This window comes from Halorientalis salina, from assembly GCF_005049285.1.
In the GTDB taxonomy this organism is placed as follows: domain Archaea; phylum Halobacteriota; class Halobacteria; order Halobacteriales; family Haloarculaceae; genus Halorientalis; species Halorientalis salina.
Genome location: NZ_SOSC01000012.1, coordinates 1 through 82,900 on the forward strand (window position 1 = coordinate 1; position 82,900 = coordinate 82,900).

Below are 82,900 nucleotides of genomic sequence, written 5' to 3' on the forward strand. Positions count from 1 at the left end.
TCGCCACCGCCGCTGTTGGAGCGGTTGATCGAAGATGCACAGAAGATCCACCAGCAACGACCGATCTTACAAGAGACGCTCGCTACCGCTACGCAACCGAGGTGTGAGTCTTAGCTAAAGACGAATGCCCCTACGAGTACTACGCGGCAGGCCCGTCGAGAGTGACCGCCGAGGACGGCATCCATCAATGCGTCCACTGTGACACGAGCGGCGGCGACGAGACGTACACGTTCTGTCCGAACTGCGGGGCAATCGCCTGCTCCAGCCACATCAAAACGGAGCGGCTGGAAGGCGAGCCGGTCTGTACGGGCTGTGCGGTGACGGAACGGTTCGCGCTGAAGACGAAGTACTTCTACGACGAGGAGAATCTCGAAGCGTTCCGCGAGGAGTACGCCGCGATGCCGCTTCACAAGAAGGCGATGGAGAACAAGTGGCTGGCCGGGGGAAGCGTTGTCGCGACGCTGCTGGTCGTCGTCGGACTACTCGTCATCGGCGGCATCATCTGAGCGGGCTAAGCGTTCACGCCGGCTCAGCGACCAGCTCTTCGAGCGCGTGCTCAAGCGGGCCGTGGAACTGCCAGCTGGCCCGCTCGAAGGCTTCCTCGGTCGGACCATCCCAGCGCGGGAAGGCGGAGTGACCACTCACCTTGACGGTCCACTCGGACGGCTCCTCGAACGGGTTCCGGTTCGGGAGCTCGACGACGTAGAGATACTCCTCGTCGCCGTGAATGCCGTCGGCTGGGTTCTCGACGCCGTGTCCGAGTAGGAACATCGGCTGGTCGAGGTGCTCCATATTGTCCGGCTCGAGGAGATCCGAGGGGTGGTCAGCGTGGATGCTCCGATCACGCCCTTCGTCCACGTAGAGGGTCATCGTCGAGAGCGTGTCGAGGAAGAGGAACTGGGCAGCGGCGTACGCAGGCCCGCGCTCTGTTCGTGTCTCGTCGAGCAGCTCCTTCAGCTGGACAAGGTCACGGAGGACGCCGTCGGGATAGCCATCCGAGTGACGGTAGATCTGTGCGATGCGGTCGGTTTCGGACTGTTCGTCTGCGGGCTCGCTCCGTTGGATGAATCGGAGTTGACTTCGTGTGGACATCGATCACCGCCGACGCGTGTGCGCCGGCACCCATCGCCGGCGCAGAAACAAACCCTACAGACTCATGGTGAGTGGCCGAAAGTTTGTAAATTGACTGAGGAGATTAGGTTCTACAACGAGTAGCTCTATAGTCCGAACGTTCGAGCGTCCATTTATAATCCAGTTCCACAAGCAGAATAGTATAGGATGTGCATCGACTTCGGGGAACTCCGCGATCTAGAACTCGAACACGAAGAGCAACGGGAGTGGTGGGAAGCCAATCGCCAAGAGCTAACTAGAAGCCAGAAAGACAAACTGTTCCACTGGATCTTCGACGAACAACCCTTCCATTACCGTTGGCTAGTAATAGAACTCTCCCTAGATAATCTCGAGAACCCACCGAGACTCGTTGACGATTTCCAACGACTAGCACCTCATATCGATGGAGACCTTGCTTGGCGAGAATTCTACGACGCATTCAGAAGCCGAGTGGAAGGGCATGAAGACTTGATGTGGGACATCTACGAGCACCTCATTGAAACGGACGATGAGTGGTTAACGTGGATGGCCGGAGTAGTACTGGCTCAATTACCAGAGGATCAAATGCGCGAAATCACGCTCGATCTCCTCCATGCGGACGAAGGTACAAAGGTGCGGGCTGGACTCCAAGCAACACTTGAGCAGTATCAGGAGCAGGAACTACCTGAGGAGTATATTTCAGTATTTCGTGGATTGGCATTAGATTCGGAATCCGCGACGTTACAGGAATTGATCAGGGCAAATGTCGTCCTCTTCGAGGAAAACAACCAACTTTGGGATATGACGGTGGACATTGCGGAGCGTAACCCAGAAACGATTCCCCAGATCAGCCGACGCTTTGCGAGCAAAATCGAGAATGAACATCTTGAGGAGTACATCCAGATTCTCAAACACGGAATTGAAAACGGCCAAGACGTAGACTTAGCGCACGCAAACCAGTTCCTTCAATCCAACTTCGCCAATGAAACCGAAACCTTGGCAGAGTTCACTATTTGGCTCGACAACCGAGATGCACTGACTTCAAATCGGTTGGCGGAGGATGTCTCCCGGGAAAACCCCGAGTATCTCCCAGAACTCTTCAGTCGGCTCGACGACTACGAACACCCGCTCAAAGGACAGTTTTCGTTTATTCATGCAGGCAGATCCAGACCGGCCGAACTCGTACAGCTCATCCTCGAAGAATATGACGAAGAGAAATCAGTGTTCTACCTCGAACTGCTACGAAAGGCGCTCGGTGAATTATTTGAGCACGAGGACACGCATCTTTCCACCGTCGAGGACATTTACGAGTTCTTGGTTGAACATTTTTCTAGCGAACAATTCGTACACGCGCTCGACCGTGACCGACTAAATCTGGATGATCCGGACGTATACGATGAGGAAAGAGCTCTTGGGACGCTTCGGGAGTTCCTCATCGAATTGCACACCATCCGGGATTTTGACGATGAACTCTTGGAAACGCTCGATGAATATGAGTCGCTGTCAGGCCACTTTTATGATCTCGTGGGAACCAGGATAGAAACGGGCAGGCCACATCCCTTCCTGTATCTACTCCGGGACGAAAGGAAGGAACTTGATTTCCTTGAGAACAACTGGGACCGGATACCCCAGGACAAGCGTGACGATCTGCTAGCCAGCACCGGTTTCTACGATTTTCTCTCCGAAATTATGTTCTATCTCCACTTGGACAACCAAAATGTGGCGTTCGAGCCGGAGGTCCCGTTACATGATTGGCAGACGGATGAGCCGAAGGGAAACGTCGACTTGGTGGTCGACGACATCTTCATCGATATTTACCGGCCTGAAGCATGGACCCCCCTAGCCTTGTCGAACCGGGGTAGGTTCATTCCGAATAACGCCGAGAGCAAAATCCTGGGTAAGTTCAAGAGTAAATTCCTCGGGACACGGGAAATGGCCGAGAATCCGTGTTTCATCGCTCTCGATATCGACCGGTCCGAGATTGATCGTGAGCAAGTTGTGGCAGCGCTCCTCGGCTCGATGCAGGTGAGAATCTATTATGACGAGGAGACGGGAGAGACCGTTGGCGAGGACTACGTTAGAAACACAGATGAACGTCTCGAAGGCGACTATTATCTGTTAGATAAGCATCTCAATGGGGTCATCTGGTACGAGACAGACCTCGTTGAAGAAGAAGATGGAGTTATGCCTGCTCTGGATCTTGGTGTTGTCCCGAATCCGGAACATGAAGACGGAGAGAGTAATTTCGAAATTTGTCAGAAGCTTGAGCGTTCGCTTACTGAGGGTAGCTGAGGAGATCCCGCCTCATATCGGGCTTGAAAGTGCCCATTCAAGTTACCAGGCCTTGGTTTGTTGGCTAAATTGGGGTTACTAAGTTCCTGCCCTCTATTCAGCAAGATTGCTGAGAATCATTACCTACTGCCGATTTCGTCAAGGTCACTATGCGAGATGCGACACCTCTGATGGTTCCTCGACGTCGTCGAACTCGCCACGCTCCACAGGTTCCCAGTCCTCACCCGGCTCTGGACTCCACCAGTCGACCTTGTAGGCGCCCGGTGCGCCGAGGATCTTCACGCGGGCCGACCCATCAGGCAGGTCGCGGCGCAGTTTCTCGTCGACGTGTAGGTTCCAGGTCGTGGTAGAATCGAAGCAGGCGAGCACGGCTTTCTCGTAGCCCCGTGACTCTCGGGATTCCTGGAGTTCGACCTGGGTGTTGCAGTTCTTGCAGAACACCCCCTCGAAGGGGATGTGAGTGAAGACCTCCTGCCCGCAGACGGGGCACCAGAGGAACTCGAACAGTGCCTCACTGTGTCGGTCAAGTACTTCGAGGGTCATTGGTTGACTAACCCGGTCGTCCCGGGCCACCACCTCGTGCCCGGCGAAAAAACAGCGCCCAGCGCTCACCCACTCACCGTTCGGCGCCGTAGACGATGCGTGAGGGGGCTTCGTATCCACAGTCGGGGCATTCGTACCACCGCTGGACTTTCGCCCCGTCTGCTACCTTCTCGCCGACGCGAACGTCGTCGTTCGGACACTCCGGGCAGTTGAGGTCCGGTGCGGGCCGCTCCCGGGGCTCGTCACGGAACGACGTCGCATTCTTCGTCTCGTATCCTCGCGACCACACGGGGTAGCCGTCGACGAGAATCACTCCGCGCCATTTGTACCGGTAGGAGTCCGGGGCTCGATGCAGGACGGCTCGCGCACCGGTCTCGGTGTTCCGATACGCGAGTGTCGGCGAGCGGCTCTCGCGTCGCCAATTGGTGATGGGAGGCATTATTCAGAAGTGGACGTCAGCGGGTACGATCCAGAGCTCTTCACTCTCCTCGAGGAGTCGATCCAGTTGTCCACGGTGGCGAATGCCGGTTCCGTGTTCGGTGTACAGGAAGATCGTCGGGCCGTCGTACGCACCGACCTTGTGGAAGGCGTGCCGGGCGAGGTCCTCGTCGCGCATGATCTCCTCGTCGGAGAGTTCGTCGATGGCCTCTTTCACCCGGTCGAGATTACGCTCGAATTCCTCCATCGTCGCTTCCCAGCCACGCTCGAGCAGGTCTTCGCCGTCATCAGAGTCGACGGGGGCTGCAGTCGGCAGCTCTCCCCATCGCGCCTTCCCCGCAACGGACGTGTCCTCCTCGTCGAAACAGACGTAGTAATCGAAGACGGCGCCGGCGTGTGGGTCCGCGCCGACTAGGCGGTCGAACACCGTCTTTCCGGTGGCCAGCGCGTCGTCGTGCGTCGATGCCTCTACCAGTGCGTAAATCACCATATGCATCTCGAACACCTCGAAACGCCGACGCACCGGGAATCGTTGCTCGCTCCAGCTGCGCCGGCACCCATCGCCGGCGCTCGAAAAACTCTCCTCGTGACGGCGGATTCTTAGGATTCGTCCGCTCGTTCGACAGTGATGGTCAGGTCGCCCGATTCGTAGTCGGCCTCGAAGTCGACCGCGAACGCGTCCGACTCGTAGGCGGCGTGGTAAGCACGGTGGCGTTCGAGCGAGCCTGTCGCCTTGAAGTGGAAGAATGCGGCCGCCGTGTAGGGCTTGCTCTGTGTTTCGACCTGCGACTCGACGGATGCGGGGAGCGCGATCTGGGGTGTGTCCGTGTCGATACTCGCAGCGAACTCCTTCGCTTCCTCGACGGTTGCTTGCGAATGTGCCGGTGTCTCGCCGGTGAGCACGTTCACCGGAGTTTCTGTCTCGTCGGTGAATAGGACGTCTTCGAAGGTGTGTGTTCCGAGGATCGCTTCGGGGTCCAACTCGCAGTCGTGAAACGGGTCGTCCTCTGAGGTCATCGAATCACGAGCCTACGGCGGGGCTCACCCATTCCGACCCCTGAAAAACAGCAGTTGCCACGAAGCAGATCGACCTAGGAGTGGTTCAGGCTCGCCTTCTCGAAGGGTGACTCTCCGGTCGGAATGAGCAGTTCCTGTCGGTCTCCGACTCGCTCGGCCAGCTTCCGTTTCAGGTACTGTCTCGCCGTCGACGGTCGAACCTCGCCGGCGAGGTAGCCGTCGACGGAATCTACCCCGAGGCTATTGGCCATAACGTGTGAACGGGCGGAGACACCACCAACATCAAGCGGTATGATAGTGATGGATTCACGAAAAGTGGCCTCGAGAAACGATAGTACGTGTTACCGGAAGACGTCGTTTCGATAATCGATATCGTCTGTGTCCTCGACCAGTTGGCCTGATGGGGCGATTCGGGACTGAGTCCAGGAGTTGGTCTCTTTGCCCGGGAGTTCTCGGGTCTTGCCACCACGCTCCCGAAGGACGTGAATCGAGGCGATCAGATTACACCATTGGGCATAGGTAAACGCCACATCGGCGCCCTCCGTCTCGCTTCCGAGGCGGAACGACCCGATCTGGGCGTCCGGACTGACACCCTCCAGGTCGGTGCCGTTAGAAACGATTTCTAAGGAAAGTCGCTTTTCGTGGTGTGTAGCGTACGACGGGCGAGGTTTCGCACTCGTCGGGAAGTCAAGGTCCGCAACGGACTCGGCCGCAACGTCAGTCTCCGGGAGTACGTTGTTGTCTATCCATTCGATATCCGGGTCCGGGCCTCTGAGGCTTATCTCGATACGGGTGTAGTCATCGTACAAGCTCGTTTTTACGAACCCCTTGCCGGGGACCATCACCGACTCCAGGTCCTGTATGGCGGTGAGATTAGCCAGCAAGTTGTCGATCTCCTCCCCCGTAAACCAGATGTACCCACCGTAATTCCGTCCGAAGTTGAACAAGAGAGTATCCGTCTCTCGGTAGTAGTCGACCAGTAATTCCACGTAGCCCGTTTCCATCTCGTGCTGGCTTGCGACCGAGCCCTCCAGCACATAGATGCGACTGCCGGACTTCTCCACCTCTTCGGTGAGTTCCGAGAGTGGCTCGCGGGTCTCCGCTTGTGCGTCAAGCGTGTCGGGTACCTGCCAGGGGTTCTCAGTCAAGACATCTTGGGCGTAGGCGATCGGGTCGGAGTACTTGAGCCGGTCTGCTTCTTCCTCCGTGATATATGGAGAGACAACCTCCCCGATCTCAGACGGAAACCGATCACCATAGCCAGTTTTCCGTTGTTGGTGTGTCTCCATGTATCCGTCATACGCGGGGACACGGTCGGTTGGTGTTCTGCAAATCTCGCTGTGGCCGTCCTCAGTGACGAGTATGATCCCGACATCCGCGAGGTCGGAATTGCCCTCAACTAACTCCGTCGCCCGCTCTTCGAGGCTCGCAGGAACGGCAAGGTAGAGCTGTGAGACCGTCTCCGTCTGCAAGAATTGGGTCAGCTGCTCGTGAACAGACGTTGGCGAGAACGAGCCTTCGCCTTTGGCCTCGACGCCAATGATCTTGTTCTCCTCGGGGTGTTCGAGTGCGTCGGTTGGGTTCCTACTTCCTTCGAAGGCGATCAGATCGATTGGCCGGTACGGTTGATCCGAGCTGAGTGTGTTCGGGATATGTCCCTCCGGGATACCGCCCAGCGACTGCCAGATGGAGTGTTGAATCCAAGGCTCTTCGCGACGGGCGAACGTCACCCCACCAGCACTCTCGAGAGGCGCCCCGTCGTGGGTAATCTCCGGCGTGGGGGCGTCCATAGCCCCTAGAAGGTCATATGGTTCGACGTCCGGCACATGAATCACACCGACCTCCGGGAACGAGACCGCTCGAGAGATACGCTGTACCGCCTCATCCAATGGGATGGGGCCTTTGCTGGAGAGAAATAGCGTCACATAGTCCAAGACGGTTTGGCTCCCGATTTTCTGGTTCAGTATCTCATCGGGGAGTGCTTGTTCGATCGCTGAGCGGGCCTCTTCTTCGGTGTAGTGTCCAGCGTTGATCGCCCCTGCCATCCGTTTTCGAACTTGACTCAGTTCGTTGACGTCGAATGATGTCGTATCAGTCGTATCGAGTTCGGCGGCCGAGGCGATGAAGAGCCGATCGAGTTTCCCACTCTCAACGTATCGGTGGAGCTGTTCGGTCCGATAAGCGCCCGTCTTGACTTCGATACCCCACAGCTCCCCGTTATCCGTTTCCGCGACGAGGTCGATCCGTCCGGTCCCGAGCTCCACCTCCGCATCAACCGTCATCCCCTTGTCCCGCTCGAGCCAGTCCCATACCCGCTGGCGGAGTAGTTCCTCGCCGAATTCAGCCATGCCCGTAAGTACGCAGCTGCGTATTTAAGTCGAACTGTGGAGTAGTCTACTAATTGTTAGATATGGCTGTAGTGTCCTGGGCATGTATGGAAGAAGCATCCTGTACGACGGGTTCATGGGCCTGAATCCAGCAGTTCGCGTGCCGAACCGGTCCTCAAGAGGGGCGCCGTTGAAGTGTCCTCCATGGGAATCTCGGCGAGCCGGTCAAGAGCAAGTGATTTGAGGTCGTTAGCCGTAATCGTAGCGTCTGGTTCTTCGAGGATCACAACCGAATGAACCAAACATCTCCTCAATCAGCTACTGATTCAGCTGTCACACTACAGCGGAGAAGTACCTACAACGCTACTCGTCGATCGGGTCGGGGGAACTGAGGTCCGCGTGGAGGACTTCGCCGTCGCGAACGACGTACCGCTTGGCCAGGACTGGGAAGCGGCACTTGGTGAACCCCGCCGTCTGGATATCGAGTTCCTCGTCAGCTTCGAGGTGGTCGGCGAGTTCTCGCAGGAATTCGTGGGTCACGATCCCGCCCTCGTAGTCCGGCAGGCCGTTCTCCCGCGCCTCGTACACCTCGAAGTCGTCGTACCCCCAGATGGTGAGCTCTCCGTCTTCGGTCACCTCCCAGTCGAGCGTCCCGAAGCAGTAGCTCTCACAGAGCTCGCGGACTGCCTGCGGATCCGATACGATCGCGCCAGTCGACGTAGTCGCAGCTTGCAGTGTCGCCATGTCTGGACTTCACGGGGTCGCCCCCGCACCCCTCTCGGGGGCGATAAACCGACGCGAGAGTTGCCTCCCTGGTCGTGGCCGGGGACTCCAGTTAGGAATCTGCGTGGGCGTCCGCCCCGGCTCCGTCGCCCGGCCGCGTGAGAAGGCTCACCTCTTCTAGGAGGTCTCTCGCGGTCTCGACTCGCTCTCGATCCGCGTCGTCCAATCGGTCGACGTCCAGTCGATTGAGATTGCTGAGTATACGATGCATCCGGTAGCCCTGTTTGAACTCTTGCTCCATCGGAAGCGCCTCACCACTCGCCGGCGCGGAAAGACACCCCATCGAGACTGGCGTCGGGCTTGCAGGAGCTCGCTGCCTTAACCAACGAACCTCGACGCTACTCGCAGGGTGTTGGTTAATCGACGCCCAGCACTGGCGCTACTCGAGACTGGGTCCGTAGCGAGCCGATCCACACACCCGGCACTCCCAGATCGGTTGCCCCGTCCACGCCTCATCCGGGACCGACTCGTGGGTCTTGAACCGATGGTCGGTCGCCCGTCCACAGGTTTGACAGTCGAGTTCCTGAGTCGTCGGTACCGACGACACCTGGCGATCAGCCGCAGCCTCGCCTCTGGATTCGGTCACCGCCATCGCTGGAACCAGCCACACCGCGTCGTCGGCGTCGTCGAGGACCGCGTCGAGACGCGACGCGTCGCGGATGCCGTCCCCACGCTGGTCGTAGAGCCGCGTCGGGGCCTGCCCCTGCCGCTCCGACGCTCTCTGCCCGTGCCACCCAGCCCGGTCACGGGCGACACTGAGAAGCCGCTCTCCCTCCTCTGACGACACCTGTACCGCGTCGGGGAGTGAGGGCCATTGCTCGGCCAGCTGGCGCGCCGGCGCCTCGTCGAGGTCGTAGATGAGCGTGTAGTCGTCGACGGCCGGCTCCGCCTCGTTGGCGGAGAGGAGGTTCGCCGCGGCGCCGCCCTTCGCGACGGCGCCGTAGAACGTGGTCGACTCGACGACCAGGTGGACGATGCCGAGGCACGTCGTCGACGCTGCCTCGTTCGTGCTAGTGGCGTCACTCTCGAGATGGTTGCTGAGACAGAACCGGCATTTCGTCTGGCCGTCTGGGACTGAGGCCCCACAGGACCGGCACTCGCCATCGGCGGCCGTCGGCGCATCAGGGTAGCCACCAGCGCTCGTCGCGACGCGTTGCCGCCGGGGGGCACCCTCACAGCCGTCGTCCAGCCTCGTATCCGGAATGTGGGACGCCTCGCCGGTCGGCCGCAGTTCCTCAAAGTCGGAGTAACGACCGTTCATAGGGCAGTCTACAGAGAACATGGCTCGTCTTCGTGTTTAAATCGTAGCGTGGATAGACCGATGTGCAGTACAGACGGAGAGACAGTGGACTGCCTCAGGCGACCCGTTCCTCCAACGTATCCTGGTGTGCCCGAACAGTCGCCTTCGAGGCGTTCGCTACGTCCGCGGCCTCGGATTGCGTCAACCATCGGCCCTCTTCGCGACCGGCCTTGTAGAGGCAGGCCGCGGCGAACCCGGCCGGATGGACGCCCGTCGTGACGCCGCGCTCCTCGGCCTGTTCCGCGAGGGCTCGGGCCCGCTGTCGGATTTCGTCCGGACACTCGAGGTCCGAGGCGAGGCGCGGCACGAACATGCTGGGGGAGACGGGCTCAGCGGGGAGGCCCAGCTCTTCGTTCAGCGTTTTGTACGCGTTCGTGACTCGTGACTCCGCCACGCGGGCCATCTCGCTGACGTCGTCCACCAACCGCGAAAGACCGTTACACCGACAGGCCCCGTAGACGCTGGCCGCGGCGATGGCCTCGATGGACCTGCCACGAAGCAGATCCTCGTTCTGGGCGCTCCGGAAGAGTTGACACGCTTGGTCGCGGACCGAATCGGAGACCTCGAGGGCACTCGCCAACCGGCGCACCTCGCCCAGCCCGTGTGCGAGATTCCGTTCCGCCTTCGACCGCCAGCGCCCACGGGTCTGCTCACGGCGCATCCGCGCGAGTCGCCGTCGCTTCTGCCCCGAGAGTTCGTTCCCCTTCGCGTCGGTACCGCGACCGATCTCCGTCGACAGGCCGCGATCGTGGCGGGCCGCAGTGAGTGGAGCGCCCGTTCGTTCGCACTCCTCGTCGTCGTACGCCCGCCACTCCGGCCCGTGATCGATACGCTGTTCGTTGATGACCAGGCCACAGTCCTCGCAGACCGTTTCGACCGCGTTCGTGGTGACCCGGCCGTCGCACTCGGGACACTGGTTCGCACTGGATTCCGTTCGGACGTCTTCGTCGAATCCGCTCTCGTAGATGTCTCTGGTTGCCATCGTTCTCACCGTGTTCAGGGAACCCGCCAGTACAGCGAGCCCCTCGCCCATTGAGGGGCCGATAGAAACGGATGGTATCGGTACTCCAGTCAACTAGAACACAATCCAGCTGATGTTCTACATATAATGGTAGTAATGGATGTCCAGACTGGTGTTTTGAGCTTCAGCTTCAGCCAGAATGTTCCCAACGGCATCTGAGATTCCGATTGTAACCGGAAGCTTCGTGCAGAAATCCGAAGTGTTCCAGTCCAGTTTCGTGAACGCCAGCATTTCTCGGCACAGCTTCTGTGGCGATGAGTCACTGACCTCTGGATCCGGCTTGACCACGATCGGCTCCGGGATGTTCGAGGCCGGATACGTCGACAAAGCCGGGATGTACCCCTTCGTGTACAGGTAGTGCTCCTCATTGTTCGGTGCGGAGACCATCGTGCCTCGAAGCGCCGGATAAATCCCGGAACTCAAGGCCCGGACTGGGTGCCGCTCTCGGACCGTGACGAAGTCCATCAACTCGATGTTCCCGGCACCTTTGATGAAGCCCTCTCGCTCCTCTTCCCAGAACTCCGACCGCTTGTGAAGCACCAGTCGTCGCGGCTCAGTCTTTTTGTGGCTACGGTAGTGCCTGAGAATCTTCTTTACCAGTTGCTTGGCGTCGTCTTCTGCGAGGTGGTTGTTCCCTGGGCCGTGCTTCTCTCCTTCGACGGGGTCGCCTCGAAGGATGAAGTTCTCCCCTGTCTCCAGGAAGACTTGGGCCATAGCTGTCCGTGTCCGGGATTGGTCTCCGCCTCGCTCTTTGTAGAAGGATATCCCGGCGAAGCACGTTCCGTCCTCCAGATCGGTTAGTTTCCAGGGATGGCCGCGTTGCGCCTTGTACAGTGTTTCAACCGCGATGTTCCATGCGATCTCGGACTTGTCCTGGACGCCCTCACCGCGGAGGGTCTTCGGCTGCATCAGCTGCGTCGGCAACCCGACTTCCATCCCTAGCAGCTTGATCCGGTTGTGGAAGTCGCTGGTCTCTGACTGCATCCGGGCATGGTCCTGGTGGGATGGAGTGCATGCGTCCCACATCGCTTCTGGAATCGCGATGAACACGACGTCAGGCGGCGTTTCCTTGGCGTACAGGACTTCAAGGTTGATCTTGATGATCTCGACCGCTTCTTCCAACCGGTCTTTCCGGCTGCGGATTTGTTTCAGGTCCCGGATCTCGCCTCGAGTAATCGTCTGCCGCCACCGCTTCTGCGTGTTGAACGTGAAGTTCAGCGGCGACCGTTCGCCGAGGCCGGGGAACGGTGGTTTCCACCGCTTCGACTTGTCCTCGTCGGCGGTGATCGCCAGCTCCATGTCCTTGAACAGTTTTTCGAGGCCGCCGAGAGACCGGCCAGACCCGATGTATCCGACGTTGATTACCTGGTGTTCGGATTTGCCGGATGGAGTTCTTGGTCCGTATTTCATCAATCCGACTCGGGGGTCGATGGAGTCCTCGCCGTCAGCGAACATCAAGCCGGGTTCGTCGAGGACTTCGGCGGTGAACTCGTTCATTGGAAATCTCCTAACCACTTGTTCTGCATGGTGCCGTCCCGTTCGTCGGTGTCTTTGGGCGGCCTTTTGTTGACTTCGAGCATCACGGGTTCTGTCCCGATGTCCAGATCGTCCTGTTTGGGGTTGCCGTAGTCCAGGATTTTCCACCAGTGGTTGATCCGACTCCGTGTTTTCCGGTTGTTCCCGTGTCGGCTGGGGCTGAACCTGTCGTGTAACGGTTTGGCTTGTTCCCCGGTGATCCGGTTTTCTTTCCCGTTGGTGGTGAACAGGATAGCTGGTTTCAGGGTGAGGAAGTACTGTCCCGAGTATTCGAGGATGCCGATACGGAGTGAGTGGTGGCGGAAGAAGGGTGATTCGGCCTCATCGTAGTGTTTTGTGACCTGTCGCCCCTCTTCTTTCCGGACCTCCGCTTCGGGGTCTTCGTGTGGGAAGTACAGGTGGTAGTCGTTACGGTAGTTTATCGCGATGCAGCCACGGTCTTCACCCTTGGAGAGGACAACGGCCCGAATCAGCCGTTTCCCAATATCGGCGTTCCCTTGGTCGGCTTCTACCCACGACCGGAACCCGGTCTCCTCGACCGTGTCCGGGTCAATGAACTGTTTGACCGCTCTCGGCATTTCCTCCGGCGGTAACAGGCTATACACCTTGTTCGACTTGAACCACGTCGGTACCGTGAATGGGCGTAGCTTGAATGCAACCTCTTGTGTCGCGCCCTCCACCTGGTCTCCGATGTACAGAGTTTCAGGGTACTCTGTTATCTCGACGAGGTTGGTGGTCAGCTCTGACCTGTCGGTGATGGGTTCGGCTTCACGCTGGAAGAAGTCGGGTTTGAACCGGTCGTCTTTCTCGAACTCCTCGATCTTCATCAAGAGCGAGTCGTAGTCGGCCTGGTAGACGTGGGTGTCACTCAGGAACTCCTCGAAATCGTCCATCGAATAGCTCTTAATCTTCTGTCGATGCTCGTCCGAGAGTTTGTCGTTCTCGCAGACCCGGTCGTAGAACTCCTGGATTGCCTCGTCGGTCTGCTTGGTGACGTCGAAAATCTTCTGCCACTCTTTGAAGTTCTCGAGGTTCCGCCCGAAGATGGCCACGTCGAACCGTTTCTCAGGAGACCGGTCCATGTAGTGGAGGAAGTACTTCCCCATCTCCTCGAGGAATTTCTTCCCGTGACGGCGCTGGTCTGTCCACTTGAGCTCGACCCAGACCTCTCGGTCACCCCTGATCTCTGGGAGTTCGTATTTCTGGTCGACAAGCCCGCCATGGGTGGGCGATGTTTCCGTGATGTAGTATCCCATCGCCTCCATGTACTCCTGGACCTTGTCACCGTAGATCTCCGAGTTTTTAGCGAGGGCCTCGCGTTCGCCTAGGAGGTTGGTGAGGGCCACGTTATGCCGAACCTCACAATGGAGTACCTAAATCATTTCGTCGCAGTGAACGGTCCGGATTCAGGCCGAGAATTGGATGCCTGGCCACGGTTTTGGGAGTTCCTGATTCAGATTCACTGTTTTCAATACAGTAATTAGAGGTGGTGCTGTTAGCCTCGAATAAGCATGACCTCTACACTGAGCGTAGGTGAGGTAACGGCCCTTCTCTTGGACGAGAGATTCTACTCGAACCCGTTACGCCCCAAAACCTTCTATAAACTACTCTACTTCGCAGACAAGGAACTCAACGACGTCGGATTGGACACGGATATCCAGCACTTCTGGTACAAGTTCGGAACCATGGCGAAGACCGGTGGATCCCCAGTCACGGTAGACTGGAGTGACGATAGCCGAGAAGTCCGTTGTAGCCTTTCAGCTTCTCAGCTCAGCCTCCCCAGGGAGGAAGAGACAAAGGCTCGACTCGCACTCTCTCGAGCACTCAACCGTCTGTACGAACAAAATACGGAGGGGCTGACCGATGACATGTACGAGGACGCGCCTTACGATGTTCAACGCCACTACCGACGACTCGACAAACAGCTCAGTGACGCTATCGACGACAAACCAGATTACCCCGAAGTAGACTCCAGCAGGGAAGCAGTCATCAACACGGTCTTCGATATCATCGATACCTTCCCAGTCGACGACTACCCGTGGCTGGAGCAGGACTTGGATCTCTGGTACTCGGTTGTAAGTGCTGAACTTGATGCCGAAGAGTACCGGCCGCAGAAGGCCCTGAAGGTCTCTGAATTGTTCTGGACCATCTTCTGCATCGACCTCGCCCAACGCGAAAACACCGGGTTGACCCCCGAAGAGATCGCCGAGGAACTAGACACGGAGGACCTCGAAGGCCGACAAGAGGATATCCGGAAGGAACTCGAACTGATAGAGCGAGAACGCTCCCGGCTACACACAGACTTGGAAGAGAACCAAGTAGTGTCCGAAGCCGCTGACGGGGTTGCAATCGCCCTCCTCGGTCTCTCACCCGCCCCCTAACCAACCCCCTCCATGACCCGGTACTTCGTAGACACCAACTGCCTGCTCGGACTCACCTTCATCAAGGACCGGTGGTACCCTGACGCCAAACGATTGTTCGACACCGACAACACGATCTACACCGGGAAGAACGCCGTCTACGAGTACTGTTCCAGCACCGAGGACAACAGTCGGCGTTCCGCCGACATCCGGTTAGACCGGGACGAAGGCCTGTACGGGGAGAAACGGGCGAAGCTCCGGTTGAAACTGAGGCAGTTCGGGAAGATGCTGCAAACCTACAGTGACGACGAGCTCGATATTGAGACGGTGATGGACGAGTACGTCGAGCGGTTCGACATGAAGGAGTCCGAGGAGAAGGAGGTGCGGCCTCGGCTCCAGAAGTACTTTGAGTGGTACTTCGAGAAGGAGGGCGAGCTCACTCGGCGGACAGCTCGGGAAGCTGCTCGGAAGCTGAAGGACGTCTTGATGGAGCGGTCGATCAAGCACAAGGACCAGATCGAGGCCCGTGTCTATCTGGAACCGATGCGAGACCGCGAGTATCCCGACGTTGAGAAGCGGTTGAAGGAATGGCCGGTCCATATGAAGAACAGTGCGGATATCGCGCTGATCTGTGACGCCGTGTTCCTGAAGGAGGAAATCGGTATCAGCCACTTCGTGACCGGCGACTTCACGGACATCTACTCGAATCAGGACTGGATCCATGAGAACCTCGGGTTCAGCGTGCTGTACTTGCTGGAGACGTTCGCGGGTGAGGAAACACCGACCGCCTCAATAGACTTGGGCAATTAGAGTTGTACATAAATCGAATCCTATAATGTCAATTTAACATCAAGTTCTCTAGGTCGTGGCTGCGCGCGCAGCGAAGCGAGCACGGAGCGGAGGGTGGGGCGGCGGGGTCAGGGTCGGTCCGGCACACACCAAAAAAGAAGGGCGACGTGCTCGCCTACTCTTCCCACCACCGACCGCGCTCTGGGAATTCGATCCTGCTCCAGCCCGTGATGGCGATGCTGCACCGCCCCTGGTACCAGTTCTTCTTGACGGCCCGGAACCGGACCGTCTCACCTTCGCCCACGACCGTCTTCCGAGAGGCCTCCCAGATCGTGAACTTGATCTTCCCACTGTCGTCCTCGATCAACCCGACCTGCGAAATCGAGGTATCACTCGGATCCCAGAGTTGCGTGATTTCACCCTCGACCGTCACCTCACCGACCGGGACGTCCGGCACGTCCGCGATGGGCACGATCGCCCCCGGCGCCGCCTTCAACTCCTCGAGGGTCTCCAGCACCGCCTTCGTGACGTCCCGCCTGCGCTGCACCTTCTCGGCCAGCTGCTTCGCGACGACCGCTCTCGACCAGCCGCCCTGCACTTCGTCGCTGATCCGCATTGCCTGCTCGTTGACCTCCGCGAGTTCCTCTTGCGTCAGCTTCTCTCGGGGATCCGTGCGCTCCGACGGCGCCGGCTCGTCACGACCACACTGCTCGCTGACGACCTCTCGCGTGCGCTGCTCACGACCGTCCTGCGTTCCCAGCTCGGCCTGGGCACTGATGCGCTCCAGTTCGGCTTCCCGCGCCCGAATGCGCTCCTCCTGTTCGAGGGTGACACCGTGAATCCGATCCTGGCTCGTGTCCGCGATCCCGTCTGGGTGGTTCGCATCCACCTTCGCTTGGGTCTCCTGCTCGACCGCCGCCTCGAACTCCGGCGTCTCGTCGACGACCGGGAAGCCGTCTTCATCGACCGCCTGACCGCCCGCTTTCTCGAATGCCTGTTCATCGACCGAAACGACCTTTCCGCTAGCGTTGTTACTAGACATTGGTATCACACCAAGATACCACTGAAGGCGCTCACGCGCCGACTCCGCGATGCTCCAACATCGCGGTTTTCCGACGATAACGACCGACAGAACCATCTGCGCGCTCTCGCTCGCGCCTTCGCGAGCGCCCTACCGGGCGCGAGCGAGAGCGCGCCTGCATGAGGTGGCCCCAACCAGCACCGCGCGCCGACCCGCCCGGAGCGAGCGGCCAGCGGAGTAAGCGTGGGGGGTGAGCAGCCACGCCGCGCAACCCCTCGCGCTTACCCGCTGGCGCCGAGGGCACATGCACTTTAGCCCGGAACGGGCGCGGGCGGTGCGGAGAGCGCCCGCACGCCCGGAATGGTCGGTCGCGAGCGACGCGGAGGGCGGCAGCGGCGAGCGGGGCGGGCCGATACGTACACACCTGTCCAGCCGGCCGCATCGCTCGGTGAGCCATCTACAGTCCTGGTGGACTCAGAAAGGGCGAGGCCGCCTCGGCCGTCCCCCGACCCCGCAAGCACCGCAGTCACGAGGCGCGCAGCGGTGGTCTCGGGACGTCGAGCGGCCGAGGGCTTTCGAGGGTCCTCTCCCACCGAATCAGACTAGCACTCAGTCAGCTGTCGCCGGCGACCAGGTCCTCGATGAACCGGAACCCGTTCACGAACGTCACCGAGTCACCGTACCCCTCACTCGCGAGCACGGTTTCGGCTCCCTCGCCGGCCGCGATGTCGGTCGTGTAGATGTACACATCGGTCGTCGTCCCCGCGCTGAGGTGTTGGGCAGCGAGGGCGGCGAGGGCAGTGTCGGCGCGTTCGACCTCGTCGGCGGGTCGGTCGTCGGCGTTCGCGATGTACCGCTGGATACCGTCCATCACCCGCGAGACAACCGGTTCGGAGAACTCGAGCGACGCTGCAACCGTCGCCCAGTCCTCGTCGATCACGGTGTCAATCGGCACTTCCTCGACATCGGGATCGTCGACGGTCAGCTCCTCGTACACCCGTTCAGGCAGGACGAATGTAACGTCGTTCCGGCGAGCGAACCGCCGCACGGCCTGGTACCGGCTGTTCGACGGCTGTCCCATCGCGACGAACAGACCGGTGTCAGCGATGTGGAGCCGGCTCACGCGTCGCTAGTGTCGTCGCCGTCGTCGATGTCTAACTCATCGAGACCAGATCCAGCTTCCTCGATGTCGTAGTGCTCGTGGACGACGGGCCGGAGTGCCTGCAGAATCATCTCCGCAGCTAGCGGGGAGATGTCGAGGTCCTCCGCCATCAGCCGGTGGGTCACCTCGCCGCGTTCGCGGGCGATGGCGTAGGTGAGCGCGGTTGCGAGGCCGGCGACGCCGTGGCGGTCGATGTAGGTGTCGATGTCGGCGTCCGTTTCGCGGCGGCCGACGGCGTCGATCAGCGTCGGCGTGATGGTGTACTCGCGGTCGCCAGCAGCCGTCGTCACGGTCAGGTCGATCTCCCGGGCGGCGTATCGGCGCGGCTGCTCGTCGTCGGTGACGTCGACGACGCCGGCGTCGACGAGCCGGTTGACGTAGCTGTAGGCCGTCCCCTGGGCGAGTTCGAGGTCGTCCATCACGTCCTGGACGGTCGCCTCCCCCTCCCGAGCGAGATACGCGTACAGCTGGGCCAGCTGTGGCCCTTCGAGGAGGTCCGCGACCGAAAGGAAGTCCTGGACGATGTCGCCGTCCGCGCGGTTTGAGGTGCGTGACACGATTCGTTCTTGATTACAGTTTACAGCGAATCGGTAAAGAGTGTTTGGGTCACTCCGCCGGCGTCGCGACGAGATGCTCTTCGAGGGCGCGCGTCCAGTACGTCGCGAGCCCGCCCGGACTACAACGGGCGCACAGCTGCAACGGGCCTTCCAGATGCCCGAGTTCGACCCTGAACCGCGTGAGCGCTGCGAGCGTGTCGACGACCAGCCCACAGCCGTCACAGGCGACGTGATCGCACTCGTCGGGATCCGGCTCCATCTGAGTCGCGCAGTCGACACAGATCGGGTGAGTGACCCGCTCGTCCTGTCCCCAAGTGTGGGCCTCGCCAGTCTCGGTACCGGGCGGCGCGTCGCAGAATGCACAGCCGACGAGGGTTTGCTGCATCACTTTCCCTCCGCGTCGGCGTCGCGGCTGGCCGTCCAGCCACGGTAGAAGACAGCTAACTGTGTCGATGAGTCGAACACGGTACCGCTCGGCTCGTGAACCAGAACTTGGTCCTCGGGAACCGCAGTGACGATGTCCGCGTCGACGAGGTCGTTGACCAGGCGTTGGGCCGTCGTGTCGTCGATGTCCGCCGTGTCGACGCTGGTGGCGTCGCGGTCCTGGGCGAGCTGTTCCTTCTCGAACCGTTCGTAGTCGCTACTCGTGTCGTCGTGCGGATCGGGACCCGGCATGGTGAGTCACGCAGCGCACGCTGTCGCGCGCTGCACGCCTCCCGGCGCCGACAAACAGCCAGGGCGGACAAGGTCAGTCCGGTCGCGGGTCGCGATAGCCGATGACCGCGACGTCGTCGATGAACAGGACGCCCTTCATGAAGTCGAGCTTGGTCAGGCTGTGCTGGTAGAGGTTATGCCGGCCGAGATAGTTCACCGGCACCACCAGACAGCCGAACTCGATCTTTGGCCGGCCGTCCTTCTGGGTGCGGTACCCCTTCTGGAACTTGAGGAGGTCGTCGCTGACGTTCTTCCGCTCGCTCTTCTCGACCTCGATGGCGATGCGGTCGTCGGCGTCGTAGAGGTCGACGCTGTAGTTAAACCCCTGATGCGCCCAGAGCTTACAGTTCGGGTTGTAGCCGCCGGCGGCGTCCCCTTCGTACTCGTACTGCGAGAGCTTGTCGGCGATCGCGGCATCGAAGCCGCCGACCTCTGTGTGCTTCGTCGACCCGTCGAAGACGCTTGCTGGGACGGCCTCGACGGACGACCGAATCGACGCCAGCGCATCGTCCGGAAACGCCTCGGACGAGGTTTGGGTGCGGCGCGCGCTCAGTTTGGTGACCTCCTCGACGACGACCATACTCGCACTCGACGAACAGTGCCCCGATAAAACCCGTCGCGACTGCCGTTCGAGCGGACCGGCCGCCAGGATTCACTCACTCGAGGGACAGGGCGGTGGGTGGGGGCGAGGGAGTGGATCCAGCCCCAGAGTTAACCAACACTGTGTCGGTATCGGTTCGGAATGTTGGTTAAGTCTAGCCGCTACGGTGTCTGGAGCTCTCGAACTGGCTTCACGACGAAGGTGTCTGGCTCGCTGGCTGCTCTCTCACCTGACCGCTGCGCCGACGTCGAGGCCGACCGCGTGAGCTGAGTGATGAGCTCGTCGCGAACGGTTCGTCGAGGGACGGTGGTCTCGTGCCAGCCCAGCCGGTCGTCGAAGTGCCGCTTCTGGAACTGATCGCCGACGTCGTCGGCCGCGACGTACTGCGTCCGCGTCGACCGCCCGACCTGCCGGGAGATGAAGACGGCCCCCACGGTCTCGTGCGTGAGTTCGACGAGAGCACACTCCACGAGGGCAACGACCGACGCGTGATCCCGGTCGGTCGGGACCGTCATCTCAAGGTCCGCCCACGGCGCCTGACTGTCGGGAGTACTTGCTGCGTGATCCGCTGCTCGTGTCTTCCTGCGTTGTTCCGAAGCCATCGTCTATCGGGGGCACGTGATGCGCCCCTCCACCCCCTCATGGGGGCGACAGACACCACCGAAACGCACCCGCCCAACCTATGAACTAAACCTGACACGTCTGTGATTCCATTACCCCCGTGATGGCCCCTCGGCCTGAGAGAGCCGGCGGCCTTCGCACACTGCATATCGCCCCTTTCTTTGGACAAAAACCGCGATATACAAGCCGAAATAACGAACTCAAATTGCAGAAGAGTCCCGTCGGGCCGATTTGAGGGCGTAGAAAGTACCTCGACGAGTTCCGTGATAATACTGTAGTTTCAGAAATTGCTCGACGGCGGGTTAATGAAGGAGACATCGGCCGTGTCTGGATTCGTTAGGGTCGCTGCTTCACATATTCTGAGTTCCTCGAGGTCCTCCGTCTCGGCACTTCGGGTCGTGGAATACCTCCGATTCTCTCGATTCTGGCTGTGTTAGGTGCTGAAAATTGCTCGACGGGGATTCAGAAGGGGTTGGTTTTGGTCTACAAAACAACTCTCGAAAATCTGAGGGGAGACTATGATTTAGAATTGCTCAGCGGCCCCAGCTGATTCCTCCTCAACCTGCTCGTACATCTCATCCGGGAATGGGAGACTCCCCCAGATCGAGTAGGGACACTGGTCCTGGCCGATACAGTAGCGCTGCAGATCGTCGTTATCGCAGTTCATCGGTAACGGCGTGTCGCCGTCGATTGTGTTCGAGAATTCGTAGCGAATCTGGTATTCGGTCTCCTGCTCGTCGTACCACGGCCACCGGGAGAAGACGTCCTTGAGGTCCGCGACGATCTCGTCGAGGCTGCTGTCCTGGTACTGCGGCAGCCACATCACCATCCGCGCGAAGTTATAGAGGTCCTTCCGGACGGGCTTCTTCTCGTGGAGCCGCTCCTCCATATTCGCCATACAGGGGAGTTCGAAGAGGTCCTCGATCTCTCGCACTTCGATCTGTTCGGCGCCGGTTCCGGCTCGCCCGATTCGGTACGCATTGACGCGCCCGTCGCGGTCGATCGTGACGGCCGAGTGAGACTCGTGGTCGGCCAGCGTCTTCGCGAGACTGCTCGGACTCGAGATCCAGTCTGTTACTGAGGATTCCCAGTCATCCTCGGCATCGTACGCCGTAACCGCTCGGTAGAGCTCCTTCGCCGTGTGGAACTCACCCTTTTGCGCCACGTCGTCGGGGGCGTCACTCAGGGCCCGTCGGAGGACGCGGATCGTCCGTTCTCCACGGTCCCAGTTCCGCCAGATTCGCTCGTGATGGCCGGTTTCGAGAAAGCGGTCGATCCGCTCCGTAATCGCCGACTCGTTCGTGGTCAGCCACGATAGCTGGTCGTCGGAGAGTCCGTCTTCTTGCACCCGCAGGAGCTTCTTGAACGCCTGCTCAGCGTAGTCCCGATACTTGCTGTCGAAATCACCAACCGGGACGTACAGGTTGTTGTCCTTAACTCGCGTCAGTATCTCTCCATCGTCGTCACTCCCCGCCACCGCTTCGTCCTCCCGAACAAGGCATTTTCGTGACGCCGCCGCCATCGGGATTTCGAGGTACAGGCCATCCCCGAACTCCGGCATCTCCGTGATGCCCGTACAGACCCGACCCGGATGTGGGCCATCCTCACCGGGCTCCTTGCTGTACAGTACGTCGGCGATGTCCTGCTGGAGTGACCCATCGCCGTGGGCGCGGATGAGGGAGGCGAGATTGTTGACGTACAGCTCCCGGATGTCGAAGAGTACCTGGATGTTCCGGGGCGACGCGTGCTCGAACTTCGGGTGCTCTTTCACACAGATCGCACTCAGCGTCGCGAGCACGGCGAGCGTCCCCGGCTCGTCGACGAACGGCTCCTCGGCAGCATCGGCACGAACCTGCTCTTTGAACGCTGCCGTCCCGAACCGCTCGACGTCGTTCACGAGGTCCTCGGGTTGGTCCTCACCGTCGACGACGTATCGATTGTAGCCACGCGTAAACAGCTGGTTGATGCGGGTCTCACCGTACTCCAGCGGGAGTGCTGCAACTCGATACGCCATGTCCTCGTCGTCGGTAGGCGTACTCGGGCTCATTCGTCGATCACCTCGGGCGTCGCCGACCGAACGTCGAACGCCGGACTCTCGATTGGTTGAACGATGCTACAGACGTCGGCGTGCAGCGAGTAGGGCAGGCGAGCGACACGCCGGCGGTCGGCCGTCACGACGGGGTCGATCGGGATGTCGTACGTCTCGAGGAGGAGGTCGTTCAACGCCTCGCGACTCTGCTCGTCGTATCGGTGCGCCGGGTCGGTATCCAGCAGGTAGACGTGGACCCCCTGCCCGCTGTACACGACCATCGTCTCCTCGGCGTCGAAATCGTCCTCGAAGATGTCGCGCACCTCGAACCCGTACTCGATGGCGCGGTCGATGTCTTCGAAGGCGTACGGATACCCCTCGGGAGCGGCGTCGAGGATACCCGCAGCGTCGAGGAGCGCATCGTCGTCCTGATCATCGACGGCCGCCGAGACCAGTTCCTCCGCTCGGGCTCGGGCGATCTCTTTCGCGTCGATGTCGACGAGGAGGACCCACGGTCGTTCCCAGTGATCCAGCGCGTAGTAGACGGCGTCGGGCCGTGGGTCCGGTTTCTCCAGCACTTCCGGATCAGCAAGTGCGAATTTGCTCCGCCCCAGCGGGTCGTTGCGGGCTGGATGCCGAATGAAGTCGACGACGTCCTCGAAGTCGTTGAACTCGGATGTCGTTCGGTCCCCCGACGGATCTGTCTGCCACGTATCCCGCCGGATGAAGTCCTTGTCCGGCACCTCGTCTTTGCGCACCGGGTGGGACTCGCGGAAGGCGACGGCGTACTGTTTCGGGCCGGTCGCCGTGATGAATTCCGGCAGGTCATTCAGATAGCGGGGGAATTCTTCGGCGTAGTAGTCGTAAAGCTCCTCGCGGGTCGCCTGTCGCCAGGTCATTGGTTGAGTTCTTGATCGAGATTTTTGAAGCCCCGAACGGTGGTCAGGCCCGCAGCATCGAAGTCGTCGACGGCGTCTCTGATGGTCGCGAACGACCGTGCCGCCCGCCCGCTGACCCGCTCGTCGATCCGCTCCGCGTCGGCAAGGCTATCCAGGACGTCGAGCGCCGTCTCGCGATTGTTGAAGGCCCAGATCGCGTCGGCGTCCACCGCGCTGAGTTTGTCGTAATCCTCGACCGGGGCGTGCCGGTTGTTACTCGCGAGCTCTGCTTCGCCGGCCCAGACGAGATCGCCGTCCTCGTCGATGCCGGCCACGTCCAGTACGGTGCCGTCGTCGGTTTCGTAGTACGGTTCCACGCGAACCACGTCGTCCCGCTGCTGGAGCCAGAGCTCGAGGAGCCGGACGCCAACCTTGTGTGGCGTTTTCTCGCCGAGATCGCCCGCTCCTGGCCCCGCCTTCAATTCTCTCCCGAGGAGGTCTCGACCGTCCGGGAGGACGGTGTAGTACTTGCGCCCCGCCGCGGAGTCCGCGTCCAGGAGGTCCTGCTCCGTGAGCCGCTCCACATGGAGGTCGTCGTATTCGTCCCGAAGCTGGCTCATCCTGTCCAGTAGCGTGTACTCGTCGTCCTCTCGGTTCATCACGTCGAGGACCCGATTCAGGAACCGAACGTCGTCACGGCTGAGTCCGTGTTGTCGGAGTTCGTCATCGGGGACGGGTACGCTGCTTTCTTGGACGGGCGTTGCCCCATTCTCCGGCTCCGCTGTTTGGTCACCAGCTGATTCCTCGTCCGTCTCGGTGGCCTGCCCGAACAGGGGGCTCATCTTTGACTCGTCCGCATCTGGGTCGCTGTCCGTCTCGGGTTGGGGGGTCGACGTCGACGCGTCCTCGGTCGTCGATTCGCTGATGAACGCGGATTGCGTCGTGTCCGTTCCTGAGTCGCCGTCAGCAGCCGAGCCCGTCGTCTCAGCCCCCGAACTCCCCCAGCCAGTCTCCTCTGGGGCAGTGCTCGACTCAGTCGGCTCTCTCAGCCCGTACTGGGCCTGTGTCCGTTCGACCATCCGTGTCCGGGACACGGACTCGAAATGGTCTTCCTGGGGCTCTGTGAGCGGCTGATCGCTTTCTGGATGGCCCGGCGCAATCGGGAGCGGCTTCAGCGAAAACGGCGGCGGCCCAGTCTCGCCGAACGACGGACTGGGGAGCTGTGCGATCCACTCGCCGCTCGGCAGCGTGTTGATCCGGTTGCGGAGTTCGGTCGGGCTGAGGTCCTCGTGGGCAAGCGACTCCGCGAGGTCGCGCTCAATCGAGATGTTGCCGATGAGCTTCGTCTTGATGTTGTTCAGCACCTCATCGTAGGCCCGCTCGTTCCGGTTCCGCACCTGTTCAGGGAACTGCATCACGAGCCCTATACTCAGCCCGAACGATCGGCCCTGCGGCAGTAGCTGCTCGGAGACGAGCTTCGTCGACGCGACCGGCGCCGCCTCCTCGATGATGAGGTTCGTGAGCTTCTCGTAGTCGGTCTGGCCGTCGCGCCGGCGCACCTGGACGGCGTCCCAGAGATTGCTCAACAGTAGTAGGGTGATCGCTCGCTGGGCCTCCGGCCGCAGGTCGCCGAGGTCGAAGATGATGGTGGCGTCTTCATCGAGGAACTCGCGGAAGTCGAACCGGTTGTCGACGTACTCGCCGGCGTCGTTCTGCTCGGGGACGTGGCTGAAGATTCGCCGGAGATGCGCGTCCTCTTTGAGCTTGTCGAGGCGATTCCCGACGGCGTCCATCGACACCTGGAACTGGTGGTTGTCCTTCGCGAAGTGGCGCGTCAGCGATTCCTCGATGTTCTGGTTGTCCGCTGAAACCGGGGGAATCGTCTGGTCGCGCTGCATCCGGAGGGCAGCAGCGAAAAGATCGTCCAGCCCGAACACGTCGCTCCCGTACTCCTCGTCGAACAGCGCCTTGATCAGATAGCTCAGAATCTCGTTCGCGACGAACGCCTGCCCGTACTGCTCGCGACCCATAATCATCCGAAGGATGTCGTGGAAGTGGTCGACCTTGTCTTGAATCGCGTCCTCACGGTTGCGGCCCGCTTCGAGCGCGGGACGGATGTCGAAGAACGAGAACGCGGGGATGGTCTCCGGGACGCGGAAGTGGTAGACGTCGTCGAGACCACCGAACCGCTCGTAGTGGCAGCGCAGGTAGTTCTCACACATTCCGTCCCCCTTCGGGTCGACGAGGACGACGGGGCCACCCGTCGACTCGCGAAGCGAGAGGGCGTCGTTGATGATGGCCTTCGACTTCCCGCCACCAGTCGACGCGAACCGGCCGTAATGCGTCGGCAACAGGTCCGGCGGGATACGGATCGGGTCGGGTCGTGGCTCGCCGTTCTCGTCGAGTGCGTAGCCGATGGCCATCCCGTCCTGGAACTGCTGGATCAGATCCGGATTCGGCCACGGGAGCGGGTTCCGACTCTGCTGTTCGGCTCTCGTTCCCCGCGTCCCTTCGACGGTCAACTGTTCGGAGGAGGGGACGAGAACGAAGTTCGCGAGCTCCGTCCCACAGAGGACCAGCTCGGGGCGTGTCTTCCCCCGGCCCGTCGTCAACTCGCGATTGAGGAGGCGCTGGAGAGCGGCCCGTGCCTTCTTCTCCTTCGTTTTCTCACGGAAGCCGCTGTCTCGGAGGCGTTGCCCCTCGACCTCGTAGAACGGTCCATCCAGCGGGTCGAACACGGGGAGGAGCGAGTCCATCCGACCATCGAGGTCGTCGCGGGTGTCGTCGGTGGGGACACCGACGGCCCGGATGTTGACCGTGAACGATCGTTTGGCGTTCTTCGCGTCGATGGACTCGATGCGCTTCTCGACGGCCTCGCTGAGCTGCCGGTCGTCCTGGTCGCTCCGTTGCTCCTCGACCTCGAGCAACGACCCGACGACTTCCTGGAAGAACGTATCCCGGCCGTCGACGAGGTCCTCTTTCCGCACCTCTGCGTCTGACTGCCAGCTGGCACGCCGTTGGAAGACAACCTGGAACGCGGTCGGCGCTGTCGCCTCCATCAGATGGTCGATCAGCGACGCCAGCGCCGCGCCCGGTTCGTCGACGGACGAGAGATCGCCGTTCGTTTCCTCTGCCGTGAACGGTGCCAGCGAGGTCATCCAGTCCTGCTTCCGCGACGCGGCGCCACACCACCGGACACCGAGCGGCGAGACAGCGTCTTGTGCCGGGCGGGCCAGAATCGTTCCCGCCGGTGTCATCGTCGGCTTCTCGATGGCCTGTCGCTCTTCCTCGTTGTCTGGAAGTGCATCGGGCGGCGCTAGTTCGAGGGCTGAGTCCCCGACAGTCACGTGATGATCGGGGACGCTCGTGGATGCCGTACCGCCGTCGACAACGGGGTCCGCTTCGGCTGACTCGGAGTCCGCTGATTCTTCGTCGACGATGTCGTACTGTTCTGCCGGGCCAAACTCGTACTGCAGCCGCCCGGCCTCGTAGTGGTCGACGAATTCCTCCGGTGTGAACTCGACTGGCTGAATGAGCCGGGCAGCGACGTCGACGTCGACGCGCTCGATGTCGAACGTGGCCGGATAGATGGAGCGGAGGCGCTTCTCAAGCGTATCGAGGTGCGAATCGGCCCCGTAGAAAAACTCTACCGGGTCGTCCGGGCCATCACTGATCGCGAAGAACTCGAATCGGGGTGGTGTCTCACTGTAGAGTGGGTTCAGCTTCGCCCCGAGGCCCGACGAGCCGGGCGTGGTCAGCTTGTGGAGGCTGTCGAGGACGCGGGAGATGCTCTCCGGGTCAAGTCGCTCGGATGTCGGCGTGACGCGCAGGTACTCAGCCATCGTTGGTCCCCTCCGTTGACCCGCCGTCTGGCTCAGCTTCGACGGCGTCTGATTCCTCGTTCAGTTCGTTCGTTCCGTTCGTTGCTCGATGCTCGAGCTCTTCTTGGAACTCCTCCATCTCGGTATCGACGGCGTCGTCGCCGGCGCCGGGCAATGAGGACCGAACTTGGGAGGTTGGGTCGAAGTCGATGACCTGCTTCTCCTTGGGCATCGCTTTGACCTGGATGCCGCGCCACTCACCGTCGACGCCCACCAGCGCCTCGGAGAAGCCGGCGTCCTCGTTGCCCGGCACGGCGTCCTGGACGAACCGCATCTGCGCGTAGTTCAGTCCGAACTCGTCGGCCCACTCCTCGTCCATCCCGTCGAGGCGGTGGAACTGCTTGACCGCACACTGGTCCAGGATGGCCTCGCTCTCGGCGTGCTCGAAGAACTCGTCGACGGTCTGCGTGACCAGCCGGATCGAGAGGTCGTGATGGCGGTGGTGGCGGAACACCGTCTCAAGGAACGCCAGGCTCGCGGCGTCCTGCATGATGTAGCGTGCCTCGTCGATGTAGAACACGACCTCCTTCTCCGAGACTTTCGCCCGCTCGTACACCAGCGAGATCAACAGCTGCATCGTCAGTGCCGTGCTGCTGTCGACGCTGCCCTCCTGCTGGGCGAGATCGAGGTAGATGACCTTTTCGTCCCGGATGTCGAAGTCCGATTCTTGGCCGAGGTTGGCGTGCCGACCTCCCTCCTCGAAGGGACGAAGCTGATCGAGGAGCCACGTCGCGTCCTCCTTGATCTTCCCCGCCTCCTCGTCGGACCGGACGACGAACTCCTCGGGGTCGTCAACCATGTCCTCGAAGACGTCCATCATATCCCGAATCGTGGGGCTCGGGTTGTCGTGCGTCGAGATGTCGTCGGTGACCCCGTTGCGCTTGTACGCTCGCTTGAGCCCGAGTTCCAGCGTCGTCCGGCGGTCGCCCAGCGAGATGCCACGGAGCGCGAAGAAGTTCGTGAGGAAGCTCATCGCGTCGTCGAGCTTCTCGTTGAACGGGCTGGCGTCCTCACCCATCGCCCGCTGGACGTGCTCGGGCGTCTCCCGGATCTCCAAGGGATTCAGTCCGAGCGTCCCGCCGACAGTGATTCGTTTGGCATCGAGCGCTTCGGCGACCCCTGCCCAGTTGTTCAACGGCTCGAGGATGATGCCGATACGGTCCTTGCTCTGTTCGATGGAGCGGATGAAGTTCTGCTTCGAACTGAACGACTTCCCCGACCCCGTGTCGCCGACGGTGAACATCGCGTAGCCGTTGTCCCTCGCGAACGGGTCGATGACGACCGGGCTCTGGTTGTCCTTGTGGATCCCGAACTCGACGCCACCTTCCTCGAGAATCGTTGCGTTGTGCGGCGAGGACAGCAGCGCGCCGACGGCGCCGCCGAGCGCAATCGACGTCCGCCCGAACTCGTTGTCACCGATGGGTGCGGCGGACTGGAGGGCGAGGTCCTGCCGGCAGATCGCCGTCTTTGGTGTGAGGTTCGCCGGGTCGTCACGGAGCGCGCTCTTGACCTTCTGGACGGCGTCCCTGAGTTCCTCCTTCTCGTCGGCTCGTACCGTGATGAACATCCCCTGGTCGAAGACGTTCGCGCCATTTTCGACGGCCTTGTACGTCGCTGCGGCCTCGTTGGCACGTTCCTGTAGGTAGGCACTCCGGACGCTCTGTTCGAGGTCAGCGTCCACCTGGAGGTCGTCAGCGATGTCCTGCAGTTCGTTCCGGGCCCGCTCCTGGTTCTTCGGCGTGATGTGGGCCGTCAGGTCGAACTGCACGTCGGTCATCTCGAAGAGCTCGGAGAGGTAGCCGTCGTTGGGGTAGTCCGGGTAGTCAGCGATGTACAGCGTCGTCGTCCACTGCTCGCCGACCCATGCCGCGCGCGTCTCCCACTCGATCGCCGCCGGTGCCGTCACCGTCTTGTGTGACTCAGCGATGTCGTCGAGGAGTTGGCGTTCGGCCGCGCCCTGTTCGATGGTCTCCTCGTCGAGCAAATCCGAGAACTCGACCTCTTCCTCGTCGTCTTCGGTGTACCAGTCCCAGAGGAGTTTCCCGCCGATCCCGACCAGTACCGCGAGCAGGATGTAGAGAGCCGCACCTTCCGCTGAGGTTGGGTTCGTGAGCCACTCCGTGAGCTGGCCGACGGCTCCGCTGTCCGTCTGGAGGACGAGGTTACGCATCGTGGTCATCCTCCCGGCGCGAATGGCCGATGATGGGTTGTTCGCGAACGACGCTCTCTGCGTCGTCGTACTCGTGTTCGCGGCCGTTCCAGAAGTCCATATTCAACACGAAGAGTTCGACCGTGCTGAGCCGGCGTGCGGACCAGCCCGACGCCTGCTGGATGAACTCCGAGCGCACGTCGTTGACCCGGCTATCCAGCTTCTCGAACATCTGTGCGCGGCGCTCGACGTCGGTGAGGTCCTCACGGCGGGTCACGAACGGGTTGAACAGGAACCCGATGACGGGGAACTGCGTCAGCTTCTCGGCCGGCGTCCCCTCGTCGCGGAAGCGGTCGTAGACTTCCAGTGGGGTGACCTCGACGCCGATGTAGTACCGCACCTGCTGGATGCCCCGTTCGCGCATCTCCTTCGGCCGCGTCTCCCGATACTCTTCGAGGAGTTCCCGGAAGATCGGGTTTTCTTTGACGTCCTCGTCGTTCAGGCGGTCTTCGATGTTCTCCGTAATCTGTTCGACCGGGAACGAGCGGGTCGTCGCGTGGAGTTTGAGCTTCGAGTCCAGTTCCTTGTTGGCGAACTCCTCGCCGGCGTCCTGGAGCTGTGCCCAGTCGTCGGACATCGCGAAGTCCATGTTGCCGGGGTCGATCTCGATGAACGCCTCCATCGTGCCGTCCGCGCGCTGGATCGCGCCAGCGCCCGGCCACGCCCGTTCGATGTTCGTGAGGTCTTGCGTCCGCTCGTCGGGCTTGAACGGTGTGTAGTTCGCGAGCCCGCCCTCGTTGCGCTCTGTCTCATTGGTACTACTGTCGGCTTCCTCCGGCGCGCTGAACGTGATCTGTGGGCGCTTGACGTAGCGATAGACGTCTTTCGTCCACGTCCACGCGTTGAGGTGGTCAGGCGAGACGTAGACGATCGCGACGCCGAACCCGAAGCCACCCGCGACGAACGGTAGAGCGAGTGATTCGATGCCAGTGAGGCCGGCGATGAACAAGCCGACAATTGGGAAGGCGATGAGGACACCGACGTCGCCTTCCTCGATGTTGAGGTAGGGGATGCGGCTCTCCTCACCGAACTGGTCCATGATGCGCCGTGCGGCTGCGTCTTCGTCGATGGACATTGTTAGTGGATACCTCGGTCAAAGTCAATACCGCGGTTGTCACTCGCTGTCCCCGATGTGGTACCACCGGGGTCGTTCTCGGTGCGTCGGTACGACGGTGCGCCCCCTCCTTCATCGCCGTGACCACCTCGGGCAGCGGCCTTCTGTGCGACAGCGTGTCCGGCGGCGGCTTTCGGGCCCCACCGGGCGGCGGTTGTCGCGACGCCGGCCCCACCGACGTAGGCTCCGGCTGCAACGCCGCCAATGAGAGCTGCTCCTTTCGTCGCGCCTCCGAGGACTTTCGCCGTCATCGGAGTTGCGAATTTGAACGTCTTCCACGTGACATAGAGGGCAACGAGTGGAAGGGAAGACGCGACGAGATACTTGAGAAACGCTGTTCCCGGCGTCAAGGCCCCTCCAGAGTAGAGTAAATCGTATCCCTTGAGAACTATCGCTGCAGGCAGGGGTAGGATGGCTAAGGGAACGAACCGTTTGCTGAACCCCATAGCGACATCTGAGAGAACAGGGATATTGCCATATGCGACGGCGAATGCGATGGGCATCCCATACAGGTAGACGTAGAGGAGAATCTGCCGGATGTAGAACAGCGCTTCCAATGCCCACATCGAGATTCCCCCGATAAGAGCAAAAAGTAGACCGAGACCGGGATTGGTAATTGACCCTGTTATGAACTGTAGCATAGCAGAGGCCAGCGAGGACAGCTCCGGCATCAGCGCTATTGTGAACCCGTCGACAAGGTAGAGAGCGAGCGCTCCAATCCAGTACCACGTAATGATCAGGAACGCACCGACCCAGGCAGTCTTCTTGGTCTTCCGAGCCTCGTATGCACTCCCGATATTGAAGATACGGATGGTGTGCCGTCCCTGAACGCTCATCACAAGGAGCAGAAGAGAAATCAACATGATCTCGCCGCCGATGAGCCCTTCCTGGATTGCTGGCCAAGGGGCGTTACTTGGTTCTCCGAAAATGAACGCCCCGTCGGTCTGGGGAGTTGGAGTGCCAAACATCTCTTCGGTCAGCGTCTGATACCCCGACCGAAGCCCGTCCATGAACAGACCGATGAACCAATCGACAACGTCTTTGAACCCCTCGAGAACGACGTCTATCAGGTCCACCATCGTTAGGCCTCCGTGATTGAAACCTCGCAATCACTCATCTCCGTGGATCCAGAGTACTGTACATCGAAGGTCTTCGATACCTGGTCGCCGCCAACTTGAGTTCGGACTGTGACGGTGAACTGGCCGCTGTTTCCGTCCGGGGAGCATCCCATCCCCTTTTCAGATTCGGAACCAAATGGGAACGAACTACTGAACAGGTCGGTAGTTTCTCCCGGTGAGATCACCACCTGCTCGGTTTCATACATTCCGCTACCTCTGGGATCTTCAATCGGGTTTGGTACATCACCGGAGAAAATCAACTCAACAACCGCTTCTGGTCCGCTTCCGGTGTTTTCGACGGTGGCGTACGCTTCCCCGTTCTTTAGCCGATCCGTCTCAGTATCTCCGTAGACTTCGTCCCACGACTTCTCCGGGTTATTCCTGTAAAGACCGACATCTTGAATTCCAATTTCCGGCTGAATCAGTGAAGAACTCTCAGCTATTGTTTCTTCACCGCTGAGAGCCACGACAGTATACTCTCCAGGCTCGTAAGAAGTTCCGATCTCGAAAGAGACCTGTTGTGACCCAGCAGCAGTTTCTCGTTGACCGAACAGCTCCCCATTCGGCTGGACGAGGTTGATCTGATCGACTCCCTCCTCTGACGTGTATTCAATGACGAGTTCTGTCCCCTCTACGGTGACTTGCTGGATGATTCCCTCTCCATCAGACGGGGTTGAGTTCCCGCTACCCGGGGAATCGCCGTTGTTGAGGCATCCGGCCACGCTCACGAGAGCGGCGCCGGCGACTGTTCGGAGGGCGGTTCGTCTACTGAGGTGGGGATTGTCCTGAGTCATGGGTTTTGCTGGAAGATGTCTTCTGGGCCGAGCATCCGCAGGAGGCGCTTGCCAGCGTAGAACATCACGAAGAACGGCAGGAGCTGCCAACCGACCTCAAAGATGAGGGCGAACCAGCCTTCAATCGTTCCGAGTGGATGCCAGCGGGCCGTCGCGGAATCGCTCACGTACGCGGGATTATGGCCGAGCCACGAACCCGGATGGTAGCGGGCCGTGTAGATCCCCGGCTCGTCGATCGTCACGATTGCCACGCCCGATTCGTTGGTCTCGACGCGCTGATCTGCGACGGTGATGTATCCATTCCGGGTGGTTCCGCCAATCGGGTACTGGCGGCTATCGTCGAGCGTGATGGGAGCGCCGGTCTGATTGTCCCGCAGTTCAATCCGGAGTGTCGCCTGTGACTGGTTCTGCTTGAGTACCTCCACGGTGAGGTTGCTGCGACGGAGCTGTCGCTCGGAGCCACCGTTCGGCTCGACGATCGAGGCGTTCACGCCACGGACGATACCCGCAACGTGGAGCGCTTCACGGTCGACGGTCTCCGCTCGAACGGCGACGCCGTACGTCGTCGTGTACGACTGGTTGACGATGTCGATGTTGATGTTCTCCCCAATGGTGCCGACCGGCGACGGGCGGTCAGTCCCCCACGTCTCGATGAGTTCGGGGCCATCTCGAACCGGCTCGGCACGCGGCCCGATGCGAGACGGATATGCGTGGACGTACACGGGAATCGCATCCGATTCAACGGTGGCGCTATCTGTCCGGTTCGACCGAACGAGCGTGTCCCAGTTGGTGTTCCGAGCAGTGTAGAACCGCCAGACACCACGCACCCGTGCATCGCCATCCTCGGTAAGCGTGTACCCCTGCCACGGGCGGGACTGGAAGATGGCCACACCGGCGTCGCCGTTAGGGTACTCGGCGTAGTAGGGATATGCCGAGAGGTCGTAGATCTCGACGTCGATCGCGTTCGAGACGTTGCGTGATTCCGTCCGGTAGGTTACGTCGACGTCCGTCCGGTTGCCTTGGTCGAACCGAGTGGTCTTCTTCAGACGGGTACTGATCTCCGCTTCGAGCGTGAGATTCGCGCTCCAGTCATCCTCGATCTGGTAGTCGAGGGCTGGCGTATGGGACCCGTCCTGCGTCGCGATGGTCTCGCCGTTCTTCTTCAGCCGGACTTCTTCGACCTCGTGCTCCGTGAGCGACCACGAGATAGTCGTGTTGCCGGAGGAGCTCCCGTTGGGTACGCGAACGCGATAATCAACGAAACCGCGCATCGTCCCATTCGGCGCGATGTAGAGTGGGGTTTCACCGGACTCGAGGTGTCCACGAGTAGAGGGCTGGACGGCGAAGATCGTTGCGTGAGCATCTTCGATGAAGACGCCGTCCTCGAGGTCCGCGTGCGGCGGATGCACGGACGTATCTGGGCCGCCGGCGTCGAGGTCCTCGAAGTCGTTCCGAGTCCACGTCGCCGCGGTCGCGGGCGGGCGCTTGAACGTGACGTCGGTCCCGTTCGCGACTTGGTGGACGGCGGAGCGGTCCTCGCCGTACCGCTGGCGGTACTCCTCCTGGCTGATGTAATTGTCCGAATCGCGGGACCACAGCGTTGCCGACTCGTTTTCCGTGAGCCCGTTCCCCTCCGTACCCGGTCGCGGCGGGTCGGCTGCGACGATACCCGTGACTAAGCTCGTCACGAGCAAGCCGGCCATGAGCACGGAGAGCTCTCGGTGGTTCATAGGGCTCGTAACGGGGATCGCGGAGTGCTTACCAGGGGACGAGGTCGACGCACTGCGCCAGCGGCAGCCCCATCATCGACCCGGCGACGGTGTACAGCGGGCCGAGGACGACGAGGACGACCGCGGACTTCATCGCCGACCGTTTGTGGCGCTTAAGGCCCTTCTTCTGCTCGGGATTGAGGGTGAACATCTCGATAAGGGAGTCAGCCTGCCAGACGATTGCGAGGCCGACGATCCCCAGCGCGGTTGTGAGCTGGAAGAATCCCTCAATCATGCTGGGAAGGTTGTCCGCGCTACAGACGGCGTTACTCTGGGCGGCGACCGGCTGGACGGCGAACAGGCTCAGGAAGACGACTGTTAGTGCGGCCTGTCGTGGAACCTTGCCGGTCAGGGATGACTCGGTGTCGGTGCTACGTTCAGGGTCGGAGGGAGTCTTGTTCTGGGACATTGCGGGTCAATCATCAGTAGCGTCTCCAGCCGTCGGCTGGCTCTGCTGATCTTCGACGAGCGAACGGAGGTCGTCGATTCGATTCGTGTACTCTGCGATCTCTTCGAGCGTGTAGCCTTGCTCGCGGGCCCGGTCCAGGAGGTCGCGGAGCTCGTCGGGGTCAACACCGCGGACTTCCATTTCCTCACGGAGGGCGCGGCGATAGAGGGCTGAGGCGTTGATGTGGCCGTTCCACATCAGGTACAGATCATCGATGTCCTCGATGGTGACTGACCTCGTAATCATACATGCGGGTATGGGTATGCACCGGCTGAGTCCCGGTACATATTTACTGACTATCTGGAAAATATATAAATATTTTCTGGTTGTTCGAGATTGAGATTCGCCATACAAATTATCGGCAAATAATTGAGGAACGTTTCGGGTGTGCCTTAACCAACGGGTGGAGTCTTATCGCGTGGGTGTTGGTTAAACTCTCACAATAGAACCGTTCTACTCGATCTCGATGACGTCCCCACTTCCATCATTAAGGAGACTGCGTACTTCGTCAAGGAGTTCCTCACCTTCCTCGTGGAGTGCAGTACCTTCATCGAGGTCGCACTCGTTCGCGTCGAGCTGCTCAATAATCTCCTCGACGCGACTCAACCGATCGTAGATGTCTGGATCTTTTGCCACGGTTAGATCACCCCCAGCCAAAGCCCGGTGATGACCAACAACAGCAACAGCAGCACAGCGATGGCGACCTTGTAGTAAATCGGTGGGAGGCCCTCGGGTGCGGTCGCTTCATCGACTGCTTCGGCGAGCTCCTGTTCGTGTTCGTGGTCCTGCTGGAAGGTCTCGTACGCGGCGTCGAGCTGTTGCTCCAGCGGCTCGATCTCACTCGCAAGGAACTCTTGGCGGGAGTTCACGATGTACTCGCCGGCGGCGGTCGGCGTGATCGTCGCGACGTCCGCCACCTGATCCGCGATGAGTCGGTCATCAGTGTGTCCAATCGCGGTGACCACCGGGGTATTCGCGGTGAAGATCGCCTCCGCAACCCGCTCGGTGTTGAAGGCCTGGAGGTTCGAATCGCTCCCACCGCCCCGACCAACGATGATGGCGTCGACGTCCTCCGAGCGGTCGAGATGGTGGATGCCGTTCGCGATGGACGTCGGCGCGTTCGACCCCTGGACGGTTGTGTCCTTCACTAGGATGTCGACGGTGGGGTCCTGTCCGTGGATCGCGTTCTGGATGTCGTACCGGGCGTCTCCTCGAAGGGACGTGACGACGCCGACCCGCTCCGGGAACGCCGGCGGTTGCTGTTTCTGCTCGTCGTCGAACCAGCCACGCTCTTCGAGTTCGCTTCGTAGCCGCTCGACGGCAGCTGCTTGGTCGCCGTCGCCGACGACGATCACCTCCCACGGTTTGAGGTCGATTTTCCCGCCCTCAGTCCAGTAATCGATATCGCCCTCGAGGATAACCTCGGTGCCGTCTTCGAGCTCGGTGTCCATCTCCCGGTAGCGGTTTGCCCAGATCATACAGGGAGCTCGGCATTGCCGTCGGTGAGCGTGAAGTAGAGTGCCGTACTGTTCTGGTGAAGGTCAGTGACTTCGCCGATACAGCGGACGCCGTTGAGGGCAGGCGTGTCTTGGACGACCGATGCGATCCGGTCGTTCAGCTGTGACACGCTGAGGACCTCTTTCGCATCCGGTTCGACCGCCTGCCGTTCTGTATCCGGTGCGTCCGCCATCTTCGTCTGTTAAATTCTGAACAGCACCCTCAAAAAGGTACCTTCAGTTGATGGTTCGAGTGGATAAACCGTCATTCATGCTCGGCGTTTTCGGCATCTGGATCCCGGATCACAGTTACTTCGATACCCGTCGCTTCCTCGATGACTTCCTCTGGGTCTCGCTCTATCCCGAACATCACGCTGAGGAGACGTTGCCATCGATTTCGTCGCTGTTCGCTGAGGATGATCATATCCATCTCGAATTCGATCGCTATTTCGATGACCGCTTCCTCTACAAAGAACCCATCTCGAATAACGTAGTTCGCGTCGAGCTCCCCAACTGAAGATTCAACTGCGGTTCGGAGCTCTTTCCGACTGACTCGACGGTCCTCCAGAACTTGATTAAGGTGGAAAATCAACAGTTCAGTTCCTTCACGACCGTCGGTTAAGTCCTGGCCGCGGCGGATGGCCCGTCTGTTCGTCTCCGTGAGAGGATATTGGACAGGAACGAGAACGTTCATTCACTACCGCTAGCGATGCCGGGGGTTAAATGTATATTTGTCCCACAGGCGCAGTCGCTCGGAAGATGAGTGTGCAGAATCTATGAAGCTTCAACACACTCCGGATACTACCGCCAGTACTGACCTATGGCGGAGGATTTAGCAGAGATTCAGCAGGAGATTGCGGCTTCGTCCCATCCCACAACAGAATTCAGCCAACTGAGTCGAAGCCGACAGCGGGACGTGTTCTTTCTGCTTCCGCAGAGTCTCCAGGAATCGCTCGTCGAGGATATGACCGGAGAAGAGCTCCAGCGATTCGTTCGCCGGCTCGGCCCCGACGAGGTGGCTGACGTTCTCGGATTCGCGGACGAAACCACGAGAACAGACGTCCTGCAACGACTCGACGAGGATCGCCGAGAGAAGGCCGAGTTCCTGCTCGAATTCAGTCCGGAGAGTGCTGCTGGCCTGATGCACCTGGACTACGTCACGGTCGATGCGACTAGGGATATCGACGATGTCGCCCACCGAGTACAGCGATACGAGGACCGAACGGGGAACGTACCGACGATCTTTGTGACCGAGGACGACGAGCTGGTCGGCGAACTTCCCGGGCAAGCGATCGCGATGGCAGACACCGACGACGTCGACCTCCACGACTACGTCCAGGAAACACCTGTCGTCACATACGATACGCCCGACACGGAGGTCGTCGACGTGCTCCGAGAGCATCCGGAGAGCTCAGTTGCAGTCCTCGACGACGACCGAACCATTCTAGGAGTTATCTATGCCGGGGACCTCCTCAGAGTCATCGAAGAGGAAGCCGGAGAGACACTCTACGAATTCACCGGTGTTCGAGAAGAGGAGAGCATTCTCGACGGACCGCTCACGAAGGTTCGGTACCGGTACAAGTGGTTGATCATCAACCTCGGAACGGCGTTTCTTGCCGCGGCGGCGGTCGGCTTCTTCGAGGACACGATCGCTGCGTTCACGCTCTTGGCCGTGTACATGCCCGTCGTCGCCGGGATGGGTGGGAACGCCGGGACGCAGTCGATGGCGGTGACCGTCCGTGGCATCGCCCTCGAACAGGTCTCGCTGTCGACCGGGCGTCGAGCGGTGATCAACGAAATCATCGCAGGTGGAGCGAACGGCCTCATCACCGGCGTCCTCGTTGCAGCGATAGCGTCGGTATTCAATCAGAGTCCGCTGCTGGGGCTCGTACTTGGCGTCTCGATGATCCTGAACCTCATCATCGCCGGATTCTTCGGAACGACGATTCCCCTGGTGCTCGAACGTATCGGCAAGGATCCCGCGACGTCGGCGACGATCTTCATCACGACGGCGACGGACGTTCTCGGGTTCTTCATCTTTCTCGGATTGGCGCAATCCGTTCTCTAAATTCTCTCCTTCAGTTCGCTGGCAATGATGAACCTCTGAAGTCACGGCCCGGATGCCCCAGTGATCTTTGCGAGTTTACACGCTGTTGTGAGGCCACAGTATTATTCGGACGGCTGACGGAGAGTCGGTATGACCGTCTACGAGACCGACCTCCCCGGAGTTGGCCGCAAATTCGACCTTGAATTAGCTGATGACAGTCTTGCATCGGTCGTCATCCATCACGACGGCCGGTGTGAACTCTATAAACGGCCCCACCGTGAAGCGAACGGTGAGAAACTCCTTGACCTGACGGGAGAGGAAGCGAACAAACTCGGGTCGATACTCGAAGGGGCGTACTTCGAGTCTGTGAACGTGGATGAACTAACCGTCCCGCTCGGTGACGCTATTATCGAATGGATCGACATCCCTGAAGACTCGCATATCGCAGGACAGACACTCGAGGAAAGCAAAATCAAACGCCAAACAGGCACGACGGTAATCGCCATTCAGCGGGATACCGAGACGATACCGAATCCGGGAGCTGATTTCGAACTCCACAGCGAGGATATCCTCGTTGCTATCGGGACACGTGAAGAGCACGCGGCTCTGGACGATTTGGTCGAACGCGGTCCCTGATAGCGTCGTCACTCGGTGTGGAACGTACGTGCTACCCGTTCGATGAGATGTGCGTTCCGCATAAGTATCGTGCCGAGGATACTCGTGAGCAGGACGTAACCGACGGTGAATGCCGGGATCGTTTCCCTGAGAGCGTCTGTGGTCCCCGCAGTGACGAGGAACGCGGCGATCACCAGCGAGAACTCCCCGCGGGGAGCGAGCGCACTCGCCATCCTCGATGCCTGCTCGATCGAGAGACCGAAGCTCCGACCGGCGAAGAACCCACTCACAATCTGTCCGAACACCGTGACGACGACGGCAACGAGAACGAACCCCGCGACCGAGAGCACGAGTCGCGGATCGGTCTGGAGACCGATGACGAAGAAGAACACCGCTGCGAAGAGGTCACGGCTCGGGGCGAGTTTACTCTCGATACGCTCGACGTGCGATGTCTGTCCGAACGCCAGGCCGACGAGGAACGCCACGATAGCGTCACTGACACCGGCAGCGAAACCGAGACCGGCCACGAGCGTAGTCACACCGAGGACGCCGAGGAGGAATAGTTCGCTTGACCGGATATCGAACATTCTATCGAGCCAATCGCCGCCGTAGTAGGCGAACAGCGTCAGTACTACCAACACGATCGCTGCCTGTCCGAGTGTCCGACCGAGTGAAGCAATGTCGGCAGCACCCAGGAGGACAGCAGAGAGGATTGCGAACACAGCGGCGGTGAGAACGTCTTCAATGACGATCACGCCGAGAATCCCTTCGCTCTCCGGATTGACGATCCACTCCAGATCAAGGAGGGATTTGGCGATAATGACCGTCGACGAGTTGAACGCGATTAGACCGATGAACAGTGATTCGAGAAGGTTGAATCCGAAGAGGAGACCGACGACGATACCGAGTGGGAAACTGACGCCGACGTCGATTGCGCCGGCACGGAGGAACTGCGAACGCTTCTGGATTAGCGAGGTCAGGCTCAGCTCCAGGCCGACGAAGAATAGCAGGAAGATCACACCGAGATCTGCCAGTAGTCGGATGAACTCCGTCGAGTCGACGACCGTGAGAGAGACGCCGCCGATCGAGGGCGCAAAGGGGCCGATGAGAACACCGACGAGGATGTACGCGGGGATGACCGACTGGCCGACACGAACGGCAATCAAGCCACCAATCGTGAGGACTGTAAGAAAGATGCCGGCCGAAAGTATGAGACTCGTCGTAGCCACGGATATGACAGGTATCTACAGGTGAATTATTGTTCCGGTGGTGGCTTCTTTTTAATGGACTATTCGACTTTCGAGAGCAGCTCTTCGAGCGCTTGGTGTGCGTCGTCATCGCCGACGACGACCAGAACGTCATCTGGTAGTAGCTGTGTGTCTGGCGTCGGATTCGCAATCGTCTGGTCACCGCGTTCGACAGCAAGGACAGAGACCCCCGTCTGGGTTCGGAGACCCACTTCGCCAATTGTCTGACCGGTAACCGGTGAATCATCCGGGATGGCCACCCATTTGATTCGAGCTCCTGAGAGCACATCGTCGAGATCGTCGGAGACGGGGTCGAAAAAGACGCCTTCGAATATCTCCGCTATTTTCTCTGCGTCGCGCTCACTCGTCGTGAACAGTTCCTCGCCGTCGGCGTCCGGTTCATCTCGCCAAAATGCGCTTCGTTTACCGTCGTTGTGGACAACGATCGTGAATACCCCTCCGTCGGGAAACGAGATCTGGTATCGTCGTCCAACGCCCGGGAGCTGGGTCTCGAAAACCTTCATATCCATAGTGGACTGAGCAGCGTAATCATTGTTCGGACGTCATCGGAGTCAAAACGAACTGAAATTTACGGTCGTCTTTGGTTACCGTCTCTTTGGGTTACGGTCATACCAGCGCTCTTATATCGGTCGTTCAACTGAGTAAGCAGTAAATAATGGCGATGGATCCGTCCCTGCCGCCGAAAGAGCGCGTCTATTTTCTGCTCGACGGAAGACATCGAGAGAGCTGGCTCTCTTTGGGGACGAATCTCTTCATTATGGCACTTATCGTCCTCAACGTCGCGACGTTTATAGCGGGGACGGTGTCGTGGATCGGTGCCCGATACGGTGAGCTTTTCGCTGCATTCGACGTGTTCTGTGTCAGTGTGTTCACGGTTGAGTACGTGCTCCGCGTCTGGTCGTGTACGGTCGACGAGCGCTACTCGAGCCCAATTCGTGGTCGTATTCGGTTTATGCTCTCCCCCTACGCGCTTATCGACTTGATCGCGATCTTCCCGTTCTACCTCCCGATCGTGCTCGGAGAGCAAGGTGCAGAACGGATGCTCCGGATTTTCCGTCTATTCCGCTTGCTGAAAATCGCGCGATACTCGAACTCGCTGACGTTGATTACAAACGTTTTTCGGCGAAAAGCGGAAGAATTGCTGATCACTGTCCTCGTGATGAGCATCTGGTTGGTCTTCGTGTCCAGCCTGATGTACTACGTCGAGCGGGCCGCACAGCCCGAGGTGTTTTCCAGCATTCCGGCCGCGATCTGGTGGGGTATCGTCACGCTGACAACAGTGGGATACGGCGATGTCGTCCCCGTGACCCCACTCGGACGTGCACTCGGGGCGACAGTCGCACTCCTCGGTATTGCACTGTTTGCATTGCCTGCTGGTATCGTCGCGTCCGGATTTGTCGAAGAACTCGAGCGCCGACGACAAGGATCACAATATTGTCCCCACTGCGGAGAGGAAGTCGACGAGCTCGTCAACGAACCCCCCAAATCTCATGTTCACGACGAACCGGAACAAGAACAGTGATCTAAGATTGATGCATTCAAACCAGTCAAATTACCTCTCTCGGGTTTTATGGAGGGTATCTAATGAGTAATACCGATAACGACGAAGCCCTGAGTGAGATCGTCGCATTTAACCTCAATCCGTATGTACTGGGGATACTCGTTCTAGCGGTGGGTCTGTGGGTATTCGGTCATACAGAATATGGAACGCTTGCCTTTCTCCTATTCCTACTCATATTCACACTCAGGAACATGTGGTTTGCATATTCAGAACTCCTTGGATGACTGTTCCTCGGAGTCTGCGACCGCCCTAGAGATGTCGCGATCGCTGAGATACCCGATAATCTCGTGTGCCTTCTCGACGAGTAGGTACCGGAGGCCGTTCTCCTTCATCATCGCGGCCGCAGTTTCGAGGCTCTCCGACTCGTCTACCGTAACTACCGGTGAGAGTGGACAGTCTGCAAGCGACGTAGTGGAAATGTTCGCCCCATCATCGACTAATTCAACCACCTCTGTATGAGTGAAGACGCCGAACGGCTCGCCATTCTCCGTCACGACCACTAAATCGGTATCCGATTCAGTGAGCCTCTCAACTGCGCGGGCAGCATTCCGTTCCTTCTCCAGTTCGGCTGCCCGTTTGCGCATAACTTCTCCAATGTAAAATGGGATCATGAGTACCGACAGTGCGAGCACGAATTTATAGGCTGTGGGACGACCATCTGAAATTCACCGATTCGGTCGAAATCTCGGATTCAATAGTCCTGAGCTCGTAAAGTCAATCGACTACTTGAGTGTCTGTTCCCGGGTCTGCTCGTCCTCTTCTTTGGTGTCCTGCAACCGTGTCGGCTCGAACATCTGCGGAGAGTCGTCCGCCTCTAGATCGGTGAGTTGGACCTGTTCCAGTACTTCGAGCTTCCGGAGAGCTTCGGGGTGTCCAAGAGCGTACAAATCGTCACCAGCCTGGATATGGTGATCTTGCTCCAGAATCGTTCCGATCTCACCGTTAGCAGAGCGAACAGCGATCACAGTAACGTCAAGACGGCCAATTGCCTGACCGACGAGTGGACTTCCCGGTTGTATCTGGATGATGCTCATGGTCTCGTCTTCTCGCCGGAGCATCGCAGCGAACTCCCGCTCCGGGTGGGAGTTCGCTGAGAGAGTCATCAACCGGTGATTCGCTGTCGGATCAATCTCGGTTGCCGTTGCCTCGTCAAGCACGAGTGTCGCAACCGACCCGACGCTGGCCCGGAGTTCAGCCGTTCCGAGTCTGGTCTCTGCCCCGTCATTATCGACGCGCCATAACTGAACTGTATCGCCGGGAGAGGCACTAAACGGCGGATCTGCGGAAACCGCCACACCCGCGGAGTTCGGGGGGATGGTCTGCCCCAATCCGACAGTTCGCTTTCCGACTGCGAGGTAGGTTACGGTCCCGTCCGGATCGATATCCACGTCAACGTACCCAACATCGTGTTCTTCTTTGAGACGAGCCGCCACCTGCGAGTGTAGTTCCTCGAGCGTGAGCCCCTTCGGGAAGTCCATCGTTTTGCCGGCGATCACCCGCTTCGTCTCTGTATCGACGGGATCGTATCCCTCGATATCCTCGATCGACTCGGGAATCGAGACCGTGATGAACCGGCCACTGGCCCGGACGATGGGGCTTAGATCGGGCTGGAGGCGCTTCCAGGTAAACCGGTCGGAAGTGCCGGCGCTATCGCCGAGCGAACGGCCAACATAGGATGCGAATCCCGCTACCACAAACACCGAGATATTGAGTAGTGCCTCCCCGGTGGACACCATCTCGCCCCGGTTCGAAATGAACTGGACGAGTGCGAGTCGGGTATTGAGGTAGACGGCAACCACTCCGAGTCCGACGATGAGCGTCGCGCCCTCCGGGAACTCGTCTCCGGTTCGCACTCGGAAGACGAACGTGACGATTGCGGTCACCACGAACGCGAGCAGAGAGAGCGCGACAATACTCACGAGTCCTTCGACCAGCGGGTGGGTGGCGACCGTCGAAACGAGGCTCACGATACCACCTCCTCAAACTCCCGCAGCTTCGCAGTATTCCCGACGACTATCAGCGTGTCTCCCGCGCTGAGTTCAGTCGACCCAGTCGGAGCAATAAGTGGTCCCTCAGTCCGCCGAATCGCCAGAATGACGACACCGAAGGTCGTGCGGATTTGCTGGTCGCCGATCGTCGACCCCACAAGCGGACTCTCGTCGTCAAGAGTCACAGAGCGAAATCGATTGCCACCCTGTTTGAGCACGCCGATGATCTCGTATTCTCGCTGTTTTCCACGCGAATGAACGACCATCGGCGCGAAATCGGAACGGATGACACGTCGCCCATCGTCGTATGGGACCGCAATCGTCACGACCCCTTCACCGCCTGTCGTCGTCATCTTCGGAGCGAGCTGTGTGACGACTTCCTCGCCACCGTCTGTCTGTTTCGCCTCCGTGTCGAGCGGGTCGATAGGGACTTCGGCTCCAGTTGTTCGAGCACTCACAACCGAGCCAGTAACGTCACCTTCTGGAAGTTTCACTGTGACTTTGTCACCACGACCGACGCCGGTCGGTAACACCGTCTGAATCGACACGGCTCTCCGTCCGGACGGCACGCGTCGTGAGAGGCCAGCAGCACTCGGTGCGGCTGCGATTTGGGCTCGCCCCTGTTTGTCGATCGTGATTGATGCCTCAGCAAGTTCGTAATCGGTCAGCAACCGCTCTTCGAGCTTGGCCTCGAGTTCTGGAAGCGAGAGCGTTGCCGGGAAGCGCCACGAACTCGTCGTTAGCTGGTAGCGAATATTGTCAGGTAGTGGTGGGTATCCTTCGAGATCGGTGATTTCGCCGATCGGACGGACGTGGACTTGGCCGTACGAGTCGATGCGTTCCACCAGATCCGCTGAAAGCGTCGTTTCCCGCAACGCTTTCAGGGTGAATTTACGTGGCGTTGCAGTGGCGAGTTTGTCACCCTGGCTATGCGCCCAGAGACTCGCCATGAGGATGACCAATACTGCGGTGATTCCGGTCCAGCTTTCGGCCAACGAGGGGTCTATCAGTCCCATCAGCCCACCAGAAACGCCGGCAAGCGTTCCCCCGAGGGCAACGACCCCGAGCCCTGGAATAGTAACGGTCGTGAAGTATTTGAAGAGAAACCCGATGGAGAAGGCGACGAATGCGGGAAAGATCCCGGCCAACAGACCAAGGTATACACCGAGCAAGACCTCCGTAAAAGCCCCTGTGACCATTAATTGGCGTCTATCCTCGGATCCGTATAGGTGTTCTGACCGCTGAAACCGTATGCTATCTATGAGAGTAGAGCTACTGACTGAGCTAGATACCGCCTGACAGGCCGATAGACCGCGAAGTACTCGGTCGGCTGGTGGCTACATCACTTCTACCGACGATGTTCAGGAACGCAGCACGGCACTGATAGGTCTTCTTACGATACCTGTGAGGATCTATTCGATGAGCGATTCGATTACCAATAGTTAAGCGATCTGTGCCATCCTTCGTTCCTTTCAGAACGGAATACAAGGGAACTCTGGAACAACGGCCCCTGACACCAATCCTTAAACGTGGTGTCCGAGACCCTACGGTAAGATGACCGTCCGGGAGCACAAATCACAACACGATCACGTAGAATCACTCCCGTTGATTTCGAGTTCTGCAACGGTCACAACCGTCGAATCGATGGATCGGGACAGACGAGATGAAATCCGAGAGACGCTTCTCGATTTGGCGGGCGAACACGGGTTCGAAACTGCGGTCACCGATCGCGGACCTATCGATTGGGACGGGGTTTTCGAGGAAGCGACACGGTTGAACCGACGGTTAGCTGCCCGAATCGGCGCTCTCCACGAGCGCTACGAACGAGAGCACCCCGCGCTCGTCAGAATCGAGTTTGAGACTGACGAACCGTTCGACTTCGCGGCCGGCCAGTACCTCTCAGTCCGCTATGATGGCCGTACTCGACCATACTCGATCGCGAGTTTACCCAACCGAGAAAAGACCGAACTGTGTATTCGACGAGTTCCCGATGGGCGGCTCTCTCCAAACCTTTGCGACGAGCTATCGGTCGGCGACCGTCTCACCGTTCGCGGTCCGAGTGGGCATCTACTTCTGGAAGACGTTTCGAGGCGGGATATGGCGTTCCTCGCGACGGGGACTGGCGTGGCACCCATGAAGAGCATGATCGACTACATCTTCGAGGAGGAACGAGACGAGTTTCGCGGGGAGACACGCGATGTCTGGCTATTTCTCGGGGCGGCCTGGATAGACGACCTGCCCTACCACGAAGCCTTTCAGGAACTCGCGGAGACCCACGACATCTTCCACTACGTACCCTGTCTCTCTCGAGAGCCGTGGCTCTCTGGGTGGGAGGGCGAGACCGACTACATACAGGACGCGATGATGAAGTACGTAGATGAGCGCGAACTCGACGATGCGGCGTTCGGCAGGCACGTTGCTGAACTGCTCGACGACCGTCCGCAGATCGACGATGGCGCTCGCATCGATCCGCACAACGTAGAGATGTATGCCTGTGGAATCAACGCGATGGTATACAGCCTCGAGACTGCAGTACGTAGACTCGGTGTTCCGTCTCGGCACGTACACTGCGAGGGGTACGGATAGGCGACAGGTCCGGCAACAGTCTCGTATTGAGAAGGTCAATCCAGAAGAGATATACCTCCCAGGATGCCGATTAGCGTATCTATATTGATATGCTGGCTGAAGGGCTGAATACTGGTGCACTCGTCGTTTTCGTTATCATTGCGGTGACGATGGTCCTATTCGTCAGCGAGATTATCTCTAATGATGTCACGGCGATTGGAGTGATGGTGACGTTGGCCGCATTAGAGCCGATAACTGGGGTCAGACCCATCGACGCGATTTCGGGATTCGCGAATCCCGCGACGGTAACTATCGTCGCGATGTATATGCTCAGTGCGGGAATCCAGCGGACCGGCCTCATCGAACGGCTAGGGGTCGAACTCGCGAAGCTCACGCGTGGCAAGGAACGCCGCGTGCTCGCTGCATCGATGGGTGCAACGTACCCGCTAGCGGGATTCATCAACAACACTCCGATCGTGGCGATCTTCATGCCGATGGTGATCAATCTCGCCAACCGGAGCAAGATTTCCCCGTCGAAGCTGTTAATGCCGTTATCCTACGTTGCGATCCTCGGTGGCTCGTTGACTCTTATCGGGACGTCGACGAATCTCATCGCGAGTTCGCTTACGACGACACTTCTCGATCGTGGTCCTATCGGATTCTTCGAGTTCACCCAACTCGGCGTCATCATTCTCGGTATCGGGACCCTGTATTTGTTGACTGTCGGCCGTCGACTCCTCCCGGCACGCGTGCCGCCGGCAGAGGATCTGACCGAAGCGTTTGCACTTGAGGATCACCTGTACCAGGTCCGCGTCACTGCTGACTCCGAACTCATCGGCCACCACCTTGGCGAGATAGACCGAGATTCGGAAATCGATATTATACAGCTGGATCGTGGATCGAGTTCTTTCCCCGGGACCTCGGATCTCGTTGTCGAATCCGGGGATCGGCTCGTTCTGCTGGGGAAGTACAAAGCCGTCGATGAGTTTGCAACGGCGAACGATCTCACACAGTTGTCCAAAAAATCCGTCGACCAAGACACCTTCTCGGATCAGGACCGCGGGAACTCACTCGCCAAACTCGTGGTTGCCCCGAACTCGAATTATATTGGCAAACCACTCGGCGAGTACCGTCTTTCGCAACGCTACGAGACGAGCATCCTCGCAATCAACCGTCGAAGCGGGGAACGAATCATCAACGACCTCGAATCCGTCGTTCTCGAGGTGGGTGATACGTTGCTCGTCCGGTCGAACGACGCGGCACTGGCGTATATTCACGATCGAGGGAACTTCATCCGCGTCGATGCGCCACCATTTGATATCTTCGAACGTGATGGCGACGGATTACCCCCAATCGATCGGAATGCGAAACTCGCAGTGGGCATCATGTGTGCCGTCGTCGGGATTGCTGCCCTGGGATACCTCCCGATCTCTATTGCAGCGTTGTTTGGAGTCTTCGCGATGGTGGTGACCGGTGTGTTGACGCCGTCAGACGCCTACAACTCGGTCAGCTGGAACATCATCTTCCTGCTGGCCGGTGTCATTCCCCTCGGCATCGCCATGCAGGAAACCGGTGGTGCGGAGATGGTCGCCGACGTCCTCTCCGCCAGTGGAGCCTTCCTGCCCCTCATTGGCGTTCTCCTGCTGATCGTCGTCGTCACCGGTCTGTTCGCGAACGTCATCACTCCCGTTGCGACGGTCGTGTTGATGATCCCCGTCGCCGTCGACGCTGCCGCACAGCTGGGGGCGAATCAGTTTGCCTTTCTCCTCGGGGTAATGTTCGCATCCGCGAGTTCGTTCATGACGCCCGTCGGGTATCAGACGAACTTGATGGTGTACGGTCCAGGTGGGTATCGGTTTACTGACTTCCTCCGAGTTGGAGGCCCCCTTCAGTTCCTCATCGCCCTCGTCATTACCGTCGGTGTCGCAATGTTCTGGGGACTCACTCCATAATGGAAGCCAGATTTCGAAGCCAGAACGGTCTTCTCACGATATCTCCGTAGTTCAGGCTTGCTAGTCGTCTGTACCGTAATCCCCGTTGTGCATTCGATAGCCGTCGAACTCACCCCGTCGAATTTCCCGTTCGATCTCATCACGCGTCTCCGTGTCGAGTCGGACGAGGTGGCAGAGCGGATGGCCCGGAAGCGCAACCGGATTCTCGAGTACACCGACGATCAGCCCCGTAAAGGGAGCAGTTACGACGTGTTCCTCTGTTTTGAAGTGATCCGTGATCGTACAGATCGTTTCATCTTCGTGAACAAGCGGATACGGTCCCCACTCCATTTCGACAAGCCCGCCCGTTTCAGCTCGAAGCCACCGTTTCTCGCTGTCAGCCGCGGTCACCTTGTACCAACCGGGCCAGTGAACCGGGGTTCCAGGAAGGATCCCGTACTGAGCCAGAACGCTCTCAACGCCATTAACCGCCTTGTCGATCAGGGCAGGTTGAAAACGTTGGGCCCGCCCCATCTCGACCGTAATTGTCGGAATTCCATCGGACGTAGCGACCGAACGCAAGGATTTCGATTCCCCAGCCCCGTACAGAATGACGTTCGCACCGAACGAGCGGGCAAGCGGTTCGACGTCCTCGTTTTCGAGATCCGCCCGAACGTGGAACATCGTGGTCCGGTTGCGCGTTGACGTGTGGAAATCGATTCCGAGGTCGCAATTACTGATAAATCGGCTGTAGATCTGATGAGCCATTCGTTCAGCGGTATTACTGCGTTCACGTCCTGGGAATGCTCTGTTGAGATCTTGGTCGTAAATCGGGATATACCGCTGTTGAGCCTGGTATGCGGGCACGTTCACCACGTGGAGACAGACGATTGTTCCATGGAGTTCACTTGGCTGATACCGGTCCGCAATTTCCTGGACGACTTTCACTCCATTGAGTTCGTCACCGTGAATCGCTGCGGTCAAAAAAATGGTCGGTCCACCGTGCGTTCCGTTGATTATCGTGACAGGGATTTCGACCGAGTCGCCGAGGTAGTTCTCCCCCACTTCATACCGGATGTGGCGTTTCTCACCAGGATCGACCTCTGCATCGTATTGGAAGGGCTCCGGTTCAGAAATATCGGATTCCATAGGCCACCTCACTCATTGACCAACTAAAACCACAGCGATGCGTGAAATATTGGACTACCATCTCTTGAAGGAGAACACGACATTATCTCAGAAAAGACGGCGGTCCGCTAAACGGGGACCGGGCAGCCGCTTAAATCAGTATACTCATTGAGGTCGGGACGTACTCTCTGTATGTGATCGGGCTTCTACAGACTGGGTCGCTTCCCTTTGCGACTGACTTTGCGATCATTATCATTACGGCGGTCCTTCTGAGCTACATCGCCCGGTTGACGGGCCAGCCGACCATCGTCGCGTACATCTTCACCGGACTCGTTCTCGGCCCAGTCTTCCTCGACATCGTTTCTCAGTCAGAGCTCGTCGTCTTGATGAGCGAACTCGGACTCGGATTTCTCCTCTTCCTCATCGGGATGAAGATGCGTATCGACGACATCCGCGAAATTCTCCGACCCATCGTCAACATTGCTATCTGGCAGACGATTCTCCAGACCGCGCTCGCCTTCGGTGTCGCGTTCGCGCTGGGCTTTACGCTACTCGAGACGACGATTATCGCACTAGCGACCGTCTTCGGGGCGACGCCGATCATCGTGAAACTGCTTTCCGACAAAGACGAACTGGCGACGCTTCCGGGAAAGATCGACGTCGGCGTCCTCATCATTCAGGACATCTATCTCGTCATTCTCCTCGCGGTTCTGAGCGCCGACTCACTCTCGAATCCCCAGGAAATCGCCGTCAGCATCGGGACAATACTCCTGTTGATGAGTGGGATCGGCATCGTCTCGTATCTCTCCGCACGGTATCTCCTCCCGTCGCTGTTCAGGGCCGTTGCCGAGGATAGACGGGCGTTTTTCATCGTCGGTATCGCATGGGCGTTCGTCTTCATTCTCGGGACCGAACAGCTCGATCTCTCACTCGAGGTCGGGGCGTTTCTCGCAGGACTAAGTCTCGCACAGGTTCCGTACACGAGCGAACTCACGGAGCGAGTTCGGCCGATCACCGACTTCTTCATGGTCGTGTTCTTCACCAGCATTGGCCTCCAGCTCGCTGCGGACAACCTTCTGGCCTATTGGGTCGAAGCGTTAATCGCATCGGCCGCGCTCATGGTCGGGAACTTCCTGATCATCTTCTATCTCATCGACCGCGAACAGTTCACGCCGGAAACGTCGTTCATCGGGAGCCTCAATATGGCTCAGGTGAGCGAGTTCTCGCTCGTCGTCGGCGCTCTTGCAGTTACTCAGGGCTTCATCGACGCGTCGATACTGGGGTACCTCAGCCTGATGGCGATCGTCACGATGAGTCTCTCGACGTACCTCATTAACTACAACTACGAGATTTACGAGCGAGTCAAGCCCTATCTGGCACGTTTTGAGAGCGAGGAAAAACGGGATGTCGACCTCCACGTCTATCGAGATCACGCCGTCGTCGTCGGGTACGACGAGATTATTCGTGCCGCGTTACCGTTACTCCAGGAGCACTTCAGGGATGTGGTCGTCGTCGATCGGAATCCAGCCCACGCAGAGATCCATCAGTCCGCCGATTACGAGTACATCTACGGCGATTTCAAACACGGCGAGATCCGAAGCGGCGCCGGGCTCAAGCGAGCCGCGTTCGTGTTGAGTTCGACAGTCGAACCGGATATCAACCGAATCCTCCTCAAGGAGGTTGGGGACGAGACGGTCGTCTTCGCCGAGGCCGAGTCAACAGAAGATGCAGCTGACCTATACGACCGCGGTGCCCAATACGTCATCCTCAGTACCGCCCTCACGAGTGAAAAACTGGCCGACCACCTGCGTCGGTATTTCAACGAACCGGAAGAGTTCTGGTCGGTGGTAGACAGCGACATTGGCCACCTCCGCTGGGTCCGAGGTGAGTTCGATGGTTGAGCTCCTGACGCCCCTCGGCGCAATCTTCATCGTCGCCGCCATTTTCCTCGTGTTTGCGACGCGACTAGGGATACCTGCAGTGCCGATCTACATCATCGTGGGAGTGATACTGGCGCCGTTTATCCCGCAAGGGACCACCCTTGAGCTCGCACAATGGGGAGTCGCATTCCTCGTGTTCACCTTCGGTGTTGAAGTCGAACCAGGGCGGTTCCGGGCCGTTGCACGTGACAGCGAGCACGTCGCTGCCCTCCAAGTCCTGCTGATCGGTAGTCTCGTATTCGGTCTAGGACTCGTATTCGGACTTGATATGTTGAACGCAGTCTACTTCGCGAGTGCAGCTGCACTCAGTTCTTCACTCGTCGGCCGGGAACTTGCGGTACACGACATTCGTCGTAATCTCATTCAGGGACGCCTCATCTCGTCGATTCATTTCGCACAGGACCTGTTTGCAGTCGTGCTCATCCTCGTGTTGAGCGCGGACGTGTTCACTCCTGATGGTATTGCGCTCAAACTCGGGTACGGCGTCGTTATCCTCCTCGTCGCAGCGCTCGTTCGAGTGTACGTGTTCGATCTTCTCGTCTCGCTATCGGGGGACTCTGACGAACTCATCATCTTGACCGGAGTCGCGCTCCTCCTCGGGTTCATCAGCCTCGCCGAGCTAACAGGCATCTCGATCGTCGTCGGGGCGTTCGCCGCCGGACTGGCGATCACACGGGACTTCCCGGACAAATTGGCGCTCGAAGCGGGTCTCGAATCGTTCGACGATTTCTTCGCTGCGGTCTTCTTTGTCACCGTCGGGAGTCTAATCACGGTTCCCACGCCGCGTGCGCTGCTATTCGCTGGAGTACTGCTGTTCGTAATCGTCGTACTCAAGCCTCTGGTGACGATCTACGCGCTCCTCTATCAGGGGTACGAAACCAGAACGGCATCGTTGACGAGCTTCGGGCTCGACCAAGTGAGCGAATTCGCCCTCATCATCGCGATTCAGGCGTTGATACTCGAGCGGATTCAACCGGACGTCTTCGAGGCGATTATCCTCGTTGCGGCACTCACAATGATCACCTCAACCGCGACGCGTCAGTACAGCGAGCCACTGTACCGAATCCTGATGCGGATTCTCCCGCTGGAATCGACGCACTCCAAACTGAATAGTCGAAGTTCCGTCGACTCATCTCTGACAGACCACGTCATTATCGTTGGATACGGCCGACTCGGAACACTTGCGGCGCGGACGTGTGAAGATGAAGGCCAACCCGTTGTCGTGGTCGAACACGATCCGGACAGGCATGAATTGGCCACAACCCACGAGAATCACATTTTCGGCGATGCAGTTAGCAGCGAAACCTGGGAGCGAGCGAACGCCGATGAAGCGCAATTGATTCTCTCGACAGTCTCCGACCGACAGATTTCTAGCCAAATCCTTGGATTAGAAACGGATGCGGATATCATCCTTCGGTCGGACCGCGTCGATGAAGCGGGAGAATTGCTGGAAGCTGGTGCAGAGTACGTTATCGTTCCCGACTTCCTCGCCTCGGAACAGCTCCTGGAAAAGATTCGAACGGTACTCACCGAAGACGTGTCGCTCGAAGAGTTGCGGTCACGGAACAAACGCCGCTTACACCAGGACCTGGAATTTCGATAGTGATGACAGAACCTTGGGATGGAGCCCACCCAGCCTCGTTGTGAATTCGTACACTCTTCTCCCATATCGGTCGGACCGAACCCCTAAACCCAGTGTGAAACATTCAATACGTAATGACTGATTCGACCACCCAGGGGCCGATTCTCGTTCCAATCGCAAATCCAGAGACGGCAGACCAACTCGTCTCGACGGCTGCGGATATCGCGACTGACACCGGACGTCCACTCGAGGCGCTGACGGTGATCAGAGTTCCCGAGCAGGTACCGCTTTCTGAAGGAGAGCGACTCGTCACCGACGAGCGTGAGATTCTCGACTATGCTGCTGATCTCGTCAGCGATCCCGCTATCCAGGTATCGAGCCGCATTCGTTTTGCTCGCTCGATAGCGAGCGGAATTCTCAGCGTTGCAGAAGAGCAGGACATCGAGACGATTCTCATGGGATGGCGAGGGCGTCCACGTCGACGGGACATAATCTTAGGTTCCCATCTCGATCAGGTGCTCCGAAAGGCCTCGTGCGACGTACTCGTTAAACGGATGGACGGCGATGAAGAGCTACAACAAATTCTGCTTCCCGTCGCTGGGGGTCCGAACACAAAACTGGCTGCAACCGTAGCAGGCTCCCTCGCTCGCGTTCACGATGCCGAGATCCGTGTCATCGTCGTCCACTCACCCAACGAAACAACAGATACACGTGACGAGAAAGAAACGATGTTAGAGGGTGTTATCGCCGGATTTACTGGCGTTCCAGTGATTACTCAAGAAATCGTGGAGAGTGATTCCGTTGGTGACACAATAGTCGACCAATCGAAAGACGTTGATCTCGTTGTTCTCGGGGCGACGTCTGAAGACCTCTTCCGCCGTTCTGTTATCGGATCGCTCCCTGAACAGGTGGGGCGACGATCGGCTAGCTCGGTGCTGATGGTCAAAGAGCACCGAAATATCCCCTCTCGATTGGCACGGCTCATCTCACGCCTCCGACGCGAAATACTTCGTTTCTAACGGTGGCGGAAACCGGAAGCCCGAAATGAGTTCGAGAGCCACTCACTACACACTTATACCGGAATCAACTATGGACAGGACATTGTTCGATATCTCTCACAGCCCAGAATTTCTACTCCAAACCGCTAGCGACATCCCCCTCAGTGACCGGCCGTGGCTACTCGTCATCGCTATCCTCGTCATCTCATACCTTTTTTCACGGCTGATTGAGTGGAGCGGACATAAACTCCTAGACCAATCAGACTACTGGCCAGACGACTCGATCAACCGCGCCTTTTTCCAAGAGATTCACATGCCTCTGTACGTTTCAGTAGCTCTTGGCGGGATTTACCTCAGTCTAAGCGTTCTCGGGGTCGTCGAATCGGGTTACTTCCTCGTCGGTGCCATCCTTTCGATACTCGTCGTGCTGTGGATGCGAGCAGCAAAACGCCTCGGAGGCCAGTGGATCGAGGCCGTGAATGCGACTGAGAGTGACTATGAATTCTCGCCAATTTTCAAGAACTTCTGGACCATCCTCATCGTTCTCGGGACCGGGATCAGCCTCCTCGTCATTTGGGAGATTGATATCACCCCGTTTCTCGCGTCGGCAGGAATCATCGGGATCATCCTTGGGTTGGCTGCACAGGAAGCCATCGGTAATTTGATCGGTGGTGTTTCGCTATACTTCGACGACACCTATAATACCGGAGACGTGATCATCTTGGAGGGCGGCCAGCGAGGGACGGTTACTGACATTGGGATTCGGAGTACGACGGTTCTCACACGCGACAATATCCTAATTACAGTCCCGAACGCGGTATTGAACTCCGCATCGGTCGTTAACGAGTCAGCACCACAGCGACGAAAGCGAATTCGTGTTCCGATTACAGCCGCATATGGAACGGACTATCGAGATGTCGAAGAGATTCTCCTGAGAGTCTGCGACGAAATCCCACTTATCCTCGACTCGCCCTCTCCGCGGGTGATGTTCCGCGAGTTTGGTGATTCTGCACTCATCTTCGAACTCTGGGCCTATGTTGCCCATCCCTTTAGCGAGCAGCGAGCGATTGACCAGATTAATCGGCTGGTCTACGACGAATTCGACAACGCAGACATCGTCATCCCCTTCCCGCAGCGGGAAATCAGCTTCCTCGAATCGGAACAAAATGGTTTTCCACAACAGTCTGAGGAACAAACATACGTTAATGAGGGGGAAGAACCACTTTCAGATGAATCAAGCAACTAAGTAGATCTCTCCCCCAGCTTGTCCCTGCGATTCTCCGAATTCATTAATGGCGGTCAATTCGTCTCCCTCATATGGAGTGTAACCGTTGTGAATCGGGAGATGGGGTACGAATGGAAGTCCGATTCCAGAGTGAGGCGAAGATTATCACGTATCTGTGTCAGAGCTGCGCCCACTCGATGGCTGACGATCCGGAAATTCTCGAAGTTAACCCCTCTCCCCGTCGGTAACCTCGTCTAAATATCTATAACTATTCTCGAAGGAGAGCACATATTCACCGGCCTTCGACATCCCAATTTGAAACGAAGAACTCCGATTACCGCCACGCTTGATAGAGTTCATCACGAGGCGTCGTAGTGTACTCTCCATCGTTGAACATTGTTACGCGCCCTGTTTCAGCACTAAGGGTCATCGTCGTAACGACATCAGGCCGCGCAGACGTGTCGGCGGCACTCATATGGCGTGACCCCATCCAATCGGCATACTGAATGTGAGATTCGGTTGGCTGATTTGGATCAGACGAATAATCATGGAATCGGACCATCTGCTCCTGGACGATCCCATCCACACTGATAACGACAGCTCCGTCACGATTGCGAGCAACCTCAGCCGTTGCTTCATAGAAGCTATCGACGTCATCGAGGACATCACGAGATGTAGATACGGGCCATCTATTCGCCCCCATCGGATCTGCGTGATTTCGCACCGTGTGTCCCGAGACGATGGCAAAGTAGAGCCCCGGACCAGTGACGTACGGTTCATCCCAAGACTCGAACGCCAAACTAATATCCTCGATACAGAACTGGAGGATATCAACTAACTTTGTTACACGTTCATGAGATTGATAATCAATATCCAACGACTCAAGAGGAGGCATGCCTATTTGTCGTGGAGTCACCCATAAATATCGCCCGCTACACTTGATACCGTCCGCGTATTGGGATTTTGTGGCTCTGGTCTGACGTACGTAGTCAGGCTATAGGTCTCGAGGCTGGACCGTCTTCCGGTCGTTGGCCTCGGCACGGTTCGCGGCGTCGTCGAGCAGTTCGACGACTTCTTCGTTGAGAGCGTCGTAGAAATCGGCCGAGACGTTGTGGTCCGAGAGCGCGTCCTTCACGGCTGCTTTGACGATTAGGTCAGACATTCCATCGCGGAGTTCTCTTGTCCGCCATATAAAGGTTCGAAGTTTCTCACGCTAGATATCGTCACATTACAGCTCAGACGTTCTTAGTGATATGGTAGAATTTATTGAATCTAGAAAAGCTAGCGGGACCGACCTTTTCTGATCACTCAGCAGGACGGTTGATCAAGTAAGTTTTTGTCAGGTGTTCCGGGTTCAGTCCGTACGTGTTTCTTGGTTTCACCATCAACAGCTACTAGATCAGCCGTGTCACCGTCATACTCTACATATGCTCGGCCACCATCATTCTCGATGAAGTCATACATTTGCTGGGGAGACGAAGAGCCTGTGTCGCCGGATGAAGGGTTCTTCCACCCAATAGTAGTAATACATTCACAGCCATCTAAGTGAGAGTCGTCTTTCGTAACGCAGGTGACTCTAACTGCCATAGATCTACATCGTTCATTATATGGTATAAATCTGGCCAGTGGATTCACGGGCATCGTTGCCGTTCAGGCTGTTCGCTTCGGCACCTCCAGTGGAGTTTAATGGTAGTTCACCAAATCTTCGATGAGAGCCTTGCTCGTGAACTTGATTTATAAGTAGAGCTGAGTAGTAATACGCACGCAGATGGGCCACGTCTACTACCACCACCCCGGCGACAAGCAGTTCTCTCTTGACTTCGTCCATCCAGATTCCGACGAAATCGTCTCGCAGATCGTCAGCTACGACGATGATGTTGCGATAAAGCTCCTAGAATACGACCTTGACGAACCATTCTACGTCATCTACACGTCCCGCATCGGCGGTGGACCCGTGAGGGAGATTGACTTTAACCTGAAAAAGTCGCTCTCAGAGATGAGTGCCGACAACAGCACCATCGTCGTTCGTCTCCTCGAGATTTATCGCGCACTTCTCGCTCAGAACGAAGAAGAGGAGGGAGTGCCTGTCGAGGCGTACAAGAATATCGACATCGATGCGCTGCCGGATGTTCTCGATCGGACGTCATGGGAAGGATCAGCGACAGACGTAGCTGGTCAACTCGCCTCGAACCTGATCCTCAAACACGCGCTTCCGAATGCCAATCATCGAACCGCTGTTGCGCTGATTCAGTTCTACCTCCGGCGCCTGAATCCGGACTTCGCCATGCCGGAAACCTCAGTAGAAACCGACTCAAATTCCTACGACTGGCGAGAATGGGTGAACGAGTACATCAACGAATCGAAGCGGCTGTTGACCGTTCGACGGAAGAACGTCCTCTTCAAGCACCTGTATAGCTTCGGCGCGAGAACACTTGAGCGGAAACACGCAGTCGAAATCGACTTGACTGAATACGAGTTGGATATGTACCCGACTGAGGCGAAAATCGTCTACGCGGAGAAGCACGAAGATCTCTGGGTAACGTTCGTTGAGGAGGCTGTCGAACGTGCCGGCTATCCGGAGCTAAAAGAGACGCCAGGACTCTCGAAAGCGGAATTCGCGGAAAAGATTCGGAATCTCGACTAAGTGGCCCTTTCAGTCTTGGAGTGTAGCGACTGTTCGGCCCGCTTCCTCGGCCTCTTCGCTCCGCGACATATTGTATGTCGCGAGCGCTTCGTCAACCGCTTGGTCAAGACTCATTGATCAATCGAATCTAGGTTCTGCTCCCGTATAAACGCTTGCGTCAATCGATCTGTTCTAGTGCTTCGGTAGCTACGTCACCGAGCTCCCCCGCCTCGATGTGTGAGTACCGTTCCCGGACCATCTCCTCAGAGTTGTCGAGATATCGAGCAGCGACTGTATACCCAAACGCGCGAACGAGGACCTCCCCCATTCCTCGACGACCACCGTGGGGCGCGAGATATTCGTGTTTCGGATGATCAATGTCGATCTCCGCAGCCTCCGAGAGCCGTTGGAGAATCGACCGTGCGCCGTCCGTCGTGATCGAGGGAGGGCGAATATCCTCATCGACCGCCAGCAATAGGTCGCGAGCGTACTCTTCACGGCGCTCAGTAATTGCTTCCGAGCGTTCCCCTCGTTCGGCTAGCTCATCCTGGACGAGTCCTGCGAGCGTCCGTTGGTCGAACGTCGGAAACACCGGCCATCGTTCCGTCGGTGGATCCATCAGCTGGCGGTAGCTCCGCAGCGGCGAGATCACCGGGTCGGGGAGACTCGCGGCGTCCCACTGCTGTTTCTTCCGGTAGACGTCCATACTCCCGTCGTCGAGGGAGAGGTCCTCCCAGCGAACGCCGCGCCGGCGCGGGTCATTCGGGTCCCGGAGGAGTTCGCCGACGCGGACAGCTGTGTACGCGAGGACGAACACGAGCGCCCGGTCACGAGCCGCCTTCAGCGCTTCGTAGCGCGCTCGCTGCTTATCGATGGGGTCAGTATCCTCTGGGAGTGTCGTGTACGCCTCGACGGCGTCGCGGGCCCGTTCGTCGACGTTGCGGGTGAGGGCGTGGCGTTGTGCGGACGTCCAGGCCTGCTGGTCGCCGGGCTTGCGGCCGTCGTCCTCCGGCAGCGGCGCCATCGCACTTGCCCGCTGCGCGTAGTGCGCTTCGAGATATCCCTCGTTGACGCACCACCCGCACCACGCAGAAATATAGCGGTAATAGGTTTGTACCGTATTCTGTTTGAGTCCTCGGTCGCCACCAAGATGCCGGGCGTACTCCCGGAACACGCGTTCGTCGAGATCGTCGAAGGTCGGCTCCCGGTCGACGGCGTCGGGGACGATCCCAGTCCAGTCGTCGGCGCCGCGGTCGCCGGTGGCCCACTCGGCGAACCGCGCGAGTTCGCGGGCCGCGTTGCGTCGATAGTTCCCACCGTCCCCACCGCGGCCTTTCCCCTTGTCCTGGAGGTAGCGCTCGAAGCTGTCGTCGAGTGGCGTCGAAAGTGCTCGGTCAGGCATCCACCGACCCTCCACCGTCCTGCAGACCCGGTCTCGATGGCTCTACCCTGGGGGAAGCGCCGTCCTGAGGCGGTTGCAGCATTCGTGCTTCACTGACGGCGTCGGGGTACTTGAAAGTGGTCGTGATTACCGGCGTAATCATGACCACCGGTGACAGAAGTCTCATAACCATTTTTCCTATGATAGAAGGGTTCTATCCCTCGAAATTCGGATTTGGCCAACGGTATAAATCATATACCGCTATACAAAATCCAAGTGATTGGAAGTTGAGACTATGGCGGGTTTAGCGGGCCTGTGATGCGTGGTTTCGGCCGGTTCAATTAGTGGAGACTGACTCAGATTGCTCACCAAACGGCCTGTCTTGTTGAACTTGCAACCATATACGCGAATTTCGGAGACGTCCGACAGCGTTGCCACTCAGATGCTGCGCTACCACGGGGAGAGCCCCATTACTATCCGATTCCGGTTTCCTTCTTCACCAGCGTCAGCGTGTTATCAGCCGTCACGATCGGCGAGTGTTCATACTCACCGTTCAACTCGACCTGCACGAGTAGATCGACCGCTCGCCAGATCGAGTACAGCAAACAGGCGAACACGAAGTAGAAGAATCGCAGTCCAAAATTCTTCGAGGTCGTCGCCGCCATGAATCGTTTAATCGACTTGTAGCCGCTCTCGATTTCCCACCGGTAGCCGTACTCCGTGAGGTGCCCAGTCCCTCTATTCGTCATGAACACCGAGTACTGTCGATGGTCATCGTGCTCGGAGCCCTCTTTCCGCCGATAGATCAGCGTTGTCTCATGCCATTCGTTCTTGCCGAGGTGGAGCTTCCGATCGGTTTCATATCGATCCTGGTCGCGCTGGAGCAATCGCTTGGCCTGAGCTTTCTCACTGGTCTGCATCCGTTTCGGGACGACGTACGACAGTCCACGCTGGCTGATCATTTCCAGAACGTGCTGACTATCGAACTCGCGGTCCATCAGCACGTTATCGACGTGAACGAGGTTTTCCGCAGAGTCGAGGAGGTCTTCAACGATTTCCTTGCGTGACTCCCCTCGTCGAACTGGCCGCGCATCGAGCACGAGTGGAACAGCGTTGCCGACCAACTGGACGGTCGCCCACTGGTAAGCGTACTCGTCGGTCTGCTCCTTCGTACCGATGATTTCGTCCTCGTGACCCGTCCTATCACCCGTGAAGGGATCGTCCTCAGTGATGTCAATGGCGACGATGCCTGCGCGGAAAAACTCCTCCGTCCCCGCGAGTTCGTTGATGAGTTGCTGGACTGCCTGTCGGTACATCTCGCGAATCTGCTCGATAGGGAGATCACGAATCTGGTCGCGATGGCCGTGTCCGAGTGGTGTTCGATCACGCGTTGACTCGTGAATGAAGCTGCGAGCACCCTCGTTAGCCGCCAAGTTCTCACGGAGCCCTAGGTAGGTCTGTAAGCCCCAGTATGCGTTCTCGTGGATCTCACATCCCTCTCCTCGGTCCAGCGAGAACGCGGGGAATACGATCCATCCGAGGCGGTCAGTGATCTTCTCTGCCTGCTCCAAGATGGTCTGATTGTCCGATCCTCCCTCTTCAGAGCCTCCTGAGTGATATCTAATCTGTCGCTCCAACTCACGCGGAACCGCGACACCCGCATGCTGTGCTTTGATAAGAATCGTCCGAGCAGCTGTTTCGACCGTCTCGCGTAGATTCGCAGTAAAGCGATCGTGCCAGCTGCGCCACAGCGTCGACTGCTCGGGGACTGTTTCGAGACCCAGCTGCTCACAGAGCTCAGGACGGTGACTGAGATACTCAACGAGCGCTGTTTCGTGGTTCCACCCGTAGATCTCTTTCAACACGAATACCCGAAATAGTGTATCCATCCCGTAGCGTGTGGAACTCGTATAGCGGTCGTGAGTGTCGAACAGAAAGTACTCCAGGGGAAGCGACCGGACGAAGTGCTCAACAGACTCGTGAGCATCGTGTTTGAACCACGTCTCCGAGACGACGCGAATATCCGATTCCAGCCCTGCGAGCGAGGTTCGATCGTATAGCGGCGTCGAATCATACGCCGGATATTCTGCGTGTGAGCGTTGTGCGATCTGGCGAAAGACAGTTCGATTTGACTTACGAGACATCACTGGATTCTGTGGATGCGTTCATAGTCCGCTCTGACTCCGTCTCTACAGAAGGCAATTATCGAGGACGATACCCTCAGGTGACCGATAGTGGGGTGAGTCCTACGCTGATTCGAGTTCGTCGAACAGCTCGGCCACACGCCGTTCGATCTCGTCACGGATCCGACCGACCTCGGTAGCCGACTTCCCATCCGGATCCTTGAGGTTCCAATCGCGGTTCTCGCCTGCCCACCCTGCCGGGCAGACGTCTTCGGCCGAACAGCCCATCGTGATGACGTAGTCGCTTTCCTGTGTCTCCTCGAATGTGATCTCCCGAGGCGTTTGGTCCGAGATATCGATGCCGACTGCGTGCATTGCCCGATTGACCTCGTCGTGAACGTGGTCGGCGGGGCGTGTCCCGCCAGTCACGAGGTCGATTTCGCCCGTCAGCTCCCGATCCGCTACTTCCCGCTGGGCGAACGTGTAGGCCATCTGCGAGCGACCCGCGTTCTGGACACAGACGAAGGCGACCTGGATCGGATCTGATGGATCGGTCATTCGTCCTCCCCCGCAAGTGCCGTCGCACATCTGTTGTCCGCACTAGGGCTGACGTGAGCAACCGCACCGAGTTGTGCTGGGGGTTCGAGATCGCTGCGGGTAGTGGCTTCAGCCGGGACGGTGTCGTCGGTCAGAGCCAGAAGCGTGTCGACAGTCACGTATCAGTCGTCCTCCGTGAGGTGATCGGAGTCTCTATCGGCGGTATTCCCCGGTTTCGTACTCTCCAGCTGTCCCGTGGTATGGCCCCGCCAGTCGATATTTCGTTGAAGCCACAGCGCGACGTACACCAGCGCGAGCAACACCGGCACTTCGATCAGCGGACCGATGACGGTCGTGAAGGCGACGCCGGATCCGACGCCGAAGACGGCGACCGCAACGGCGATCGCGAGTTCGAAGTTGTTCGAGGCTGCGGTGAAGCCAATCGCGGTGGTCGTCGAGTAGTCCGCGCCGATCCGATGACCCATCCCGAAGCTCACAACGAACATCACGACGAAGTAGATGGTCAACGGGACCGCGACCAAAAGCACGTCAGTGGGCTGACCGACGATTCGCTCGCCCTGCATTGCGAACATGACGATCACCGTAAAGAGGAGTGCAATCAGCGTCATTGGATCGATGGTCGGGACGAACTTCTCCTCGTACCACTCGACACCCTTGGTACGCGTCCCGACCAACCGAGAGAGAATACCAGCTGCGAACGGAACTCCGAGAAAGATCGCGATCGCCTCGAATACCTGCACGACGGTGATGTTGAACTCGGCGATACCAGCCGACAGTGTCTCTAGCCCCAGCACCTCGGGAAGGAAGAGGGCGAAGAAAGTGATGTACAGCCCGTAGGTCACGATCTGAAAGACGCTGTTGAATGCGACCAGGCCAGCGGCGTATTCGCTCGACCCCTCTGCGAGGTCGTTCCAGACTAGGACCATAGCGATACACCGCGCCATTCCGATAAACACCAGCCCGAGGAAGAATTCCGGACGGGCCGGCAGGCCGGGGACGATCCCGCCGAAGAAGATCAACGCCAGCGTGACCATCAACGTCGGGCCGATCAGCCAGTTCTGGATCAAGCTTAATCCGAGCACGCGCCATTGGGCGAACACCCGCGGCAACTGGCCGTAGTTGACCTTCGCGAGCGGCGGGTACATCATCAGGATGAGCCCGATCTCCACGAGGTGGAGGTCTTGGATGGGCTGAGTCACCGACGGCGCAACGTAGCCGAGGCCGACGCCGATGGCCATTGCACCGAAGATCCAGACGGTGAGGTACTTGTCGAGGAAGTCCATCGACCGGGGGTCCCCGCAGTCCGGACAGTCACAGTTCGGTCCGTGTTCGTGTTCGACGTTACTCATCGTTGGTCACGCTCCCTTCGAGGACGGTGACGAGTGCCACCGCGCGGTTGGTCGCCCGGTACTTCTTCCAGCGGCCGTCCTTCCAGCCCTCGACGAGGCCGGTATCGACGAGCGTCGAGAGTGCGTGGCTGAGGCCACTCTCCGTCACATCGACGACGGCGTTCAGCTCGCAGACGCAGAGTTCTTCTCTAGCTGCGACGAGCACGCGGACGAGCGTGTACCGCGTCTCGTTTCCAAGGGCCGACAAGACGTCGAGTTCGGCCTCCGCCTGTGCCGTCCCGAGTCCGGCTTCGAGCGTAGAGAGTTCGTCGAGCCGACGCTCGACGTCCTCGCTGCGGCACTCTCCGAGTTCGTCGTCGAGATACCGCTGTAATCGTTCGGTCGCTTGTGCCATCAGCAATCACTTGACCACTCCCTCAATTAACTATTGCGGAATATTCCTACCAGAAGAGTAGCTCACATACTCTATTGGGTCGTTAATGGGGGTCGTTAGTGGGTCGAGGACTCGTGGGTGAGCGAACCAAAGTGTTTATGCCGATGTCTGAACAGAGTTTCAATTGAATCGTTTGTAAACTAGATGCGGTGGTTTGTGACCACGACTCTACCGGCAGTCGGAACGGTAACCGAGGAAACCACATATGATAGAACTCACACTGTACGAAGAGGCGATGTGCTGCTCCACGGGCGTCTGTGGCCCCGATCCCGACGACGAACTCGTCGAGGTCAGTGCCACACTTGATCAACTCGAAGAGGAATTCGATCTCGAGGTGTCGAGGGCGAATATGCAACACGACATCGACCGATTCCTCGAGACCGAGGCGATCGCCGATCTCGTCGACGAACACGGCCCCTCGATTCTCCCGATTACGGTCCTCGACGACGAGATACTTGCCGAGTCCGCGTACCTCTCCTACGACGAGCTCGCCTCCGAGCTCCGAGAGACCCAGAACGCGACCCAGGAGGCCTAACCGATGAGTACGGACGCTACGCCCCGAGAGCTCGTCGAACCGGGCGGTGACGACACCGAGTTCGTCTTCTTCAGCGGGAAGGGCGGCGTCGGCAAGAGCACCGTCAGCTGCGCCACCGCGACGTGGCTCGCGGACAACGACTACGAGACGCTGCTCGTGACGACCGACCCCGCACCGAACCTCTCGGACATCTTCGGCCAGCAGATCGGCCACGAGGTGACCGAGATCGAGGGCATCCAGAACCTCTCCGCCATCGAGATCGACCCGGATACAGCGGCCGAGGAGTACCGCCAGGAGACGATCGAGCCGATGCGCCAGCTGCTCGACGACGAGGAGATCGAGACCGTCGAAGAGCAACTCAACAGTCCGTGTGTCGACGAAATCGCGGCCTTCGACAACTTCGTCGACTACATGGACAGCCCCGAGTACGACGTGGTGGTCTTCGACACCGCACCGACCGGCCACACCATCCGGCTCATGGAGTTGCCCTCCGACTGGAACGCCGAACTCGAGAAGGGGGGCTCGACCTGTATCGGCCCCGCTGCCTCGATGGAAGACAGGAAAGACCAGTACGAGCGAGCCATCGATACGCTCCAGGACACCGAGCGGACGACCTTCGGGTTCGTCGGCAAGCCCGAGAACTCCTCGCTCGACGAGATCGAACGCAGTGCCGCCGACCTCGGTGAGCTCGGCATCGAGTCCCAGCTGCTCGTCGTCAACGGCTACCTCCCCGAGTCGGTCTGTGAGGACCCCTTCTTCGAGGGGAAACGCGAGGACGAACGGGCGGCCATCGAGCGAGCGGAAACCGAGTTCGACGCCGACGCGATGGCGACCTATCCCCTCCAGCCTGGCGAAATCGCCGGCCTCGACCTGCTGTCGGACGTCGCGGGCGTCATCTACGACGGCAAGAATGCCACCGTCGATGTCGGCTCCGCGACCGACGTCGAGACCGACCAGTCGGTCGATATCGATGCGTTGGCCGACCCCGAATCGGTCGCCGACCGAGTGACGCCGGGTGACGAAACGCGATACCTGTTTTTCACCGGGAAGGGCGGCGTCGGCAAGAGCACCATCGCCGCGGCCTCGGCGACGAAACTCGCCGAATCAGGCTACGAGACGCTCGTCGTGACCACGGACCCGGCAGCCCACCTCGAGGACATCTTCGGTGAGCCGGTCGGCCACGAGCCGACGTCGGTGAGCCAGGCGAACCTCGACGCGGCCCGCATCGACCAGGAGAAGGCCCTCGACGAGTACCGCACGCAGGTCCTCGACCACGTCACCGAGCTGTACGAGGACAAAGAGGACACCCAGATCGACATCGAGGCTGCTATCGCCAACGTCGAGGAGGAACTGGAGTCGCCGTGTGCCGAGGAGATGGCGGCCCTCGAGAAGTTCGTCAGCTACTTCGAGGAAGACGGCTACGACGTGGTGGTCTTCGACACCGCGCCGACGGGGCACACGCTCCGCCTGCTGGAGTTGCCCTCCGACTGGAAGGGATTCATGGACCTCGGCTCGCTGACGAAGGGAGCCGCTCCCGCGAAGGGCGACCAGTACGACGAGGTCATCGAGACGATGCAGGACCCCGAGCGGAGTTCGTTCGCGTTCGTCATGTACCCGGAGTACACGCCCATGATGGAGGCGTACCGCGCGGCCGAAGACCTCAGAGACCAGGTCGGTATCGAGACGGCCTTCGTCGTCGCGAACTACCTGCTCCCCGAGGAGTACGGCGACAACGCGTTCTTCGCGAATCGACGCGCCCAGCAGGAGAACTACCTCGGCGAGATCAAGGACCGCTTCGAGACGCCGATGATGCTCGCGCCGCTGCGCCGGGACGAGCCGGTCGGTCTCGAGGAACTGCGCGCGTTCGGCGACGAGATCACCGGCCTGTCGGAGCTCTCTGACAAGCCGGAGGTGACGGTCTCGTGAGTGAAGTTAGATCGGACGAGGAGTCGGTCGACGCGTCCTTCCAGACGTTCGTCGAGACGCTCACGGACTCCGAGACCTACCAAGAGTTCACGGCAGCCAGCCAGGCCCTCGAGAACGACGCGGAGGCGAAGGCACTCCTCGGGGAGTACCGGGAGAAACAGCAACGAATGCAACGCGATGGATACGACCAGTCCCTGCTGAGTGAGATGCGAGAGCTCAAATCGGAGATGGCGGACAACGAGACGATCCAGCGACACAAGGACGCACAGGAGGCGCTCGTCGACCTGCTCCAGGAGACGGACGACGCGATCAGTGAGCAGATCGGTCGAGAGTTCGCGCAGTCCACCGGGGGTGGCTGCTGTTGAGCGCGACCGACGAGGATGTGCTGGCCGCCGCCGAAGCGTTCGGCGAGGAACTGGCCGACAGCCAATCCGACGCAGCCCCGACCGAGTTCGAGACGATGCTACTGGAGTACAACGACGCGATCAGCGAAGCGACCGGCTTGGAGTACGGCAGCGTCTGTGATGCGGACGACTGCTGCTGACTGTCCCCACGCACAGACCGGTACTCCGCTAGCGTTCACGTGCAGCGAGTATCTCGTCGTGACCGGACGTTCGACGGGTGGTTTCAGCGCTGAAAGTTGCTTCGCACCGGGGTACTGGAATCTTATGGAGGCCGTCCCCGTAGCAGTTTCTGTGATATCCCGATGACGAGTGTCGAAGTCGAGTACTGTGCCCCGTGTGGATTCATCGACCGTGCGACCGAAACCCAGACGCAGATTCTGGAATCGTGCGGTGACACACTGGAGGGTGTCGAACTCGTCCCTGGCGACGGCGGCATCTTCGAGGTCCGCGTAGACGACGTTATCGTCTTCGACGTCGACGACGAGGAGTACGACCTCGCGACCATCATGGAGGGCGTCTGTGGCGAACTCGCCGGGTGTGACTGTGAGCCGGGCGAACTCGTTGACGAGGCTTCCGATTCGACTGAGTGCGGTCCAGGGTGTTGTTGAGTCGAGTCGATACGAATGAGTAAGACTCGTGTCGACGATTTCGATCAGGCTATCTGCAGGGGAACGCATCCGGACGTCGATACAGCGTGTCCACATCTCGTGGCTGGCCAGGACGGAACGGGTCGTGCAGTCGTCGACAGACTCGCTCGGCTGGAGACGAGAGCACTGGAAGTCGCAACTGGCGAAGAACAGTTCACGTGTGAACGCTGTGGCTGTCCGCTGGCGAACCTGGAGGGGATGAATCTCGCTCCCGACGGCTGTCCCCGGGTACACCTCCACGACGAGTGAGCGCGACGGCCGACGGCGGCCACCCGATTGACGACACCTTCGAGTGTCTGCACGCCCATTAGCGGGTATGACGACGACCGACGTGTCCGGTTGGCAGGAGTCGTGGCATCAGCTTCGAGAGGTCCTCGGCTCGAAGTGGGCGTTCCACGTCCTGCGGCTGCTCTCGGACCGACAGTACGGATTCAACGAGATGCAGCGCTCCATCGACGGCGTGACGGCGACGATGCTCTCGCGGCGACTGAAAGAGCTCCAGTGTCACGGCTTCGTCGACAAACACGTCGAATCGACGACGCCACCCTCGACGACGTACGAACTGACCGAAGACGGCCGGGAGTTCGTCGGTGTCTTAGAACAGATGGAGGGGCTCGTCGATCTCGTGGAGTGCTCCGATGGAAGCGAGTGTGCGTCGACGGCCGACTCGTCGAAGTGCGTGACAGTCCAGTAGCCGCGCCGACGGTTCCCGAACAGCGTGATTCGCTCCCCTGTCCTGCCAGCACCCATTCCCCTCGTTGAGGGGGAACTTCCGGAAGAGAATGACCGGATTTAGTCTGAATCGCGCATTCAGTCGCCCCCATCGAAACGCGTCCTCTGGTCTTCTCGAATCCCCTCGGCGTCGTCGATGACGTGGATCGCGCGTTTCTTCAGCGAGACGCGCACCCGGTCGCGGTCGGCGAGATTGAGGCGCTCGTAGACCGGCGTCGGCAGCCGTATCTCGACGGGGTCCTCGACGGCGTCGACGTCGAGTGCGACCACGTAGTCGTCGCCCTGATAGACCCGTCGAGTGATCGTTCCGGCGAGGACGTTGTCCCGCTCGTCGATCGGGCGGTCCTCGCGGAGAATCATCACGTACTCCGGCCGGATGCAGAAGTAGACGCGCTCGCCCGCGACGTCGTACGCGGGAGCCTCGACGACGGCGTCGCCCCAGCCGAGATACAGCGCGTCGTCGTTACGGTTGAGCACGTCCGCCTCGAAGAGGTTGACACTGCCGGTAAACTCCGCGACGAACGTCGAGGCCGGCCGCTCGAATATCTCCTCCGCGGTACCGACCTGCCTGACGGTCCCGTCCCGCATGACCGCGATGCGGTCGCCCATCGTCGTCGCCTGTCGTTGGTCGTGGGTGACGTAGACGACGGGGATGTCCAGCGCCGCCAGTACGTCCCGTAATTCGAACCGGAGCCGCCGCTTGATGGGCGCGTCCAGGTTCGCCAGCGGCTCGTCCAGCAGGAGAGCGTCGGGTTCGGACGCGAGTGCTCGCGCGAGCGCGACTCGCTGGCGCTCGCCGCCCGACAGTGTCGAGACGTCCCGGTCGAGCAGGTCGCCCACCTCCAGCGTCCCCGCGAGCTCGTCCACGCGAGCATCGTCGACCGCTGCGTACGCGACGTTCTCGCGGACGCTCATGTGCGGGAAGAGTGCACCGTCCTGGAAGACGTACGCGGCGTTGCGCCGCTCGGGCGGCAGCCCGGTGAGGTCGGTCCCGTCGAGTTCGACGCCCCCGCCGTCGGCCGACTGGATGCCCGCGACCACCGACAGCAGCGTCGACTTGCCACAGCCCGACGGCCCCAGCACCGACAGGATTTCGTCCTCGACGGCGAGACTCACGGGGCCGAGCTCGAACGCGCCGTATCTCTTCCGGACGTCGGTGAGTTCCAGCATCAGTGCCTCCAGGGGTTGCGTCCGAACGCGTTGATGACCAGCAGTGCGCCCAGCGCGAGAGCGACGAGCACTATCGCGACGGGGAACGCCGCGTTCAGTCCGTCGTTGAGGAACGACCGCCAGATCTGGACCGGCAGCGTCCGCGGATAGTACGCCATCATCAGCGTCGCGCCGAACTCGCCTATCGCCCGCGCGAACGTCAGCGTCAGACCCGCGACGATTCCGGGGATGGCCAGCGGTAGGGTGATTCGCCGGAACGTGGTTTTCCGGGACTTGCCGAGCGACCGCGAGGCGTGTTCGTAGTGTCGGTCGACGCTCTCGAAGGCAGCTTTGGTCGTCACCACGAAGAACGGCGAGGCGACGAACGTCTGCGCGAGCACGATGCCGAGCAGCGATCGCGTGAACGACAGCGAGGTGAACGCGCCGAGACCGTTCGGACCGACTACCTCCAGCAACAACATCCCGCTGACGATGGGGGGCAACACCAGCGGCAACAGCACCAGCGTGAGCACGGCGTTCTTTCCGCGGACGTCGGTGCGCGCCAGCCAGTACGCCAGCGGCAGTCCGAACGTCGCAGACAGGGCCGTGCTGGCGGTCGCTGTCACCAGGGAGTTGCGCGCCGCCGACAGAACGCGAGCGCTTCCCAGTTGCGCCGCGACCGACTCCGGGGACTGCGCGAACACCAACGCGCCTAGGGGTACCAGATAGTACAGCAACAGGAGGACGCCGAGGCTCGCGCCAACGACGAACCAGCCCGTCTGCCGTTCCGTCTCAGTTGTTGATTCTGTCCGGAACATTCCCGTGATAGGTCGGGTGCGCGTCACGGAGCACGAACCCGTGGTCGGTGAGGTAGTCGTCGGTCGATGCCACCAGCGTCTCGAAGACCGACCGGGCCGCCGACCTGTCGGTACGGAGGGTCGCGCCGTAGGCGATTGGGCTGCCAGTGACCGTTGTTCCGTCGTCCAGGGTCACCGTCGCAGTCGCGTAGCGGTCCGCCAGAGACGGCGCGCTCAGATTCACGGCTGCCGGCAGTTCCACGTAGGGATAGTCCCGCTCGACGGCCATGTTTCGGTAGACGACCGCCGCGTCGAGACCACCGGTCTCGAACTGCGCGAGCAACTGCGTCTCCGGGTAGACCTGCTTCCGCGAGATGACCCGAGTCCGGAGGTCCGGCTCGTCGTAGTACTTGCTGGCCAGTTCTAACGCCAGCAGCGTGCGGTAGCCCAGTGGGTCGAGGTCGGGGTCGGTCCGCCCGAGTCGGAACGACGGGGACAGCAGCGGCTCGTACCACCGGTCAGCCTCGGGGACGCGCCGTCCGGCCTCGGTGTCGGGGTTGTACGCCACGGCGAGCGCGTTGCTCGCGAATGCCGCGTACCACGGCGTCGAGAGCACGCTCTCGAACAGCTCAACGTCCGCCAGCACGAGGATGTCCGGGTCGCGCTGGCCCTCGGCGACGAGCTGTGCCGCGTGCCGGGAGCCGTACGCCTCGACAGTGAGGTCGGCGTCTACCGCGTCCCGTAGTCCATTCGTTAGCGCGTTCTGGAGGCTCCCCGCGGCGAGGACCGAAATGGGCTCTGACCGACCGCCGACGCCGGCACAGCCGGCCAGCCCGGCCGCCAGGCTTGCCGTCCCGGCGAGCACTGTGCGGCGGGTTGGTGCGTGCGTCATGGGCCGTCACGTCTCATCTAGATACAGTTCCTCGTAGTCTTGGGGGTCCTCGTGGGGGTCCAGTTCGACTGGCCGAACGCTGGCGAGGTTCTTGACCGCCCGTGGACCGTCGACTGACGGCGAGACGAACCGCGGGAAGTCGCTGGTCGGTCGGTCGACGGCGTCGTAGGCGAGCATCGCCCCGCCGAGGTCCCAGACGGCGACGCACGCCCGATAACCGTCGGTCGCCGCGACGAGCACGTGGGTCGTCTCCGGCGGTATCGACGCCGCCTCCAGCACCGGGTCAAGCGGAACGCCGGTCCACTCCGCTTCGAGCCAGTCGCCTGAGGCACACTCGAACCCGATGGTCCGAGTCGTCGCCTCGAACTGCTCGGATGCGGCCTCGACGGTGGCCGGTAGCGATACGGGTGTCTCGCCGTCGACGAGAACCCCGTCCCGGTCGGCGACGTCTGGGTCGACCGTCTCTCGGTCGTCGCGTTCGGTCGCCGTCATCGTCTCCGAATGGTCACCGTGCATCTATCTCTCCTTCGGTGGGTCCGACTGCTGTCGGCTTCAGCCCGATCTGATCGTGGTCGGTCACGGTTTCGAGGCGCGTGTTCACCGCGCAGGTGGTGCGTTTCGTGCGTTCGCTGTTAGCCGGTGTGACTCCCGCCTGATCTCGCCGACGCGGTCCATCACCCGTCCCGCAACGTCCTCGAACAGCGCCGCGGACTCGGTGTCCGACAGGACGACCGGTTCGCCGTCCTCGCCGGACTGCTGGACCGCTGGGTCGAGCGGAATCCGTCCCAGTAGTGAGAGGTCGTAGTCGTCGGCGAGCTTCTCCCCGCCGCCCGCGGCGAAGACGTCGTGTTCGCTCCCGCAGTCCGGGCAGACGAACGTGCTCATGTTCTCGACGACACCGAGCACGCGGGCGTCGCGGTCGTCGTACATCCGGACGCCCTTGCGGGCGTTGTCCAGCGCGACGTCCTGGGGCGTCGTCACGACGACAGACCCCACGACGGGCATCTGCTGGAGCATCGTCAGCTGTGCGTCGCCGGTGCCCGGCGGCAGGTCGACGACGAGGTAGTCCAGGTCACCCCAATCGGTGTCGTGGTAGAGCTGGGTCAGGACCTTGTCGACCATTGCCCCGCGCCAGATGACGGGGTCGTTCTCGCCGACGAGGAACCCGATGCTCATGAGCTTCATCCCGTAGTGCTCGACCGGGATGATCGTCTCGTCGTCCTCGGCCATCCCCGGGTGCTCGTGCACGCCGAGCATCCGGGGGATGTTCGGCCCGTACACGTCGGCGTCGAACAGGCCGACCGACGCCCCGCGCTGGGCCATCGCCGTCGCGAGGTTCACTGCGACGGTGCTCTTGCCGACGCCACCTTTCCCGGAGGAGACCGCGATCACGTTCGGGGCGTCCTCGACGAGGCCCGCTGGCGTCTGGTCGTCGATCTCAACCGAGAGCGACGGCTCGTAGCCCGCCTCGCGGACGGCCTCCCGGACCTGCTCCGCAATCTCCGTCTCGGTCGGCGCGTGTGGCGCCCCGAGCGCGAGCGGGACGTGTGCGACTCCGTCCTCGATCTCGATGTCTCCGACGAGTCCGAGCGAGACGAGGTTGTCGTCGAATCGCGGGTCGTCGATCGCTGCCAGCCGGTCGCGTACGTCGTCTGTCATTGTGTCATCACTGTCCGTTCGGTTGCGTCGTGTCGACCGCCGTCGCCGATCGGTCGGTCGGGCGTTTCGTCCAGTTTCACCGACGCACGCTGCCAGAGTACGGCCTCCCGGTCGTCGGTGAACGTCTCGAAGCGCTCCATTGCGGCCTCGTGTTCGTCGCTGTTGACGAACGCCGCCCAGTCCCTGAGCGTCTCGAAGCCGAACACGAACTTCACTGCCGGCGAGAGACCCGTGTCGTTCTGGAAGACGTCGAAGGAGGCCACCCTGTCGTGGCTGAGCCACGCGACGGCCTCGCCGGACAGCCAGTCGTCGAAGGTGTCCCGGTGGCGGCCCGACACGTCGAACTCGATCTCGTAGTGGTTCGGTACGTCGAGCATGGTCACCGGCCCTCCGCGAGCGCGTTGTGGTGTGCCGTGACGACTGCGAGCGCCAGGTCGAGCAGTCCGGCGTAGTACTTGTGCGGGTCCTCCTGCTGGAGGCGAGCGTGATAGGTCGGTAGCCACTCGGTCAGGTGCTCGTCGAGCAGCCACCACCTGGCATCGTCAAGGTCGGGTTCGTCTGGCCCCCTGTCGGTGTCCTCCATTGCGACCAGTTCCCCGAGGAACTGCAACTCGAGGCCGAGGTGGTCCGGCGGCTCGTTGCCGTGGGAGTCGTCGACGTCGACGCCCGCCCAGCGGTACCCCTTCCTGATCTCGGTCGTCGTCCCGCTGTAGAAGCTCCCGTCGACGTACATCGACTCGTAGGGCGGGTCCGGTGCTCGCTCGGAGACCCCCCGGAAGAGGTGCGTGTACGCCTCGCGAAGCGCCTCCACGTCGGCGGTCGCGCCCTCCTGGATTCGCTCCAGGGCCGTCTCGATTTCGATTGGCAGGGAGTCTGCGCTGCACTGCCACTCGCTGGCCCAAATCCCGACGGCTTCGGCCCGGTCGCGGTCGGGCAGGACGAGGAGCTGCTCGCCCAACACCCGGTAGACGCGAGCGTCTAGTCCACTGTCGCCGACGATTTCGGACGCGCGTGCGTCGGCATTCTCGGCCGCGACCCGCCCGGCGCCAGTGTTGCCGTCGTTCGTCGTCATGTTTCTTCGACTCCGTTGGTCGTGACGACCGGGAGTGTTTTTGTGAACACGAGCAGCCCCAATCCGACCAGTGCCGTCGTCCCCATCAGGTTCAGCCACTCGTAGATGGAGGGCGTGTACTCGCCCACCGGGTACGCCAGGTCGGGGTACATCAGGCCGCCGACGGTGAGCCACGTCTCTTGGTGGAGGACGCCGACGAGCATTACGCCGGCGAAGAGGACCGTCCCGACGAGGCTGAACCGACCGAGCGCCTGCTGGCCGACCAGGTAGATCGTCGGAATCACGACGGCCGCGACGGCGAGCCACAGCAGCGGGGCGAGCGGCCCCTGGAAGACGAGCATCGAGACGTTCGGGTCGGCCATGTCGGCCGCGAACGTTCCCGTCTGGACCTCGTAGAAGACGCCCAGCAGGTACGTGAACGCGAACGCGCCGGTGAACACGCCGAGCCGCCGGAGCGTCTCGTCGGTGAACACGTCGTCGAGGCCGTAGGCGAACCGCAGGACACCGGCGACGAACAGCAGCGCCGCGGCACCGACGGTCATGCTGCCGGCGAGGAACGTCGGCCCCTGGATGGCGCCGAACCAGTTGATGTTCACGCCGAACGGCCCCCAGACGAACGGCACGACGCCGCCGCCGACGACGGGAATGAACACCAGTACCGCGGCGGCGAGCCACCACTGGAGGCCCCGACTGTCGCTGTCCGTCCGCGAATCATCGTAGCTGATCAGCAGGGCATCGTAGACGGGTGCGAGGACCGACGGAAGGACGTCGTCCTCCCGGTGTAGCTCGTGTATGTCTCGACGAACGGATACGATCAGGTAGGCGACCGAGAGCAGGCCCAGTCCGGCGAGCAGGATGACGTCCCAGGCAATCGGCGACTCGAGCGGGAGGTACAGCAGGGTGTTCAACACCCGGAACGGCTGCCCGAGGTCGAAGACGATGTGCAGGAAGCTCGCGAGGAACGCCAGCGGCGTCACGAGTTCCCCGACCCGGGCGTAGGGCTCGTAGTCGTCCATCTCGAAGACCCGGATGATCGCCGACAGCGCGATGGCGCCGACGCCCATCAGGGCCCACCAGGTGAACGCGCCGATGTCCAGCCCCCAGGGGACGCCAGCGTCGGTCCCCCAGTTGTTCAGGCCGGTGATGGCGTGCCCCTCCGTGAGGACGGTCACGAAACTGTACACCATGCCGAGCACGAGCAGGACCGCGACGGCGACGAGGCCGTAGTAGATCTTGCTCGTCGACTCGAAGGGTTCGGTGAGCCGTTTCCGCGCGGATGGAGTGCTCATTGGTTCACCTCCACGTCCGTGGAGCGAGTCTCAGGTGGGTTGTTTTCGATCTCGATTGCCTCCTCGGGGTCCTTGAACGTGTCCGCACCCTCGATGGTGCGGGCGTCGTCGCTGGGTTCGTCGCCGATGTAGACGATGTTCGGCTCGGTACCCCGGTCTTCGAGCAGCTTGAACGTCGATGAAGAGGACTTCTCCCGGAGGTGCTGGCGCGGCTCGCTCCCGGGGTCCTCCATGTCGCCGAACTTGATGGCGTCGACGGGACAGGTCTGTTGACAGGCCGTCGTCCCCTGCTGGCCGCGCTCTTCGTTGTCCTGGCGGTGGACACACATCGTACACTTGCTCATCACGCCCTCGGGCTGCGGGCCCGACATCTTCGTCCCCCGGGGCTCGACGCCCTGGTCGTGGATCGGGTCGTGCCACGGCGGCTTCCCGCCGTCGGCGTTGTCGTCGCCGAGTGCGTCGGCGAGACTGCCCGACCCGAAGGTGTCGTCGCCACCGCTTTCCGAGTGGCCGTAGCCGTACTGGCCGTCTTCGGGGTGCTGGAACTGCGCGTAGTTGACGCCGTACGGGCAACCGATCTCGCAGTACCGGCAGCCGATACAGCGGTCGTAATCGGTGAGGACGATGCCGTCCTCCTCGCGCTTGAACCGTGCCGAGGTCGGGCACGCCGCCGCACAGGACGGCTCCGAGCAGTGCTGGCACGGCCGGGGCATGTTGGTCTGTTCCGTGTTGGGGTGCTCGCCCTCCTCGAAGCGGAAGACGTGCATCCAGAACGCCCCGCGGGGCGTGCTGTTCTCGACCTTGCAGGCCTCCATGCAGGCCCGGCAGCCGTAACACCGCTCCATGTCGATGGCCATGCCAAGTTGTGTCATTAGCTGTCACCTCCTTTGGGTTCGACCTTCGCACGGACCTGGAACGCCTGGCCGTTGTCCAGGCCGATGTAGCCGGGCCCGCTCGGGATGGCACTATTGATGTTCGGACCTTCGTCGAGCGCATCGGTCTCGGGGTCCTTCCAGGAGCCGTGGTGGCCGGGCACGCCAACCGTGCCGGGCTTGACACCGTCCTGAATCATTACGACGCCCTCGACCTGGTAGCTCTCGTCGTTCTGGGCGTCGTGGGTTTCGAGCACGACCTCCTCGCCGTTCTCGACGCCGATGCGGTCGGCGTCCTCGGGGTTCAGCCGGATCGAACTCCGCGGCGTGATCTCGTTGAGCAGCTTGTTGTTCGCCGTCCGCGACTGCTTCTGTTCGATCTGATGCCAGCTGAACAGCGTCAGGTCGTACTCGTCGGGGGAGTCGAACATCGTCGGCTGCCGCCAGGTCGGGAACGCGGTGTAGTCCTGGATGTAGGGTAGCTCCGACTTGGGGTCGTCGAACTTCGAGTCGGCCATCAGTTCGTCGACGCGCTCGCCCAGGCGGAACAGCGTCTCGCTGTAGAACTCGTGTTTGGCGTCGTAGGGATTGAACTCGCCGTAGCCGTTGTCCATCCCCCACGTGTACGCGTAGCGGTTGCCGTCGCCGACCTCCCACTCGTTGGTGATGACGTTGCCCTCGCGGAACCACTCGAGGCTCTTGCCCTTGGTCTTGGCCCAGCGGTCGAGGCCGTCACGGAGGAACTCGCTGGGGTCGTCCGGCGTCTCCTCGGCCCCGGAGTAGGCGTACTCGGTGCCGTCGAGGCCGAGTTCGGAGTTGATGTCCGCGACGTATTCCTCGTAGGCGTCGACGGCCTTCGCCATCTGGATGAAGATCTCGGCGTCGGGCTTGCTGTTCCAGAGCGGGTCCATCGAGGGGAAGCGGATGTGCTCGATGTCGGCGTAGCCGTTCCAGCCGCCCGTCGGGCCCTGGAGCTTGTCGGCGGTCGCCGCCGGCAGCACGTAGTCGGCGGCGACGTCGGCCGTCTCGCTCATCCAGGGGTCGACGACGACGGTCGTGTCGACCTTGCTCATGCTCTCGACGACGGTGTCCGTCCGAGGCGCCATCATGACCGGATTGGCCATCTGGACGATCCACGCCATCTCTCCCGGCTCGTACGGGAGGTTGAACTTCTCGGGGTTGTTCTGGCTGACGTGGTTCTGGGAGTAGCCCGTCGACGAGATGGGGTGGAACATACTCCCGGCCAGGTCGGGGCCGTCAGGGTTGGGCGTGATCTTCTCGGGGTGGAACGCCTGGTCGCGGAACGGCTGTCGGTAGTCCTTGGGGCCGTCGTACTTGGCCTTCCGGACGCGCGTGGAGCCGACGACATCGATCGCCCCGACCAGCATCGCGGCGTGGTAGTGAGCCATCGTCGTCTGGACGCCCATCTCCTGCTGGGCGACGTGGTAGCCGTGCATCCCCACCGGCCGATAGGGGATCTCGACGCCGTCGACCTCGACGGTCGCACCGATCTTCGCGTTCTCGCCCCACTTCACGGCGAGTTCGTCGATGGTGTCGGCGTCGATTCCGGTTATTTCGGCGGCCCACTCGGGGTCGTACTGCTGGATGTGTTCGAGGTACAGCTGGAAGCCGGGTTTGACTTCGGTCCCGTCGACCTCGTAGGTGCCTTCCAGCGCGACGTTCTCCGGCGCGGACGCTGCCTCGTGGGCGACCGCTTCGCCTGCCGCCTCGTCCCAGACCAGTTCGCCGTCGGCCCAGGTGTACTCCTCGCCTGGGTCCTGGGCGTCGTCGGTCCGGAGGATGTGGCCTTCTTTGTCGCCTTCCGTGGCGACGAGACACGGCGCGTTCGTGGCGGTCGTGAGGTACTCCTCGTCGATGTACCCCTCGCGGACGAGGACGCTGTTGAACGCCAGCCAGAACGCCATGTCCGTCCCGGGCTCGATCGGGAGCCACTGGTCGGTGTAGGGGCCGGAGTTACGGCGCTGCGGGTCGATCGCGACGGTCTCCATCCCCTGGTCGTCGCGGGCGTCCGCAATCTGCTTCGGCCACGTGATCTGGCAGAGGTGGGCACCGCCGCCCTGGGTCATGTTGTGGCCCCAGCCGATGAAGAACTCGCAGTCCTCGAAGTCGGTCTCCGAGACCCCGTGAGTCGCGAACATCAGCTCCTGACCGCGGTAGCCCGAGTCCGAGCAGGTGGCACCGTGGCCGTACTTCTCCATGCTGCCGTACTTGTTGCTCGTGCCGGTCACCCAGGCGTCCTCCTGCCACTGTGGGGACTTCTTCCGGCCGACCTGGAAGACGACCCGCCGGGGGTCGTCCTCGAGTTTGTCCATCAGGTCCTCGCCGATTTCGTCCATCGCCTGGTCCCAGCTGATCTCCTGCCACTCGCCGTGCTGCCCCTTCTCGTTGGTCCGCTTCAACGGGGCCTTGATCCGGTAGGGGTTGTAGACCTGCTCGATCTGTGCCTGGCCCTTCGGACAGAGCGAGCCCTCAGTCCGCGGGTCCTCGGGGTTGCCTTCGTACTTGACTACCCGGTTGCCGACCTTCTTCGCAGTGGCCGAACAGTCCATCTTCCCGATCCAGCAGGCCGTCGGCACCTCCTCGTACTCGAGAGCGGCGCCGTCCGACTGGGCGCCCCCGAGAGACGTGAAGTGGCTCGCACTTCCGCCGATGCCGAGCGCCAGGGCTGCCGCGCCTCCTGTTTTCAGCGCGTCGCGACGCGTCAGTTCGAGGTTCCCGGAATCGTTGCGTTCCATGTTAGTCCTCCGTCCTCGTCGGTCGGTCGTCGACGCCGAACTCCTCGACGACCGCGTCGTGGTACTTCTCGTTGAACTCCTCCTGGGTCAATTCGCCGCGCGCGAGCCGGATCGCGTCTTTCCCCATCTCCTTGCCGAGTTCCGTGTCCTGCTCGACGTCGGAGAGGCGATTTTCTGCCCACTCGTCGAACTCGTCGTCCTCGATGTCTGGTGGTTCTCCATGGTCGGGCCTCATACTAGGATAGTAGCTAGACGCCCCCCTACCACTCGCGCTGAATATCGAAGGCTTTTATAAGTTGGTGTCGGCGGAAAAACAAGTGATGGCGGGCCGGTCAGTCCGCGAGGTCGTCGATCCACGTCAGGGCCGCGACCGACTTCGGGAACCCGATCGTCGGGGTCGCGAGCATCGCAACGTGTCGGAGTGCTTCGGGGTCGACATCTTCCTCCAGGCCTCTGCGGACGTGCGAGTGGACGGCGCCCTCCGACTGGGCGCCGACAGCCAGCGCGAGTTTCACGAGACGCTTCGTCTCGCCGTCTATCGGCCCGGCCTCCGAGCAGGCCTTCCCGAGCTCGGCGTACGCGTCCCACACGTCCGGGTACGTCTCGGCGACACTGCTGGCGGCTGCTGGCAGGTCGGTCGGGTCGTCGGTCTTGTCTGTCATATCAGACACGTTCGGGGACCGAACTGAAAAGGGCTCGCGTAGGTTCTCCAACTGTGGGAGGCGGCGAACGATACACCACTCCCCGCCGAAACGGAAGCGAGGCTGTGTCCGACAGCGGCCTCGTCACGGCAGCGACCGGACGCCGACGCGAATCTCCGAGAGAGAGGCCGCTGTCGTCGGATACAGAACGCTCGAATCAGGACCGGACTTGATCCGGGTCTCCTGCACGCCTCACTCGCTTGTTTCGTCGCTATCGCCCGAATCCGTTGCCGCGTATGCGACGTCTTCGACCTCCCGGCGGTGCACCTCGTCGCCGTCGGTCTCGACGTACCGGTAACAGACGCCCTCTGTCTCCGTTTTCGTCGCGCGATGTGACCCGTCACAGAACGGGAAGTCCTCGGAGAGACCGCACTGACAGACGGCGACGTCTCCCTTCTCAGGGTCGAGGTCCGATTCGTCGAGCTTCCTCGGTCCAGTCGCGTCGAGTTCCACCAACCGACTCATACGAGAACGTTAGGACCCGTCGAGGTAATGCCCGTGGTTCACTCGTTTACACTCGTTTGAGCGAACGTGGCGGTGGCGAGTTTCGACTCCACGGCCTTCAGCCGCTGTGACAGTGCCGACGTCGAAATCCCGAAGTCGTCCGCGAGTTCGTCGACGGACGTCTCACGCGGTGTCGAGTAGTAGCCTTCAGAGACAGCCTTTGCGACCGCCTCGCGCTGTTTCTCCGTGATCTCGTGGAGGTCGAGTGTCACGGTGTTCTCGCTTCGTTCGGCCTCTCCGGTGTCGATCCGTTTCAGCTGTCGGAGCCGGAGCCGCTCACTGCTCTCCTTCAGCGAGTCGACCAGGTCCGAGAGCCGCTCGCGGTCCGAGAGGTACGTCTCGACGAGGAGTCGTCCGTCGACGACGTCGACGAACTGCGGAACGCACTTGAACTCTCCGAACACGGTACAGAGACACGTCGCATCGACGTCGCTCGTCGAATGCACGACTTCGGTACACGCCTGATCCGACGGGCACGCACATTCGTCGGTCTGGACGGTCGTATCGGTGTGGCACTCGTCCCCGACGAGCTGGTGTCTGACCTCCTCGACCTGCCCGTCGAAACTGCCGAGGGGACAGTGGCTCTCGGGGGCTGGCTCGACCTCGAACACGACGCACAGGTCACGCCGTGTTCTCGTTGGATTAGTACCCCCAGTCATTGTTCCTGGTAGAACGTACGCAGAACCAGGTAATACCTTTACACTAGATTCCTGCGTTCTGAGAACGTCCCCTGTCGGAGACCGTCACTTCTCGCTTGAACAGCGGAACTTCGTTTCTCAGCCGGTCGATGCCGTCCTCGCCAACCTCGACGGGGCCGGTTCTGTGATGCAGCAGCACCTCCTGCACCCCCGCTACTGGGCCGGGAATATTCTGACGGTGGGACACCGAACTGCAGTCGCCGTCCGCCGTGGGACGTCCGGATGGCGGGACTTATTGTCGGCGCAGACGGACGCCTCAGTATGAGCGACGGTGGCTTCGGCAGCGTGACGCGCTTCTCGGCGGCCGGTCAGCGTCTGCGGGAGGTCGAACGACAGAAGGAGTGCCGTCCTATCGTACTCGTTCGGGCCGGCGGTGCCGGAGTGACGTCGTGTATCACGTCGGCCGACGGCTGGCCCGTCGTACCGGAATTTCGAGAGTGGGGACGTGCCGGTACAGGCCCACAACGCTGTAGGTGACCCAGAATGGGTTCCAAGCAACGGGTGGGCGTCGTGCTTGCGGGCGGGTACTCGACCAGGTTCGGCGAACAGGAGAAGGCACTGGCGGACCTGAATGGACGAGCACTTCTCGCGCATGTCGTAACGGGGGTAGCTCCCGCAGTCGATAGGGTGCTCGTGAACTGTCGGCGAGACCAACTGGAGGATTTCCAGCGCGCGCTGGCTTCGACAGCGACGGACGTCGAGTTCGTCTGTGACCCAGAACCGGATAAGGGACCCGCAGCTGGATTACGGACCGCGCTCGACGCCGTATCTGAGCCGATGGTCGCCGTCGTCGCCTGTGACATGCCCTTCGTCGACGCGGCGTTCCTGGACTGGTTGTTCGAGGAGGTGAATGGTGCAGACGGGGCCGTTCCGTACGTCGACGGAGCGCCACAGCCGACTCACTCCGTCTTCGCCACGGAACCCACTCGACGGGCTGCAAATGACGCGGTTAGGAACGCGTCTGGGAGCCTCCGCGATGTCCTCGATCGACTCGACCTGGTCGAAATACCCGAATACCGTGTGGTCGGAAAGGCAGCTAAAACGGCCTTCACAGACGTCAACACCCCCGAAGAACTCCCGGCATTGATGGCTGACGATGGGGCTGAATCGAACAGCGTGAACTGAACCGGCCTGGAGCGGTTACGAGGGTGTAGCCCGGGGCGGAGTTCCGTCTCCAGGCCTGCTCGTCATAACGTAAAATGCTGCACTATCCGCAGTGAAGACATTGATGCAGTGAATCATCACTCGATATAACTTCTTATCCGGTGAGTGGAGGACATATCCGTCGAACCATGGAGAGGAGCAGTCCTCTCAATACAGGGGCTTGAAGCGGAAAAACGCCCGTGTTACAGACAAAATGGCTCTGGTGAATCGCTAGACGGCGTCCGCATTGGGGGTTTTGAGACGGGGAAGATTACGATGAGATTCCTCTTCGGGGTTGGTTTCAACGGTAGTTACGCTCATAGCGACCGCAATCGGTACTCATCTGGGGCAATCACACCACACGTTCTACAGCCAAACCCGACGCTATCCGGCGATTCACCAAAGCCAGATCAGACGGTTCTCGATCGGTTTGATGATTCGTAGGGGTTCGGTTAATTCGCCTGCAAGAATGCTTGAGTAGTCGAACCCAGCAGTACTCGAAGTGAGTCAGACGTCGCGAGGTGGTCTCCGGGCCTCGATGGTTGCAGATACGAGGTAGTCACCGAGGTCCCGGTTCGCATCCCAGTCACTGATGAACTCGGTGCTCTCGTCCTTGGGCTCTATCTCGATTGCTTCGAAGCCGGCACTGTCGAGCATCGCTTCGAGGGCGTCGACCGTTGAGGCCCCAGCGACGCAGCCAGTCAGCGAGTCCGGATCCATCTTGACATCGTCCGGGAACGGCGCGGTTTGGACGACGTCTGAAATGGCGAGGCGGCCGCCGGGCTTGAGGACCCGGTAGGCGTCATCAAACACGCGCTGTTTTTCCGGGGCGAGATTGACGACGCAGTTCGAGATGACGACGTCGACGGTTGCGTCAGCAACGGGGAGATGACTAATCTCGCCGAGACGAAACTCGACGTTGTCGGCGTCGTTCTTCGTCACGTTCTCTCTCGCTTTTGAGACCATCTCCGGGGTCATGTCGACACCGATGACGTGTCCGTCCGGGTCAACCTCCTGTGCAGCGAGGAAGCAGTCGAAGCCCGCACCGGAGCCAAGGTCGAGCACTATCTCGCCGGGCGTCATCTCGGCGAACGCTTTCGGGTTTCCACACCCGAGGCCGAGGTCCGCACCGTCGGCGACCGACGCGACGTCGTCCGCGTCGTAGCCGAGGCGTTCGCTCCCGGTCGCGTCCGTGTCGCCGTCACAGCACCCACCGTCGTCGGTGACATCGATGCCGACATCGCCACAGCAGTCTTGGTCATCCGAAGCGATAGTCCCGTAGCGTTCGCGCACCATCTGACGCGTCTCCTCGGGATCGGGGTCACCGGTCGCTGTCTCAGTATCGTTACTCATAGGTTCCTCGCAGGTCGTCGAGCGTTTCGAGGAGGGCTGAGGTCGTTTCAGTCGTTTCGTAGTACCGCCAAGACCCCTCCTTGCGGCGCGTGACCAATTGTGCGGTGTACAAGCGAGAGAGTGCTTGGCTGACGGCACTTTGACTGACGCCGACTGCGGCTTCGAGATCACAGACGCAGACGCCGTCGTCGGCGTTCGCGATTCGGCGAAGCAGCTCGTATCGCGTGTCGTTCCCCATCGCGGTCAGCACTTGGAGATCCGTCGCCATCGTATCTGAGTCAACATCACCGGGCGGTGCACAGCAGGGAGCAGTCCCTTCCGCGGTTCCGTCAACGATCGCGTCCTCTACCATATCAGGTTCAGCTTATACAAGCAAATACTAATATGTTTTCCTCGACGGAACCATTCGCAACTGTAGAATCCATCCGTCTTTAGCTAAGCGAAGAACCGCGTGACAGCGGCGGCTTATCGAGGTTATTTTTCGGGAGGAATGAGGAACCGAGTCTGTGCACGACAACGGCTCCTCATCTCGAATTATGCGTCGGCTCA

General features: G+C 60.1%; 83 protein-coding genes and 3 pseudogenes. 23 read left to right on the plus strand and 63 right to left on the minus strand.

Translation table 11 applies throughout. From position 1 onward, the window contains the following. Positions 1 to 128: 128 nt before the first annotated feature. A pseudogene (locus tag E2481_RS16165) lies at positions 129 to 506 on the plus strand (restriction endonuclease); the annotation flags it as partial. A 13-nt stretch (positions 507 to 519) separates the two neighbouring features. Here the strand turns inward: E2481_RS16165 and E2481_RS16170 are convergent. After that, positions 520 to 1,092, minus strand: coding sequence for a hypothetical protein (locus E2481_RS16170; RefSeq protein ID WP_136718206.1), 573 nt, complete (start codon positions 1,090 to 1,092; stop codon positions 520 to 522). 186 nt (positions 1,093 to 1,278) lie between these two features. On the opposite strand from E2481_RS16170, the gene E2481_RS16175 reads away from it, so the two are divergent. Beyond that, positions 1,279 to 3,381, plus strand: coding sequence for a hypothetical protein (locus E2481_RS16175; RefSeq protein ID WP_136718207.1), 2,103 nt, complete (start codon positions 1,279 to 1,281; stop codon positions 3,379 to 3,381). Between the two features lie 147 nt (positions 3,382 to 3,528). Here E2481_RS16175 and E2481_RS16180 read toward each other — a convergent pair whose 3' ends face one another. From E2481_RS16180 to E2481_RS16230, 12 genes and pseudogenes are all read right to left on the minus strand, one after another. Next, positions 3,529 to 3,924: a DUF7567 family protein gene (locus tag E2481_RS16180; protein ID WP_136718208.1), complete on the minus strand. Its 396-nt coding sequence runs from the start codon at positions 3,922 to 3,924 to the stop codon at positions 3,529 to 3,531. 73 nt (positions 3,925 to 3,997) lie between these two features. Next, the gene (locus E2481_RS16185; protein ID WP_136718209.1) at positions 3,998 to 4,363 is read right to left on the minus strand and encodes a DUF7568 family protein; all 366 of its coding nucleotides are present in this window, start codon (positions 4,361 to 4,363) and stop codon (positions 3,998 to 4,000) included. Between the two features lie 3 nt (positions 4,364 to 4,366). Then, complete coding sequence (locus tag E2481_RS16190; RefSeq protein ID WP_136718210.1) at positions 4,367 to 4,858, minus strand: hypothetical protein; 492 nt, start codon at positions 4,856 to 4,858, stop codon at positions 4,367 to 4,369. 104 nt (positions 4,859 to 4,962) lie between these two features. Continuing rightward, complete coding sequence (locus E2481_RS16195; protein ID WP_136718211.1) at positions 4,963 to 5,379, minus strand: hypothetical protein; 417 nt, start codon at positions 5,377 to 5,379, stop codon at positions 4,963 to 4,965. A 74-nt stretch (positions 5,380 to 5,453) separates the two neighbouring features. Continuing rightward, a pseudogene (locus E2481_RS18770) lies at positions 5,454 to 5,585 on the minus strand (DUF6735 family protein); the annotation flags it as partial. Positions 5,586 to 5,720: 135 nt separating this feature from the next. Further along, positions 5,721 to 7,727, minus strand: coding sequence for a hypothetical protein (locus E2481_RS16200; protein WP_136718212.1), 2,007 nt, complete (start codon positions 7,725 to 7,727; stop codon positions 5,721 to 5,723). A 342-nt stretch (positions 7,728 to 8,069) separates the two neighbouring features. Then, positions 8,070 to 8,450, minus strand: coding sequence for a hypothetical protein (locus E2481_RS16205; protein ID WP_136718213.1), 381 nt, complete (start codon positions 8,448 to 8,450; stop codon positions 8,070 to 8,072). 91 nt (positions 8,451 to 8,541) lie between these two features. Next, positions 8,542 to 8,730, minus strand: a complete 189-nt coding sequence (locus E2481_RS16210) for a hypothetical protein (protein ID WP_049908471.1) — start codon at positions 8,728 to 8,730, stop codon at positions 8,542 to 8,544. 138 nt (positions 8,731 to 8,868) lie between these two features. Continuing rightward, complete coding sequence (locus tag E2481_RS16215) at positions 8,869 to 9,750, minus strand: biosurfactant protein 1 (protein WP_136718214.1); 882 nt, start codon at positions 9,748 to 9,750, stop codon at positions 8,869 to 8,871. Positions 9,751 to 9,844: 94 nt separating this feature from the next. Beyond that, entirely contained in the window at positions 9,845 to 10,771 is a 927-nt protein-coding gene (locus E2481_RS16220) for a transcription initiation factor IIB (protein WP_136718215.1), read from the minus strand. A gap of 117 nt (positions 10,772 to 10,888) precedes the next feature. Continuing rightward, a complete protein-coding gene (locus tag E2481_RS16225; RefSeq protein ID WP_136718216.1) occupies positions 10,889 to 12,307 on the minus strand; it encodes an argonaute/piwi family protein in 1,419 nt (472 codons plus the stop codon). Continuing rightward, entirely contained in the window at positions 12,304 to 13,692 is a 1,389-nt protein-coding gene (locus tag E2481_RS16230) for a hypothetical protein (RefSeq protein ID WP_136718217.1), read from the minus strand. Before E2481_RS16230 ends, E2481_RS16225 begins: the two co-directional genes overlap by 4 nt. Before the next feature lie 165 nt (positions 13,693 to 13,857). Here E2481_RS16230 and E2481_RS16235 point away from each other — a divergent pair, with 165 nt between their 5' ends. Both E2481_RS16235 and E2481_RS16240 read left to right on the plus strand, forming a co-directional pair. After that, the gene (locus E2481_RS16235) at positions 13,858 to 14,727 is read left to right on the plus strand and encodes a hypothetical protein (protein WP_136718218.1); all 870 of its coding nucleotides are present in this window, start codon (positions 13,858 to 13,860) and stop codon (positions 14,725 to 14,727) included. A gap of 12 nt (positions 14,728 to 14,739) precedes the next feature. Next, the gene (locus tag E2481_RS16240; protein WP_136718219.1) at positions 14,740 to 15,516 is read left to right on the plus strand and encodes a hypothetical protein; all 777 of its coding nucleotides are present in this window, start codon (positions 14,740 to 14,742) and stop codon (positions 15,514 to 15,516) included. Between the two features lie 154 nt (positions 15,517 to 15,670). Here the strand turns inward: E2481_RS16240 and E2481_RS16245 are convergent, their stop codons facing one another. The 20 genes and pseudogenes from E2481_RS16245 to E2481_RS16350 all read right to left on the minus strand — a co-directional run bounded on the left by E2481_RS16245 (position 15,671) and on the right by E2481_RS16350 (position 36,601). Further along, complete coding sequence (locus E2481_RS16245) at positions 15,671 to 16,537, minus strand: DNA-binding protein (RefSeq protein ID WP_136718220.1); 867 nt, start codon at positions 16,535 to 16,537, stop codon at positions 15,671 to 15,673. A 592-nt stretch (positions 16,538 to 17,129) separates the two neighbouring features. Next, entirely contained in the window at positions 17,130 to 17,639 is a 510-nt protein-coding gene (locus E2481_RS16260; RefSeq protein WP_136718221.1) for a hypothetical protein, read from the minus strand. Continuing rightward, a complete protein-coding gene (locus tag E2481_RS16265) occupies positions 17,636 to 18,235 on the minus strand; it encodes a DUF7437 domain-containing protein (protein ID WP_136718222.1) in 600 nt (199 codons plus the stop codon). The genes E2481_RS16260 and E2481_RS16265 overlap by 4 nt, the downstream gene beginning before the upstream one ends. A gap of 49 nt (positions 18,236 to 18,284) precedes the next feature. Continuing rightward, complete coding sequence (locus tag E2481_RS16270) at positions 18,285 to 18,620, minus strand: DUF7558 family protein (protein ID WP_136718223.1); 336 nt, start codon at positions 18,618 to 18,620, stop codon at positions 18,285 to 18,287. Next, positions 18,620 to 18,910, minus strand: a complete 291-nt coding sequence (locus E2481_RS16275) for a hypothetical protein (protein WP_136718224.1) — start codon at positions 18,908 to 18,910, stop codon at positions 18,620 to 18,622. Before E2481_RS16275 ends, E2481_RS16270 begins: the two co-directional genes overlap by 1 nt. Positions 18,911 to 18,983: 73 nt before the next feature. Then, positions 18,984 to 19,529, minus strand: a complete 546-nt coding sequence (locus E2481_RS16280) for a hypothetical protein (protein WP_136718225.1) — start codon at positions 19,527 to 19,529, stop codon at positions 18,984 to 18,986. 182 nt (positions 19,530 to 19,711) lie between these two features. Then, the gene (locus E2481_RS16285; RefSeq protein WP_136718226.1) at positions 19,712 to 20,152 is read right to left on the minus strand and encodes a hypothetical protein; all 441 of its coding nucleotides are present in this window, start codon (positions 20,150 to 20,152) and stop codon (positions 19,712 to 19,714) included. Positions 20,153 to 20,694: 542 nt separating this feature from the next. Further along, positions 20,695 to 22,218, minus strand: coding sequence for a primase-associated protein (locus E2481_RS16290; protein ID WP_136718227.1), 1,524 nt, complete (start codon positions 22,216 to 22,218; stop codon positions 20,695 to 20,697). After that, entirely contained in the window at positions 22,215 to 23,099 is an 885-nt protein-coding gene (locus E2481_RS16295) for a DNA primase (protein ID WP_136718228.1), read from the minus strand. The genes E2481_RS16290 and E2481_RS16295 overlap by 4 nt, the downstream gene beginning before the upstream one ends. After that, positions 23,096 to 26,920 carry an ATP-binding protein gene (locus E2481_RS16300; RefSeq protein ID WP_136718229.1) on the minus strand — a complete coding sequence of 1,275 codons (3,825 nt, stop codon included), beginning with the start codon at positions 26,918 to 26,920 and terminating at the stop codon, positions 23,096 to 23,098. The genes E2481_RS16295 and E2481_RS16300 overlap by 4 nt, the downstream gene beginning before the upstream one ends. Next, positions 26,913 to 29,138: a VirB4 family type IV secretion system protein gene (locus tag E2481_RS16305; protein WP_306293930.1), complete on the minus strand. Its 2,226-nt coding sequence runs from the start codon at positions 29,136 to 29,138 to the stop codon at positions 26,913 to 26,915. The genes E2481_RS16300 and E2481_RS16305 overlap by 8 nt, the downstream gene beginning before the upstream one ends. Beyond that, positions 29,122 to 30,243 carry a hypothetical protein gene (locus E2481_RS16310; RefSeq protein WP_136718231.1) on the minus strand — a complete coding sequence of 374 codons (1,122 nt, stop codon included), beginning with the start codon at positions 30,241 to 30,243 and terminating at the stop codon, positions 29,122 to 29,124. Before E2481_RS16310 ends, E2481_RS16305 begins: the two co-directional genes overlap by 17 nt. Positions 30,244 to 30,245: 2 nt before the next feature. Next, positions 30,246 to 31,361: a hypothetical protein gene (locus E2481_RS16315; protein WP_136718232.1), complete on the minus strand. Its 1,116-nt coding sequence runs from the start codon at positions 31,359 to 31,361 to the stop codon at positions 30,246 to 30,248. Between the two features lie 2 nt (positions 31,362 to 31,363). After that, positions 31,364 to 32,194 (minus strand): hypothetical protein, encoded by an 831-nt coding sequence (locus tag E2481_RS16320; protein WP_136718233.1) that lies wholly within the window; start codon positions 32,192 to 32,194, stop codon positions 31,364 to 31,366. Continuing rightward, positions 32,191 to 33,924, minus strand: a complete 1,734-nt coding sequence (locus E2481_RS16325) for a hypothetical protein (protein WP_250137847.1) — start codon at positions 33,922 to 33,924, stop codon at positions 32,191 to 32,193. The genes E2481_RS16320 and E2481_RS16325 overlap by 4 nt, the downstream gene beginning before the upstream one ends. Before the next feature lie 28 nt (positions 33,925 to 33,952). Then, complete coding sequence (locus tag E2481_RS16330) at positions 33,953 to 34,372, minus strand: hypothetical protein (protein ID WP_136718234.1); 420 nt, start codon at positions 34,370 to 34,372, stop codon at positions 33,953 to 33,955. A 6-nt stretch (positions 34,373 to 34,378) separates the two neighbouring features. Continuing rightward, positions 34,379 to 34,657, minus strand: a complete 279-nt coding sequence (locus E2481_RS16335; protein WP_136718235.1) for a hypothetical protein — start codon at positions 34,655 to 34,657, stop codon at positions 34,379 to 34,381. Positions 34,658 to 34,864: 207 nt separating this feature from the next. Next, the gene (gene xseB / locus E2481_RS16340; protein ID WP_136718236.1) at positions 34,865 to 35,047 is read right to left on the minus strand and encodes an exodeoxyribonuclease VII small subunit; all 183 of its coding nucleotides are present in this window, start codon (positions 35,045 to 35,047) and stop codon (positions 34,865 to 34,867) included. 2 nt (positions 35,048 to 35,049) lie between these two features. Further along, positions 35,050 to 36,101, minus strand: a pseudogene (gene xseA, locus E2481_RS16345) (exodeoxyribonuclease VII large subunit). A 71-nt stretch (positions 36,102 to 36,172) separates the two neighbouring features. Then, on the minus strand, positions 36,173 to 36,601 hold the full coding sequence (locus E2481_RS16350) for a universal stress protein (protein ID WP_136718237.1): 429 nt from the start codon (positions 36,599 to 36,601) through the stop codon (positions 36,173 to 36,175). Between the two features lie 126 nt (positions 36,602 to 36,727). Between E2481_RS16350 and E2481_RS16355 the strand changes: the two genes are divergently transcribed. Both E2481_RS16355 and E2481_RS16360 read left to right on the plus strand, forming a co-directional pair. Then, a complete protein-coding gene (locus tag E2481_RS16355; RefSeq protein WP_136718238.1) occupies positions 36,728 to 37,975 on the plus strand; it encodes a magnesium transporter in 1,248 nt (415 codons plus the stop codon). Positions 37,976 to 38,104: 129 nt separating this feature from the next. Continuing rightward, the gene (locus E2481_RS16360; protein WP_136718239.1) at positions 38,105 to 38,590 is read left to right on the plus strand and encodes a cation:proton antiporter regulatory subunit; all 486 of its coding nucleotides are present in this window, start codon (positions 38,105 to 38,107) and stop codon (positions 38,588 to 38,590) included. A gap of 8 nt (positions 38,591 to 38,598) precedes the next feature. Here E2481_RS16360 and E2481_RS16365 read toward each other — a convergent pair whose 3' ends face one another. Continuing rightward, positions 38,599 to 39,798, minus strand: a complete 1,200-nt coding sequence (locus E2481_RS16365) for a cation:proton antiporter (protein WP_256867909.1) — start codon at positions 39,796 to 39,798, stop codon at positions 38,599 to 38,601. Positions 39,799 to 39,857: 59 nt separating this feature from the next. After that, positions 39,858 to 40,340: a cation:proton antiporter regulatory subunit gene (locus E2481_RS16370; protein ID WP_169302472.1), complete on the minus strand. Its 483-nt coding sequence runs from the start codon at positions 40,338 to 40,340 to the stop codon at positions 39,858 to 39,860. A 152-nt stretch (positions 40,341 to 40,492) separates the two neighbouring features. Here E2481_RS16370 and E2481_RS16375 point away from each other — a divergent pair, with 152 nt between their 5' ends. Both E2481_RS16375 and E2481_RS16380 read left to right on the plus strand, forming a co-directional pair. Continuing rightward, positions 40,493 to 41,359, plus strand: a complete 867-nt coding sequence (locus E2481_RS16375) for an ion transporter (RefSeq protein WP_250137850.1) — start codon at positions 40,493 to 40,495, stop codon at positions 41,357 to 41,359. Between the two features lie 62 nt (positions 41,360 to 41,421). Continuing rightward, positions 41,422 to 41,622 (plus strand): hypothetical protein, encoded by a 201-nt coding sequence (locus E2481_RS16380; protein ID WP_136718242.1) that lies wholly within the window; start codon positions 41,422 to 41,424, stop codon positions 41,620 to 41,622. Here the strand turns inward: E2481_RS16380 and E2481_RS16385 are convergent. The 3 genes from E2481_RS16385 to E2481_RS16395 all read right to left on the minus strand — a co-directional run bounded on the left by E2481_RS16385 (position 41,605) and on the right by E2481_RS16395 (position 44,585). Continuing rightward, positions 41,605 to 42,009, minus strand: coding sequence for a CBS domain-containing protein (locus tag E2481_RS16385; protein ID WP_136718243.1), 405 nt, complete (start codon positions 42,007 to 42,009; stop codon positions 41,605 to 41,607). The genes E2481_RS16380 and E2481_RS16385 overlap by 18 nt on opposite strands. A 111-nt stretch (positions 42,010 to 42,120) precedes the next feature. Continuing rightward, entirely contained in the window at positions 42,121 to 43,251 is a 1,131-nt protein-coding gene (locus tag E2481_RS16390) for a TrkA C-terminal domain-containing protein (protein ID WP_136718244.1), read from the minus strand. A gap of 110 nt (positions 43,252 to 43,361) precedes the next feature. Next, the gene (locus tag E2481_RS16395; protein WP_136718245.1) at positions 43,362 to 44,585 is read right to left on the minus strand and encodes a potassium channel family protein; all 1,224 of its coding nucleotides are present in this window, start codon (positions 44,583 to 44,585) and stop codon (positions 43,362 to 43,364) included. A 355-nt stretch (positions 44,586 to 44,940) separates the two neighbouring features. Between E2481_RS16395 and E2481_RS16400 the strand changes: the two genes are divergently transcribed. Beyond that, entirely contained in the window at positions 44,941 to 45,972 is a 1,032-nt protein-coding gene (locus tag E2481_RS16400; protein ID WP_136718246.1) for an FAD-binding oxidoreductase, read from the plus strand. A 149-nt stretch (positions 45,973 to 46,121) separates the two neighbouring features. Next, entirely contained in the window at positions 46,122 to 47,903 is a 1,782-nt protein-coding gene (locus tag E2481_RS16405) for an SLC13 family permease (protein ID WP_256867910.1), read from the plus strand. A gap of 60 nt (positions 47,904 to 47,963) precedes the next feature. Here E2481_RS16405 and E2481_RS16410 read toward each other — a convergent pair whose 3' ends face one another. Next, the gene (locus E2481_RS16410; RefSeq protein WP_136718248.1) at positions 47,964 to 49,031 is read right to left on the minus strand and encodes a succinylglutamate desuccinylase/aspartoacylase family protein; all 1,068 of its coding nucleotides are present in this window, start codon (positions 49,029 to 49,031) and stop codon (positions 47,964 to 47,966) included. A 173-nt stretch (positions 49,032 to 49,204) separates the two neighbouring features. On the opposite strand from E2481_RS16410, the gene E2481_RS16415 reads away from it, so the two are divergent. From E2481_RS16415 to E2481_RS16430, 4 genes are all read left to right on the plus strand, one after another. Beyond that, the gene (locus tag E2481_RS16415) at positions 49,205 to 50,911 is read left to right on the plus strand and encodes a cation:proton antiporter (protein ID WP_250137852.1); all 1,707 of its coding nucleotides are present in this window, start codon (positions 49,205 to 49,207) and stop codon (positions 50,909 to 50,911) included. Further along, positions 50,904 to 52,553, plus strand: coding sequence for a cation:proton antiporter (locus E2481_RS16420; protein WP_136718249.1), 1,650 nt, complete (start codon positions 50,904 to 50,906; stop codon positions 52,551 to 52,553). Before E2481_RS16415 ends, E2481_RS16420 begins: the two co-directional genes overlap by 8 nt. A 113-nt stretch (positions 52,554 to 52,666) precedes the next feature. Continuing rightward, positions 52,667 to 53,551, plus strand: coding sequence for a universal stress protein (locus E2481_RS16425; RefSeq protein ID WP_136718250.1), 885 nt, complete (start codon positions 52,667 to 52,669; stop codon positions 53,549 to 53,551). An 82-nt stretch (positions 53,552 to 53,633) separates the two neighbouring features. Further along, entirely contained in the window at positions 53,634 to 54,776 is a 1,143-nt protein-coding gene (locus E2481_RS16430; protein WP_256867911.1) for a mechanosensitive ion channel family protein, read from the plus strand. 313 nt (positions 54,777 to 55,089) lie between these two features. Here E2481_RS16430 and E2481_RS16435 read toward each other — a convergent pair whose 3' ends face one another. The 3 genes from E2481_RS16435 to E2481_RS16445 form a co-directional block, all read right to left on the minus strand. Further along, entirely contained in the window at positions 55,090 to 55,650 is a 561-nt protein-coding gene (locus tag E2481_RS16435; RefSeq protein WP_136718252.1) for a diadenylate cyclase, read from the minus strand. 99 nt (positions 55,651 to 55,749) lie between these two features. Continuing rightward, a complete protein-coding gene (locus tag E2481_RS16440; protein WP_136718253.1) occupies positions 55,750 to 55,917 on the minus strand; it encodes a DUF1931 domain-containing protein in 168 nt (55 codons plus the stop codon). 146 nt (positions 55,918 to 56,063) lie between these two features. Beyond that, positions 56,064 to 56,342 (minus strand): DUF3892 domain-containing protein, encoded by a 279-nt coding sequence (locus tag E2481_RS16445; protein ID WP_136718254.1) that lies wholly within the window; start codon positions 56,340 to 56,342, stop codon positions 56,064 to 56,066. A gap of 181 nt (positions 56,343 to 56,523) precedes the next feature. Here E2481_RS16445 and E2481_RS16450 point away from each other — a divergent pair, with 181 nt between their 5' ends. Next, positions 56,524 to 57,399 carry a hypothetical protein gene (locus E2481_RS16450; RefSeq protein ID WP_136718255.1) on the plus strand — a complete coding sequence of 292 codons (876 nt, stop codon included), beginning with the start codon at positions 56,524 to 56,526 and terminating at the stop codon, positions 57,397 to 57,399. Between the two features lie 157 nt (positions 57,400 to 57,556). On the opposite strand, the gene E2481_RS16455 is transcribed toward E2481_RS16450, so the two are convergent. From E2481_RS16455 to E2481_RS16480, 5 genes are all read right to left on the minus strand, one after another. Further along, positions 57,557 to 58,780 (minus strand): phage integrase SAM-like domain-containing protein, encoded by a 1,224-nt coding sequence (locus tag E2481_RS16455; RefSeq protein ID WP_136718256.1) that lies wholly within the window; start codon positions 58,778 to 58,780, stop codon positions 57,557 to 57,559. 452 nt (positions 58,781 to 59,232) lie between these two features. Continuing rightward, positions 59,233 to 60,903: a transposase gene (locus E2481_RS16465; RefSeq protein WP_136718258.1), complete on the minus strand. Its 1,671-nt coding sequence runs from the start codon at positions 60,901 to 60,903 to the stop codon at positions 59,233 to 59,235. A 102-nt stretch (positions 60,904 to 61,005) separates the two neighbouring features. After that, complete coding sequence (locus tag E2481_RS16470; protein ID WP_136718259.1) at positions 61,006 to 61,440, minus strand: arsenate-mycothiol transferase ArsC; 435 nt, start codon at positions 61,438 to 61,440, stop codon at positions 61,006 to 61,008. A 161-nt stretch (positions 61,441 to 61,601) separates the two neighbouring features. After that, positions 61,602 to 62,789 (minus strand): ACR3 family arsenite efflux transporter, encoded by a 1,188-nt coding sequence (gene arsB, locus E2481_RS16475; RefSeq protein WP_136718260.1) that lies wholly within the window; start codon positions 62,787 to 62,789, stop codon positions 61,602 to 61,604. Next, complete coding sequence (locus E2481_RS16480) at positions 62,782 to 63,183, minus strand: ArsR/SmtB family transcription factor (protein ID WP_136718261.1); 402 nt, start codon at positions 63,181 to 63,183, stop codon at positions 62,782 to 62,784. The genes arsB and E2481_RS16480 overlap by 8 nt, the downstream gene beginning before the upstream one ends. Before the next feature lie 244 nt (positions 63,184 to 63,427). On the opposite strand from E2481_RS16480, the gene arsD reads away from it, so the two are divergent. The 7 genes from arsD to E2481_RS16515 all read left to right on the plus strand — a co-directional run bounded on the left by arsD (position 63,428) and on the right by E2481_RS16515 (position 67,428). Then, positions 63,428 to 63,757, plus strand: a complete 330-nt coding sequence (arsD, locus tag E2481_RS16485) for an arsenite efflux transporter metallochaperone ArsD (RefSeq protein ID WP_136718262.1) — start codon at positions 63,428 to 63,430, stop codon at positions 63,755 to 63,757. A gap of 3 nt (positions 63,758 to 63,760) precedes the next feature. After that, entirely contained in the window at positions 63,761 to 65,683 is a 1,923-nt protein-coding gene (gene arsA / locus E2481_RS16490) for an arsenical pump-driving ATPase (protein WP_136718263.1), read from the plus strand. After that, positions 65,680 to 66,048 (plus strand): halo-CC-star protein HcsL, encoded by a 369-nt coding sequence (gene hcsL, locus E2481_RS16495; RefSeq protein ID WP_136718264.1) that lies wholly within the window; start codon positions 65,680 to 65,682, stop codon positions 66,046 to 66,048. Before arsA ends, hcsL begins: the two co-directional genes overlap by 4 nt. Beyond that, positions 66,045 to 66,227 (plus strand): halo-CC-star protein HcsS, encoded by a 183-nt coding sequence (gene hcsS / locus E2481_RS16500; protein ID WP_250137854.1) that lies wholly within the window; start codon positions 66,045 to 66,047, stop codon positions 66,225 to 66,227. Before hcsL ends, hcsS begins: the two co-directional genes overlap by 4 nt. Before the next feature lie 162 nt (positions 66,228 to 66,389). Continuing rightward, positions 66,390 to 66,695, plus strand: coding sequence for a SelT/SelW/SelH family protein (locus E2481_RS16505; RefSeq protein WP_136718266.1), 306 nt, complete (start codon positions 66,390 to 66,392; stop codon positions 66,693 to 66,695). Positions 66,696 to 66,710: 15 nt separating this feature from the next. Further along, positions 66,711 to 66,983 carry a hypothetical protein gene (locus tag E2481_RS16510; RefSeq protein WP_136718267.1) on the plus strand — a complete coding sequence of 91 codons (273 nt, stop codon included), beginning with the start codon at positions 66,711 to 66,713 and terminating at the stop codon, positions 66,981 to 66,983. A gap of 67 nt (positions 66,984 to 67,050) precedes the next feature. Then, complete coding sequence (locus tag E2481_RS16515; protein ID WP_136718268.1) at positions 67,051 to 67,428, plus strand: winged helix-turn-helix transcriptional regulator; 378 nt, start codon at positions 67,051 to 67,053, stop codon at positions 67,426 to 67,428. Between the two features lie 116 nt (positions 67,429 to 67,544). Here E2481_RS16515 and E2481_RS16520 read toward each other — a convergent pair whose 3' ends face one another. The 14 genes from E2481_RS16520 to E2481_RS16585 all read right to left on the minus strand — a co-directional run bounded on the left by E2481_RS16520 (position 67,545) and on the right by E2481_RS16585 (position 79,816). Continuing rightward, positions 67,545 to 68,636 (minus strand): ABC transporter ATP-binding protein, encoded by a 1,092-nt coding sequence (locus E2481_RS16520; RefSeq protein ID WP_136718269.1) that lies wholly within the window; start codon positions 68,634 to 68,636, stop codon positions 67,545 to 67,547. Next, positions 68,636 to 69,433, minus strand: a complete 798-nt coding sequence (locus E2481_RS16525; protein WP_136718270.1) for a molybdate ABC transporter permease subunit — start codon at positions 69,431 to 69,433, stop codon at positions 68,636 to 68,638. Before E2481_RS16525 ends, E2481_RS16520 begins: the two co-directional genes overlap by 1 nt. Next, positions 69,408 to 70,304 (minus strand): extracellular solute-binding protein, encoded by an 897-nt coding sequence (locus E2481_RS16530; protein ID WP_136718271.1) that lies wholly within the window; start codon positions 70,302 to 70,304, stop codon positions 69,408 to 69,410. Before E2481_RS16530 ends, E2481_RS16525 begins: the two co-directional genes overlap by 26 nt. Positions 70,305 to 70,310: 6 nt before the next feature. Beyond that, complete coding sequence (locus tag E2481_RS16535) at positions 70,311 to 70,820, minus strand: molybdopterin-dependent oxidoreductase (protein WP_136718272.1); 510 nt, start codon at positions 70,818 to 70,820, stop codon at positions 70,311 to 70,313. 81 nt (positions 70,821 to 70,901) lie between these two features. Continuing rightward, on the minus strand, positions 70,902 to 71,963 hold the full coding sequence (locus E2481_RS16540) for an Mrp/NBP35 family ATP-binding protein (protein WP_136718273.1): 1,062 nt from the start codon (positions 71,961 to 71,963) through the stop codon (positions 70,902 to 70,904). Further along, positions 71,960 to 72,340, minus strand: a complete 381-nt coding sequence (locus E2481_RS16545) for a hypothetical protein (protein ID WP_136718274.1) — start codon at positions 72,338 to 72,340, stop codon at positions 71,960 to 71,962. Before E2481_RS16545 ends, E2481_RS16540 begins: the two co-directional genes overlap by 4 nt. Positions 72,341 to 72,342: 2 nt before the next feature. After that, positions 72,343 to 73,035, minus strand: a complete 693-nt coding sequence (locus E2481_RS16550) for a TorD/DmsD family molecular chaperone (RefSeq protein ID WP_136718275.1) — start codon at positions 73,033 to 73,035, stop codon at positions 72,343 to 72,345. Continuing rightward, positions 73,032 to 74,324, minus strand: coding sequence for an NrfD/PsrC family molybdoenzyme membrane anchor subunit (gene nrfD, locus E2481_RS16555; RefSeq protein ID WP_136718276.1), 1,293 nt, complete (start codon positions 74,322 to 74,324; stop codon positions 73,032 to 73,034). Before nrfD ends, E2481_RS16550 begins: the two co-directional genes overlap by 4 nt. After that, positions 74,321 to 75,196 (minus strand): 4Fe-4S dicluster domain-containing protein, encoded by an 876-nt coding sequence (locus tag E2481_RS16560; RefSeq protein ID WP_136718277.1) that lies wholly within the window; start codon positions 75,194 to 75,196, stop codon positions 74,321 to 74,323. Before E2481_RS16560 ends, nrfD begins: the two co-directional genes overlap by 4 nt. Beyond that, a complete protein-coding gene (locus E2481_RS16565) occupies positions 75,196 to 77,952 on the minus strand; it encodes a molybdopterin-containing oxidoreductase family protein (RefSeq protein WP_136718278.1) in 2,757 nt (918 codons plus the stop codon). Before E2481_RS16565 ends, E2481_RS16560 begins: the two co-directional genes overlap by 1 nt. Before the next feature lies 1 nt (position 77,953). Next, positions 77,954 to 78,187: a 4Fe-4S ferredoxin N-terminal domain-containing protein gene (locus E2481_RS16570; RefSeq protein WP_136718279.1), complete on the minus strand. Its 234-nt coding sequence runs from the start codon at positions 78,185 to 78,187 to the stop codon at positions 77,954 to 77,956. 97 nt (positions 78,188 to 78,284) lie between these two features. Then, positions 78,285 to 78,614, minus strand: a complete 330-nt coding sequence (locus E2481_RS16575; protein ID WP_136718280.1) for a carboxymuconolactone decarboxylase family protein — start codon at positions 78,612 to 78,614, stop codon at positions 78,285 to 78,287. A 231-nt stretch (positions 78,615 to 78,845) separates the two neighbouring features. Continuing rightward, complete coding sequence (locus tag E2481_RS16580) at positions 78,846 to 79,118, minus strand: CDGSH iron-sulfur domain-containing protein (protein ID WP_136718281.1); 273 nt, start codon at positions 79,116 to 79,118, stop codon at positions 78,846 to 78,848. A gap of 38 nt (positions 79,119 to 79,156) precedes the next feature. Then, positions 79,157 to 79,816, minus strand: coding sequence for a helix-turn-helix domain-containing protein (locus E2481_RS16585; protein ID WP_136718282.1), 660 nt, complete (start codon positions 79,814 to 79,816; stop codon positions 79,157 to 79,159). Positions 79,817 to 80,338: 522 nt separating this feature from the next. On the opposite strand from E2481_RS16585, the gene mobA reads away from it, so the two are divergent. After that, entirely contained in the window at positions 80,339 to 80,980 is a 642-nt protein-coding gene (gene mobA / locus E2481_RS16595) for a molybdenum cofactor guanylyltransferase (RefSeq protein ID WP_136718284.1), read from the plus strand. 525 nt (positions 80,981 to 81,505) lie between these two features. Here the strand turns inward: mobA and E2481_RS16600 are convergent. After that, positions 81,506 to 82,351 (minus strand): arsenite methyltransferase, encoded by an 846-nt coding sequence (locus E2481_RS16600; RefSeq protein ID WP_136718285.1) that lies wholly within the window; start codon positions 82,349 to 82,351, stop codon positions 81,506 to 81,508. Beyond that, a complete protein-coding gene (locus tag E2481_RS16605; RefSeq protein ID WP_136718286.1) occupies positions 82,344 to 82,703 on the minus strand; it encodes an ArsR/SmtB family transcription factor in 360 nt (119 codons plus the stop codon). The genes E2481_RS16600 and E2481_RS16605 overlap by 8 nt, the downstream gene beginning before the upstream one ends. Positions 82,704 to 82,900 lie beyond the last annotated feature (197 nt).

Bases quoted from the DNA above. Each gene is read 5' to 3' on its own strand.
- E2481_RS16505 (WP_136718266.1), top strand. From the start codon at position 66,390: ATGACGAGTGTCGAAGTCGAGTACTGTGCCCCGTGTGGATTCATCGAC.
- E2481_RS16220 (WP_136718215.1), bottom strand. From the start codon at position 10,771: ATGGCAACCAGAGACATCTACGAGAGCGGATTCGACGAAGACGTCCGA.
- E2481_RS16385 (WP_136718243.1), bottom strand. From the start codon at position 42,009: ATGATCCCATTTTACATTGGAGAAGTTATGCGCAAACGGGCAGCCGAA.
- E2481_RS16450 (WP_136718255.1), top strand. From the start codon at position 56,524: ATGGGCCACGTCTACTACCACCACCCCGGCGACAAGCAGTTCTCTCTT.
- E2481_RS16215 (WP_136718214.1), bottom strand. From the start codon at position 9,750: ATGAACGGTCGTTACTCCGACTTTGAGGAACTGCGGCCGACCGGCGAG.
- mobA (WP_136718284.1), top strand. From the start codon at position 80,339: ATGGGTTCCAAGCAACGGGTGGGCGTCGTGCTTGCGGGCGGGTACTCG.
- E2481_RS16545 (WP_136718274.1), bottom strand. From the start codon at position 72,340: ATGCTCGACGTACCGAACCACTACGAGATCGAGTTCGACGTGTCGGGC.
- E2481_RS16175 (WP_136718207.1), top strand. From the start codon at position 1,279: ATGTGCATCGACTTCGGGGAACTCCGCGATCTAGAACTCGAACACGAA.
- E2481_RS16245 (WP_136718220.1), bottom strand. From the start codon at position 16,537: ATGTCTAGTAACAACGCTAGCGGAAAGGTCGTTTCGGTCGATGAACAG.
- E2481_RS16195 (WP_136718211.1), bottom strand. From the start codon at position 5,379: ATGACCTCAGAGGACGACCCGTTTCACGACTGCGAGTTGGACCCCGAA.
- E2481_RS16410 (WP_136718248.1), bottom strand. From the start codon at position 49,031: ATGGAATCCGATATTTCTGAACCGGAGCCCTTCCAATACGATGCAGAG.
- E2481_RS16440 (WP_136718253.1), bottom strand. From the start codon at position 55,917: ATGTCTGACCTAATCGTCAAAGCAGCCGTGAAGGACGCGCTCTCGGAC.
- E2481_RS16605 (WP_136718286.1), bottom strand. From the start codon at position 82,703: ATGGTAGAGGACGCGATCGTTGACGGAACCGCGGAAGGGACTGCTCCC.
- E2481_RS16535 (WP_136718272.1), bottom strand. From the start codon at position 70,820: ATGCACGGTGACCATTCGGAGACGATGACGGCGACCGAACGCGACGAC.
- E2481_RS16310 (WP_136718231.1), bottom strand. From the start codon at position 30,243: ATGTCCATCGACGAAGACGCAGCCGCACGGCGCATCATGGACCAGTTC.
- E2481_RS16360 (WP_136718239.1), top strand. From the start codon at position 38,105: ATGACCGTCTACGAGACCGACCTCCCCGGAGTTGGCCGCAAATTCGAC.
- arsA (WP_136718263.1), top strand. From the start codon at position 63,761: ATGAGTACGGACGCTACGCCCCGAGAGCTCGTCGAACCGGGCGGTGAC.
- E2481_RS16420 (WP_136718249.1), top strand. From the start codon at position 50,904: ATGGTTGAGCTCCTGACGCCCCTCGGCGCAATCTTCATCGTCGCCGCC.
- E2481_RS16285 (WP_136718226.1), bottom strand. From the start codon at position 20,152: ATGGCTTCGGAACAACGCAGGAAGACACGAGCAGCGGATCACGCAGCA.
- E2481_RS16470 (WP_136718259.1), bottom strand. From the start codon at position 61,440: ATGACCGATCCATCAGATCCGATCCAGGTCGCCTTCGTCTGTGTCCAG.
- E2481_RS16335 (WP_136718235.1), bottom strand. From the start codon at position 34,657: ATGATTACGAGGTCAGTCACCATCGAGGACATCGATGATCTGTACCTG.
- E2481_RS16295 (WP_136718228.1), bottom strand. From the start codon at position 23,099: ATGACCTGGCGACAGGCGACCCGCGAGGAGCTTTACGACTACTACGCC.
- E2481_RS16290 (WP_136718227.1), bottom strand. From the start codon at position 22,218: ATGAGCCCGAGTACGCCTACCGACGACGAGGACATGGCGTATCGAGTT.
- E2481_RS16400 (WP_136718246.1), top strand. From the start codon at position 44,941: ATGACCGTCCGGGAGCACAAATCACAACACGATCACGTAGAATCACTC.
- E2481_RS16425 (WP_136718250.1), top strand. From the start codon at position 52,667: ATGACTGATTCGACCACCCAGGGGCCGATTCTCGTTCCAATCGCAAAT.
- E2481_RS16170 (WP_136718206.1), bottom strand. From the start codon at position 1,092: ATGTCCACACGAAGTCAACTCCGATTCATCCAACGGAGCGAGCCCGCA.
- E2481_RS16210 (WP_049908471.1), bottom strand. From the start codon at position 8,730: ATGGAGCAAGAGTTCAAACAGGGCTACCGGATGCATCGTATACTCAGC.
- E2481_RS16600 (WP_136718285.1), bottom strand. From the start codon at position 82,351: ATGAGTAACGATACTGAGACAGCGACCGGTGACCCCGATCCCGAGGAG.
- E2481_RS16565 (WP_136718278.1), bottom strand. From the start codon at position 77,952: ATGGAACGCAACGATTCCGGGAACCTCGAACTGACGCGTCGCGACGCG.
- E2481_RS16350 (WP_136718237.1), bottom strand. From the start codon at position 36,601: ATGAACGTTCTCGTTCCTGTCCAATATCCTCTCACGGAGACGAACAGA.
- nrfD (WP_136718276.1), bottom strand. From the start codon at position 74,324: ATGAGCACTCCATCCGCGCGGAAACGGCTCACCGAACCCTTCGAGTCG.
- E2481_RS16190 (WP_136718210.1), bottom strand. From the start codon at position 4,858: ATGCATATGGTGATTTACGCACTGGTAGAGGCATCGACGCACGACGAC.
- E2481_RS16570 (WP_136718279.1), bottom strand. From the start codon at position 78,187: ATGAGGCCCGACCATGGAGAACCACCAGACATCGAGGACGACGAGTTC.
- E2481_RS16515 (WP_136718268.1), top strand. From the start codon at position 67,051: ATGACGACGACCGACGTGTCCGGTTGGCAGGAGTCGTGGCATCAGCTT.
- arsD (WP_136718262.1), top strand. From the start codon at position 63,428: ATGATAGAACTCACACTGTACGAAGAGGCGATGTGCTGCTCCACGGGC.
- E2481_RS16300 (WP_136718229.1), bottom strand. From the start codon at position 26,920: ATGGCTGAGTACCTGCGCGTCACGCCGACATCCGAGCGACTTGACCCG.
- E2481_RS16525 (WP_136718270.1), bottom strand. From the start codon at position 69,433: ATGTTCCGGACAGAATCAACAACTGAGACGGAACGGCAGACGGGCTGG.
- E2481_RS16580 (WP_136718281.1), bottom strand. From the start codon at position 79,118: ATGAGTCGGTTGGTGGAACTCGACGCGACTGGACCGAGGAAGCTCGAC.
- E2481_RS16380 (WP_136718242.1), top strand. From the start codon at position 41,422: ATGAGTAATACCGATAACGACGAAGCCCTGAGTGAGATCGTCGCATTT.
- E2481_RS16405 (WP_256867910.1), top strand. From the start codon at position 46,122: ATGGTCCTATTCGTCAGCGAGATTATCTCTAATGATGTCACGGCGATT.
- E2481_RS16235 (WP_136718218.1), top strand. From the start codon at position 13,858: ATGACCTCTACACTGAGCGTAGGTGAGGTAACGGCCCTTCTCTTGGAC.
- E2481_RS16395 (WP_136718245.1), bottom strand. From the start codon at position 44,585: ATGGTCACAGGGGCTTTTACGGAGGTCTTGCTCGGTGTATACCTTGGT.
- E2481_RS16550 (WP_136718275.1), bottom strand. From the start codon at position 73,035: ATGACGACGAACGACGGCAACACTGGCGCCGGGCGGGTCGCGGCCGAG.
- E2481_RS16530 (WP_136718271.1), bottom strand. From the start codon at position 70,304: ATGACGCACGCACCAACCCGCCGCACAGTGCTCGCCGGGACGGCAAGC.
- E2481_RS16480 (WP_136718261.1), bottom strand. From the start codon at position 63,183: ATGGCACAAGCGACCGAACGATTACAGCGGTATCTCGACGACGAACTC.
- E2481_RS16315 (WP_136718232.1), bottom strand. From the start codon at position 31,361: ATGGTGGACCTGATAGACGTCGTTCTCGAGGGGTTCAAAGACGTTGTC.
- E2481_RS16320 (WP_136718233.1), bottom strand. From the start codon at position 32,194: ATGACTCAGGACAATCCCCACCTCAGTAGACGAACCGCCCTCCGAACA.
- E2481_RS16435 (WP_136718252.1), bottom strand. From the start codon at position 55,650: ATGCCTCCTCTTGAGTCGTTGGATATTGATTATCAATCTCATGAACGT.
- E2481_RS16355 (WP_136718238.1), top strand. From the start codon at position 36,728: ATGGCGGAGGATTTAGCAGAGATTCAGCAGGAGATTGCGGCTTCGTCC.
- E2481_RS16185 (WP_136718209.1), bottom strand. From the start codon at position 4,363: ATGCCTCCCATCACCAATTGGCGACGCGAGAGCCGCTCGCCGACACTC.
- E2481_RS16540 (WP_136718273.1), bottom strand. From the start codon at position 71,963: ATGACAGACGACGTACGCGACCGGCTGGCAGCGATCGACGACCCGCGA.
- E2481_RS16520 (WP_136718269.1), bottom strand. From the start codon at position 68,636: ATGCTGGAACTCACCGACGTCCGGAAGAGATACGGCGCGTTCGAGCTC.
- E2481_RS16225 (WP_136718216.1), bottom strand. From the start codon at position 12,307: ATGAACGAGTTCACCGCCGAAGTCCTCGACGAACCCGGCTTGATGTTC.
- E2481_RS16280 (WP_136718225.1), bottom strand. From the start codon at position 19,529: ATGGTCGTCGTCGAGGAGGTCACCAAACTGAGCGCGCGCCGCACCCAA.
- E2481_RS16585 (WP_136718282.1), bottom strand. From the start codon at position 79,816: ATGACTGGGGGTACTAATCCAACGAGAACACGGCGTGACCTGTGCGTC.
- E2481_RS16240 (WP_136718219.1), top strand. From the start codon at position 14,740: ATGACCCGGTACTTCGTAGACACCAACTGCCTGCTCGGACTCACCTTC.
- E2481_RS16370 (WP_169302472.1), bottom strand. From the start codon at position 40,340: ATGAAGGTTTTCGAGACCCAGCTCCCGGGCGTTGGACGACGATACCAG.
- E2481_RS16275 (WP_136718224.1), bottom strand. From the start codon at position 18,910: ATGCCGGGTCCCGATCCGCACGACGACACGAGTAGCGACTACGAACGG.
- E2481_RS16375 (WP_250137850.1), top strand. From the start codon at position 40,493: ATGGCGATGGATCCGTCCCTGCCGCCGAAAGAGCGCGTCTATTTTCTG.
- E2481_RS16305 (WP_306293930.1), bottom strand. From the start codon at position 29,138: ATGACCACGATGCGTAACCTCGTCCTCCAGACGGACAGCGGAGCCGTC.
- arsB (WP_136718260.1), bottom strand. From the start codon at position 62,789: ATGAGTAACGTCGAACACGAACACGGACCGAACTGTGACTGTCCGGAC.
- E2481_RS16455 (WP_136718256.1), bottom strand. From the start codon at position 58,780: ATGCCTGACCGAGCACTTTCGACGCCACTCGACGACAGCTTCGAGCGC.
- E2481_RS16200 (WP_136718212.1), bottom strand. From the start codon at position 7,727: ATGGCTGAATTCGGCGAGGAACTACTCCGCCAGCGGGTATGGGACTGG.
- E2481_RS16445 (WP_136718254.1), bottom strand. From the start codon at position 56,342: ATGGCAGTTAGAGTCACCTGCGTTACGAAAGACGACTCTCACTTAGAT.
- E2481_RS16325 (WP_250137847.1), bottom strand. From the start codon at position 33,924: ATGAACCACCGAGAGCTCTCCGTGCTCATGGCCGGCTTGCTCGTGACG.
- E2481_RS16465 (WP_136718258.1), bottom strand. From the start codon at position 60,903: ATGTCTCGTAAGTCAAATCGAACTGTCTTTCGCCAGATCGCACAACGC.
- E2481_RS16560 (WP_136718277.1), bottom strand. From the start codon at position 75,196: ATGACACAACTTGGCATGGCCATCGACATGGAGCGGTGTTACGGCTGC.
- E2481_RS16180 (WP_136718208.1), bottom strand. From the start codon at position 3,924: ATGACCCTCGAAGTACTTGACCGACACAGTGAGGCACTGTTCGAGTTC.
- E2481_RS16510 (WP_136718267.1), top strand. From the start codon at position 66,711: ATGAGTAAGACTCGTGTCGACGATTTCGATCAGGCTATCTGCAGGGGA.
- E2481_RS16330 (WP_136718234.1), bottom strand. From the start codon at position 34,372: ATGTCCCAGAACAAGACTCCCTCCGACCCTGAACGTAGCACCGACACC.
- E2481_RS16205 (WP_136718213.1), bottom strand. From the start codon at position 8,450: ATGGCGACACTGCAAGCTGCGACTACGTCGACTGGCGCGATCGTATCG.
- E2481_RS16270 (WP_136718223.1), bottom strand. From the start codon at position 18,620: ATGCAGCAAACCCTCGTCGGCTGTGCATTCTGCGACGCGCCGCCCGGT.
- E2481_RS16575 (WP_136718280.1), bottom strand. From the start codon at position 78,614: ATGACAGACAAGACCGACGACCCGACCGACCTGCCAGCAGCCGCCAGC.